Annotated in this window: 107 protein-coding genes and 1 pseudogene (1 of these 108 cut by a window edge); 46 read left to right on the forward strand and 62 right to left on the reverse strand. The window is 69.2% G+C overall.

The genetic code is table 11. From position 1 onward, the window contains the following. Window positions 1-55: 55 nt before the first annotated feature. Window positions 56-502, reverse strand: a complete 447-nt coding sequence (locus E6O51_RS06695) for an ArsI/CadI family heavy metal resistance metalloenzyme (RefSeq protein WP_136384195.1) — start codon at window positions 500-502, stop codon at window positions 56-58. Window positions 503-647: 145 nt separating this feature from the next. Beyond that, complete coding sequence (locus E6O51_RS22535; protein ID WP_456238944.1) at window positions 648-845, reverse strand: ArsR/SmtB family transcription factor; 198 nt, start codon at window positions 843-845, stop codon at window positions 648-650. A gap of 249 nt (window positions 846-1,094) precedes the next feature. On the opposite strand from E6O51_RS22535, the gene E6O51_RS06705 reads away from it, so the two are divergent. The 10 genes from E6O51_RS06705 to E6O51_RS06750 all read left to right on the forward strand — a co-directional run bounded on the left by E6O51_RS06705 (window position 1,095) and on the right by E6O51_RS06750 (window position 8,591). After that, a complete protein-coding gene (locus tag E6O51_RS06705) occupies window positions 1,095-1,436 on the forward strand; it encodes an ArsR/SmtB family transcription factor (RefSeq protein ID WP_136384196.1) in 342 nt (113 codons plus the stop codon). Window positions 1,437-1,713: 277 nt separating this feature from the next. Continuing rightward, the gene (locus E6O51_RS06710; RefSeq protein WP_168735204.1) at window positions 1,714-2,532 is read left to right on the forward strand and encodes a transporter; all 819 of its coding nucleotides are present in this window, start codon (window positions 1,714-1,716) and stop codon (window positions 2,530-2,532) included. 35 nt (window positions 2,533-2,567) lie between these two features. Then, window positions 2,568-3,512, forward strand: coding sequence for a sulfurtransferase (locus tag E6O51_RS06715; RefSeq protein WP_136384198.1), 945 nt, complete (start codon window positions 2,568-2,570; stop codon window positions 3,510-3,512). Window positions 3,513-3,612: 100 nt separating this feature from the next. Further along, window positions 3,613-4,368: a TVP38/TMEM64 family protein gene (locus E6O51_RS06720; RefSeq protein ID WP_136384199.1), complete on the forward strand. Its 756-nt coding sequence runs from the start codon at window positions 3,613-3,615 to the stop codon at window positions 4,366-4,368. Further along, complete coding sequence (locus E6O51_RS06725) at window positions 4,368-5,399, forward strand: lysylphosphatidylglycerol synthase transmembrane domain-containing protein (protein WP_136384200.1); 1,032 nt, start codon at window positions 4,368-4,370, stop codon at window positions 5,397-5,399. Before E6O51_RS06720 ends, E6O51_RS06725 begins: the two co-directional genes overlap by 1 nt. Window positions 5,400-5,422: 23 nt before the next feature. Beyond that, complete coding sequence (locus E6O51_RS06730) at window positions 5,423-5,842, forward strand: rhodanese-like domain-containing protein (RefSeq protein WP_136384201.1); 420 nt, start codon at window positions 5,423-5,425, stop codon at window positions 5,840-5,842. A 58-nt stretch (window positions 5,843-5,900) separates the two neighbouring features. Further along, window positions 5,901-6,911, forward strand: a complete 1,011-nt coding sequence (gene arsS, locus E6O51_RS06735; RefSeq protein WP_136384202.1) for an arsenosugar biosynthesis radical SAM (seleno)protein ArsS — start codon at window positions 5,901-5,903, stop codon at window positions 6,909-6,911. Beyond that, a complete protein-coding gene (locus E6O51_RS06740) occupies window positions 6,898-7,593 on the forward strand; it encodes a TIGR04283 family arsenosugar biosynthesis glycosyltransferase (protein WP_136384203.1) in 696 nt (231 codons plus the stop codon). Before arsS ends, E6O51_RS06740 begins: the two co-directional genes overlap by 14 nt. A 14-nt stretch (window positions 7,594-7,607) precedes the next feature. Then, window positions 7,608-8,222, forward strand: coding sequence for a TIGR04282 family arsenosugar biosynthesis glycosyltransferase (locus tag E6O51_RS06745; protein ID WP_136384204.1), 615 nt, complete (start codon window positions 7,608-7,610; stop codon window positions 8,220-8,222). 138 nt (window positions 8,223-8,360) lie between these two features. Further along, a complete protein-coding gene (locus E6O51_RS06750) occupies window positions 8,361-8,591 on the forward strand; it encodes a hypothetical protein (protein WP_136384205.1) in 231 nt (76 codons plus the stop codon). On the opposite strand, the gene E6O51_RS06755 is transcribed toward E6O51_RS06750, so the two are convergent. From E6O51_RS06755 to E6O51_RS06795, 9 genes are all read right to left on the reverse strand, one after another. Further along, window positions 8,588-9,013, reverse strand: a complete 426-nt coding sequence (locus E6O51_RS06755) for a DUF1841 family protein (protein ID WP_136384206.1) — start codon at window positions 9,011-9,013, stop codon at window positions 8,588-8,590. The genes E6O51_RS06750 and E6O51_RS06755 overlap by 4 nt on opposite strands. Window positions 9,014-9,031: 18 nt before the next feature. After that, window positions 9,032-9,664 carry an endonuclease III gene (nth, locus tag E6O51_RS06760; protein WP_136384327.1) on the reverse strand — a complete coding sequence of 211 codons (633 nt, stop codon included), beginning with the start codon at window positions 9,662-9,664 and terminating at the stop codon, window positions 9,032-9,034. A 14-nt stretch (window positions 9,665-9,678) separates the two neighbouring features. Then, window positions 9,679-10,365 (reverse strand): electron transport complex subunit E, encoded by a 687-nt coding sequence (locus E6O51_RS06765; RefSeq protein WP_136384207.1) that lies wholly within the window; start codon window positions 10,363-10,365, stop codon window positions 9,679-9,681. 3 nt (window positions 10,366-10,368) lie between these two features. Beyond that, window positions 10,369-11,046: an RnfABCDGE type electron transport complex subunit G gene (locus E6O51_RS06770; RefSeq protein WP_136384208.1), complete on the reverse strand. Its 678-nt coding sequence runs from the start codon at window positions 11,044-11,046 to the stop codon at window positions 10,369-10,371. Continuing rightward, window positions 11,043-12,053, reverse strand: a complete 1,011-nt coding sequence (locus tag E6O51_RS06775) for an RnfABCDGE type electron transport complex subunit D (RefSeq protein WP_136384209.1) — start codon at window positions 12,051-12,053, stop codon at window positions 11,043-11,045. Before E6O51_RS06775 ends, E6O51_RS06770 begins: the two co-directional genes overlap by 4 nt. 14 nt (window positions 12,054-12,067) lie before the next feature. Then, window positions 12,068-13,777: an electron transport complex subunit RsxC gene (gene rsxC / locus E6O51_RS06780; protein WP_136384210.1), complete on the reverse strand. Its 1,710-nt coding sequence runs from the start codon at window positions 13,775-13,777 to the stop codon at window positions 12,068-12,070. Further along, window positions 13,774-14,337, reverse strand: coding sequence for an electron transport complex subunit RsxB (rsxB, locus tag E6O51_RS06785; RefSeq protein WP_136384211.1), 564 nt, complete (start codon window positions 14,335-14,337; stop codon window positions 13,774-13,776). Before rsxB ends, rsxC begins: the two co-directional genes overlap by 4 nt. Window positions 14,338-14,434: 97 nt before the next feature. Next, the gene (gene rsxA, locus E6O51_RS06790) at window positions 14,435-15,019 is read right to left on the reverse strand and encodes an electron transport complex subunit RsxA (protein ID WP_136384212.1); all 585 of its coding nucleotides are present in this window, start codon (window positions 15,017-15,019) and stop codon (window positions 14,435-14,437) included. A 98-nt stretch (window positions 15,020-15,117) separates the two neighbouring features. Beyond that, on the reverse strand, window positions 15,118-16,137 hold the full coding sequence (locus tag E6O51_RS06795) for a quinone-dependent dihydroorotate dehydrogenase (RefSeq protein ID WP_136384213.1): 1,020 nt from the start codon (window positions 16,135-16,137) through the stop codon (window positions 15,118-15,120). A gap of 394 nt (window positions 16,138-16,531) precedes the next feature. On the opposite strand from E6O51_RS06795, the gene E6O51_RS06800 reads away from it, so the two are divergent. Beyond that, the gene (locus E6O51_RS06800; protein ID WP_168735205.1) at window positions 16,532-17,107 is read left to right on the forward strand and encodes a PRC-barrel domain-containing protein; all 576 of its coding nucleotides are present in this window, start codon (window positions 16,532-16,534) and stop codon (window positions 17,105-17,107) included. 34 nt (window positions 17,108-17,141) lie between these two features. Here E6O51_RS06800 and E6O51_RS06805 read toward each other — a convergent pair whose 3' ends face one another. Continuing rightward, window positions 17,142-17,651, reverse strand: a complete 510-nt coding sequence (locus E6O51_RS06805) for a retropepsin-like aspartic protease (RefSeq protein WP_136384215.1) — start codon at window positions 17,649-17,651, stop codon at window positions 17,142-17,144. 406 nt (window positions 17,652-18,057) lie between these two features. Here E6O51_RS06805 and E6O51_RS06810 point away from each other — a divergent pair, with 406 nt between their 5' ends. From E6O51_RS06810 to E6O51_RS06825, 4 genes are all read left to right on the forward strand, one after another. After that, window positions 18,058-19,464 (forward strand): sensor histidine kinase, encoded by a 1,407-nt coding sequence (locus E6O51_RS06810; protein WP_136384216.1) that lies wholly within the window; start codon window positions 18,058-18,060, stop codon window positions 19,462-19,464. Further along, a complete protein-coding gene (locus E6O51_RS06815; RefSeq protein WP_136384217.1) occupies window positions 19,454-20,083 on the forward strand; it encodes a hypothetical protein in 630 nt (209 codons plus the stop codon). Before E6O51_RS06810 ends, E6O51_RS06815 begins: the two co-directional genes overlap by 11 nt. Further along, entirely contained in the window at window positions 20,080-21,480 is a 1,401-nt protein-coding gene (locus tag E6O51_RS06820; protein WP_136384218.1) for a sigma 54-interacting transcriptional regulator, read from the forward strand. The genes E6O51_RS06815 and E6O51_RS06820 overlap by 4 nt, the downstream gene beginning before the upstream one ends. 70 nt (window positions 21,481-21,550) lie before the next feature. Then, window positions 21,551-23,653 (forward strand): ATP-dependent helicase, encoded by a 2,103-nt coding sequence (locus tag E6O51_RS06825; protein WP_136384219.1) that lies wholly within the window; start codon window positions 21,551-21,553, stop codon window positions 23,651-23,653. A 25-nt stretch (window positions 23,654-23,678) separates the two neighbouring features. Here the strand turns inward: E6O51_RS06825 and E6O51_RS06830 are convergent, their stop codons facing one another. The 3 genes from E6O51_RS06830 to E6O51_RS06840 are packed head-to-tail and all read right to left on the reverse strand — an operon-like array spanning window position 23,679 to window position 26,275. After that, a complete protein-coding gene (locus E6O51_RS06830) occupies window positions 23,679-24,431 on the reverse strand; it encodes an arginyltransferase (protein ID WP_136384220.1) in 753 nt (250 codons plus the stop codon). 33 nt (window positions 24,432-24,464) lie between these two features. Further along, window positions 24,465-25,172, reverse strand: coding sequence for a leucyl/phenylalanyl-tRNA--protein transferase (aat, locus tag E6O51_RS06835; protein ID WP_136384221.1), 708 nt, complete (start codon window positions 25,170-25,172; stop codon window positions 24,465-24,467). Then, complete coding sequence (locus E6O51_RS06840) at window positions 25,169-26,275, reverse strand: ABC transporter ATP-binding protein (RefSeq protein WP_136384222.1); 1,107 nt, start codon at window positions 26,273-26,275, stop codon at window positions 25,169-25,171. The genes aat and E6O51_RS06840 overlap by 4 nt, the downstream gene beginning before the upstream one ends. A 229-nt stretch (window positions 26,276-26,504) precedes the next feature. Here E6O51_RS06840 and E6O51_RS06845 point away from each other — a divergent pair, with 229 nt between their 5' ends. After that, on the forward strand, window positions 26,505-28,085 hold the full coding sequence (locus E6O51_RS06845; protein WP_230976721.1) for an ABC transporter permease: 1,581 nt from the start codon (window positions 26,505-26,507) through the stop codon (window positions 28,083-28,085). Between the two features lie 165 nt (window positions 28,086-28,250). Continuing rightward, window positions 28,251-29,252: a cytochrome-c peroxidase gene (locus E6O51_RS06850; RefSeq protein WP_136384224.1), complete on the forward strand. Its 1,002-nt coding sequence runs from the start codon at window positions 28,251-28,253 to the stop codon at window positions 29,250-29,252. Between the two features lie 66 nt (window positions 29,253-29,318). Here E6O51_RS06850 and E6O51_RS06855 read toward each other — a convergent pair whose 3' ends face one another. From E6O51_RS06855 to E6O51_RS06960, 22 genes are all read right to left on the reverse strand, one after another. After that, a complete protein-coding gene (locus E6O51_RS06855) occupies window positions 29,319-29,663 on the reverse strand; it encodes a zinc ribbon domain-containing protein YjdM (protein ID WP_136384225.1) in 345 nt (114 codons plus the stop codon). A 75-nt stretch (window positions 29,664-29,738) separates the two neighbouring features. Then, a complete protein-coding gene (locus E6O51_RS06860; protein WP_168735206.1) occupies window positions 29,739-30,929 on the reverse strand; it encodes an FTR1 family iron permease in 1,191 nt (396 codons plus the stop codon). Window positions 30,930-30,978: 49 nt separating this feature from the next. After that, window positions 30,979-33,084 (reverse strand): transglutaminase family protein, encoded by a 2,106-nt coding sequence (locus E6O51_RS06865; protein ID WP_136384227.1) that lies wholly within the window; start codon window positions 33,082-33,084, stop codon window positions 30,979-30,981. Beyond that, window positions 33,081-33,962, reverse strand: a complete 882-nt coding sequence (locus E6O51_RS06870) for a DUF58 domain-containing protein (protein WP_136384228.1) — start codon at window positions 33,960-33,962, stop codon at window positions 33,081-33,083. The genes E6O51_RS06865 and E6O51_RS06870 overlap by 4 nt, the downstream gene beginning before the upstream one ends. Next, window positions 33,959-34,900 (reverse strand): AAA family ATPase, encoded by a 942-nt coding sequence (locus E6O51_RS06875; RefSeq protein WP_136384229.1) that lies wholly within the window; start codon window positions 34,898-34,900, stop codon window positions 33,959-33,961. Before E6O51_RS06875 ends, E6O51_RS06870 begins: the two co-directional genes overlap by 4 nt. 40 nt (window positions 34,901-34,940) lie before the next feature. Continuing rightward, window positions 34,941-35,336 (reverse strand): type II secretion system protein GspG, encoded by a 396-nt coding sequence (locus tag E6O51_RS21815; RefSeq protein WP_168735207.1) that lies wholly within the window; start codon window positions 35,334-35,336, stop codon window positions 34,941-34,943. After that, complete coding sequence (locus E6O51_RS06885; RefSeq protein WP_136384230.1) at window positions 35,333-37,459, reverse strand: multiheme c-type cytochrome; 2,127 nt, start codon at window positions 37,457-37,459, stop codon at window positions 35,333-35,335. The genes E6O51_RS21815 and E6O51_RS06885 overlap by 4 nt, the downstream gene beginning before the upstream one ends. A 10-nt stretch (window positions 37,460-37,469) precedes the next feature. Beyond that, window positions 37,470-38,957 (reverse strand): di-heme oxidoreductase family protein, encoded by a 1,488-nt coding sequence (locus E6O51_RS06890; protein ID WP_136384231.1) that lies wholly within the window; start codon window positions 38,955-38,957, stop codon window positions 37,470-37,472. A gap of 29 nt (window positions 38,958-38,986) precedes the next feature. Continuing rightward, window positions 38,987-40,171, reverse strand: coding sequence for an outer membrane beta-barrel protein (locus tag E6O51_RS06895; protein WP_136384232.1), 1,185 nt, complete (start codon window positions 40,169-40,171; stop codon window positions 38,987-38,989). Further along, the gene (locus tag E6O51_RS06900; RefSeq protein ID WP_136384233.1) at window positions 40,168-42,372 is read right to left on the reverse strand and encodes a DUF3438 family protein; all 2,205 of its coding nucleotides are present in this window, start codon (window positions 42,370-42,372) and stop codon (window positions 40,168-40,170) included. Before E6O51_RS06900 ends, E6O51_RS06895 begins: the two co-directional genes overlap by 4 nt. A gap of 5 nt (window positions 42,373-42,377) precedes the next feature. Next, on the reverse strand, window positions 42,378-42,839 hold the full coding sequence (locus tag E6O51_RS06905) for a hypothetical protein (RefSeq protein ID WP_136384234.1): 462 nt from the start codon (window positions 42,837-42,839) through the stop codon (window positions 42,378-42,380). Between the two features lie 5 nt (window positions 42,840-42,844). Then, a complete protein-coding gene (locus tag E6O51_RS06910) occupies window positions 42,845-44,080 on the reverse strand; it encodes a type II secretion system F family protein (RefSeq protein WP_136384235.1) in 1,236 nt (411 codons plus the stop codon). Then, a complete protein-coding gene (locus E6O51_RS06915; protein WP_136384236.1) occupies window positions 44,077-45,699 on the reverse strand; it encodes a GspE/PulE family protein in 1,623 nt (540 codons plus the stop codon). Before E6O51_RS06915 ends, E6O51_RS06910 begins: the two co-directional genes overlap by 4 nt. Beyond that, window positions 45,686-46,804, reverse strand: a complete 1,119-nt coding sequence (locus tag E6O51_RS06920; protein WP_136384237.1) for a type IV pilus twitching motility protein PilT — start codon at window positions 46,802-46,804, stop codon at window positions 45,686-45,688. The genes E6O51_RS06915 and E6O51_RS06920 overlap by 14 nt, the downstream gene beginning before the upstream one ends. 11 nt (window positions 46,805-46,815) lie before the next feature. Further along, complete coding sequence (locus E6O51_RS06925) at window positions 46,816-47,511, reverse strand: hypothetical protein (protein ID WP_136384238.1); 696 nt, start codon at window positions 47,509-47,511, stop codon at window positions 46,816-46,818. Continuing rightward, window positions 47,508-49,280, reverse strand: a complete 1,773-nt coding sequence (locus E6O51_RS06930) for a hypothetical protein (protein WP_136384239.1) — start codon at window positions 49,278-49,280, stop codon at window positions 47,508-47,510. Before E6O51_RS06930 ends, E6O51_RS06925 begins: the two co-directional genes overlap by 4 nt. After that, window positions 49,277-50,332, reverse strand: coding sequence for a type II secretion system protein (locus E6O51_RS06935; protein ID WP_136384240.1), 1,056 nt, complete (start codon window positions 50,330-50,332; stop codon window positions 49,277-49,279). Before E6O51_RS06935 ends, E6O51_RS06930 begins: the two co-directional genes overlap by 4 nt. A gap of 8 nt (window positions 50,333-50,340) precedes the next feature. Further along, a complete protein-coding gene (locus tag E6O51_RS06940; protein ID WP_136384241.1) occupies window positions 50,341-50,835 on the reverse strand; it encodes a hypothetical protein in 495 nt (164 codons plus the stop codon). Window positions 50,836-50,843: 8 nt separating this feature from the next. Beyond that, on the reverse strand, window positions 50,844-51,746 hold the full coding sequence (locus E6O51_RS06945) for a type II secretion system protein (RefSeq protein WP_168735208.1): 903 nt from the start codon (window positions 51,744-51,746) through the stop codon (window positions 50,844-50,846). A gap of 121 nt (window positions 51,747-51,867) precedes the next feature. Further along, window positions 51,868-52,863, reverse strand: a complete 996-nt coding sequence (locus tag E6O51_RS06950) for a prepilin-type N-terminal cleavage/methylation domain-containing protein (RefSeq protein WP_136384243.1) — start codon at window positions 52,861-52,863, stop codon at window positions 51,868-51,870. Between the two features lie 163 nt (window positions 52,864-53,026). Continuing rightward, window positions 53,027-53,299 carry a hypothetical protein gene (locus tag E6O51_RS06955; RefSeq protein ID WP_211091344.1) on the reverse strand — a complete coding sequence of 91 codons (273 nt, stop codon included), beginning with the start codon at window positions 53,297-53,299 and terminating at the stop codon, window positions 53,027-53,029. A gap of 212 nt (window positions 53,300-53,511) precedes the next feature. After that, on the reverse strand, window positions 53,512-53,991 hold the full coding sequence (locus E6O51_RS06960; protein WP_136384244.1) for a YbhB/YbcL family Raf kinase inhibitor-like protein: 480 nt from the start codon (window positions 53,989-53,991) through the stop codon (window positions 53,512-53,514). Between the two features lie 163 nt (window positions 53,992-54,154). Here E6O51_RS06960 and E6O51_RS06965 point away from each other — a divergent pair, with 163 nt between their 5' ends. Then, entirely contained in the window at window positions 54,155-54,898 is a 744-nt protein-coding gene (locus E6O51_RS06965) for a TIGR01458 family HAD-type hydrolase (protein WP_136384245.1), read from the forward strand. Between the two features lie 177 nt (window positions 54,899-55,075). Then, a complete protein-coding gene (locus E6O51_RS06970; protein ID WP_136384246.1) occupies window positions 55,076-55,639 on the forward strand; it encodes a hypothetical protein in 564 nt (187 codons plus the stop codon). A 178-nt stretch (window positions 55,640-55,817) separates the two neighbouring features. Here the strand turns inward: E6O51_RS06970 and E6O51_RS22485 are convergent, their stop codons facing one another. The 7 genes and pseudogenes from E6O51_RS22485 to E6O51_RS07000 form a co-directional block, all read right to left on the reverse strand. Continuing rightward, the gene (locus E6O51_RS22485; RefSeq protein ID WP_408003399.1) at window positions 55,818-56,240 is read right to left on the reverse strand and encodes a CZB domain-containing protein; all 423 of its coding nucleotides are present in this window, start codon (window positions 56,238-56,240) and stop codon (window positions 55,818-55,820) included. Next, a pseudogene (locus tag E6O51_RS22490) lies at window positions 56,238-56,498 on the reverse strand (methyl-accepting chemotaxis protein); the annotation flags it as partial. The gene E6O51_RS22485 and the pseudogene E6O51_RS22490, both read right to left, overlap by 3 nt. 502 nt (window positions 56,499-57,000) lie before the next feature. Further along, window positions 57,001-58,149, reverse strand: a complete 1,149-nt coding sequence (locus E6O51_RS06980; protein ID WP_136384248.1) for an acyl-CoA dehydrogenase family protein — start codon at window positions 58,147-58,149, stop codon at window positions 57,001-57,003. Then, window positions 58,149-59,708, reverse strand: coding sequence for an amino acid adenylation domain-containing protein (locus E6O51_RS06985; RefSeq protein WP_136384249.1), 1,560 nt, complete (start codon window positions 59,706-59,708; stop codon window positions 58,149-58,151). Before E6O51_RS06985 ends, E6O51_RS06980 begins: the two co-directional genes overlap by 1 nt. 5 nt (window positions 59,709-59,713) lie before the next feature. Continuing rightward, complete coding sequence (locus E6O51_RS06990; RefSeq protein WP_136384250.1) at window positions 59,714-59,971, reverse strand: acyl carrier protein; 258 nt, start codon at window positions 59,969-59,971, stop codon at window positions 59,714-59,716. 14 nt (window positions 59,972-59,985) lie between these two features. Continuing rightward, the gene (locus tag E6O51_RS21820; protein ID WP_168735209.1) at window positions 59,986-62,538 is read right to left on the reverse strand and encodes a hypothetical protein; all 2,553 of its coding nucleotides are present in this window, start codon (window positions 62,536-62,538) and stop codon (window positions 59,986-59,988) included. Window positions 62,539-62,725: 187 nt separating this feature from the next. Beyond that, window positions 62,726-63,352 (reverse strand): acyl carrier protein phosphodiesterase, encoded by a 627-nt coding sequence (locus tag E6O51_RS07000; protein WP_136384251.1) that lies wholly within the window; start codon window positions 63,350-63,352, stop codon window positions 62,726-62,728. A 119-nt stretch (window positions 63,353-63,471) separates the two neighbouring features. Here E6O51_RS07000 and E6O51_RS07005 point away from each other — a divergent pair, with 119 nt between their 5' ends. Beyond that, window positions 63,472-63,720 carry a GlsB/YeaQ/YmgE family stress response membrane protein gene (locus tag E6O51_RS07005; RefSeq protein ID WP_136384252.1) on the forward strand — a complete coding sequence of 83 codons (249 nt, stop codon included), beginning with the start codon at window positions 63,472-63,474 and terminating at the stop codon, window positions 63,718-63,720. Between the two features lie 17 nt (window positions 63,721-63,737). Here the strand turns inward: E6O51_RS07005 and E6O51_RS07010 are convergent, their stop codons facing one another. The 4 genes from E6O51_RS07010 to E6O51_RS07025 all read right to left on the reverse strand — a co-directional run bounded on the left by E6O51_RS07010 (window position 63,738) and on the right by E6O51_RS07025 (window position 67,747). Further along, window positions 63,738-64,424 carry a DUF3334 family protein gene (locus E6O51_RS07010; RefSeq protein ID WP_136384253.1) on the reverse strand — a complete coding sequence of 229 codons (687 nt, stop codon included), beginning with the start codon at window positions 64,422-64,424 and terminating at the stop codon, window positions 63,738-63,740. Between the two features lie 71 nt (window positions 64,425-64,495). Further along, window positions 64,496-65,242, reverse strand: a complete 747-nt coding sequence (locus tag E6O51_RS07015) for a S1 family peptidase (protein ID WP_136384254.1) — start codon at window positions 65,240-65,242, stop codon at window positions 64,496-64,498. A 102-nt stretch (window positions 65,243-65,344) separates the two neighbouring features. After that, window positions 65,345-66,580 carry a threonine ammonia-lyase gene (gene ilvA / locus E6O51_RS07020; RefSeq protein ID WP_136384255.1) on the reverse strand — a complete coding sequence of 412 codons (1,236 nt, stop codon included), beginning with the start codon at window positions 66,578-66,580 and terminating at the stop codon, window positions 65,345-65,347. A 150-nt stretch (window positions 66,581-66,730) separates the two neighbouring features. Beyond that, window positions 66,731-67,747, reverse strand: coding sequence for a Fe(3+) ABC transporter substrate-binding protein (locus tag E6O51_RS07025; protein ID WP_136384256.1), 1,017 nt, complete (start codon window positions 67,745-67,747; stop codon window positions 66,731-66,733). Window positions 67,748-67,870: 123 nt separating this feature from the next. Here E6O51_RS07025 and E6O51_RS07030 point away from each other — a divergent pair, with 123 nt between their 5' ends. After that, window positions 67,871-68,212: a DUF2325 domain-containing protein gene (locus E6O51_RS07030; RefSeq protein WP_136384257.1), complete on the forward strand. Its 342-nt coding sequence runs from the start codon at window positions 67,871-67,873 to the stop codon at window positions 68,210-68,212. A 41-nt stretch (window positions 68,213-68,253) separates the two neighbouring features. Here E6O51_RS07030 and E6O51_RS07035 read toward each other — a convergent pair whose 3' ends face one another. The 3 genes from E6O51_RS07035 to E6O51_RS07045 all read right to left on the reverse strand — a co-directional run bounded on the left by E6O51_RS07035 (window position 68,254) and on the right by E6O51_RS07045 (window position 71,395). Next, window positions 68,254-68,790: a C40 family peptidase gene (locus tag E6O51_RS07035; protein WP_136384258.1), complete on the reverse strand. Its 537-nt coding sequence runs from the start codon at window positions 68,788-68,790 to the stop codon at window positions 68,254-68,256. A 65-nt stretch (window positions 68,791-68,855) separates the two neighbouring features. Continuing rightward, complete coding sequence (locus E6O51_RS07040; RefSeq protein WP_136384259.1) at window positions 68,856-69,500, reverse strand: 3'-5' exonuclease; 645 nt, start codon at window positions 69,498-69,500, stop codon at window positions 68,856-68,858. Then, complete coding sequence (locus tag E6O51_RS07045; RefSeq protein WP_136384260.1) at window positions 69,497-71,395, reverse strand: DUF294 nucleotidyltransferase-like domain-containing protein; 1,899 nt, start codon at window positions 71,393-71,395, stop codon at window positions 69,497-69,499. The genes E6O51_RS07040 and E6O51_RS07045 overlap by 4 nt, the downstream gene beginning before the upstream one ends. Window positions 71,396-71,511: 116 nt before the next feature. Between E6O51_RS07045 and E6O51_RS07050 the strand changes: the two genes are divergently transcribed. Continuing rightward, window positions 71,512-71,982, forward strand: coding sequence for an HAD family hydrolase (locus tag E6O51_RS07050; RefSeq protein WP_136384261.1), 471 nt, complete (start codon window positions 71,512-71,514; stop codon window positions 71,980-71,982). A gap of 101 nt (window positions 71,983-72,083) precedes the next feature. On the opposite strand, the gene E6O51_RS07055 is transcribed toward E6O51_RS07050, so the two are convergent. The 3 genes from E6O51_RS07055 to E6O51_RS07065 all read right to left on the reverse strand — a co-directional run bounded on the left by E6O51_RS07055 (window position 72,084) and on the right by E6O51_RS07065 (window position 74,462). Beyond that, window positions 72,084-73,502, reverse strand: coding sequence for a PhoH family protein (locus E6O51_RS07055; protein ID WP_136384262.1), 1,419 nt, complete (start codon window positions 73,500-73,502; stop codon window positions 72,084-72,086). Window positions 73,503-73,545: 43 nt separating this feature from the next. Further along, on the reverse strand, window positions 73,546-73,992 hold the full coding sequence (locus E6O51_RS07060; protein ID WP_136384263.1) for a peroxiredoxin: 447 nt from the start codon (window positions 73,990-73,992) through the stop codon (window positions 73,546-73,548). An 89-nt stretch (window positions 73,993-74,081) separates the two neighbouring features. Continuing rightward, window positions 74,082-74,462, reverse strand: coding sequence for an Mth938-like domain-containing protein (locus E6O51_RS07065; RefSeq protein WP_136384264.1), 381 nt, complete (start codon window positions 74,460-74,462; stop codon window positions 74,082-74,084). Between the two features lie 171 nt (window positions 74,463-74,633). Between E6O51_RS07065 and E6O51_RS07070 the strand changes: the two genes are divergently transcribed. From E6O51_RS07070 to thrC, 3 genes are all read left to right on the forward strand, one after another. Next, the gene (locus tag E6O51_RS07070; RefSeq protein WP_136384265.1) at window positions 74,634-75,932 is read left to right on the forward strand and encodes a pyridoxal phosphate-dependent aminotransferase; all 1,299 of its coding nucleotides are present in this window, start codon (window positions 74,634-74,636) and stop codon (window positions 75,930-75,932) included. Window positions 75,933-75,977: 45 nt separating this feature from the next. Beyond that, window positions 75,978-77,288: a homoserine dehydrogenase gene (locus E6O51_RS07075; protein ID WP_136384266.1), complete on the forward strand. Its 1,311-nt coding sequence runs from the start codon at window positions 75,978-75,980 to the stop codon at window positions 77,286-77,288. A 62-nt stretch (window positions 77,289-77,350) separates the two neighbouring features. After that, window positions 77,351-78,790: a threonine synthase gene (gene thrC, locus E6O51_RS07080; protein WP_136384267.1), complete on the forward strand. Its 1,440-nt coding sequence runs from the start codon at window positions 77,351-77,353 to the stop codon at window positions 78,788-78,790. Between the two features lie 3 nt (window positions 78,791-78,793). Here thrC and E6O51_RS07085 read toward each other — a convergent pair whose 3' ends face one another. From E6O51_RS07085 to E6O51_RS07095, 3 genes are all read right to left on the reverse strand, one after another. Beyond that, window positions 78,794-79,345: a DUF2946 family protein gene (locus tag E6O51_RS07085; RefSeq protein ID WP_136384268.1), complete on the reverse strand. Its 552-nt coding sequence runs from the start codon at window positions 79,343-79,345 to the stop codon at window positions 78,794-78,796. Between the two features lie 18 nt (window positions 79,346-79,363). Next, on the reverse strand, window positions 79,364-80,212 hold the full coding sequence (gene nadC, locus E6O51_RS07090) for a carboxylating nicotinate-nucleotide diphosphorylase (protein ID WP_136384269.1): 849 nt from the start codon (window positions 80,210-80,212) through the stop codon (window positions 79,364-79,366). A 90-nt stretch (window positions 80,213-80,302) separates the two neighbouring features. After that, a complete protein-coding gene (locus tag E6O51_RS07095; protein WP_168735210.1) occupies window positions 80,303-80,992 on the reverse strand; it encodes an XRE family transcriptional regulator in 690 nt (229 codons plus the stop codon). 322 nt (window positions 80,993-81,314) lie between these two features. Between E6O51_RS07095 and E6O51_RS07100 the strand changes: the two genes are divergently transcribed. The 17 genes from E6O51_RS07100 to E6O51_RS07180 all read left to right on the forward strand — a co-directional run bounded on the left by E6O51_RS07100 (window position 81,315) and on the right by E6O51_RS07180 (window position 98,537). Next, a complete protein-coding gene (locus tag E6O51_RS07100) occupies window positions 81,315-82,556 on the forward strand; it encodes an acyl-CoA dehydrogenase family protein (RefSeq protein WP_136384271.1) in 1,242 nt (413 codons plus the stop codon). 25 nt (window positions 82,557-82,581) lie between these two features. Then, the gene (locus tag E6O51_RS07105) at window positions 82,582-83,598 is read left to right on the forward strand and encodes an ABC transporter substrate-binding protein (protein ID WP_136384272.1); all 1,017 of its coding nucleotides are present in this window, start codon (window positions 82,582-82,584) and stop codon (window positions 83,596-83,598) included. Window positions 83,599-83,661: 63 nt separating this feature from the next. Then, on the forward strand, window positions 83,662-85,851 hold the full coding sequence (locus tag E6O51_RS07110) for a TonB-dependent receptor (RefSeq protein WP_136384273.1): 2,190 nt from the start codon (window positions 83,662-83,664) through the stop codon (window positions 85,849-85,851). A 14-nt stretch (window positions 85,852-85,865) separates the two neighbouring features. After that, window positions 85,866-86,924 (forward strand): ABC transporter substrate-binding protein, encoded by a 1,059-nt coding sequence (locus E6O51_RS07115; protein ID WP_136384274.1) that lies wholly within the window; start codon window positions 85,866-85,868, stop codon window positions 86,922-86,924. A gap of 19 nt (window positions 86,925-86,943) precedes the next feature. Continuing rightward, entirely contained in the window at window positions 86,944-87,768 is an 825-nt protein-coding gene (locus E6O51_RS07120) for a nitroreductase family protein (RefSeq protein WP_136384275.1), read from the forward strand. 41 nt (window positions 87,769-87,809) lie between these two features. Next, window positions 87,810-89,273, forward strand: a complete 1,464-nt coding sequence (locus tag E6O51_RS07125) for a SidA/IucD/PvdA family monooxygenase (RefSeq protein ID WP_168735211.1) — start codon at window positions 87,810-87,812, stop codon at window positions 89,271-89,273. Between the two features lie 54 nt (window positions 89,274-89,327). Then, window positions 89,328-90,572 carry an acyl-CoA dehydrogenase family protein gene (locus tag E6O51_RS07130; RefSeq protein ID WP_136384277.1) on the forward strand — a complete coding sequence of 415 codons (1,245 nt, stop codon included), beginning with the start codon at window positions 89,328-89,330 and terminating at the stop codon, window positions 90,570-90,572. After that, complete coding sequence (locus E6O51_RS07135; protein WP_136384278.1) at window positions 90,569-91,408, forward strand: ABC transporter permease subunit; 840 nt, start codon at window positions 90,569-90,571, stop codon at window positions 91,406-91,408. Before E6O51_RS07130 ends, E6O51_RS07135 begins: the two co-directional genes overlap by 4 nt. A 5-nt stretch (window positions 91,409-91,413) precedes the next feature. Further along, window positions 91,414-92,205 carry an ABC transporter ATP-binding protein gene (locus tag E6O51_RS07140; RefSeq protein WP_136384279.1) on the forward strand — a complete coding sequence of 264 codons (792 nt, stop codon included), beginning with the start codon at window positions 91,414-91,416 and terminating at the stop codon, window positions 92,203-92,205. Window position 92,206: 1 nt separating this feature from the next. Beyond that, window positions 92,207-92,842 carry an O-methyltransferase gene (locus E6O51_RS07145; RefSeq protein WP_136384280.1) on the forward strand — a complete coding sequence of 212 codons (636 nt, stop codon included), beginning with the start codon at window positions 92,207-92,209 and terminating at the stop codon, window positions 92,840-92,842. A gap of 12 nt (window positions 92,843-92,854) precedes the next feature. Next, on the forward strand, window positions 92,855-93,829 hold the full coding sequence (locus E6O51_RS07150) for an NHL repeat-containing protein (protein WP_136384281.1): 975 nt from the start codon (window positions 92,855-92,857) through the stop codon (window positions 93,827-93,829). A gap of 20 nt (window positions 93,830-93,849) precedes the next feature. Further along, entirely contained in the window at window positions 93,850-94,812 is a 963-nt protein-coding gene (locus E6O51_RS07155; protein ID WP_136384282.1) for an NHL repeat-containing protein, read from the forward strand. Between the two features lie 3 nt (window positions 94,813-94,815). Then, on the forward strand, window positions 94,816-96,090 hold the full coding sequence (locus tag E6O51_RS07160; RefSeq protein WP_136384283.1) for an MFS transporter: 1,275 nt from the start codon (window positions 94,816-94,818) through the stop codon (window positions 96,088-96,090). Continuing rightward, the gene (locus tag E6O51_RS07165; RefSeq protein WP_136384284.1) at window positions 96,087-96,740 is read left to right on the forward strand and encodes an energy transducer TonB; all 654 of its coding nucleotides are present in this window, start codon (window positions 96,087-96,089) and stop codon (window positions 96,738-96,740) included. The genes E6O51_RS07160 and E6O51_RS07165 overlap by 4 nt, the downstream gene beginning before the upstream one ends. A 42-nt stretch (window positions 96,741-96,782) precedes the next feature. Beyond that, the gene (locus tag E6O51_RS07170; protein ID WP_211091345.1) at window positions 96,783-97,670 is read left to right on the forward strand and encodes a MotA/TolQ/ExbB proton channel family protein; all 888 of its coding nucleotides are present in this window, start codon (window positions 96,783-96,785) and stop codon (window positions 97,668-97,670) included. Beyond that, window positions 97,670-98,089 (forward strand): ExbD/TolR family protein, encoded by a 420-nt coding sequence (locus tag E6O51_RS07175; RefSeq protein ID WP_136384286.1) that lies wholly within the window; start codon window positions 97,670-97,672, stop codon window positions 98,087-98,089. The genes E6O51_RS07170 and E6O51_RS07175 overlap by 1 nt, the downstream gene beginning before the upstream one ends. A 19-nt stretch (window positions 98,090-98,108) precedes the next feature. Next, entirely contained in the window at window positions 98,109-98,537 is a 429-nt protein-coding gene (locus E6O51_RS07180; RefSeq protein WP_136384287.1) for an ExbD/TolR family protein, read from the forward strand. Between the two features lie 9 nt (window positions 98,538-98,546). On the opposite strand, the gene E6O51_RS07185 is transcribed toward E6O51_RS07180, so the two are convergent. After that, complete coding sequence (locus E6O51_RS07185; RefSeq protein ID WP_136384288.1) at window positions 98,547-99,431, reverse strand: DMT family transporter; 885 nt, start codon at window positions 99,429-99,431, stop codon at window positions 98,547-98,549. 65 nt (window positions 99,432-99,496) lie between these two features. After that, on the reverse strand, window positions 99,497-101,011 hold the full coding sequence (locus E6O51_RS07190) for an NAD(P)H-hydrate dehydratase (protein ID WP_136384289.1): 1,515 nt from the start codon (window positions 101,009-101,011) through the stop codon (window positions 99,497-99,499). Window positions 101,012-101,134: 123 nt separating this feature from the next. Here E6O51_RS07190 and E6O51_RS07195 point away from each other — a divergent pair, with 123 nt between their 5' ends. Next, window positions 101,135-102,931: an EAL domain-containing protein gene (locus tag E6O51_RS07195; protein WP_136384290.1), complete on the forward strand. Its 1,797-nt coding sequence runs from the start codon at window positions 101,135-101,137 to the stop codon at window positions 102,929-102,931. Window positions 102,932-102,965: 34 nt separating this feature from the next. Here E6O51_RS07195 and E6O51_RS07200 read toward each other — a convergent pair whose 3' ends face one another. The 3 genes from E6O51_RS07200 to E6O51_RS07210 form a co-directional block, all read right to left on the reverse strand. After that, a complete protein-coding gene (locus tag E6O51_RS07200) occupies window positions 102,966-104,504 on the reverse strand; it encodes a SpoVR family protein (RefSeq protein WP_136384291.1) in 1,539 nt (512 codons plus the stop codon). After that, entirely contained in the window at window positions 104,501-105,766 is a 1,266-nt protein-coding gene (locus E6O51_RS07205; protein WP_136384292.1) for a YeaH/YhbH family protein, read from the reverse strand. Before E6O51_RS07205 ends, E6O51_RS07200 begins: the two co-directional genes overlap by 4 nt. 105 nt (window positions 105,767-105,871) lie before the next feature. Then, on the reverse strand, window positions 105,872-107,794 hold the full coding sequence (locus E6O51_RS07210) for a PrkA family serine protein kinase (RefSeq protein WP_136384293.1): 1,923 nt from the start codon (window positions 107,792-107,794) through the stop codon (window positions 105,872-105,874). Between the two features lie 298 nt (window positions 107,795-108,092). Between E6O51_RS07210 and tig the strand changes: the two genes are divergently transcribed. The 3 genes in view from tig to clpX are tightly spaced (at most 19 nt apart) and all read left to right on the forward strand, a layout consistent with a single transcriptional unit that may run on beyond the window. Next, entirely contained in the window at window positions 108,093-109,406 is a 1,314-nt protein-coding gene (gene tig / locus E6O51_RS07215) for a trigger factor (protein WP_136384294.1), read from the forward strand. 19 nt (window positions 109,407-109,425) lie between these two features. After that, window positions 109,426-110,064: an ATP-dependent Clp endopeptidase proteolytic subunit ClpP gene (gene clpP / locus E6O51_RS07220; RefSeq protein WP_136384295.1), complete on the forward strand. Its 639-nt coding sequence runs from the start codon at window positions 109,426-109,428 to the stop codon at window positions 110,062-110,064. 19 nt (window positions 110,065-110,083) lie between these two features. After that, a protein-coding gene (gene clpX, locus E6O51_RS07225) for an ATP-dependent Clp protease ATP-binding subunit ClpX (protein WP_136384296.1) crosses the window boundary here: on the forward strand, window positions 110,084-110,398 show its 5' end (the start). Its footprint extends 954 nt past the window's final position; only the first 315 of its 1,269 coding nucleotides appear in the window; it begins with the start codon at window positions 110,084-110,086; its stop codon lies beyond the right edge, outside the window.

The raw sequence follows: 110,398 nt of genomic DNA on the forward strand, positions 1-110,398 counted from the left end.
CGGCCAGACCTCGCCCGCCGCGTTGTCGCATTCGTTCGTCATGGAGCGTGGTTCCTCAGCAGCAGGAAGAAGCGGGCTTCGCCGGCGGCGGACAGCATGCCGCCATCCCCGTCGCGGGCTGGACCGCCTCGTTGAACACGGGGATGCTCTCCAGGGTGTGGAAATGCTCCCAGGCGACGCCCTGCGGATCGGTGATCCAGTGCTTTTCGCTGCGCGCGTAGCAGCAGGTCGTCGTGCCTTCGTCGAGCAGCGTCAGGGCGGCGCCCTGCGCATGGGCCTTCAGGGTGGCCAGGTCTCCGGCGTCGTCGGTCTGGATGCCCAGGTGGTCGATGCCCGGCTGGCTGCCGCGCGTGGAGATGGCGAAGTTGACCGGCGGGTCTTCGAGCATCCACTTCGCGTAGTCGGCCTCCACGCGCGCCGGTTGCACCGCGAACAGGCGGGAATAGAAGTCGATGTTGCGGTTCAGGTCGTCCACATGGAGGTGTACGTGGAAACGTTTCATGGGGGAGCTCCTTTCAGCAGGACGTGCAGGCGCGAGGGGAGTCGGTGACCTCGCAGGCACTGCCCTCGCAGCAGTGCTCGGTCAGGTAGCCGAGCAGGCCGTTCATTTGGGCGAAGTCGGCACGGTAGATCAGGTTGCGGCCCTGCTACTCCACGGTGACGAGCCCGGCATGGGCCAGTTCCTTCAGATGGAAGGACAAGGTGTTGCGGGCCACGCCGAGCCGGTCGGCGAGCACGCTGGGCGTGAGCCCGTGGGGGCCGGCGACGACCAGGGCGCGGAACACGCGCAGGCGCTGGGTGTGCGCCAGGGCGCCGAGGGCGGAGATGGCTTGGGTTTCGTTCATGGTTCGATAGTTCAACAGATATCGAATTATTAAGCAAGCGGCAGGGGAAATCCGATGCCATCGTCCGCGGTTCCCCGTCGGCACGGCCCGGGCTCATCCTGACCTCCTCGGCAAGGTCGAGGCGAAAGTCTTCGAGACCGTAGCCGACGGTGGGCTACCATAAGACCCCTGCGGTCGCCGCCGATGAACACTTCTCCCGGCCGCACGGCATGCAAGGAACTGGAGACTCATGAGCACGCTGGGATTGCGATGGACGACTACGTAGAGTCATTGAAGGCGCTTGCCGATCCTCAACGGCTTCGGGTGTTCTGGTTGCTGGCTCACATCGACGAGCGGATCTGCGTTGCCGAAGCAATGGACGTTCTGGGCGTTTCCCACTACAACGCCTCACGCCAGTTGTCGCAACTGAAGAAGGGGAAGCTGGTCAAGGCCACCCGCGAGGGAAAGCGTGTCTTCTACACGTTGAACCGGCAGGGCGGGCCCTTCGTCGATGCCCTTCTGGCGGCGGTCCGCACCATTCCTCCGGCCGGGCTCGAATGCGAGATCGCGAGCTGCAGGCGATTGCTTCAAATCCGTAACTCCAAGGCGTAAGCCTCACCAGCACGCCCCCTGACGCAACGGGGCGCTCCTGCTTCGTACCAGCCCGGCAAGAGGGGCTTTATGTGCATATATGCACATATACGCATACATACGAATAAGGTTATCTGAAAAAAATCGTTCTTCGCCCCGGAGGCACCCCCTAGAGTGGCACCTCGCCGCGCGCACCGGGCTTCGGCATGCCGGTCAAGATATTACTTGTGCATTAGGGGGCACTTTGGTTCACGTCAAACAAAAAATCTCGACCCAGATCCTTGTTGCGGCAGCGTGCGTGCAAACGCCCGCATTCGCCATCGACACCGATCCGCTCGATTACGTCGCACCGAAGCCGGGTGTCAGCGTACTGGGGCTCTATTACGGCGACTGGGATTCCGACAGGCAGTATGCGAGGGGGCATCGGGCCGGCAGCAATTCCATCGATCTCAACTACGGGGTCGCTACCTACGTGAAGTTTCACGATGTGGCCGGCTATGTCGTAGGGACCAAGATCGTCGTTCCCGTAAACCATCTCAGAGTCTCGCCCCCGGGCGGCGAGGATTCCCACGGTTCGGGTATCGGTGACCCGACCTTCGTCTTCCCGGTGTGGCTCTACAGCAAGCCGGAAACGCGGACCTACTTTGCCGTCACGCCGCGCCTCCAGGTGCCGTGGGGCAAGTATCACCGGCATTCCACGATCAATCCGGGTGCGAATCGCTACACCTTCGTGCTGCAGCCCGGTTTCACGACCGGATTGACCGAGAAACTGTCCTGGGACCTGGTGGGCGACGTCCAGTTCTTCGGCAAGAACGACGACATTCCCGGCGGAGGGAGTCTGAAGCAGAAGCCCCTCTACTCGCTGCAGACCCATTTGACCTACGCGGTTCTTCCCGGCCTCGAAGCCTCCGTCGGCGCCTATCGATACACCGGCGGCGAAACCGAGGTGCGCGGTGTCGACAGCAACGATCGGACCAGGACGACCACCGCGATTGCGAGCCTGGGGTATTGGGCAACCGGTGCCGACAACTTCCTGATCCAGTACCGCACGGACACGTCGACGGAGAGCGGGCCGAAGTTCTCGGGCGTCCAGTTGCGCTACCTCCACGTCTTCTGATCTCCAGCCATTCAACGAATCATCGAGGGACCACCATGAAACTCGCTTCTCGCAAACTCGCAAATATCCTGCTTTTCTCTCTGGCGCTGTCCTCCGCAGGCTTCATTCCGGTTACCGCCCCGGAAGCCCTGGCGAGGGAAGTCGCGGTCAGCGCGGCCGCAATCGATTACGAACGTGACTGGGTCGTCTCCGGTCGGGCCGCCTACGAATTGATTCAGCAAGGTGCGCTGGTGATCGATGCCCGGGGTGACGACCTCAAGAAGAAATCGAAGATCGCCAATGCTTCCTCCGTGATCTGGCAGGATCTGGCGGAACCCGATCTTCCGACCAAGGGCCGTCTGCTCAGCGACCCGAATGTGGTGAACAAGAAACTGCAGGCACTCGGGGTTTCAAAGGATCGTCCGATCGTCGTGCTGGCTGACCCGGTGAACGGTTGGGGCGAGGATGGCCGCATCACCTGGGCTCTGCGTACCTGGGGCCACGACAAGGTCGTGGTGGTGGACGGCGGGCTGGCGGCGGTGCAGAAGGAAGGTCCGCTGAACATTCAGCCGCCGAAGACGCCGGGCGACTTTGTCGTCGCGCCGACCAGCAAGTGGGAAATCAGGAAGGAAGAGTTGAAGCAGAGCCTTTCCAACAAGAATCTGGTCGTGCTCGACGTGCGCGAGCCTCGCGAGTACGAGGGCAAGACGCCTTACGGCGAAAGCCGGGGCGGCCACGTGCCGGGTGCCAAGGGGCTCTGGTACAAGGACTTCATCGGCAAGGACGGAAAACTCCTGCCGCGTGCCGAGATCGAAAAGGTTCTGGCCTCCAAGGGCATCACCCGGGACAGCGAAGTGGTGGCGTACTGCACCGGCGGGATCCGCTCCGGCTGGTTCACGACGGTCCTGAACGATCTGGGCTACAACGTCCGCAACTATGCGGGTTCGATGTGGGAGTGGTCTGCCCAGCCGGCCGCCGAGTATCCGCTGGTCAAGAACTGATGCGCCAGCGGCGCCGGAGCACTCCGGCGCCCCCCTTGGACGAAGCGGCCGTGCGAGCCATCGCTGGCCGCTTCGGGTTTTTCCGCAGAAGGATGCAGAGATGAAGATCAATGTTTCGCGAAAAAGCACCTACATCACGCTCGGTGCCATCGTGCTGGCCGTGGCAGCCTATTTCTCGATTTCCCAGGTGCGTGAAGCCGTCCAGGTCGTGATCGGGATTCTGTCGGTCAGGGAACCCCAGGAGGCCATCCAGGCATTCCGTGACTACCTGCTCGGTTTCGGGTACTGGGCGCCTGCCGTATCGTCGCTGCTGATGGTCTTCCAGTCCGTCATCGCGCCGCTGCCGGCCTTCGTGGTCACCTTCACCAATGGCCTGCTGTTCGGCTGGGTCTGGGGCACCGTGCTGTCGTGGTCGAGTGCCATGCTCGGCGCGGCGCTGTGCTTCTGGATCGCCCGCGCCCTGGGCCGTCCGGTCGTGGAACGCCTTGTGGGCGGGACCCGGGCCCTGGAAGTCTCGGATGTGTTCTTCGCCCGCTACGGCAACCGGGCCATCCTCATTTCGCGGCTTCTGCCCTTCGTTTCCTTCGACATCATCAGCTACGGCGCGGGCCTCACCCCGGTTTCCTTCTGGAAGTTCCTGGTCGCCACCGGGATCGGCCAGTTGCCGGCCACCGTGATCTACTCCTATCTCGGCCAGAACCTGACCGGTTCGGTTCAGGTCCTGTTCTGGGTGTTCTCGATTACCGCCGCCATCTTCGTGCTGGGCTGGACGATCGGGCCGGTCGTGGTGAGGCGGATTCGCAACGGCCGCAATTGTGCGTGCGTGCCCGCCGGGGAAGAGACCGGGGCGGCCTGATGAATACCGACGCTCCTGCGGAAATCGATACCGTCTCCGCATTCGAATCCGCCGACAGGGCATCCGACCGCAAAGGCTTCGCCCTGAGGTTGGCGATAACGCTCGCCCTCATCGCGATCGTCATGGGGAAACTGGATCTGGGGGACTTCTCGGCCAGGTTCGCCAGCTTCGATCCCACCTGGACGGTCCTCGCCTTCCTGACGGTTTTCGCGGCCGTCATCGTTTCGGCGTGGAAGTGGGGACTGATCCTGCGCGAGCGCGGCCACCCGCTGCCCTATCGCCGTCTGGTGCATCACTACTTCGTGGGGCTGTTCTTCAACAACGTGCTGCCCACCACGGTGGGGGGCGATGCCGTCAGGGCCTGGGAGACGACCAGGGATACGGGAGAGGTTCCGGAGGCGATGGGTTCGGTCGTCACCGAACGGCTGATCGCCGGCGTGGCCCTCGGCGTCACCGCGCTGCTCGGTTTGCCGTTCGTGGAAACCAGCCCGAAACTGCTGCTGCTCGTGGCGGCGTTTCTGGTGATCGATCTGGTGCTCGTCGGGCTGTTCCTCGTGCCGCGCGTGGCCGAGGGGATCGTGAGCAAGTTGTTGCCGCCGCGATTCGCCGGTCTGCGCGATGCGGTGACGAATACCGTGCAGGTGGTGCGGTCGACGCTGAAGAATCCGCGCCTCTTCATCAGGATCATGCTGCTGTCGATCCTGTTCCAGATCTTCGTTGCCGGGGTCAATGCCTGCATCTTCGAGGCCATGGGCGTCCCGGTCACTCTCGCCCAGTGCGTGATCTACACTCCGATGATCTTCACCGTCACGATGCTGCCGATCTCCCTTTCCGGGCTCGGCGTGCGGGAGGCGGCCTACTGGTACTTCTTCGCTCAGGTCGGCGTCAGTCAGGTCGACGCGGTGGTGGCATCGCTCGCCTTCTTCATCATCGTCGGCATTTCCAGCCTTCCCGGCGCCCCGCTTTTCGTACTGAACCGCAGGCGCCGCAGGGCATCGGCGGCTTGCACGGCCGCCGATGAACGCGTCTGAGTCATACAATTCCGGAGAAATCGATGTCAAATGCAGCAACGAGAAAATCCCCGCTCCTGGAACTGGTTGCCGGGGCCGTCAATGTCCCGCGGGAGGTCTGGAAACGCCTGGTGAACATCGTCCGGGGCGTCAAGGACATCACCCCGGGTGTCGCTCGGGTCCATATCCAGAGCAGGAACGCGTTGGTCCTGGATGTCCGCGAACAGAAGGAATACGACGCCGGCCATGTGCCGAACAGCGTCCTGATCCCCCTGGGGCAGCTGGAACGACGCCTGGGCGAGATACAGGCGCACCGCGAGCGCACGATCGTGGTCATCTGCCACGGCGGGAAGCGCTCCGCGACGGCTTGTCTGCATCTGCGCAGGCATAGATTCAGGGAGCCCCTGAACATCGCCGGCGGCATCCTGGCCTGGAAAAAGGCCAAGCTCCCCGTCGAGGTCTGAGCAGGCCGCTCCTGACTTCTCCCTGGTCTATGGATGGATGCAGGAACCGCAATAGAACATGCTTCCCGTAATACACCTCCTCGAAAAGTCCTCGTTCCCGGCAGTCCATCGGAGCAGCGTGCGCGTGTTGCAGGCGAACCTCGGCTACCGCTGCAACCAGAGCTGCGTTCACTGTCACGTGAATGCGGGGCCGAACCGCAGCGAGGAAATGAGCGCCGGGTCGGTCGATCTGATCATCGATTTTCTCACCCTGAATCCAGGGATTTCGACCCTGGACGTCACCGGCGGTGCGCCCGAACTGAATCCGCATTTCAGGCGGCTGGTCAGCGCTGCGCGTTCCCTGGGCCGCCGAGTCGTCGATCGCTGCAACCTGACCGTCCTCTCGGAACCGGGAATGGAGTGGCTGGCCGACTTTCTCGCGGAACAGGGTGTGGACGTCGTCGCATCGCTGCCCTGCTATCTGGAGGAGAACGTCGACCGGCAACGGGGCCATGGCAGCTTCGCCGCAAGCATCCGGGGCCTCAAGTTGCTCAATGCGCGCGGTTATGGACTGCCGGATGGCGGCCCGTCCCTTGCGCTGGTCTACAACCCCCAGGGGGCCGTTCTGCCGCCTCCCCAGGTGGAGCTGGAGGAAGCCTATCGCGTCCATCTCCGGGAGGAGTACGGCATTCAATTCACCCGCCTGCTGGCGCTGACCAACATGCCCATCCAGCGCTTCGGCTCCACGCTGCTTTCGCGCAAGGAGTTCGCTTCCTACATGGAAGTGCTCAAGGGGGCGCATCGTCCGGCCAATCTTTCCGCCGTGATGTGCCGCGACCTGTTGAGCATCGATTGGCAAGGCTACGTTTACGATTGCGACTTCAATCAGCAACTCGGCCTGCCCCTGGGGGCGGAGAAGCACCGCCGCCATCTTTCCGAGATTTCCGCGCCGGCCCTGACGGGGGCACCCATACGGGTCGCGGAACATTGCTATGGCTGCACGGCGGGCCAAGGCTCCAGTTGCGGCGGTGCCCTCACCGCCAGGCCGGCTGGCGGGCACCATCTCGACACTGTCCATGGCCGAGCCTGAAAACCGCTGTTCCCTGTCGATCATCCTGCCGGTCCTCGACGAAGCAGGATGCATCGTCGCCACTCTGTCGAGGCTCCAGGCCCTGAGGCGCCAGGGCGCGGAACTCATCGTGGTGGACGGGGGCAGCCGGGACGGGACCGTGGGTCTGGCGGAGCCACTGGCGGACCGGGTGATCGCCTCTCCCCGGGGCCGGTCGCTGCAGATGAACGCGGGCGCGGCGATCGCCACGGGCGATGTCCTGCTGTTCCTGCACGCGGATACCTCGTTGCCCGAGGAGGGATGGGAGGCGATCTCCCATGCCGTGGCCCGAGGCGCGGTTTGGGGACGCTTCGACGTACGGATCGACGGCCGGCCATGGATGCTGCGCGTGATTGCCGCGATGATGAACTGGCGTTCCCGGTTGTCCGGCATCGCCACGGGCGATCAGGCGATCTTTGTCCGGCGCGCCGCGTTCCTCGCGCTGGGGGGCTATCCGCCTATGCCCCTGATGGAAGATCTGGCGCTTTCCGATGCGCTCAAGGCCGTTTCCAGACCGGCTTGCCTGCGTTCCAGGGTGACGACCTCGGGGCGTCGGTGGGAGAGGAAGGGCGTATGGCGAACGATCTTCCTGATGTGGAGACTGCGGGCGGCGTTCCGCCGCGGCGTCTCCCCGGACGCATTGGCTCGCCAGTACGACACCTGACCGGGGCCACCTCGATGAACAGCAGGGTAGATGTCGCCGTCCTTGCCCGGGCTCCCACCCCGGGCATGGCGAAAACACGGCTGATTCCGGCATTGGGCGCCGAGGCCGCCGCCAGGCTGCATCGCCGACTGGTCATCCGGTCCCTCGGGACGGCCTGCGCGGCAAGGCTTGGCGGATCGGTGACGCTGTGGGGAACGCCATCCCTGTCCCACCGGTTTTTCCGTGCCCTGGGCAAACGCGGTGTGTCATGCAGGGAGCAGCCGTCGGGGGATTTGGGGGTGCGCATGCAGTACGCGCTGGCCTGCTCGCTTCCCCGTCCCGTCCTGCTGATCGGCACCGATTGTCCGGGCATGACCGCCGGGCACTTGAGAGCCGCCGCCCGCTCGTTGATCGAAGGAAAGGACGCCGTGATCCTGCCCGCCGAGGACGGCGGCTACGTGCTCATCGGTCTGCGCTCGGCAGCGCACGCGTCCTTGTTCGACGGTGTGCCCTGGGGGACGTCCCAAGTCATGGAAGCGACCCGCCAGCGGCTGCGGCAGCTCCGCTATGCCTGGGCGGAGCCCGCGATGCTGTGGGATGTGGATACACCCGCGGATCTCGCACGCCTATCCGGAACAGGCCTGATCTGACGGCAACGCAGGAAGCCGTCGGCTCCATTGATTCCTGCGCCGATTGCGGCGCCCGTGCTGCCCGGAGCAGAAACCTCACGCTTGGCGGCGCAAGGCGCTGGTTCTATGCTGTGCCGGACCCTTCGCCGATTGCCGCCGATGCGCTCCGTCCTTTGCCTCTTCCTGCTGTGCGCCCTGGTGCCGCCGCCGGCCGATGCCGCGCCGGCGCCCTGGTATTTATGGCGCAGCAAGGTCGACGGCAAGCTGCACTGCGCGCAGGCCTCGCCCGGGCCGGGTTGGGAGCGGGAGCGCGGGCCGTTCCGCGACATCCGCTGCGAAAAGCCGTTCGTGGGCCCCAGGAGCGTCGAACCGCCGCCGGAGCGGCGCTAGCCGGCACGCCGGCGCAGGCATTCCAGGTAGGCGGCACCGTCGGGCGGAGCGTTGTTGCGCTGGGCGTTGAAAAGCGTTTCGCCCAGGCATTCCAGCACCTCGTGCAGGGCGTCGTGGCGGTTGCCGCGGGCGAGCTGCAGCGTGGCGACCGCGGCGCGGATGCCGGGGGGCTGGTCGATGGAGAGCTGCTCCGCGATGGCCAGGTGCAGGGACAGGTGCAGGAAGGGGTTGATCTGGCCGTCGTCGGGGCTGAACTCGCGCGCGATGGCGTCCGGGTCTTCCAGCACCGGCTGGTATTCCGGGTGCAGGGCGATGATGTCCACGGCCATGTTTTCCATGGCGCTCAGCGGCTCGGCGGCGCGCTGCTTGCGCCAGGCCTCGATGAAGAAGTTGCGAACCTGGTCGCGGGTCGGGTTGAACATGGTTTGCGTCTCTGGTGTTCAGGCGGTCTTGTCGCGGAATTCGCACAGGTCGCGCACGATACAGGCGCCGCAGGCGGGCTTGCGGGCGGTGCAGACGTAGCGGCCGTGCAGGATCAGCCAGTGGTGGGCATCCTGCAGATACTCCTTCGGCACGCGGCGCATCAGGGCGTGTTCCACCGCCAGCACGTCCTTGCCGGGGGCGAGTCCGGTGCGGTTGGCCAGCCGGAAGATGTGGGTGTCCACGGCCATGACGGAATCGCCGAACACGGTGTTGAGCACCACGTTGGCGGTCTTGCGGCCGACGCCGGGCAGGGCCTCCAGCGCGGCGCGGTCGTGGGGCACCTCGCCGCCGTGGCGTTCCAGCAGCAGGCGGGACAGGGCCACGGTGTTCTTCGCCTTGTTGCGGAACAGGCCGATGGTCTTGATGTACTCGGCTACGCCTTCCTCACCCAGGGTGATCATGGCCTCGGGCGTGGGCGCGACGGTGAAGAGCTTGCGGGTGGCGAGGTTCACGCTCTTGTCCGTGGCCTGGGCCGAGAGCACCACGGCCACCAGCAACTGGTAGGGCGTGCCGTATTCCAGTTCGGTGGTGGGGTGGGGGTTGGCCGCCGCGAGGCGGCGGAAGAACTCGCGGATGGCGTCGCGCTTCATCATCGGCGCAAACCTCAGCCGGCAGCCGGGGCTTCGGCCGCGGGCTGCGGGTGGGCGCGGTGGCGGGCGGCGGCGCGCTGGTTGATCCAGTTGAAGGCGGCGATCAGCACGCCCAGAGCGAAGAAGGCGCCCGGCGGCAGGATGGCGATCAGGAAGCCGGGATAGTCGTCGCCGAAGAGCTGGATCGCCGACAGGCCGGGAACGATCATGTCGATGCCGGAGAACAGCGTGCCGCTGCCGGCGAGTTCGCGGATGCCGCCCAGCAGCGCCAGCACCCACACCAGGCCGAGGCCCATCATCAGGCCATCCACGGTGGAACTGAGGGCGTCGTTCTTGGCCGCATAGGCCTCGACGCGGGCGAGCACGATGCAGTTGGTGGTGATCAGCGGGATGAAGATGCCCAGCACCAGGTACAGGCCGTGCAGCCAGGCGTTGAAGGCGAGGTCCACCATGGTCACCAGGGCGGCGATGATGAGCACGAAGATGGGGATGCGGATCTCGTAGGGGATGAAGTTGCGCAGCGAGGCCACGGCGAGATTCACCATCGCCATCACCAGCACCGTGGCCAGCCCCAGGCTGACCGCATTGACCATGCTGGTGCTGATGGCCAGGATGGGGCACAGGCCCAGCAGTTGCGCCAGGCCGGTGTTCTGTTTCCACAGGCCGTTCCAGGCGTTCTCGCGGAACTTCTGCATGTCCATGGCTTACTCCTTGCCCGTGTCCAGCGTGCTGCCGGGGGCGGCGGCGAACAGGGCGTCGCGCCGCGCCAGCGCCCAGCCGAGCGCCCGGCCGGTGGCGTTGGTGACCGCGCGCGCGCTGATGGTGGCGCCGGTGGGGGCGTCGAACACGCCGCCGTCGCGCCTGACCTTCCATGCCGCCGCATCCACCCGGTCGTGGCCGGCGCCGGTGAACTGGGTGATCCACGGGCGTTCCTTGTTGCGGTCCTTCTTCGGATCGATGTAGTCGCCCAGCCCTGGGGTTTCCTTGTGGCTGGTGACGCGCACGCCGGACACGCGGCCGTCCGCGGTCACGGCCAGCACCAGCTTGATGCGGCCCGCGTAGCCGTCGGGCGCCTCGGCCTCCAGCACCAGCGCCGCCGGCTCACCGGCCTTGCGCGCGCGGTAGAGCGCGCCGCCCTGGGCGAGGCCGAGTTCCGGCGTGGGGCCGAGCCGCAGCACGTCCTCCAGCAGCGCGTTGTCGTAGCTGCCGGGGGGCAGGACTTCGTTGATCAGGCGCATCTTCTCCGCCAGTTCGGAGGCTTCGATGGCCGGGCGGGTGAGGCCGTAGGTGAAGGCCATGGCCGCGGTGAACAGCAGGGTGAACACCAGCATGATGAGTGCGGTGCGCAGCGAGGTGCGGGCGGCAGTGTAGCGGGCGATCATGATTTTTCCCCGCGATGGCCGAAGACGCGCGGCTGGGTCTTCATGTCGACCAGCGGCACGCACATGTTCATCAGCAGCACCGCGAAGGCGATGCCTTCCGGGTAGGCGCCGAAGTTGCGGATGAGGTAGGCGACGAGCGCCACGCCGGCGGCGAACAGCAGCTTGCCCCGCGGCGTGGTGGCGCCGGAGACCGGATCGGTGACGATGAAGAAGGCGCCGAGCATGGCGCCGCCGCTGGCGAGGTGGAAGAGCGGCGGGGCGAACTGCTCCGGATGCGCCAGCCAGAACGCGCCGGAGATCACCGCCAGCGCGGCGATGAAGGCCGCCGGCATGTGCCAGGTGATGACGCCGCGCGCGAGCAGGAAGAGCCCGCCGGCGAGGTAGCCGAGCGCCACCCATTCCCAGCCGCGCCCGCCGAGCACGCCGAAGGCGGTCCGGTTCTGTTCGAGCAGGGTGGCGACGTTCGCCCCTTCCATGCGCAGGCCGGTGCGCAGGGCGTCCAGCGGGGTGGCGGCGGTGATCGCGTCCAGGTCGCGGGCGCCGCCCAGGATCAGGTCGAGCTGGGCGGCGAAGCCGAGCTCGCCCACCGGCGGCCACTGGGACATCAGCGCCGGGTAGGCGACGATCATCGTGCAGTAGGCCGCCATGGCCGGGTTGAAGGGGTTCTGCCCCAGCCCGCCGTAGAGGTGCTTGGCCGGCACGATGGCCACCAGCACGCCCAGCACGGTGAGCCACCACGGCACGATGGACGGGAAGCACAGCGCCACCAGCCAGGCGGTGACCACCGCGGACAGGTCGCCGAGGGACAGCCCGACCGGGCGGCCGCGGATGCGCAGCATCAGCGCCTCGGCGGCCAGCGCGGTGACGGTGGCGATGGCGAGGTTCACCAGGATGCCGGCGCCGATCTGCCAGACGTAGGCGGCGATGCCGGGCACGAGCGCCAGCAGCACGGTGAACATCACCTGCTGCACGCTGGCCGGTTTGCGGATGAAGGGGGAGTGGATCATCGCGTGGTGGGGGCTTACGCGTCGCGCGTGGTGGCGGCGGGTTTGTCGTCGGGGGCGGGCGGCGCGGCCTCGCCGGCGGCCGTCGCGCCGGTCAGGCCCGCTTCCGCGCGGCGCTTGTCGATATCGGCGATCTCGGCCCGCGTTTCGGCGCTCAGGCCCTCGGTGTTCTTCGGCGTGACCGCGTCCTTCTGCGCCTTGGCGCGGGCCAGCGCGGCGGCGATCAGCGCCTTCTTGGGATCGTCCTCGGCGGCCGGCGCGGGCGCTGCGCCTTCGCCAAGCTTGGCGTGGGTCTCGGCGGCCTTGGCCGCGAGCTTCGCCGCCTTTTCCTCCTTCTCCCGTTCCTGGCGGAAGTTGCGGAACTCGAAGCGCTCGCGGGCCTGGTCGGCGGCGGCCTTTTCGCGCTCCCGCGCCCAGATCTCGCTCTTGGCGAAGCGGTAGTAGTCCACCAGCGGGATGTGGGAGGGGCACACGTAGGCGCAGCAGCCGCATTCGATGCAGTCGAACAGGTTGTATTCCTGGGCCTTGCCGAAGTTGCGCGCGCGGCTGAACCAGTACAGCTCGAAGGGCTGCAGGTCGGCCGGGCAGGCGCGGGCGCACTCGCCACAGCGGATGCAGGCCTGCTCCGGCGGCGGGGGCGCGAACAGCGTCGGGCTGCCCACCAGGATGGCGTTGGTGGCCTTGACCACCGGCACGTCCAGGCGCGGCATCGCCAGGCCCATCATCGGCCCGCCCATGATGTAGCGGTTGCTGTCGGGGCGCGGTCCGGCCAGCGCGACCACGTGCTCCATCGGCGTGCCGATCAGGACTTCGTAGTTGCCCGGGCGCTCCACGTTGCCAGACACCGTGACCACGCGGGAAAGCAGCGGAATGCCCTGGTCGAAGGCCTGGTGCAGGGCGTAGGCGGTGCCCACGTTGAAGCACTGCACGCCGTAGTCGGTGGAGCGCTCGCCGTAGGGCACCTCGATGCCGGTCAGCACGCGGATCAACTGCTTGGCGCCGCCGGCCGGATAGCGGGTGGGAATGGCGACGACCTCGACCCCGGTGCCGGCTTGGGCGGCGGCCGCCTGCATCGCGGCGATCGCTTCGGGCTTGTTGTCCTCGATGCCGACCACGACGTGGTCGGCCTGCAGCAACTCGCGCATGATGGCCGCCCCGCGCACCACGCCCGCTGCGCGCTCGCGCATCAGCAGGTCGTCGCAGGTGATGTAGGGCTCGCACTCGGCGCCGTTGATGATCAGCGTGTGGGTGTGCCCTTCGCGGCCCGGGTGGAGCTTCAGGTGGGTCGGGAACACCGCGCCGCCCAGCCCGACCAGGCCCGCGTCCCGTGCCAGGTCGCGCAACTGGTCGGCGGGCGTGGCGCGCAGGTTGACCGGTTCGAGGTCGGCCCAGCGGTCCAGGCCGTCCGGTTCGATGGAGATCGCGGGCGCGGCGAGGCCGGACGGATGGGGCATCGTCGCCGTGCCGATCTCGACCACGGTGCCGGACGTCGGCGCATGCACCGCCGCCGACACCTTGCCGTTGGCGCCGCCGATGCGCTCGCCCTTGAGCACCTTCTGGCCCACGCTCACCAGCGGGATCGCGGCATCGCCGGCGCTCTGCCCCAGGGGGACGACCAGCCGCGCCGGAAGCGGCACCGGCCGGATCGGCGAGGTCGTGGACATCGACTTCCCGCTCTCGGGTTTCACCCCGCCGTGGAAATCGAACAGTCTGCGCAGTGCCTTCATGCCGCTCGTCTCGTCTCGGGCCGGATCCCGATCACCGGATAGCGCCACTTCCACGTGGACACCGTTTCACCGACCGGCACCATGGTGATGCAATCCACCGGGCAGGGCGCGAGGCACAGCTCACAGCCGGTGCACAGGGGCGCCACCACGGTATGCATCTGCTTGGCCGCGCCCACGATGGCATCCACCGGACAGGCCTGGATGCACAGGGTGCAGCCGATGCAGGTGTGCTCGTCGATGAAGGCCGCGGATTTGGGCTTCTCCACTCCGTGCTCTTCGGAGAGGGACTTGAACTCGCGCCCCAGCAGGTCGGCGAGCTTGCGGATGCCTTCCTCGCCGCCCGGCGGGCACTGGTTGATGTCGGCCTCGCCGTTGGCGATGGCCTGGGCGTAGGGCTTGCAGCCGGGATAGCCGCACTGGCCGCACTGGGTCTGGGGCAGGATGGCGTCGATCTTCTCGACCAGCGGATCGCCTTCCACCTTGAAGCGGATGGCTGCGTAGCCGAGCACTGCGCCCAGCACGACGGCGATTCCGGCCATGATCAGGAGGGCGGTCAGCATGGGGAAGAGGCGGTGGGGGTGGGAAACAAGGGGCGGAAGGATAAGCAGATGCGAATGTCGTTCTTTTGCGCCAGATCAGGTTTCGCGCGGCGGGCCGTCAGTGGAAGCGGTCCAGCCCGGCGAAACCCATGAAGGCCAGACTCATGAAGCCGGCGGTGATCATCGCGATCGCCGTGCCCTTGAAGGGCAGCGGCACGTCGGCGCCGTCCAGGCGCTCGCGGATGCCCGCGAACAGCACCAGCGCCAGCGTGAAGCCGAGCGAGGAGCCGAAGCCGAACAGCAGGGACTGGAGCAGGTCGTGGCCGAGGCCGACGTTGAGCAGCGGCACGCCCAGCACGGCGCAGTTGGTGGTGATCAGCGGCAGGTAGATGCCCAGCACCTGGTGCAGCACCGGGCTGGTCTTCTGGATGACGAGTTCGGTGAACTGCACGATGGCGGCGATCACCACGATGAAGGCCAGCGTGCGCAGGTAGCCCAGGTCGTAGGGGGCGAGCAGGTAGTGGTCGATCAGGTAGCTGGTGCCCGCGCCCAGGGTGAGCACGAAGGTGGTCGCCACGCCCATGCCGACGGCCGTTTCCAGCTTCTTGGACACGCCCATGAAGGGACACAGGCCCAGGATGCGGATGAACACCACATTGTTGACGAGGACCGCGCCGATGACGACGAAGAGGTAGCTGCTCATGTTTGGCCAGCCGCATGCAATCGCGGAATTATCCCCTGCGGCATGCGGGCGCTCAACCCCGACGGGGGAATAGGCATATCGGCATAGGTGCCATGGGCTCAGGCGGAAGCGCCGTGCTCGGTGGCGCGCACGCACTCGCGCACCAGGCCCGGGCCGCGGTAGATCAGTCCGCTGTAGAGCTGCACCAGCGTGGCGCCGGCTTCCAGCTTGGCGCGCGCGGTACGGCCGTTGGTGACGCCGCCGGCGGCGATGATGGGCAGTTCGCCCGCCAGCGCGTGGGAGAGCCTGGCCACTACCGCGGTGGATGCCTCGAACACCGGCGCTCCGGACAGGCCGCCCTGCTGCTCCGCGTAGCGCAGGCCCTGCACCTTGTCGCGGGCGATGGTGGTGTTGGTGGCGATCACCCCGTCGATGCGGTGGCGGCGCAGCGCGTCGGCGATGTTGGTGATCTGCGCCTCGTCCAGGTCCGGCGCGATCTTCAGCGTCAGCGGCACGTAGCGGCCGTGGCTGTCGGCGAGCCGGGTCTGGGCGGCCTTGAGCTTCGCCAGCAGGCCGTCGAGTTCGGATTCGCCCTGCAACTGGCGCAGGTTCGCGGTGTTGGGCGAGGACACGTTCACGGTCACGTAGCTCGCCAGCGCATAGACCTTTTCCAGGCAGGCCAGGTAGTCGTCGGCGGCGTTCTCGATGGGCGTGTCGAAGTTCTTGCCGATGTTGATGCCGAGGATGCCGCAGAACCGGGCCGCCTTCACGTTGGCCACCAGGGTGTCCACCCCGTGGTTGTTGAAGCCCATGCGGTTGATGATGCCCTGTACCTCCGGCAGGCGGAACAGGCGCGGGCGCGGATTGCCCGGCTGCGGGCGCGGCGTGACGGTGCCGATCTCGATGAAGCCGAAGCCCATGCGCGCCAGCCCGTCGATGGCCTCGCCGTTCTTGTCCAGGCCCGCGGCCAGCCCGATGCGGTTGGGGAAGACGAGCCCCATGGCCTGTACCGGTTCCGCCGGCACGGGGCGGCCGGCGGGCAGCGCGCGGCCGGCGACGTTGAGGGCGGCGAGGGAAAATTCGTGGATGGTTTCCGCGTCGAACGAAAACAGCAGCGGGCGGGCGAGGTCGTAGAGCATCGGCGGATTGTACCTTCGTACAACCCGGATGGGGGGCCGCCGGGGCAATCCGCGGCCGGCGGCGGTGCAACTGTCGGGAATGCACGACACGCCGGCGCGGCAGTGCGGCAGCACGCACCGGCCGGGGGATTCCCCTGGTCCGGGCAGGGGGGCGGACCATGCCCCCGGCCGCCGTGTGTCGTCCTGCTACGACACCCGCCCGCCGCGCAGGCGCTGCCCGGCGGCGCGGCGCGGGTGGTGGCAGGGCCCGGCGGCCCCGCCGTACGGGGCGTTGCGGGCGGTCCGCGGCTTGCAGGCACGGCGCTTGCGGGAACAGCACAGGGCAATGTCCCGGCGCATCCGCCGCACGGCGATGCAACCCTGTTCAAGCAAGGCCGCAAGGCAGGAGGACCAGATGAACACGAAACTTCGCAAATCCCTGATGGGCGGTGCCATTGCAGCACTGCTGACGGCTTCGCCGGCGTGGGCCGCAGAGGAGTCCCCGGGCACCTACGGCGAGCCCATCCCGCGTTCCGGCACGGTGCCGCCGGGCCAGCCAGTGGAATCTGTGCCGGCCGAAACCCTGCCGCAGGAAAGCGCGCCGGCGCGGGACATGCCCGGCACGGCGAGCCCCGGTTCCGCGGCGAGCAGCAATCCGCTGTACGCGCGTACGCCGGAAGACCTGCGCGGTCTCGAGGTGGTGGACGTGGCCGGCAAGAAGGTCGGCAAGCTGAAGACCCTGGTGCTCGGCCCGGACGGGCAGAGCGCCCACGCGGTGATCTCGTCCGGCGGCTTCCTCGGCCTGGGCGCGCACGAGAGCATCGTGTCGCTCGACCAGTTGCAACTGCTCGAAGGCGGCCGCCTGCAGGCCAGCGCCTCGGCCGAAGATCTCGCGGCCAGCGGCGACTACGCGCCGGAGCGGTACGTGGAACTGAGGCCCGACCGGCCGATCAGCGAGTTCTCGGCCTTCGAGCCGATACTTGAGGAATGAGGTCCGGCAGCCCGGCGCACTGCGCCGGGCTTGTTCAGTCCGTCTGCAGCGCGGCCACTTCCGCCGCCTGCGGGGGCGTGGCGCCGTCGCAGTGGCTGAGCACCAGGCGCGGCGGCTCGAAGGAGAAGATGAAGGGCGCGGCGCGCTGCAGCACGTTGAGGCCGAGGATGGGACGGGTGTTGCCCGGGAACACCGCGGCTTCGACGTCGTGCAGCCAGCAGGCGTCGCCGATGCTCACCGATTCGAGCAAGTAGACCGGCACGTTCAGTTCGTTGCCGTTGGCCAGCCTGCCGCGCAGCGTGCGCAAGAAGCGCACCTGGCCGCCGGCGCGCAGGGTTTCGAGGATGTCCTCGTTGATGGTCATGTAGCCCGAGCCGGTATCGACCATCAGTTCCACCGCGCCGGCGCCGGCGATCTGCCCGGGCACGTAATAAGTCGTTCCGCCCTTGACGCGCATGTCGATCGGCGTGTTGAACTCGCCGGCCAAGGCGGCGGTGCACAGACCGGCCAGCAGCGGCGTCAGGAGGCGGATGAAGCGGCGCATGGTGGCACTCCGGCTAACGGCGCTGGCCGGCGGACGATCGGGGCCGGTGGTTGGCCGGGGCCGGGAGGTGTCGCACGACGGGGGCGGACGTCAGAAGCAAAATCTATGGCGAGCCTGGCAAGGGCGGTGTCTTGCGCTGCCCGCAGGCAAGTATCCGGGGCGCTGCGGCCGCCGGTCAAGGGCCGCACGGTGCCCGCCGCGGGCCGCCCGCCGCGGCGCAGGACTGGCATGCGGCGGAAAGGCGCGGCAGTGCTTCATGGCGGGAATTGCAATTGATTACCGCAGGGACGATCGCCGGCGCCCTAGACTGATGCACGGTATCCATCGACCGATGGACGGCGCCCGGCGTGGCGCGCCGCCGCCCCGCCGGGAGCACTTCCTCCGACCTCCATGCCAGGCTGCCGCCGTGTCCCGCCTGTCGTTCAGTCATACCCTGCTGGCGAGTTTCCTGCTGATCGCCGCGATTCTCGGCTCGGCGGCGCTCAGCGGGCTGTTTGCGTTCGAGGCCTTCGCCGCGCGCAGCCACGAGGGCGCGCGCGGCGGCCTGTACGCCACCGCGGCGGTGCAGCAACTGGCCGAACGCACGGTGGACATGGAGCGCAGCGCACGGCAGTTCCTGGTGCTCGGGAATCCCGTGCTGCTCACGCGCTTCGCCGAGGCGCACCGGGAGTCGCTGGGCGCGCTCGAACGCATCGAGGCGTTCGGCCTGCCCCATGCGGCCGCCCTGGTGGCGGGCTGGCGCGAGGCGGCCGCCGAGTCCGCCGCGGCGCTCGCCCGGCCGGCCCGGCAGGAGGGCGAGGTGACGCTGCCGCTCGCCCGGCTCACGCCGCTCAACGAGCAACTGGCGACCGCGCTGCGGGTGCAACTGGGGCGCAACAGCCAGCGCCTGCTGGTGGACCTGGAAGGGCACCGCACCACCCTGGCGTGGCACGTGCTGGCCGCCTTCGTGGCCGCAGGGCTGTTCGCCGCGCTGACCGGCTGGTGGATGCTGCGCCCGCTGAAGGCGGTGGAGAACGCCATCGAGCGCTTGGGCGCGAGCCGCTTCGACCAGCCGGTGGCGATCGCCGGGCCCGCCGATCTGCGCCGTCTCGGCCGCCGTCTGGACTGGCTGCGCGAGCGCCTGGCCGACCTGGAAGCCAACCGTGCGCACCTGCTGCACCACGTCTCCCACGAACTCAAGACGCCGCTCGCCGCGCTGCGCGAGGGCATCGCGCTGCTCGACGACCACGTGGTGGGCGCGCTGAGCGGCGAACAGCACGAGGTGGTGGCGATCCTGGAGAACAACGCCAGGGTGCTGCAGGAGCGCATCGAGAGCCTGCTCGGCTACAACGCCGCGGTGTTCGACGCGCGCAGCCTGAAGCGGCGGACCGTCGCCCTCGATGCCTTGCTCCACGCCGTGCTGGACGGGCAGCGCCTGCAACTGCAGGCGCGCGGCCTGCGCGCCACGGTGAGCGGCACGGTGCCGAAGATCGAGGCCGACCCGGACAAGCTGCAGATCGTGTTCGCCAACCTGGTCGGCAACGCGGTGTCCTTCAGTCCGGACGGCGGCGAGATCCGCCTCGTGCTGTCGCGCGTGCCGGGCTGGGTGCGGGTGGACTGCATCGACCAGGGGCCCGGCGTGCCCGCCGAGGACGCCGGGCGGATCTTCGAACCCTTCTTCCAGAGCCGCCGCCCGCCGCCGGCCCCGCGCCACGGCAGCGGACTGGGACTGTCTATCGTGCGCGAATTCGTGCTCGCCCACGGCGGCCGGGTGCAACTGATGCCGGATGCGCGCGGTGCGCATTTCCGGGTGGAGCTGCCCCATGACTTCTGAACTGCCCGGCCGGCGCGCCGCGGCGCGGCCGGTGGCCGTACTGGCGGCCTTCGCACTGGCCGGCTGCAGCCTGTCCGGCCAGCCGGCCGGGCGCGACGAGGCGCCGGCCGTCCCGTCGGCGGCCGGTAGCACGCCCGCCTGCCCGGCCGCGGGGGCGCGCGATCCGGCGCCGGTCGATGCGCTGCTCGCCTATCAGGCTGCGCTGCGCCGCCACGCGGACCTCGATGGGCTGCGCGCCCGGGCGCTGGCCGCGCCGGGCACCCATGCGTTCGCCCGCCTGTGCCAGGCGATGGTGCTCGGCCGGCCGGGCGCGGAGGCCGACTTGGTGCGCGCCCGCGCACTGCTCGATGCGGTGCTCGCCGCCGGGGACGAAGACGCGCTGGCAGTGCGTCCGCTGGCGCTTCTGCTCGCCGAGAACGTCGGCGAGCGCCAGCGCCTGGGCCGCCTGATCGAGCGCCTGGACGCCCGCCTGGTGGCGGGCGAGCAGGCACGCGCCGCCCTGCAGGAGAAGCTCGATGCGCTCACCGAGATCGAACGCAGCCTGCCCGCCCGTCCGTCGCCGGATTCGAGCCTGCCGCCGCCCGTGGAGCTGGCGCCGCCGCGGAGGGACGCCCCATGAAGTCCGCCCGTCCCGCCGGCGCCCACCTGCTGGTGGTGGATGACGACCGCGACCTGCTGCGGCTGCTGTCGATGCGCCTGCGCGCCGGCGGCTACCGGGTGAGCACCGCGGAGAGCGCAGAGGTGGCGGTGGCACTGCTGGCGGTGGAGCGCTTTGCGCTGGTGGTCAGCGACGTGCGCCTGCCCGGACGCGACGGGCTGGCGCTGTTCGAGGACATCCGGCGCGGCAATCCGACGCTGCCGGTGATCCTGCTGACCGCCCACGGCACGATTCCCGACGCGGTCGAGGCCACCTCCCGCGGCGTGTCCGGCTACCTGACCAAGCCCTTCGACGGCCGGGCGCTGCTCGACAAGATCGCCCAGGCGCTGCAGGCTGCCGGCGTGCCGCAGGCGGCCGACGCCCAGGCACCCGAGCGCTGGCGCGAGGGCATCATCAGCCGCAGCAGCCGCATGGCGGCCGTGCTCGACGAAGCCCGCCTGGTGGCCGATGCGGACGCCAGCGTGCTGATCCGCGGCGCCAGCGGCACCGGCAAGGAACTGGTGGCGCGCGCCATCCACCGCGCCAGTCCGCGCGCCGCGCGCCCCTTCGTGGCGATCAATTGCGGCGCCATTCCCGAGGCCCTGCTCGAATCCGAACTGTTCGGCCACGTGCGCGGCGCGTTCACCGGCGCGGCCAGCGCGCGCAGCGGCCTGTTCGTGGCCGCCGACGGCGGCACCCTGTTCCTCGACGAGATCGGCGACATGCCGCCCGCGCTGCAGGTCAAGCTGCTGCGGGTGCTGCAGGAGCGCGCGGTGCGTCCGGTGGGGGCGAGCCGCGCCGAGCCGATCGACGTGCGCATTCTGTCGGCCACCCACCGCGACCTGGACGCCGCTCTGGCCGCCGGCGAATTCCGCGAGGATCTGTACTACCGCCTGAACGTGGTGAGCTTCACGCTGCCGACGCTGGACGAGCGGCGCGAGGACATCCCCCTGCTCGCCAAGCATTTCCTCGACACCCTGGCGCGCAAGTACCGCAAGACCCTGCACGGCTTCGCCCCCGACGCGCTGGAGGCGCTGAGCACCGCGGCCTGGCCGGGCAACGTGCGCCAGTTGCAGAACGTGGTCGAGCAGGCCTGCGCGCTGGCCACCACGCCGCTGATTCCGCTGGCGCTGATCGAACGCGCGCTGCGCGTGCGCAGCATGGAAGTGCCGAGCTATGCGGAGGCCAAGCAGCGCTTCGAGCGCGACTACCTGATCCGCCTGCTCAAGCTCACCGACGGCAACGTGTCGGACGCCGCGCGCCTGGCCGAGCGCAACCGCACCGAGTTCTACCGCCTGCTGCAGCGCCATGCCCTGGTGCCCAGCCTGTTCCGCGGCGAGGGCGCGGGCGGCACGGCGGAGGAGGGCGGCGAGGGCTGAGCGCGGACCGCTCCATGCGGCCACCCCGCGCACTACCGCTGCGCGGCCATGACTGGATAGAATTACAGGCATGAACGCACCCGCCTCCCCCTCCGTTGCCGTCGCCTCCACCGCTGCCGACTGGCTGGAACCGCTCAATGCCGCGCAGCGCGAAGCCGTGACCCACGGCGCCGGGGGTGCCGGCGTTCCCGGCCCGCTGCTGGTCATCGCCGGCGCCGGCACCGGCAAGACCAACACGCTGGCTCACCGGGTCGCGCACCTGATCCTGCACGGCGCCGACCCCGCGCGCATCCTGCTGCTCACTTTCTCCCGCCGCGCGGCGGACGAGATGGGGCGGCGGGTGCGGCGCATCCTCGGCCACGCGGCGGCCGAACATCCCTGGCTGGCGCAGGCAAACCTGGAATGGTCCGGCACCTTCCACGCCATCGGCGCGCGCCTGCTGCGGGATTACGCGGCGCGCATCGGCCTGGACCCGGCCTTCACCATCCACGACCGGGAGGATTCCGCCGACCTGATGAACCTCGCCCGCCACGAGGCCGGGCTGTCCACCCGCGAGCGGCGCTTTCCGCTGAAGGGCACCTGCCTGGCGATCTATTCCGCCACGGTGAATACCGGTGCGCCGCTGGCCGGGGTGCTGCAATCCACCTTCCCCTGGTGCGCCGAATGGGAAACCGAACTGAAGGCCCTGTTCCGCGCCTACGTGGCGGCCAAGCAGGCCCAGCAGGTGCTGGACTACGACGACCTGCTGCTCTACTGGGCCCACATGATGGACGAGCCCGCCCTGGCGCGGGAGGTGGGCGACCAGTTCCGCCACGTGCTGGTGGACGAGTACCAGGACACCAACCCGCTGCAGGCGCGCATCCTGCTGGCGATGAAGCCGGACGGGCGCGGCCTCGCCGTGGTGGGCGACGACGCCCAGGCCATCTACGCCTTCCGCGGCGCCACGGTGCGCAACATCCTGGATTTCCCCGCGCACTTCGACCCGCCGGCGCGCCGCGTCACCCTGGAATGCAACTACCGCTCCACCCAGCCCATCCTGGCCGCGGCCAACGCGGTGATCGCCCAGGCCGCCGAGCGCTACGACAAGGAGTTGTGGAGCGCGCGCGAATCCGCCGTGCGCCCGCAACTGGTGAGCGTGCGCGACGAGGCCGACCAGGCCGCCTTCGTCGTCGAGCGCGTGCTGGCGCGGCGGGAGGAGGGTATCGAGCTCCGCCAGCAGGCGGTGCTGTTCCGCGCCGCCAGCCACAGCGCGCGGCTGGAGATGGAACTCACCCGGCGCAACATCCCCTTCGTGAAGTTCGGCGGGCTCAAGTTCCTGGAAGCCGCCCACGTCAAGGACGTGCTGGCGCTGCTGCGTTGGACCGAGAATCTGCGCGACCGGGTGGCGGGCTTCCGCGTGCTGCAATTGCTGCCCGGCATCGGCCCGAAGAGCGCGGCGCGGGTGCTGGACAACCTGGCTGCGGCGCCCGCCGGCTGCGAACTGCTGGCCGAGCAGCCGGTGCCGGAGGCCGCGCGCGCCGGCTGGGCGGAATTCGCCGCGCTGGTGGAGGAACTGCGCCGCGCCGACGCCGCCTGGCCGGCCGGCTTCGAGCGCGCCTGCCGCTGGTACGAGGCGCACATGCCGGGCCTGTACGACGACGCGACGGTGCGCCAGGGGGACATCCAGCAGCTCGCCCGCATCGCCGCCACCTACCCGGGGCGGCAGCGCTTCCTCACCGAACTCACGCTGGACCCGCCCGGCGCCACCAGCGGCGAGGCCGGCATGCCGCTGCTGGACGAGGACTACCTGATCCTGTCCACCATGCACTCGGCCAAGGGCCAGGAATGGCGCTCGGTGACGGTGCTGAATGCGGTGGACGGCTGCATCCCGTCGGACATCTCCACCCGCAGCACGCTGGAGATCGACGAGGAGCGCCGCCTGCTCTACGTGGCCATGACCCGCGCCCGGGACCACCTGGAACTGGTGGCGCCGCAGCGCTTCTACGTCAGCGGCCAGCAGGGCCTGGGCGACCGCCACGTGTATGCGGGGCGCACCCGCTTCATCTCCAACCGCATGCTGGGGCATTTCGAGCAGATGTCCTGGCCCGAACCGCCGGCGGAACTGCGCGGCACCCCGGATTCGCGCCAGGCGGCGCTGGATCTGGCGGCGAAGATGCGCGGGATGTGGGATTGAGGGGGCTTGCCCGCGATGAACTTTTTCAGGCCTCCTCCGGCCGCGGGAATTCGTCGGCGAATTCCTCATAGGGCCGCCATTCGCCGCGCACGCGGCCTTCCAGCGGACGGAAGCGCGACTTGTACGACATCTTCGGGCTTTCGCCTATCCAGTAGCCCAGGTAGACGTAGGGCAGGTGCAGGCGGCGACAGGCCTCGATCTGCCACAGGATGCCGTAGGTGCCGTAGCTGGCGTGGGGCGCGTCGGGATCGTAGAAGGTGTAGACGCTGGACAGCCCGTCGGTGAGGCGGTCGATCACGCTCACCATGCGCAGCACGCCGCGCTCGCGGAACTCCACCAGGCGGGTGTCCACGTGGCTTTGCAGCAGGAAGTGGGCGTACTGCTCCCGGTTGTCCTGGTCCATGCCGCCGCCGGCGTGGCGCGAGGCCTGGTAGCGCTGGTAGAGCATGTAATGCTCTTCCTCGAAGGCGAGCGGGCGTTCGGTCGCCACCAGGTCGGCGTGGCGCTGCGCTGCGCGGCGCTGGCTGCGGTCGGGCAGGAAGCGGTTGACCGCCACCCGCACCGGCACGCAGGCGCGGCAGTTGTCGCAGTAGGGGCGGTAGGTGAAGGTGCCGCTGCGGCGAAAGCCGTTGCGCACCAGTTCGCTGTAGATGTGCGGGTCGATCAGGTGGCCCGGGGTGGCGACCTGGGAGCGGGCCATGCGCTCCGGCAGGTAGGAACAGGCGTAGGGGGCCGTGGCGTAGAACTGGATCAGCGCATAGGGATAGTCTTTCTGCATGGTCCTGCCCTCTCTCTGTCGGGCTCGCCGGCGTCAGCGCCAGTCGATGTTTTGTGCAGCGTCTGCCGGCCAGCGCCCGGGCGGGGGCCCCTCGCGGGTCCAGGCGTCCAGCCCGGCGCAGAAGGCGGCGCGGGAAATCTCGTGCGCGCCCATGGACAGCAGGTGCTGCGTCGTCATTTGGCAATCTATCACGGCATATTCGCGTGCCTCAAGGAAGCGCGTCAGGTGGGCCAGCGCAACCTTGGAGGCGTCGGTCTCCCGGGAGAACATGGATTCGCCGAAGAAGGCGCGCCCCAAGGCCATCCCGTACAGTCCGCCGGCCAGCCTGCCATCCGACCAGCATTCGACACTGTGGGCGAAGCCCAGTTCATGCATGCGGCCGTAGGCCGCCTGCATTTCGGCGGTGATCCAGGTGCCGCCGCCCGGTTCCCGCGGCGCGGCGCAGGCGGCCATGACGTCGGTGAAAGCGGTGTCCAGGCGAATTTCGAAACGGCCCCGGCGCAGGGTCTTGCGCAGCGAGCGGGTGATGCGGATCTCGCGCGGGTAGAGCACCAGGCGCGGATCCGGACTCCACCACAGGATGGGTTCGCCGGGGCTGTACCAGGGGAAGATGCCGCGCCGGTAGGCGGCCAGCAGCCAGTCGGGCGACAGTTCACCGCCGGCCGCGAGCAGGCCCGCCGGTTCCGTCAGGGCGCGCTCGACCGGCGGAAAGGCCGGCCGGTCGAACAACCAGGGAATCATGGAGCGATGTGTACCAGGTCCTGTGCGTGCTGCTCCGCCGTTGCGGGCGTGTCCCCGTGGAAGGCCACCACGTGGTCCACGTCCAGGCGGATGCCGATGGTCTCGCCGATGGCGTGGTCGTGGTGGCTGGGCACCAGGGACAGCACCCGGGTGCCGCTGGGCAGTTCCAGCGTATACAGAATGTCCGCGCCGCGAAAGGCCTTCTTGACCACGCGGGCCTTCGTGGGGCTCGCGTCGTCATGGACGACGTCGTCCGGGCGCAGCAGCACGTCCACGGCGCAGTTGCGGCTGCAGCCGCCGGGACACTCCACCGCCAGCGTGCTGTCCAGCGTGCCCAGTTCCACCTCCACCTGGCGCTCGTTGACCACGGTGCCGGGCAGCAGCACGCCCTGGCCGATGAAGTCCGCGACGAAACGGTTGGCCGGGCGGTGGTAGAGGTTGTAGGGCGTGTCCCATTGCTGGATGCGGCCTTCGTGCATGATGCCGATCTCGTCGGCCACGGCGAAGGCCTCGTGCTGGTCGTGGGTGACCAGGATGGCGGTGGTGCCGCTGGCCTTGATGATGTCGCGCACCTCGTGGGAGAGGCGTTCGCGCAGTTCCACGTCCAGGTTCGAGAACGGTTCGTCCAGCAGCAGCAGGGCCGGGCGCGGCGCCAGCGCGCGGGCGAGCGCCACGCGCTGCTGCTGGCCACCGGAAAGTTCGTGGGGGTACTTGGCACCCTGGTCGGCGAGGCCCACGGTGGTGAGCAGTTCATCGACGCGGGCGCGCTTTTCCTCCGGCGTTGCGCCGCGCAGGCCGAAGGCGACGTTCTCGGCCACGGTCAGGTGGGGGAACAGGGCGTAGTCCTGGAACACCATGCCGATGCGGCGCTGCTCGGGCGCCACGTGGATGTCCCGGCTGCTCACCAGTTGGCCGTCCAGGCGCACTTCGCCCGCGGCGACGTGCTCGAAGCCGGCGATACAGCGCAGCACCGTGGTCTTGCCGCAGCCGGAGGGGCCGAGCAGACAGCCGATGCGGCCCTTCTCCAGGCGCAGGGAAAGCTTGCGCACGACGCGATGGGTGCCGAAGGCGAGGTCGATGTCGGTGAGTTGCAGATGGGACATTGCGGATTCTGACGGGAGCGGCGGGGGGGCGAAAACATTATTGCACCGCGGAATCCCAAATGCGATCAATTATAATTTTCGCTTTGGCCGACGCGGCACAGGCAACGACGGGAACGCAATGGAGATCACCCAGGAAGTGAGGACAGGACGGCCGGGCATCGGCATCCGCCTGCGCCAGCATTGGTCCACCCTCACGGTGGTGGCGGTGCTGATCGCCGCGCTGATCTCCATGCCGGTGCTCTCGGTGTTCTCCAACGTGCTGGTGGGTGGCACCTCGGAAACCTGGTCGCACCTGGTCGACACGGTGCTGGGCGAGTTCCTGGGCAACACGGTGATCCTGTGCGTGGGCGTGGGTCTGGGGGCGGCCAGCATAGGGGTGACCACGGCCTGGCTGACCACCATGCACGACTTCCCCGGCCGCCGCTTCTTCGAATGGGGGCTGGTGCTGCCGCTGGCGGTACCGGCCTACGTGATGGCCTACGTGTATACGGACACGCTGAGGTTCGTCGGCCCGGTGCAGAGCTGGCTGCGCGAGACTTTCGGCTGGCGCGCGGGGGACTACTGGTTCCCCGACGTGCGCTCGGTGGGCGGCGCGGTGGCGATGTTCATGTTCGTGCTCTATCCGTACGTTTACATGCTGGCGCGGGCGGCCTTCCTGGAGCGCGCCGCGGGCATGCTGGAGGCCGGCCGCTCGCTCGGGCTGGGACCGTGGGGCTGCTTCTTCCGCGTGTCCCTGCCGCTGGCGCGGCCGGCGGTGGTGGCGGGCACCACGCTGGCGCTGATGGAGACCCTGGCCGATTTCGGCACCGTGGCCTACTTCGGCGTGCAGACCTTCACCACCGGCATCTACAGCGCGTGGTTCTCCCTGGGCGACCGCATCGCCGCGGCGCAACTGTCCGCCGCGCTGCTCGCCTTCGTCATCCTCGTGCTGCTGCTGGAACGCGCCAGCCGCGGCCGCGCGCGCTTCCACAACACCTCCCGCAGCGCGGCGCGCCCCGTGCGCCAGCGCCTGGGGCCGCTGGCCGGCGCCGTGACGGCCTTCGCCTGCTTCATGCCGCTCTTCCTCGGTTTCCTGCTGCCCGGTTTCCTGCTGCTGGAGATGGCGCTGACCGAGGGCGACGCCCAGTTCGGCGCGCGTTTCGTGCAACTCGCGCGCAACAGCTTCGTGCTGGCGGCCGTCACCGCGCTGCTGGCGGTGGTGCTGGCGGTGGTGCTGGCCTATGCGGCGCGCCTGGCGCGCACGCGCCTGCCGGACATGCTCAACCGCATCGTGGCGCTGGGCTATGCGGTGCCGGGTTCGGTGATCGCGGTCGGCGTGCTGATCCCGGTGACCCGCCTGGACAACCAGATCGCCGCGTGGTGGCACTCGGCCTTCGGGGTGAATCCCGGCCTGCTGCTGACCGGCGGCATCGCCGCGCTGGTGTATGCGTATCTGAGCCGCTTCCTCGCGGTGGCGCTGCATTCGGTGGAATCCAGCCTGGGCAAGATCACGCCCAGCATGGACGACGCCTCGCGCAGCATGGGCTACGGCAAGTGGGCCACGCTGGGCCGGGTACACGTGCCCATCCTGCGCGGCAGCCTCCTCACCGCAGGGCTGCTGGTGTTCGTGGACGTCATGAAGGAGCTGCCGGCCACGCTGGTGATGCGCCCCTTCAACTTCGACACCCTCGCCACCCAGGCCCATACGCTGGCCGCCGACGAGCGCCTGGCGGAAGCCTCCACCTCGGCGCTGACCATCGTCGCGGTGGGCTTGCTGCCCATGTTCATCATCTCGCGCCAGATCGTGAAGGGCGAGCGCGTCAGCACCTGACGGTCCGCGCCGGGCCGCTCTCCTGCCCGCCGTCCGGCGCGGCGGTGTATGTTCCGCAGCGGGGAGTCGTGGAAATGCGCCTTCTTTGATCGTCGTCAAATCGCGACTCTTTCCGGTGGTTAGACTGCGTCCAGAATTCAGACCCACGATGAAAGGGAGTAAGCGATGAAACGCACCGTCCTGTCCGTTGCCGTAGCCCTGGTATCCGGCATTGCCGCCCAGACCGTCCACGCCCAAGCCGACGAACCGATCCAGCCGATCCGTCCGCCGCAGAACATCAACCTCGGCCAGGTCGAACTGGGCAAGAAGCTCTACTTCGATCCGCGCCTGTCCAAGTCCGGCTTCATTTCCTGCAACTCCTGTCACAACCTGTCCATGGGCGGTACGGACAACATCCCGACCTCCATCGGCGACAAGTGGCAGCAGGGCCCGATCAACGCGCCGACCGTGCTGAACTCCAGCCTGGCCATCGCCCAGTTCTGGGACGGCCGCGCGGCCGACCTCAAGGCGCAGGCTGGCGGCCCGATCGCCAACCCGGGCGAAATGGCCTTCAGCCACACCCTGGCCATCGACGTGCTGGAATCCATCCCCGGCTACGTGCGTGAATTCAAGACCGTGTTCGGCACCGACAAGATCACCATCGACCAGGTCACCCTGGCGATCGCCGAATTCGAGAAGACCCTGGTCACGCCGAACTCGCGCTTCGACCAGTGGCTGCTGGGCAGGAAGGACGCCATCACCGCCACCGAACTGGCCGGCTACCAGCTCTTCAAGAACAGCGGCTGCGTCGCCTGCCACAACGGCGAGGCCGTCGGCGGCACTTCCTTCCAGAAGATGGGCCTGGTCGAGCCCTACAAGACCACGGCTGCCGCCCAAGGCCGTGCCGACGTGACCAAGCAGGATGCCGACCGCATGATGTTCAAGGTGCCGACGCTGCGCAACGTGGAAATGACCTACCCGTACTTCCACGACGGCGCCGCCAACACCCTGACCGAAGCGGTGGACGTCATGGGCCGCCTGCAACTGGGCAAGAAGTTCACCAAGGACGAGAACGCCAAGATCGTCGCCTTCCTGAAGACCCTGACCGGCGACCAGCCCAGCTTCACGCTGCCGGTTCTGCCGCCTTCCACGGATGCCACGCCGCGTCCGCAGCCGTTCGGCAAGTAAGCCGCAGCCAGGCAAGAACAAACGGGGGCCACGGCCCCCGTTTTTTCGTTCACCTTGCCGATACGTTCAGGCCTTGCGCAGGAAGCAGGCCTTGAGCATGAAGTTGCCCGCGTCGGTCTTGCAGTCCACCTCGTGGTCGCCGCTGCCGACGATGCGGATGTTCTTGATCTTGGTACCCACCTTCAGCGTGGTGGAGGAACCCTTCACCTTCAGGTCCTTGACCACCACCACGGTGTCGCCGCTCGCCAGCAGGTTGCCGTTGGCGTCGCGCACCTGCCGCTCGCCCTCGTCGGCATCCTGTTCGGCGGCGGCCTGCGGCCATTCGTAGCCGCAGTCGGCGCACACGTAGTTGTCGCCGTCCGGGTAGGTGTTTTCGAGGGTGCACTGGGGACAGGCGGGAATCGTAGCCATGATGGAGCCCTGCTGCTGATGGAAAGGCGGCGAGGGTAGCGCCTTGCGCCGGGGCAGGGCAAGTGCGCTCTCCCATCACGCGGCGGGCTTGCGTCCGCCGCCGTGCAACTGCGGCCACAGCAAGGCCAGCGCGCACAGCAGCAGCGCTGCGCCCTGCGCACCGAGCGTCTGCGCGGTCGGGAAGATGCCCAGCAGGGGCCACTCCGGCGCGCCTTCGATGCGGCTGATGTCGGCCAGGCCGGCGACCTGCAGTTCGAGGATACCCTTACCGACGAAGCTGATGGCCAGCACGAACAGCACCACCGCGGTGGCGGTGAAGAAGGGCTTCAGCGGCAGACGCATGGCGGTGCTGCGCAGCACTAGCCAGGCGGCGCCGAGCAGCAATGCGGCGGCCAGCGCGCCGCCGGCCACGGCACCGGCGGGCGCGCTGCTGCCGCCCACGGCCTGCAGGAACAGCACGGTCTCGGCGCCTTCCCGGTAGACCGCGAGAAAGGCCGTACTGCCCACGGTCCACCCGCTGTCGGCGGTGGCGGCCTGGTCCAGGCGCGTCTTCAGGTAGTCCTGCCAGTGGGCGATCTCCCGGTGGGAATAGATCCACAGGCTGACCCACAGCAGCAGGGTGGCCGCCGCCAGCAGGCAGGCGCCTTCGATGGTTTCGCGCGCGGCGCCGGCCGAGGCCAGCAGCGTGGAGAAGGCCCAGGCCGTGGCCAGGCTGGCCGCCAGCGCACCGCCGACGCCGCCCCACAGCGCGGTGAAATGGCCGTACTGTCCGGTGCGGCGCAGGTAGACGGCGAGCGCGGCGACCACCAGCATGGCCTCCGCGCCCTCACGTAGCACGATGAGCGCGGCCTGCACGGCAATGTCGAAGGCGCCGTCCAGCGCCGGGCTGGTGCCCAGCAGCGCCGCGCCCTGTTCGAGCATGGGGCGCAGCTCCGCCCAGGTGGCGCGCAGGCGCTCGCGCGGCTCGCCCTTCATGGCCTGGCGCACCATCTGGCCGAAGCGCAGTTCGATGGCCAGCAGCAGGCTGCGGTCGGCCTGGATCAGCGCCAGCTCCATGCCGCTGGATTCGAACACGCCGAAGTAGAGCGTGGAGAACTCGCTCGCGGTCGCTTCCGGGCTGGCGGGATCGTAGGCGTCCAGCGCCGCTTCGGCGCGGCTCAGGATGGTGGCGGTGACCACCGCGTAGTCGGGCGCCTCGGCCTGGGCGGCGGGGGCGAGCAGCGCGCACAGCGCGGCGAGCAGGAAGCGGCGGCAGAGGGAAAGCATGGGGGAGGCTCCGGGGACCGAAGGGCGGCGGCGGACGGGGGCGCGGCCCTCATCGTTCGCCGTCCGGGAAGAAGCGGAAGTGGTAGCAGGCCCGCGCGAAGGCCGCCGCCTCGCCGCCCGCGGGGTGGCCGTAGCGCAGGCGGGCGTAGGCGGCGGCCAGCTCCGCCGCGTGGGCGCCGTGGGGATGGCCGGCCAGGCGGCGGGACAAGGCATGGGGGCATTCGGAAGACGCCACCTCCAGGCCGCCCCGCGCCAGTTGGCGGCGGATGCGCTCCCAGCCGCGCTGCACCGGATCGGCGCGGCGCCATGCCGTCCAGCGCGCGAAGGCCGCGTACAGGCCGGCCAGCAGCAGGAGGATGCCGGCCAGGGCCGCGCTGAGCATGGCCCAGCCACCGCTGACCGATTCCCCGTCGCCGAACAGTTCGGACTGGCGCCGGGCGTCGTAGCGGATCACCCACTTGTCCAGCATGGCCAGCCAGCCGCGCTGGGAGGCATCGGCAGCGGACGAGGCCGGCCCGGCCTGCACCACCGGGGCGGCCGTGACGATGGCCGGGGTGCCGGGAGCACCGGCCGCCGCGGGCGCCGGCGCCGCCGGCTTGCGCGCGGCGGCCGGCTTGTCGTCGGCGAAGCGCTGGGGGGCGACGAAGTCGGTGGGGTCTAGGCGCATCCAGCCCTCGTCCGCCAGCCAGACCTCGCTCCAGGCGTGGGCATGGGATTCCTTGACCAGCACGAAGTCGGTCAACGCCATCAGGCGTCCGCCGCGGTAGCCGGCCACCAGGCGGGCCGGCACGCCCGCGGCGCGCATCAGCAGCACGAAACTGGCGGCCAGCAGGTCGGAGCCGCCTTCGCGGGTGTCGAACAGGAAGGCGTCGTAGGGATGTTCGGTCTGCGGCGCGCCGACCTTCTCGTCGTAGCGGTAGCCGCCCTTGCCGAAGTATTCGAGTGCGGCCACGGCGCGCTCGCGCGGCTGCGGGTGTTCCGCCGCGATGCGGCGCCCCAGCTCGACCAGGCGCGGGTTGCGGCCGGGAGGCAGTTGCAGCGCGGCCTCCAGGCGGGCGGGATCGGGCTCGCGGCCGATGCGGCCGTCCAGGTAGGCGGTGGCCTGGTAGCGCGTCTCGTCGATGATCGCGCTCATGGACAGCAACTGGTAGTCCCGCGTGAGGAAGGATTCGGCCACCGGCTCGGCGGGCAGGTCCAGCGCGTACAGCCATTTCTGCCCGTGGGGCGCGAGCCGCATGCGGTAGGACAGCAGGCGGCCGGGGGTGCGCCATTCGGCCGCCCACTGCTCGCGGCTGCGGAAGGCCGTGGCCATGACCTGCGCGCGCCGCTCGAAGCCTTCCGCGGCGTGCCAGTCCCGCCCGTCGAAGCGCCACAGCACCGGGCCGCGCCAGTACAGGCGGGAGACCGGCGGCACGTAGCCGTCGAACTCGGCCACCAGCGCGGTACCGTCGCCGCCGCCCGTGCCGCGGGGTGCGCCGGGGGTGAACACGCCCTCCGCGCCGCGGCCGCCGGTGCCGCGATCCAGCGAAATGCCGATGGGCAGGCCCAGGGCGAGGCCGAAGTCCCACAGCGGCCCGGGAATGCGCGGCACCAGCAGGAACAGCAGCAGCGCGGGCGGCAGGGCCAGGCCCAGCAGGGTGCTGCCGGTGCGCAGCGGGCGCGGCGTGCCGGCCAGCGCCGCCAGCGCGGCCAGCAGCGCGGGCGCAAGCAGCAGCAGGAGCAGCAGGGCGATGGCGTCCGGGTAATGCACCATGGCCAGCGCCGCCAGCACGCAGGCACCGAACACGAGCAGCAGCGCGTCGCGGCGGCGCTGGGTTTCCAGCGCCTTGATGGCGAGCACGAGCACGAAGGCGGCCAGCACGCTGTTGCCCGCGCCCAGTTGGCGGTGGGTCAGCGCCAGCACCAGGATGGACAGCGCCAGCAGGCTGCCCCACCACCACGGCCCCACTGCGCGCCCCGTGCGCCAGGCCCAGGCCTTGAGGCCCAGCGGCAGCAGGGCCAGCGGCACCATCCACGGCGGCAGATGCCACAGGGCCGGGACGAAGGCGGTGAGCAGGGTGGCGAGTATCCACGGCAGCGCGGTGCGTACTTCGTCGTCGGGGCGGCCGTGGCTGCGGGCGGCGAGGGATGGCCACCAGGCGGTGAGGCGCTTCATGCCGCCGCCTCCGCGCTGCCGTGCAGCGCCAGCGCGCGCAGGCAGGCGTGGCGCTGCCGTTCGCCGCGCCCGCCGGGCAGGCGCAGGGCGGGCAGCACGAGGGCGTAGTCGCCGCCGCCGGCCTCCGCGTCCAGCACCTGGCGGGCCAGCCGGGCGAGCCGGTCTTCCGCGTCGCCGGCCAGGGCGTCCCAGTCGAGGACGGCCGCATGGCTGCCCTGGGCGCCTTCGAAGCCGTGCGCGAGCAACTGGTCGCTGCGTGCCCAGATCTTCCAGGCGATGCGGCGCAGGGATTCGCCCTCCTGCCACTGGCGCAGGTCGCCCAGGGTGTCGCTGGCCTCGCCGTGGGCGGCGGCCGGAGGCGGCGGGGCACTCGCGGCGGGCGCGGGCCACACCAGCACGCGCGCCGGGCAATGGTGGTCGAGGCGGGCTTCGAGCAGGCCGAAGGGGTAGCGGGAGTACAGGCGCAGCGTGCCGACCGGGCGCCAGCCGCGCTGCGGGCAGGGCAGGGGTACGCGCAGGTGCAGTGCTGCGCCCGCCGCCTGCGGCGTGCCGTCGGGGGCGGCCAGGGCGACGTCCCGCGCGCCGCCGTCGGTGGCGATGCGCAGCCCGTGGCGCGGGGTACCACCGCCGCCCGGCAGGGTCAGCGGTAGCCAGGCCGTCTCGCCGGCGAACACGGGTGCCGGTTCGCCGCTGTGTATGGTCAGGCCGCGCAGGTTGCGCCAGCTCGGCCACACGGACAGGGCGGCGGTGGCGGCGAGCAGGAACACCAGCAGGAAGACCTGGTTGTTGCCGTAGTTGGCCGCGGCGAGGAAGAGCACCGTGAGCAGTGCGGCGAACACCCAGCCGGCTGCCGTGGGGCGCAGGCGCGGCCGGCTCACGGCAGTGGCACCGCGGCGACGATGCGGGCCAGCAGCGCGCCGCTGTCGCCGCCGCCGGCCGGCTGCAGGCGGTGGTCGGCCACGGCCGGCAGTACCGCCTGCACGTCCGCGGGCAGCACGTGGTCGCGCCCGTCCAGCAGCGCCCAGGCGCGCGCGGCGGCCAGCAGGGCCTGGCCCGCGCGGGGCGACAGGCCGTGGCGGAACAGGCCGGACAATCGGGTTTCGGTGAGGAGCGCATGGATGTAGGCGAGCAGGGCCGGGCTGGCGTGCAGCGTGGCGGCGTCGCCCTGCAGGGCGAGCAGGCGCTCCCCGTCGAGCAGGGCGGGCTGGCGCGCGAGCAGGGCGCGGCGGTCTTCCCCGCCCAGCAGTTCCAGTTCGGCCTGGGGCGACGGGTAGCCGATGGACAGGCGCATCAGGAAGCGGTCGAGCTGGGCCTCGGGCAGGGGGAAGACGCCGTGTTGGTCCAGGGGGTTCTGCGTGGCGAGGACGAAGAACACCGCCGACAGACGGCGGGTCTGGCCTTCGATGGAGACCTGGCGCTCCTCCATGGCTTCCAGCAGGGCGCTCTGGGTTTTGGGCGAGGCGCGGTTGATCTCGTCGGCCAGCAGCACCTGGGTGAAGACCGGCCCCTCGCGGAAGTCGAAGCGCCCGCTGCCGCGGTCGAACACCGCGCAGCCGAGCAGGTCGCCCGGCAGCAGGTCGCTGGTGAACTGCACGCGGCGGAAGTCCAGCCCCAGCGTGGTGGCCAGCGCCTGGGCGAGCAGGGTCTTGCCCAGGCCGGGTAGGTCCTCGATGAGCAGATGGCCGCGGGCGAGGATGCAGGCCAGCGCGAGGCGGACGGTCTGCGGCTTGTCGAGCAGGTGGCGTTCGATGGCGGCCCGGGCGCCGGCCAGGACGGTGCCGGCCGGCGGTGGGGCGATGTCTGCAGGAGAGTTCATGGGACGGGTCCTTGTCGGTGAAGCGGGGAGGGGGCGGGCGTCAGCGCCCGCCGTAGAGGTTCCAGCTCACGATGTCGTCGCTGCTTTGGACGCCATCGGGACCGAGGGAATAGACTTCGAACGCGCTCGAAGTCCCCGGATTGCGGAATTGGTAGGGCCGTCCCCAGGGGTCCGGCGGCACGAAGGCGAGGGTGTCGTCGGCCACCAGCGCGTCCAGCCCGTCGGCCGTGGTGGGCATGGCCCGCCCGCCGGGCCGGGGCGTGAGCAGGGCCGCGACCAGCACGCGGATGTCGTCGCGCGCCCGCGACGCCGCGCGCAACTCGTCCGTATCCCGTTGGGCATGGAGTTGCGCGCCGATGGCGACGGCCGCCGCGAGCGGCAGCAGCCAGGCCATGGTGACGAGGAGGCCGCCGCCGCGGCGCGCTGCGGCCGTCATCGCGCTGCCTCCGCACGGGCGAGCGGGGCAGGCTGGAGCACGCGCTCGGCGGTCTGCATCAGCACCGGCGGGATGACGGTCTCGATCTCTCCCATGCCCTGGCGTCCGATGTTCTCCAGGATGGGTTCGAAGGCGAGCCGGTACCACAGCCGGGCCCGTACCGTGTAAGGCGCCCGGGCGTCCGGCGGCAGGGCCACCGCGTAGCCGATGCGTTCGGCGGCCCCCGCTGCGATCGGTTTGCGCGGATACACCAGGCGGTCGGTGTCGAACAGGAGGTGGCGCAGATCGATCCTGCCCGCGTCGTCGAGCATGTGCTTGACCCACATCGGCGCCGTCGGGTCGATGGCGCCGCTGGTTCCATCGAAGGCGCCGCTGTGGTGCAGCGTGCGCCCCGCGCCGTCGAGGACTTCGACTTCCAGCCACATGTGGCGCTGGTCGAGCGGCCCGGTGGGCAGGGCGTGGCCGGCGCCGGTGTTGCGGACCTCGACGGTGAGGGCCAGGTCGCCGCCGCCGGTGCTCGCGGAGTGGATCGAGAGTTCCGCCGCGGCTTCCAGCAGGCCGAGCACCTGGCGGCGCGTTTCGCGCAGTTCGTCGTGATATTCGGCGCGTTGGAACAGCCGGTTGATGCCGCCGGGGGAGCCGCCGCGCAGGGTGTGCGTCAGGCCGCCGGGCAGATCCGGGTCGGAGAGCAGGTAGTTGTTGCCGGGGATGCGGTGCGATACCGTCCTGCGCGGGCGTTCGCCGCGCTTGAGCGCTGCGATGTAGGACGCCGGGTCGCGCGCCATGTGGCAGTCCTGGCATTGCACCCCCTGCGCGGCAAAGGGCGAGCGGCGCCATTCGTCGTAGGTTTCCTGGAAGTGCAGCGGGTGCTGGCCGGCCACCACCGGCATGCGGATCTCGGTATGGCAGGCGCCGCACAGCCCGCTCTCTCCCATGTGGGGGGCATCGCGCCGCGCCTGCATGTCGAGCGCGTGGCGCGAGGGCGCAGCCATGATCATGGCTGGATGGACGCTGCGGCGCACGCCGTTGATGTGCGAGGTGAGCGCGCCGTTGCCGGCCAGCGGCTCGGGATGGGTGGCGGTGTGGCAGACGACGCAGCCCACCCCCTCTTCCAGGGCTTCGGTCTCCTGCACGCTGGGCAGCGGCGTGACGAAACCGGTCAGCGTGCCAAGCGGGTTGTGGCAGGACTCGCACCAGCGGCCCTTTTCGGTGCCGTGTTGCGCGCCGGCGCGCGAGGCGGCGACGTTCTCCCGCACCGAGGCGTCGTAGATCAGGTCGCGATCGGAAATCGCATGCATCGAAGCGCTCCATTCCATGAATTCGCGCCGGTGGCATTCGCCGCAGCTTCTCGCGGAGGGCACGCCGCGCCAGTTCACCAGCCCGCCGTCGGCGGTCTTCCATTCGCCGGGGGCGAACGGGTGGTCGCCGAAAGGCAGGGAATAGAACGGCATGTCCCGCGCTACGACGACGCCGAGGGCCCTGTCCGGCGGCAGGGCGGCCCACAGGGCGGTGCCCAGCGCCATGCATCCCATACAGGCGAGTCCGAACGGCCGCCACGCGGCCCGCTGCGGCGCCCCCCGGGTCCGGCGCAGGTGCGCGAGCAGGCCGGCGACCGCGAACGGCGCGGCCCAGCGGTGTACGTCGAGCAGCCACACATGGGCGCCGTAGGGCAGCGTGGCCGGGTTGCCGGCCAGGTAGAGGACGGCGGGTGCGGCGATGGCGAGGCCGCTCAGCAGCACCAGCGCCAGCGCCCACAGCAGGCCGTGGCCGATCAGGCGGTGGCGCACGGTCCGGTCGTGGCGGCAGTTCTTCAGCAACAGCAGCGGCAGGGCGACGCAGGCCGGCGGCTCGCGCCCGTCCCGCAAATGGACGGTGGCGAACGCGGCCAGCAGGATCAGGGCCAGCACGCCCGCCACCAGGTGGGCGGACAGCAGGACCTGTACGAGCGGGCCGTGCGGCGGGCCCAGCCAGAGCGCCAGGCCGGTGAGCAGCGTGATCGCCAGGGCGACGAGCAGCGCATGGAGTAACTGCCGCGTGGTCTCGCGGGTGCGCCACGCCAGGCCGGCCGGTGCCGAGGCGTGGTTGACCGCGGTGGGGCCGGTGAGGGAGACGCCGTGAGGCATGGTTCTCCCCTCAGATCGATTCGAGGAAGCGCAGCAGGGCCTGGCGTTCCTCCTTGCTGAGGTGGCGGTAGCGCTGCTGCGCGGCTTCCGCTTCGCCGCCGTGCCACAGGATGGCTTCCTCCAGGTTGCGGGCGCGGCCGTCGTGCAGGAAGCGGGTGTGGCCGTTGGTGAGTTCGGTGAGGCCGATGCCCCACAGCGGCGGGGTGCGCCATTCGGTGGCGGTCGCCTCGTGGTCCGGGCGGCCGGCCAGGCCCGGCCCCATGTCGTGCAGCAGCAGGTCGGTGTAGGGGTGGATGGTCTGCCCGCGCAGGCGGCGCTGGGGGTGGTCGTCGCCGGTCTGCCAGGTGGGGACGTGGCAGGATGCGCAGCCGGCCTGGGCGAACAGCGCCTCGCCGCGGGTGGCGAGCGGGTCGTCCAGGTTGCGCCGCGCCGGCACGGCGAGCAGTTGCAGGTAGACGGCGAGGTCGGTGAGTTCCTCTTCCGACAGTTCCGGCTCGCCGGGGAAGGTGTTGGACGGCGCCGCGAGGCAGTCGTCCTGGTTGGGCAGGCAGCCTTCCCGCGGGAACACCGGGCTGGTCACGCCCATGTCGTCGAAGGACGCGCCGGCGCTCTGCACGCGCAGCGAGGGCTGGTTGGCCTTCAGCGAGAAGCGCCCCATGACGCGCCGGCCGGTTTCCGGGTCGGTGAGCCAGTTCGGCTTGCCCTTCACGCCGTCGGGCTTCTCGCTGGCCGCGTAGGCCAGGATGTCCCGTTCGGCGATCGCTTCGAGCAGGCCCATGCCGTGCACCGGCGGGGCCACGCGCGCTTCCAGGATCAGATCGTCGGGCAGGGGGCCGTAGCCGGGGGCTTCGACGCGGTAATGGGGCTTGAGCAGGGTGTAGGGCTCGCCGTCGGCGAAGCTGCCCGGGATTTCCTCGTAGCGCACGCGGCCGATGCCTTCCGGCCGCACGCCGGGGGCGCCGCGGTCGCGCAACTGGCCGTGGTAGCCGTCCGGGGCCTTCCAGCCGCCCTGGCCGTCGGGCACCGACATGCGCAGGAACATGCCGGTCATGGGTTCGTCCTCCGAGGCGGGCGGGCGGGCACGGCCGTCGTTGACGTGGCAGGTGTCGCAGGAGGTGGCGTTGTAGTGCGGCCCCGCGCCGTACTTGGGGATGCGCTCGGGGAAGCCGGCGGGGAAGCCGAACTTGCGCTCGAAGAGGCCGTCGCCCCGGTCGAACTGGGCGGACAACTGCCACGGCAGGTTGGGGGCTTCCTGCTCGAAGGGAAGCCAGCCCTTGTGGAAGGAGGTCAGGTCGCCGCCGGCCAGCGCGCGCGGGTCGGCATCGCGGAACCAGCCCATGTCTTCGTCCCCGTAGCCGAACAGGGGGTGGATGGCGGACCGGTACAGGGTCCAGCCGAACACGCCGACGGCGATGCCGGCGAGCAGGAGCAGCGTGGTGCGGAGGGTTCTGCCCGCGCGGGCCGGGCCGGGCGGGGCGGAGATGCTCGATGTGGTCATGTGCCGTTCTCCGGGATGGAAAGGGAGGTTCAGAAGTCCAGGCTGTAGCCCAGGCGCAGGGCCGTGGAGCGCCAGCGCAGCTCTTTCAGGTCGATGGCGGAGCCGAGGCCGATGCCGCCGTCCTGCGCCCAGCGGGTGTCGTCCCGGCCCCGGTCGCTGTCGCTGCGCAGGTGGTGCGCGCCCAGCAGCAACTGCCCGCCGCCGTCCAAGCGGTAGGCCAGGCTCAGGTCGATTTCATGCAGGCGGGCGTTGGCCTCGTGGATGAAACTGTCCGGCTGGGCGAAGTCGCTGCGCAGCGCCCAGTGGCCGCGGCCCTTGAGCTTCGTCCAGGAATGGCGGTAGCCCACGGCCAGGTCCAGGTCGGGGCCGAGCGCGAACTGCACGCCCAGGCCGGCATAGGGGCCGTACCAGCGCACCCGGTACTGGCTGTCGGCGTCGAAGGTGGTGCCGGCCGGCAGGGTGGCGGGGGGGCGGGAGACGATCATCTCGGTGCGCCCGATGCGCAGCCGGCGGTCGTGCAGCGCGAGGCCGCCGTGCAGCGTCAGCGCGGTGCCCCGCGGCACGGCCAGGCCGATGCGGTAGCGCCCGCCCAGGTGCAGGTCGTACAGGCGCGACTTGCGGGCGTCGGATTCGCTGACGGACCAGGGGTCGCGCCGGCCGTCGCTCTCGTAGTCGGAATCGCGCACCTCGCCGCTCAGGCTCTCGGCATAGGCCAGGCCGCCTTCCACCGCCCAGTGCGTGCCCAGCGGCACCGCCCCCTCCCAGCGCAGGCCGGCGCTGCGCAGGCCGCGCCAGGACAGTTCGGAGATCACGTCGGGCGACTGGCCGGGCACGCCGATGCGCCAGTCGAGGGACTCCTGGCGGGCCTCGGCGTACAGCCGGCTTTCCACGCCGCGCGGGGGTTCGGCCGCGGCAGCGGGGGCCGGGGCAGCGACGGTGAAGACGGCCAGCGGCGCCTCGCCGGCCGGCCCGGCCGCCGGTAGTGCCACGCTGCGGTGGGCCTGGCCGCCGCCTTGCGCCATGACCGTCATCCGCGGTGCATTGGGGGCGGGGGTCGCGGAGGGTGTGGCGGAGGGGGCCGGCTCCGTTTCGAGGGCGACGCGCTGGTGCTTGCCGCCGGCATCGAAGATGGTCATCTGCATGGCCCCGGCCGGCAGGGCAGCGGTGCCGGCGAGGAGCAGCGCGAAGGTGGGGAAGGGGGGGCGCGTCCTCATGGGCGGACTCCGGCGAGCGCCTGCGCGAACGGCCGGTCGGACAGCAGGACCACCAGCATGGCGCTGTCGGCGGCGTCCAGCGGCGCAAGGCGCGCCCGTTCGGCGGTGGCGGCAAGCCAGTGGCCGCGTAGGCGGGTGGGGTCGATGTCGATCGGGCGCAGGCTGTTGTTGACCAGCCGGACGACGGTGGCGTGAAGCCCGCCGTCGCGCCACGCTTCGAGCGCCACGGCCTGTATGCCGGGTTCGGGCCACAGTTCCTGCAGTCCCTGGGGCACGTCCTGCGCGGCGATGGCCGGTGCCGTGCGCGCCGCTTCCTCGGGCGCGCGCCGGGCGAGCAGGGCGTGGCGGGTGAGGCGGATGTAGCGTGCGGTCGGGTCTTCGCCGTCCGTGCGGCCGGTGGGCGTGGCTGCGGCCGGGGCGGCGCCGGGTGCGGCCGGGGCGGCGCCGGGTGCGGGCGGCGCGTCCGCGGCTGCGTCGTGGCGCGGATCGAGCAGGCGGCTCTGGGCTTCGGCGGCCGGGCTGATCTGCCGGTAGCTGACCTGCTCGCCTTCCTCGCCGTTGTCGAGGATGTGCGGTGTGATCAGCAGCACCAGTTCACGCTGGGCGTCGGTCTCCACGTCGCGGGAGAACAGGTTGCCGATGACCGGGATGTCGCCGAAGCCGGGAATCTGCTGGCGGCTCTTGGTGGTTTCCGCGCGGATCATGCCGCCCACGGCGATGGTCAGCTTGTCCTTGGCCAGCGCCGCCACCTGGATGTGCGCGGTGTCCATGGTGTCGATGGGGTAGTCGAGGATCTGCCCGGAGCCGACCGCCAGCGGGATACTGGTGCCGCCCTGGATGCGGCGCGAGCTTTCCTGATCGATGGTCAGGGTGACGGTGCGGTCGTCGTTGATGCGCGGATGTACGACCAGGGTGGTGCCGATGTCGCGCTGTTCGGTCTCCGCCGTCACCGTGGTCAGCGCGGGGCTGTTGACGCCGGTGGTGGTCTGGGCGGTGGCGCCGGTCACCATGACCACTTCCTCGCCGATGAACAGGCGCGCGGGTTCGTTGTTGGAGGCCAGCACCATGGGACGCGCCAGGTTGTGGATGCGGCCCTTTTCCTCCAATAGCTGCAGGCGGGCGCGGATGCGCGAATTGATGATCTGAAACAGGCCGGTGGAAGAGGAGTCCAGGGCGTAGTTGCCCAGTCCGGCGACCACGCGCGGCCCGCTGGTGTCGCTGGCGCGCAGGGGGTTGACCGGCTGCGCGCTGGAACCGCTCGAGGTTTCGCTGCCGGAGAACAGATCCATGTCGAAAGCGCGGCGGAATTCGTTGTCCAGGCGCACCTCGATGATGCGCATTTCCAGCAATACCTGGCGGGTGGGCAGGTCGATGGACTTGACCAGTTCGGCGATCTGCTGCAGCGCGCGGTCGTCGCCCGTGCGCACCACGAGCAGGTTGTGCAGGCGGTTGTAGGTCACGTAGATGGGCGGCTCGACCCCCTGGCGCACGGCGCGCAACTGCTCGCGCGACACGCCGGTGCCGGCTTCGGCGACCAGTTGCGCGGCTTCCTCCTGCTGGCCGGCGGTCGCCGCGCCGCTGCGCCGTCCGGCGGAGGAGCGGGTGCCCGTGCTGCGGGTGCGCGAATTGCTGTCGTTGCGGCCGGACCAGTTGTCGTTGCTGCTGCGGTTGTTGCTGCCCGAATCGTTGCGGCGCAGTTCTTCGGTGTCGAGGGTCTCGCCCAGCGGTTCCTCGGTCGGCTCGGAGAGTTCCACGCGTTCGCCGAACAGGGATTCCAGCATGTAGGCCGCCGCCACCACGTTGTGGTGGCGCAGGCGGAAGACGCGGGCTTCCTCGTCGCGCAGCACGCCGACGTCGCGCTGGTACTCGGCCGCGCTCATCAGCAGGTAGGTATTGGATTCGGGCCGCCAGCGGTACCACAGGCCGCCGACCCGGGCCAGGGTGTCCACCACGCCGTGGGCGGTGGTGTCGCGCAGGTACAGGGACACGATGCGCTGGCCGACGTCCTGCGTGGCGACGATGTTGACGCCGCTGGCCTCGGCCACCAGGCGGATCACGTCGTTGATGCGCACGTCGCGCAGGTCGATGGTGCCCAGCGTGGTGTTGCGCCGGTCTTCGGCCGGCGCGGCGGGGGTGGCGAGCAGCGGCGCCAGCGCGAGCAGGGCGGCGGCGAGCAGATGGAGGGGGCGGGACGCGGACATGCGGATCATCGGAGGAGGAATTCGTTGCTGGGATCGGTGCCCGTCTGCAGCGAAACCACGTCGCTGCCGATGCTGTTGACGCGGATCAGGGTGCCGTCTTCCAGGGTCAGCAGTTCGCCTTCCCGCAGCATCACGGTGCGGCTGCGCACGGCGCCGCGGCCGCGGCCGCCGGCGGACTGGTCGATGGAAATGAGCGCGTAGGCGCGGCTGCCGGTGACGATGGCCTTGAGCGTCATGTCCGGCAGGCGGCCGGTGATGCCCGGCTGCAGGTGGGCACCCGGCAGGCGCTGGCGCTGGCCGCTGCGCTGGCGCAGTTCGGGCGTGACCCCGAAAGGATCGCGTTCCGGTTCGGACTCGACCGCGGCCGGAAGGTCGGCCGGGGTGCCGGCGGCGGATGCCTGCGCGCCGGCCGGCCCGGCCGGCGCGAGCAGGAGGAACAGGATGGGGAGGGTGGCGGCGTATCTCACCTGGATCACCTTGCGGACGCCGTCATCAGCGTCTGGAAGAACACGAAGTAAACGAAGCCGACCACGGTGCCGACGAAGACGATGAGCAGCGGCTCGATCAGCGCCGCCATCAGCTTGACCTTGGTGTCCAGCTCCTTGCGGTAATACACGCCGACCTCCTCCATGACGTGGTCCAGTTCGCCGCTGGATTCGCCCACTTCCACCATGTGGCGGATCAGCGGCGGCACCGGCGTGGCCTTCAGCGCGTGGGACAGGCTGCGCCCGCCCAGCACCCCGTCGGCGGCCTGCTCCAGCGCCGCGGCGTAGGCGCTGTTGGGCACGATGCGGGTGGCGACGCGCAGGGATTCGAGCACCGTGCTGCCGCTGCGGATCAGCAGGGCCAGCGTCCAGGACAGTTGCGCCATGCTGGCCGCGGTGAGGGTGGCGCCCAGCACCGGCACGAAGAGCGCCGCGCGGTCGATGGCGTGGCGCCCGGCGGGGGTGGCGTAGGCCAGCGCGAAGCCCGTCAGCGCGGCACCCAGTCCGGCGGCCAGCAGCGGGCTCCAGGCGGCGAACCAGGCGGAAAAATCGAGCAGCAGGCGGGCCGAGGCCGGAATGTCCTTGCCGCGTCCTTCGAGGAAGGCGGCGAAACGCGGAATCACCACCATCACCAGATAGGTCACCACGCCGATGGAGGCGAGGAAGATGATGGAAGGATAGGTGAGGGCGGCGATCAACTGGCGCTTGACGTCGATGCGCCGCTCGATGTCGTCGGCGATGCGGGTGAGCACCGTGTCCAGCTCGCCGGATACCTCGCCGCTGTCGATGAGGCTCACCATCAGCGTGGTGAAGGGCTTGCCCTCCGCCTTCATGGCCGCCGACAGGCTGCGTCCGCCGCGCAGTTCCTCCGCCAGGCGGTGCAGCACCTGGCGCAGGCCCAGCTTGGTGGTGAGCCGCGCGCAGGCGTCCAGGGCGTGCACCAGGGTGTGGCCGGCGCGCAGCATCAGGCCGAGCTGGCGGAACATCAAGGCCAGGTCGGCGGGCCGCACCGGCATCCAGTTGCGCGGGCGCACCGGGGCGAGCCATTCCGCCACGCGCCCCAGCAGGCCGTCGTCCTCGGGCAGGGCGCCTTCCTGCAGGTGCAGGATGCGCAGGCGCTGCTCCCGCAGCAGGGTGCGCGCGGCGCGTTCGTCGTGGGCCTCGATGGCGCCGCGCTGCTCGATGCCGTAGCCGTCCAGGGCGATGTAGCCGTACACGCTCACGCGGGTTCTCCCCCGATCAGCGCCCGCACCTCGGCCAGGCTGGTCTCGCCGGCCAGCACCTTGGCGCGCGCGTCCTCGGCCAGGCGCGACCAGTGGGCGGCGTGGCGGCGCAGTTCGCCCTCGTTGGCGCCGGTGTTGATCGCGGCGGCCAGCGCCTCGTCCATCCACAGGGCCTCGAACACCCCGGTGCGCCCGCGGTAGCCCGAGCCCAGGCAGCTCGCGCAGCCCGCGGGTTCGTACAGCGTGGCTTCGGCGTCCTCCGCCAGGCCGAGCAGGCGGCGGGCGCGGGCGTCCGCCGCCACCGCCTTGCGGCAGCGCGGGCACAGGCGGCGCACCAGGCGCTGGGCGATCACGCCGGTCAGGGTGTCGGCCAGCAGGAAGCGCTCGCAGCCGATGTCGGCCAGGCGCGCCACCGCGCCCAGGGCGGAATTGGTGTGCAGGGTGCTGAACACCAGGTGGCCGGTGGTGGAGGCCTTGAGCGCGGTGTCGGCGGTGTCGATGTCGCGGATCTCGCCCACCAGGATGATGTCCGGGTCGTGGCGCAGGAAGCTGCGCAGGGCGTCGGCGAAGCCCACCTTGACGCTGACCTGGACCTGGGAGATGCCGTCGATGTTCTGCTCGATCGGGTCTTCCACGGTGAGGATGTTCAGGCGCGCGCCGTCCAGCTCGCGCAGGGCGGCGTACAGCGTGGTGGACTTGCCGCTGCCGGTGGGGCCGGTGACCAGGATGATGCCGTGGGGGCGGTCGATCATGCGGCGGAAGTTCTCCAGCATGGCCGGCGGCATGCCCAGCGCGTCCAGCTTGAGCGGGCCGGCGTCGCTTTTCAGGATGCGCAGGGTCAGGCGCTCGCCCCAGCGCGTGGGGATGCTGGCCACGCGCATCTCCACCGCCTCGCCCTCCCAGCCGGCCACGTGGTGGGTCAGGCCGCCGTCCTGGGTGGCGCGGGTCTCGGAGATGTCCATGTCGGCGAGCACCTTGATGCGGCTTACCAGCCCTTCGCCCAGCGGCCGCGGCAGGCTGCCGCCCCAGGGCTGCATGACGCCGTCCACCCGCAGGCGGATGGCGTAGCCGCTGCGCTGCGCCTCCACGTGGATGTCGGAGGCGCGGCGCAGCCAGGCGTCCTTGAGCAGGCGGTCGAAGAGGGCCACCGGTTCGTCCCCGCCCGGGCGCCCGGCGGCGGCCGGCAGGCGGCCGGTTTCCTGGCGGATCAGCTCGGCCAGTTCGTCCGGGTCCATCAGCGCGACGGGCAGTTGCTCGCCCAGGGCCCGCGCCGCGGCCTGCCGGCCGCCATGCTCGTCCGGGTCGCCCGTCGCCAGCAGCGTGCTGCCGTCGCCGCGGCGCATGGGCAGCATGCGGTGGTTCTGCAGCAGGGCGGGCGGCATGCGCGCGATCAGGTCGCCGGCCGGCGCCGCGTCGGCCAGGCGCACGAAGGGCAGACCGCGCGCTTCGGCCAGCGCGTGCCACAGGGCCGCGGCGGGCATGCGCAGTTCGCGGGTGAGGGCGTCGAGCAGCGTCATGCGCTGGCTGCGCGCCAGCGGGCGCAGGCGCGCCACCAGTTCGGCGTCGAACAGGCCGGCCTGCAGGCCGGCGTTGATCAGCGCGGTCTCACTGACTGCCACGGAGCCCTCCCGTCGTGCGCGGGGCGGCGCGCGCCACCAGCTTGTCGAAGGCCTGGCCGTCGCGTGCCATGGCGCGCGCATCCTCGGCGCGCAGCACGCCGCTGCGCACCGCGCCGGCCAGGGACTGGTCGAAGGTCTGCATGCCCAGTCCGCCGCCGCCTTCGATGGCCGAATAGATCTGCTTGGTGCGGCCGGTGGCGATCAGGTTGGAGACGGCGGCGGTGACGATGAGTATTTCCACCAGGGGCGCGCGCCCGGCGCCGTCGCGGCGGCGCACCAGGCGCTGGGACACCACCGCGCGCAGGGTCAGGGACAGGCGGTAGCGGATGGCCTCCTGCTCGTCGCCGGGGAACACGCCGGTGAGCCGTTCCACGGTGCCCACGGTGTCGGCGGTGTGCAGCGAGCTGAACACCAGGTGGCCGGTCTCGGCGGCGGTGATGGCGGCGCCCATGGTTTCCAGGTCGCGCAGTTCGCCGATCAGGATCACGTCCGGGTCCTCCCGCAGGCCGGCGCGCACCGCGCTGGCGAAGTCCGGCACGTCGGTGTGCAGCTCCCGGTGGGTGACGGCGGCACGCGCCGGTTCGTGGACGAACTCCACCGGGTCCTCGATGGTGAGGATGTGGTAGGGGTAGTGGCGGTTGATGGCGTCGATGAGGCTCGCCAGCGTGGTGCTCTTGCCCGAGCCGGTGGCGCCGGTGACCAGCACCAGGCCGTCGCGCAGGTGGGACAGTTCGTGCAGGCGCTCGGGCAGGCCCAGTTGCGCCATGGTGCGGAAGCGGTTGTCCAGATGGCGGGCCACCAGGCCCTCGCGCCCCAGGCCGCGGAACAGGTTGAGGCGGAAGCGTTCGCCGCCGGGGGTGGTGTGGCCCGCGTCCAGCGAGCCGTTGCGCGCCCATTCCGCGCCGCGCCCGCCGTGGGCGAAGTGCGTGCGCAGCGCCTCCATGGCCGCCGCCGGCCAGGGCGGGCGGTCCAGCGCCTGCAGGTCGCCGTGCACGCGCAGCAGGGGCACGCGCCCGGCGGCCAGGTGCAGGTCCGAGGCGCCGGCGGCCACGGCCTGGTCGAGCAGGGCGTTGAAGTCGTCGAGGGCGGGGGCGGAGTCGTGCATGGGCGGCGCGCCTACAGGGCCAGGTCCAGGGTCAGGTCCAGCCACTGCATGGTGGCCGGCTCGTCGGCGGTGGCGTCGGTCCGGACCTCCACCTTGATCCACACCGGGCTGACCACGTGGGGCAGGCGGGCCAGGCCGTCGAGGAAATCCATCAGCCCGCGGTAGGAGGCGCGGGCGGTCAGGCGCAGCAGCGGGCGGCGGAAGACGTTCTTGGCGGCCATCTCGCGCAGGCGTTCCAGGGTGGGCATGAGGCGCTGGTCCTCCCGCCGCAGGCCCTTGTTCTCCAGCGACACCACCTCGATGTCGGCGCTGTTGGCCAGTTCGGTCAGGCCCAGGCGCAGCGTCTGGTGTTCTTCCAGTTGGTCCAGGCGCGCGAAGCGCTGCTGCAGGCTGATGAGGCGGGCGCGCTGGCTGGTGAGCTTGTCCTGCAGCAGGGCCAGGTCGCGCGCCAGTTGCGCCGGGGTCTTCTGGCTGCGGCGCGGGGCCGTGGGGGCGGGGGCCGCCGTCCTGGACTTTTCCGCGAGCTGCTCCACGCGCCCCAGGTTGTGCCGCGCGGCCACCAGGCGCGGCGTGGTCACCAGGGCGTGGAAGGCCGCGTAGCCGCCCAGGCTCAGCAGCACCGCGGCGATGACGGCGCGGCGGCGCTCCGCGGCCGGCATCTTGTGCCAGGCGGCGTGCAGGGGCTGCAGGAAGGCCGGGGTCTTCATCGCTGCTCCAGGCCGTCGTCCGGCGGCAGGGGGATGAGCCAGAAGGAGATGGCGTAGCCGTTGCCGCCGGTGCGCCCGACGGCCGCGTGCAGGTCCACCTGGGCCACGCTCAGCCCCAGGCCGCGGGCCGATTGCTGCACGTTGCTGGCGAAGCGCTGGGCCAGCGCGTCGCTGACCGACCAGGCCCGCACGCGGATGCCGATCTCCTGGTTGGGCGAGGCGCCTTCCTCCAGGCCGTCGAGCACCACCTCCGGCCCGATGACGCGGCCGAGCAGGCGGATGATGGCAGGCAGGGCCTGGCTGCGCCGGGCGATGGTGTCCAGCCGCTCGGCTTCGCTGAGCACCTGGGAGAGTTCGGTCTGCACCTCGGCGACCTGCGCTTCCAGGCGGCGCGCCTCGGCGTCCATGGCCTGTTCCGGGTTCTCGCTGCGCTGGCGCAGGCCGTCGCGGATCTGGACGGCCTGCCGTTCATAGGTGTGGATGCGGTACTGCGCGCGCCCTTCCCACAGCGCGATGCCCAGCAGCACGGCGCCCAGGGCGAGGGCCGCGCGTCCGCCGCGGGTCTTCCACGGCGGGGCGGAGGCCTGGCGCGGCGGCAGGACGAGCAGGCGGCGTTCGCTCCGGTCCAGGTCCTGCTCGGCCAGCACGGCGCGGAAACGCAGTTCGGCCGCGGCGGCGGCGCCGTCGGCCAGCACCTGTACCGGGCAGTGGCACTGTCCTTCCAGTTGCGCGGCCAGGCGCTCGGCGTCGGTGTCGCGGTCCTCGACCACCAGGTCCAGCGCCTCCGGCTGTTCGCTCAGCCAGGGGCCCAGCAGTTCGGCGATCCAGTCCGCGGCGACCGGCCGCTCCATGCGCGCTTCGCCGGTCATGCCGGTGGTCCGGGCGCCGTGGTGGCGGGTGCACACGATCTGTTCCGGGCGGATTTCCACCACCAGGCGGACGCCGGCCTGGGCGGCGCCGGCCGGCGGATGCCCGGCCAGGCCGGCGGAGGGCACGATGCCGCGCAGGCGCAGGCCCTGTTCCCGCAGCGCGGCGTACCAGGTGTCGCGCAGGACTTCCGCGCACACGGCGGCGCGCCAGCGCGGCCAGTCCTCGCCGGGCGGCACGGTGCCGGGCTGGGCGCGCCAGGCGTGCACCAGTTCGTTTTCCGGCAGCAACTGCCAGTGCTGGCGCAGGATGGCGTCTTCGATCCGCTCGGGGGCGACGAAGCCCAGTTCGCCCGCCATCTCGCCGAAGCGCACGCTCTGCCCCGCATCGTCCATGCGGCGGGTTTCCAGCGCCACGGCCACCTCGCGGCGCCGGGCGCCGTCCAGCAGGCCGAGGGCGGCGAGCACTTCGCCCATGGTCCACAGATTGTTGTGCTGGGAAACCAGCGGTTCGCTCTCGTAGCGCACCATCTCCCGCATCTGCGCCGGCGGGCGGGGGCGGGCCGGGTCCACCGGCAGGTCGGCGAGCAGGGCCAGCGCGGCGCTGGTGAGCAGCAGGGCGTTGCCGGGCAGGTGCGGCCCCAGTTCGGTCGTGATCTCCGCCAGCGCCTCGGCGGGACGGTAATGGCGGCTGTGCGCCTGCCGGCCGAGCCGCCATTCGCGGCGGCGCTCGGCAACCGCGGCGCGCACGCCGAAGGCGTCCGCTTCGATGAGCAGCAGGCGGGGGACGAACAAACGGGTGTACAGATCGGGCTGCGCGGCGTCCGCCTGCCGGCGGCGCCCGCGGCGGGGCGCGGCCTTGGGCTTGCGCAGGGCGAGGGCGGCGGGGCGCGGCATCCTCATCGCAGCACCATCTCCACGGCGGGCGGCGTGGCGCCGGCGAACAGCACGACCTTGCGGCTCTGCCGCCCGGTGCCGATGACGTAGGGCTGCTCGTCGCCGTTGTGGGGCGTGCCGTCCGGGTCGATGACCAGCAGCAGCAGGTGTTCGCCCTGGGGCACGCGGGTGGAGGAGGGGGGAAGGGGGACAGCGGCGAAGGTCAGGATGGCCGTGTCGCCGTCGGCCAGGGCGCCGATGGCGCTGCTGCTCAGGCGCCGCCAGCGCGCGCCGCCGGCATCGTTCTGGTACACCAGCAGGGAGGCGTGCAACTGGCCACCCAGGGAGGCGTAGTCCAGATCGCTGCCGAGCCGGTTGCGCACGGCGATGCTCCAGCCGGCGATGTCCACGCTCCAGTCGTCCGCGGCCACGCTGCGGCGCGGGGCGTCTGCCGGGGGCGCGGCGGTGGCGTTGGCGGGACCGCCGGAGGCGACCTGCCAGGGCTGCTCGGACGCGGACGGCAGTTGCAGCAGCCAGCCGAAGTTCAGCGCGTCCTCCCCCGCGCTGGCGGCGACGTTGCCCCAGCCGTCGCGGAACACGGACGAACCCAGGCGGCTTTCCAGGTAGCGCCGCAGGCCCTTCCACAGCTTCTCGTGTACGCCGTCGAGCACCACCGGGGCGGGCGAGGCCTGCGCCCAGCCGTCGGCGTCGGTCTGGGGGGCGAAGCGCGGGCTGCGCAGGCGATGGCCGTGCAGCAGGCCGGAGGCGGTGGCGAGGCTCTCGGTGCCGGCCAGCTCGTCCGCATCGACCAGTTCGTCGCGGGCGCTCAGTTCGCGCAGGGAGGCGGGCAGGCGGCCGTTGTCGGCGACGAAGCCGGACAGGCGCATCTCGCCCTGCCATACCGGCGCGGGATGGCCGCGCACGGCGTTGACGATGGCCGCCAGGCGGGCGTGGCTGTCTTCGGTGCGCACGTGCTCGTCCCGCTCGCCGACGAGGGAGAAGGCCATCAGCGCAGTGCCCGACAGCAGGGCGACCACGACCAGCATCTCGATCAGCGTGAAACCTGCGCTGCGCGGCATGGCCGGCCCTATTCCGCGTCGCCGAAGGAAGTGATCAGCAGCGCCGGCCCCTTCGAGTAGTTGTACACGTGCAGGGCGTAGAAGCGGCGGCGTTCGCCCACCTTGGCGGTCTCCGCCAGGCGCCGGGCCACGCCGGCCTCGATGTAGGCGGTGAGGAAGCGTTCGTCGCCGTACCTGAGCACGATGCGCTGGCGCACTTCGGGCACTTCGCTGGCCTGCATCATGTGCAGCACGCTGGTGAGGTATTCCGCGCGCTGGGGGGCGGGCGGGTCTTCCAGGACGGCGACGAAGCTGACGTTCTCCGGGCGCAGCACGATGCGCTGGCCGGCGATTTCGGTGCGGCTGCCGTCCACGAACTCTTTCAGATCCACCGGGCGATAGCCGGCCTGCGTGCCGTCCTGTGCGGCGGCGGGGCCGGGTGAATGGAAAAGCGCGGCAACCGGCACCGCCAGCAGCAGGAGGATGCGGGCGAGGCGGGCGATGAAGGGGTGGAAGGGCTTCATGGGATGCATCAGTCCAGGCAGAACACGAGGTCGTCGGCACCGTGTGCGGCCGACAGGTCGGGCTGGCACGGCGCGTCCACGGCGAATCCGCCGAAGCGCCCGTCCGCGCCGGCGTGGGCGATGCGGGCGGGGGTGGTGGCGGTGGGGCGGAAATAGAACACCGGGCGGCCGAGGGCGGAGAACTGGTCGCGCCCGGCGTCGTAGCCGGCGGACAGGCTGTCCACGCTGCGCCAGCGGAAGGCGCATTCCGCGGCGGCCGTGGCGCACGGCGGCAGGGGCGGCAGCGGGGCGCCGGCCGGCACGTTGGGCAGGTTGCGCTGCATGGGCGCCTGCTCCAGCCCGGTGCCGTCGTGGCCGGCATCCACGCGCAGCAGCTTGGCCGCGTCCAGGTAAGGGCCGCGCCAGCCGCGTTGCGCTTCCGCGTCCCAGTGCATGAGGCGGCCGAGGGGGTGGTTGGTGCAGAGCTGCGGGCGGGCAAACAGTTGGCCGAGATTGGCCGGATGGGCGAACCAGTTATCGCGCCAGCCTTCCAGGTCCACGGAGCCGCCGGGCAGGTGGATGTCTGGCAGGCCCGCGCGGGCCGTCAGGCCGCCGTCGGACGGGATGCCGGTGCAGTCGTAGCCGCCGCCGGCGTTCGGGCTTTCGATGCCGCCGGAAGGTGCCAGGGCGAAGGGGCCTTCCCCAGGCCAGTGGCCCGTGTCGGCATGGAAGGCGCGCAGGGCGCGGGCGATCTGGTCGAGCTGGACGCGGGCGAGGCGGTCGGCCTCGGTGCGCGCCAAGGTAGCGTAGTGGCCCCAGGCCACGCTGGCCAGCGCCGCGACGATGGCGATCACGACGAGCATCTCGCCCAGCGTCAGTCCGCGCTGAACCAGGGCGGACGAAGGCGGCAGGACGGCGGCGTGACGGGGCATGGCGCTCGCGGCAGGAAACAGGGGGAAGCAGGGGGGGCGGACACCGCCCGTACAAGGGGTGACGGGGGTGTCCGCCGGCCCGAGGCCGGCCGCGTGGCCGGTGGCTCGGGTGATCAGGCGCTTAGAGCGTGCTGCGGGTGCCGTCCCATTCGCCCAGCTCTTCGTCCTTGGTGTCGCCGGCGCCATCGACGACGGCGATCAGTTCGATCTCGTCGGTGGTCTCATTGACGCCGAACAGGCCGACGAAGCGGTTGTACTCGTCCTGCGTCACGTGGCGGTAGGTGGGCGTGTTGTTCAGCGCGCCGCGGGTCTGCGGGTCGAACAGCGTGGAATCCGGGCCGATGCCGAAGGCGTACACGGTGGTGTTCAGCGGCACCTTGATGCGGTCGGCGTTGCCCTGGTCGGAGGTATCCCATACCAGCACCTTGGCGGCGTCCACGATGGGCGCGCTGGCATCGAGGCCGCAACCGTTGGCGCCGGCCGGGCGGAAGATGTTGCTGTTGGTGACGTCGTTGGAGCGGCTGTTGATCAGCGCCCGGATGCCGTCGGCCGGCAGGGTGGACGGCTCCGCGACCGCCTGGGCGTAGGTGCCCGCGCAGTTGAACGCGCCGTGGGCGATGCCCGAGCCGATCACGCGCAGTTGCGTGATGCCGTACTCGTTCAGGCGGTCGGCCTCCGCCTCGGTCAGTGTGGCCACTTCCAGCGGCTCGGCCAGATCGACGTTGACGACCCCGGAGACGTTGGTGTCCTTGTCCGTGATGGTGGTGAGGTCGGCGGCGGCGGCCACGAACAGCGAGTCGAAGTTGTCCGGGTACTGGCCGTTGTTCAGCACGCGGTAGGTCAGGATGCCCTTGGACAACTCGTCCATCATCGCCACGTGGGCGGCGGCGGAGGCCTGGCGGTCGGTGTCGCGCAGGATGATGGTGGCGGTGCCGGCCACGGCGGCGAGGATGGCGACCACGACCAGAAGTTCGAGCAGCGTGAAGCCGCCTTCCTTCTTCTTCAGCGCGGCCAGGCGGCTGCGCAGCTTGCCGGAGACTTGATGGGTTTCGACGGCGGCCAGTTTGGCGGCGACGTGCTTGTCGGACTTGAAGCCGAACAATTGGGCGATAGACATAGCAACTCCTTGAACTTGATGAGAGTTGCCTTGTTTCCAGCCACAGGAACAGAAGGCGTTACGGATGATGCGGGGTGCTGCGGGTACTGCCTGATGTCCGGCCGCTGGGCCGGCGATGGTGCGACGCCGCGTCGCCACCGTGATGCGTGTTCCGCACCGCAGGTCAGGTGGGCGTGGCCCTGCCGCCGACGGTGCCGACTTCCTGCATCAGGAAGTCGTGGATGCGGCGAAACAGCGACCGCTGGAGCGGCGCCGAATCGACGGTGAAACGATACTGCTTGCCGCAGTGCAGGATCACTTCCTTCTGTCCGCGGCGAAGAATGCGGATTTCGATCCTGATCTCCGCGAAACCTTCGTGATCGAAAGCCTCCTGATACAGACTGACCAGCTTGTCCACGACCTTGATCTGCCCGGTCGGGACCGATGCTTGCACCATGCTTGACCTCCCTGTCATTAGGACTATAGGAAATATCCTATACCGTAGGTCATGATGAATGATACTCGTTCTCAACAAAGCGTCAATATCAAAAGAAGGGGTATTTTTCGAGCGCAGTGTGCATTTCTTCACGGAAGAAAAGGCATTGCAGACGATGCGCATGCCGCGATCCGGCGTGTTGCCGGGATGCATCGAAAGTAGGAAGCCGCGGGTCAGCGGGTGCGCCGATACAGCCCGACCAGTTCCGTATGCGCCAGCACGTGGCCTTGCATGGCGCGTTCCAGCGCGGCCTTGTCCGGCTTGCCGAGATCGGGCAGCAGCGTATCCAGCGCGTACAGCTTGAAGAAGTAGCGATGGCGGCCGATGGGCGGACAAGGGCCGCCGTAGCCGGTGCGCCCCCAGTCGTTGAGGCCTTGCAGCGTGCCTGCGGGCAGCGCGGCCGGCGGCAGTCCGGCGGGCAGGGCGCCGGCCACGGCGGGCAGGTTGTAGAGCAGCCAGTGCACCCAGGTCATCTTCGGCGCCTCGGGGTCGGGGGCGTCCGGGTCGTCCACGATCAGCACCAGGCTGCGGGCACCCGCCGGCGGTGCGGTCCAGGACAGCGGCGGCGAGCTGTCGCGCCCGTCGCAGGTGTGCTGGGGCGGGATGGCGGCACCGGCGGCGAAGGCCGGCGAACTCAGCGTCATCGTGCTCATGTCCATTCGTTCTCCGTGGCGGCACGTTGCGGTCCGTTCCGCAGCGGCGGAGCGGTCCTTACCGGATAGCAGGGCGCACGCCCGTGCGCAAGGCGGGCGTGCCCGATCTATCATCGCGTCGGGCGCCGAGCGGGGAAGGCGGGCGCAGTTTCCGGAGCGGCAGATGCAGGTGCAGGCCTTGTTCTTCGATCTCAGTGGGGTGATCTACAGCGGCGTGCAGCCGATACCCGGCGTGGTCGAGCGCGTCAATGCGCTGCGTGCCCGCGGCTTTGCGGTGCGCTTCCTGACCAACACTGCGAGCCAGTCCCGCGACTACCTCCTGGCCCTGCTCGCCGGCATGGGCGTGGAGGTGGCCCACGACGAGCTGTTCACCGCGCCAGGCGCCGCTGCGCAATGGGTGCGCAGCCGGGGTCATCGGCCGTACCTGCTGCTGTCGCCCAACGTGGCGCACGAATTCGACGGCATCCCCCGGGACGATCCCGACTGCGTGGTGCTGGGCGACGCGGGCGACGACCTCAGCTACGCCAACCTGAACCGCGCCTTCGAACTGGTGCTGGCGGGCGCAACCCTGGTGGGCATCGGCTACAACCGCTACTACCACGACGGCGAGGGCATCAAGCTGGACGCCGGCGCCTTCGTGCATGCGCTGGAATGGGCTGCGGGGCGGCAGGCGGTGATCATGGGCAAGCCGAGCGCGGCCTTCTTCGCGGAGGTGGTGCGCTCCACCGGCCTGCAGCCGGCCCAGTGCCTGATGGTGGGCGACGACGTGTTCGGCGACATCGAGGGCGCCCTGCAGGCCGGGCTGCAGGCCTGTCTGGTGCGCACCGGCAAGTACCGCCCGGGCGACGAGGGCCGCATCGAAGGCGACTTCCGCGTGCTGGCGTCGGCGGCCGGGCTGGAACCGTAGGTGTTACGGGCATCGTAGTTAGTTGATCCGGCAAAAAGAGCCGAACCGGCAAGAAATGCCGAACAAGTGTCAGTGCATTGGTGGTGTCAATGCCAGATATATTGAGTACGCTAAACAATGATCATAAACGGCATGACTATTGCTAGATTGCATCAGTTCATCTGAAAGGAGAGCAATATGTTCATCCAATCTGGCTATGGCGTGCAGGCCTACAGCGCATCCAGCAAGATTGCTCTGCAACAGAGCAACGACGTTACGAAGGCCGTGCCTGCCAATCTGTCGAAGAATTCAGCCTCGGCAAATACTACCGAGCAGGTGACCCTATCCAGTGCCGGAAAAAAACTCGCTGCAAGCGGAAATAATGCGACGCAGCCCAGAACCCCGGCTCAGGAGAGGCTGATCATGGCGGCCAGTTCGAGCCGTCAAAGTGCCGAGAAGATAGCAAGCGATATCGCATATGCGCCAAGTGGAATCATATACGACATCAGTAACACTGGAGGTGGCGAAGAAGTGAGAACGCTAGCGACCTCCGGACGAATCATCGATGACGAATTCAAAGCCAGATTCAATAGTGAAGCAGCCGCAATCGATGCGCAGCGACGTGCGATCTATGAATCTGAAACGGCAAAAGGAACGGACCCTCTGCAAATTCTCACCATGATGATTGACTTCACGAACACGCAATCCAAGGACTATCTCGAGGCGTCTGGCTGGGGCTATCAAGGCAGTTCGCCACCGTAGTTCTTTTTGCTGGCAAAAAGTTCTTCGTACCAAGCTCTTGATCTCTCGCATGGTGGGCTGAGCGCCAAGATTCATGGGTTGCGTTGATGCCGCAGACGAGCCGCTGCGTCCGATCCCGAGCGGCGGGCAAGTGTCCGGCGGAATGAACGTCCCCTAGCCGCCGCCCGCGGCGGGGCGCTCAGGGCGCCGCGCGTGCCATGCGTTCGAGAATCTCGATCACTTTCAGGCTGGCGCTCTCCATCTCCGCCAGCGCACGGGCGGCCGCTTCCGGGTTGCCGCCCTGGTGGGTGCGCACGGCTTCGACGCCGCTCGCATGCACCGCCGCATGGTGGGGTTCGAGTTCGCGGTAGCCGGGCAGGCCGGAGAAGCTGTCGCGGCCGTCGCCTTCGTAGTACCACTTGCCCAGCCGGCAGTGGAGGTGGCTGGCGAAGTCGGATTCGCCTTTCTGGCTGAGCCCCATCAGTACCTTGTAGATCTCCATCTTGTAGACCAGATGGTCGATCTTGGCCGTTTCGACGAAGCTTGCCAGCGCCACCGAGGAAACGGCCCGGCCCAGCGTGCCGGAGATCTGCCGCAGGGTGTCGATGCTGGCGTGTGCCACTTCGCTGTCGCGGGTGAAGCCGGTGATCTGTTCGGGGCTGACGTCGAGCTGCGCCATGACGCGCTCGGTCTCGCCATGCACGCTGCCGACCAGGCCGGCGATCTGGGCGGTGGCCTGGGTGGTGCGTTCGGCCAGCTTGCGCACCTCGTCGGCCACCACGGCGAAGCCGCGGCCGGCCTCGCCGGCGCGGGCGGCCTCGATGGCGGCGTTGAGCGCCAGCAGGTTGGTCTGGTCGGCGATCTCACGGATCATCTCCAGGAAACTGCCGATCTCGGTGGTGCGCTCGCTCAGCGACACCACGGCGGAGGTGGTCTGCTGGCTTTTCTCCGCCAGCAGCCTGAGGTTGGCGTCCAGCCGCGCCACGGCTTCGACGCTGCGTCCGACCGCGGCGCCGGTTTCGGTGGAGACGTCGCGCTCTTCCTTCATCGACTGCGCCAGTCCGCCCAGCGACTGCTGCACCAGCTTCAGCGAATCCGAAAAGGTCTGCAGGTTGCGGTATATCTCCGCGGCGAACGCAGCGGAGCGCTGCTGGCCGTCGAGCCGGGCACGGACGTCGGCCAGTTCACCGCGCAGGCCGGCGATCTCCGCGTCGCGCTCGGCCACTCTGGCCTGCAGCGCGGCCACCGTGTTCTCGCATTCCTTCGCCAGCCGTTTCGATTGTCCGAACATGCCTCGTCTCCCGCGCAAGGGTTTTTTCCCGCATGAATAAGGGTTTGCTCATATTGTGCCATGCGGTACGCGCGGTGGATCCCGCCGCATCTCACAACCCCAGCCAGCGGGCGATGATGCTGCGCTGCATCTCCGAAGTGCCGGAATAGATGGTGCTGCCCACGGCGTCGCGCAGCGCGCGCTCCACCTCGTACTCCACCATGAAGCCGTTGCCGCCGTGCAGGTGCACGGTGTCCAGCGCCGTCTTGAGCAGGGATTCGCTGACCGCCAGCTTGGCGATGGCCGCGTCCAGGGAGGCATTGCGCAGGTTCTGCAAACGCCAGGCGGCGCGGTAGGTGAGCAGGCGGGCGGCTTCCAGTTGGACCTTCATGTCGGCGACCCGGTGGGCCACGGCCTGGAACTTGCCGATGGGCTGGCCGAACTGGCGGCGGCTGCGGGCATAGGCCACCGAGGTTTCCAGCAGCCGCTCCATGATGCCCACGTGGCCGGCCACCAGCAGGCAGCGCTCCCAGTCCATGGCGGTGGCGAACACCGCCGAGCCGCCGCCCACCTGGCCGAGCACGGCCGAGTCGGGCACGAACAGCTCGTCGAACACCAGCTCGCCCACCGGCGAGGTGCGCAGGCCCATCTTCTCGAACTTCTGCCCGCAACCGAAGCCGGGCATGCCGCGCTCGACGATGAAGGCGGTGACGCCGCCGTGGTAGCCCTTGTCCGCGTCGGTGACGGCGAACACCACCGCCAGGTCGGCCACCGGGCCGTTGGAGATGAAGGTCTTGCTGCCGGTGATGAGCCAGCCGTCGCCGTCGCGCCGCGCGCGGGTGCGCATGGCGAAGGTGTCGGAGCCGGAATCGGCTTCGGTGATGGCGTGCGCCCCTACCAGCGTCCCGTCGCACAGGGGCGGCAGCCAGCGCTGCTTCTGTTCGTCGCTGCCGTGGCGCCAGATGGGCACTACGCAGGCCAGCAGGTGGGCGCTCAGGGAGAACACCAGCCCGCCGTCGCGGCAGCCGTAGCCCAGCGCTTCCAGCACGATGGCGCAGGACAGGGCGTCCAGCCCGGTGCCGCCGTAGTCCTCCGGCACCGGCAGGCCCTGGATGCCGATGCGGGCGCATTCGCGCCACAGCTCGCGGGAGAAGACCTGGTCCCGGTCGCGCTCCAGCAGGTCGGCGTTGAGCGCCTCGCGGGCGAAGCGGATGGTGCCGTCGCGCAACTGCTTCTGTTCGTCGCTGAAGGCGAAATCCATCAGGCGACCTCCTTCAGGCGCTGGTAGTCGGTCTTGTCGGTGGAGGTGCGCGGCAGCGCGTCCAGCCAGGAGAACTGGTCGGGGATCATGTACAGGGGCAGTTGCTCGGCGCAGAAGCGCTTGAGGGCGATCAGGGAGAGGGGCTGGCCGTCGCGGCTCGCCAGGAAGGCAGTGATGCGCACCCCGGCCTCGGCGTCGGGCAGGGCCACCACGGCGGCCTCCTTGATCTGGGGGTGGCGGTACAGCCCGGCCTCGATCTCGCCCAGTTCCACCCGGTAGCCGCGGCGCTTGACCATGCGGTCGCGCCGGCCGCGGTAGGTCAGTTCGCCGTCCACGCCCTCGACCACGATGTCGCCGGTGCGGTACCAGCGCGTGCCGTCCGCGTCCACCAGGAAGCCCTGCGCAGTCTGCTCGGGCAGTGCCCAGTAGCCCTGCATGACGCCCCGCCCCGTGATGCACAGCTCGCCTTCCTGGCCGGCGGCCACGGGGTGGTCCTTCTCGTCCACCACCTTGCCCTGCAGGTGGGCGCACACCCGCCCGATGGGGTAGGGCGCGGTGCGCTCGGGCGGCACTGGCGGCACCACCTCGTACCAGGTGCACACGTTGGTCTCGGTGGGGCCGTAGAGGTTGAAGTAGCGCGGCCCCGGCAACTGTTCGCACAGGGTGCGCAGGTGCTTGACCGGGAACACCTCGCCGGCGAACAGCACCAGGCGCAGGGCGCTGCAGTCGTGCTCCGGCAGGCGGCCGAACTGGGCGATCAGGCTCAGGATGGAGGGTGCCGAGTACCACGCGGTGATGCGCTGCTCGGCGATCAGGCGGGCCAGATGCAGCGGGTCCTTGCCGCGCTCCTCGGGGATCAGCACCAGGGCCGCGCCGTGCTCGATGGCCACGTGGATGTCGAGGATGGAGAGGTCGAAGTGGAAGGGTGCGTGGGACGAGAAGCGGTCCTCCGGGCCGGGCGTGAACAGGCCCGAGCACCAGTCCACGAAGCTGGTGGCGTTCTCGTGGGACAGCATCACGCCCTTGGGTCTGCCGGTGGAGCCGGAGGTGTACAGGATGTAGGCCAGGTCGCCGGGGGCGTTGTCGGCATCGGCCAACGGGCGTGCCGCGCCGGCCGCGTCCAGCGCGCGGGCCAGCGGCGCGCCGCCGCCGGTGCCCTCGGTGACGATCAGGGGCGGCAGTTCGCCCAGGGCCGCGAATTCCGCGGCGAACTGCTCGCGGCGGCGTTCCTCCACGATCACGGCCTTCACCGCGCAGTTGTGCATGATGTAGGCGTTGCGGGCGGGCGGCGCGTCCGGGTCCACCGGCACGTAGGCCGCGCCGGCCTTGAGGATGCCGAAGATCGCGACCACCGCGTCGATGGACTTGCGCAGGTAGATGCCGACCCGGTCGCCCGGCCCCACGCCCAGGGCGGCGAGGCGGTCGCGCAGGCGGCCGGCCAGGGCGTCGAATTCCCGGTAGCTGAGCGTGCCGCCTTCGGGCTCGATTACGGCCGGGCGTTCCGGATGGCGCGCGGCCGAATCGGCCAGCGCGCGGTGCAGGGGACGGGGGGCTGCCATGGCGCTCACCCCGCTTTCGAGGCCAGCAGGGCGGCGATGTCGCGGATGGTGTCCAGGTGCTCCTTGTCCGCCTCGTGGGCCTCCAGCACGATGCCGTAGCGCTCCTCGAAGTGCAGCACCATCTTGAGCGTGGCGATGGAGTCGATGATGCCGCCGCTGATCAGCGGCAGGTCGTCGGTGAGATCGTCCGGGTTCTCCCCCGGCAGGAATTCGTCGAGGATGTACTGCTTCACTTCGCGGGCGAAATCGATGCCGGTTTCCATGCTCTGGGCTCTCCTCACTGTTGGCCGCGGGCCTGCGCCGCAGGCCGGAAAACGGTGTCACGCGTCGCCTGCAGGCCGGCGAAGAGCCGCTCGGCCACCAGGCGGTGCGCATAGGCGTTGGGGTGGTCGTCCCAGGGCGCGAGGCGGATGCTTTCGATGGGGTGCTCGCGGTAGACGTCGGTGAAATCGAGGACGGTGAAGCCGGCCGCGGCGGCGATGGCCAGCGTCTCCGGCGTTTCCTCCTGCCAGGCGCCCTCCCGCGCCTGGGGCAGGAAGACCAGCACGGTGGACAGGCCGCGCTCCCGCGCCTGGCCGGCGATGCGGCCATACACCCGGGTGAGCACCTCGGTGCCGTGGGGGGCGAGCTGGCGGCGCGCGGTGGTTTCGTCCATGCCCTGTGTGACGCCCGCGCGGCGCACGATCTCGGCCAGTTCGGGGTAGGGAATGGGGATGCCCTTGTGCGCCACCTCGGCAAGGTAGGCCACGGCGCGGGTGATCTCGCGCCCGGTGGCCACGTAGAACACCGCGTCCGGCGCCAGGGCCAGCGCGCGCTCCATGGCGGCGAGCTGCTGCGGCGGCTGGTAGCCGGGCACGCCTAGGTTGAGCAACTCGTAGCGGGCGAAGCCCTGGCCGGCCCATTCCCGGTTCAGCCGCTCTTCCACGAGGGCCTCGAAGGTCTCCCCGTCGCCCACGCCCCAGCCCATCACCGAGGAGGCGCCCAGCACCGCGGCGCGGAAGGTGCCGGGGGCCGGCAGCGGCTCGTAGTCCTGGTCGCGCATGCCGTGGCGGTTGATGGAAATGGTGCCGAAACGGGTGGAGCGCACGAAGTTCGGGATCAGCTCGGTCTGCACGAAGCCGCCGACGAAGTGCTTGAGGTTGGAATTGTCCACGTCCAGCCAGTTCTTCGGCTTGTTCATGTAGACCTCCCAGAGCTGGGAGTTGAAGCGGTCCACCGAGAGCAGGCTCTCGTAATAGCCCCGTTCCAGCCGGGCGGTGTCGAGCCGGCTCAACTGGCCGGAGCGCAGCGAATGCACGAAGGTCGCCACCTGGGTGCCGAAGCGGGAATGCAGGTCTTCCACGCTCACCGCGACCAGCGCCACCATGGACGCCAGCGTCGCCAGGCGGGTGCGCTGCCAGGCGCGTTCGTTCTGCGCCGAGCCGCGCACGTTGCGCAGGGAGTCCCCCGGAATGCTGCCGATGACGACGACCGCCAGGATGAGGGCCGGGAAGATCAGCACCTGCGGGGTGTAGCGGCCGCCCAGGGCGCCCCACATGGCGAACCAGCCCTGCAGCGACTCGGCGGTCCAGAACGACCACAGCACGCAGATGAACCAGAAGGTGGCGTAGGTCTTGCCGATCAGCACGGCGGTGTCGCGCCAGCTCCGCGCGGCCGGCTTGCCCAGGCTGCGGGTGCGTCCGTGCTTCATCTCGTAGAGGGAGTTGGCCACCACCAGCACGCCCAGGATGGCCCAGAACAGCATGTCCTGCAGCACCAGCAGCGCAGTGCCCCGCAGCCAGAACCACTGCCAGGCGTGCAGGAACCAGGTCATCAGGAACACGTACAGGGTGGCGATCACCAGCGCCTTCTCCGTCCCCAGCTTGCGCAGCCTGAACACCGCGGGGTAGTAGAAGACCTTCTGCATGAAGTCCTTCCAGTAGATGTTGATGCGGCGCCAGAAGTCCGTGAAGCTCGACGCCAGCAGGAAGCGGTTGTGGGTTTCCGGCAGGCGGAAGCCGAAGAGATACAGCATGCCGATGATGAGGTGGAACAGGCCCGACACCCGCAGGTAGAGCAGGAAGTTGCTCACCAGGTACTGGGTGAGCTGGGCCGGGTCGGCCACCTCGTGGGGGGCCAGGGTCAGGTAGTAGTAGACGATGCGGTAGAGGATCAGGTGGGTGACCCCGCGCACCATCCATTCGATGCCGGTCTGGTAGATGCGGTAGGCGTCGTCGTCGAAGTAGTTGCGCCGGAAGGTCTTGTAGTCCACCACCGGAAACAGCGGAAAGCACGCGTTCGGCAGCATGAAGAAGTAGGCCAGCGGCTGGGCGGGCGTGGCGGGCGTGTTGTCGTGGCGCAGGTCGTAGAAATAGACGATGAGGCGGAACATGAACATCGCGCCCAGGATGGGCCAGATGGCGTCCGACCAGGGGAAGGGCAGGTGGCCGGCGCGCTGCAGGGCGAGCACCGCGGCGGCGCCCAGCAGCAGCACGCCGCGCCAGACGAAGGGCAGGGGCAGGTGGCAGATGCCGATCAGCAGCAGGCCCAGGCCCACCAGCCAGGCGGCGTTCTGCGGCCCCATGACGACGCCGATGCCGGCCAGGGAGAGCAGGGCGAAGAAGGGCAGGCGCCAGCGCAGCGGCAGCAGGGCATGCAGCGCGAAGCCGGCGAAGGCCAGCGTGGCGAGGCGGAGGAAGGCGCCGGATTCGATCTGGAACTGGCGCAGCAGCACCAGCAGCAGGCCGAGCTGGGCCAGCACGACGAGGTAGTCCACGAGGCCGATGCGGCCTTGCAGTGGTGCTTCATCGGGCTTGCGGCCGGAGACACCGGCCACGGCAATCACGCTCATCGCGTCCTCCCCGCGTAATCGTGCTCGATTCCCTGCCTGCTGCCGTGCAAAAAAAACCGGCCCCGGGAGGTCGGTTCTTCTTGCTCTTCTCCAGTATGGTCAGCGACCTGTGGAAGACAAGGACGAATGCGGGCGATCGCGACGAATGTCACAAATCCCAATGTCATGCCGCGGTGCGGCGGCGCGGCTACGGAGTCTGCGGTGCGCGCGAGCGCCTGACCGACTCGGTGAAGGCCAGCGCGTCGGGCAGGAATTCGAGGCAATCGGCCTCGAAGCCGGCGTAGTCCCGCACCAGTTCCCCGGCCGAGCCGGCCAGCGGGTTGGGGCGGCGCAGGCGGTATGCGGCCATGCGGTCGAGCGCCAGGGCGACGTTGTCGATGTCGCGGTAGCTCGCCAGCCAGTCGTGCGCCGCCATGCGCTCGAACACCGGCAGAAAGGCCGGCGGCAGCGGTTCCGGGTGGGTGGCGATGAGGCGGTAGGTGCGGGTGGTGAAGGCGGTCAGCGAGCGCTCCAGCCCCAGCGCAGCGCCGAAGCGCTCCCAGTGCCGGGCGAGGAAGTGGTCGTAGAACAGATCGACCATGATGCCGCCCACCCGCCGGCGCTCCGCGCTGACGCGGGCACGGCTGCGGCGGAAGGCGGGATGGGTGTCGGCGTAGCTGTCGATGCGCCGGTGCAGGACGACGCCGGCCGCGAGCGCGGCGCCCATGCCGGGCGGCAGCGGATCGAGCGGCCCCTTGACGAAATCGCCGATCACGCCGCCGACGCGGTCGGCGGGGAGCGGGCCGGCGAGGAAGGCGTGGGCGAGATAATTCACGGAGTGGCGGACCTTGCGGGGGCGTTTCGCCGCGGCTGGGCTATAAAGCAGGCATGGCCGGCGGGGCCGCGGTCCCGCCGGAGGCGAACGATCAATGCAGGCAACGCGGGAGAGCACACATGAGCTGGATCGTATCCTTGATCATAGGCGGCATCGTCGGCTGGCTGGCGAGCATCATCATGAAGACCAATGCGCAGATGGGCCTCATCGCCAACGTGCTGGTCGGCGTGTTCGGTGCGGCGATCGGTTTCTGGATCGCCGATGCGCTCGGCCTGATGGTGGCGGGCGGTGTGCTGCGTTTCGGGGTGGCGCTGGGCGGCGCGGTGCTGCTGATCTTCATCCTGCGCAAGCTGGGCTTCTTCCGCTAGCCGGCCCGCGCGCGGCCTTACATCCCGAGCGACTTCAGCAGTTCGTCGTGGTCTTCCGCGCCCGCCGGGGTTGCGGCGGCGGGCTGCTGGCGGGCGCCGGCCTGTTCGATCAGCGCGTCGGGGTCCGGCGCTTCCTGGGCCTCGAAGTCGTGGAGCTTGATGAACTCCGTGCGGTCGATGGCCAGTTCCAGGTAGAAGATGTTGTTGCGCCCGGTGTAGAAGGTGACGCGGCGGGTTTCCGGCCGGTCGAGATGGGTATCCACGCTGAGCACCACCTGCTTGGCCAGCGCCAGCATCTTGGGCTGGTTCTGCGTGATGTGGGTCTGCAGTTCGCGCGCCACCTTGCCGGTGAAGTCGCCGACGATCTGGTTCATCAGCTCGCCCATGACGTTGCCCACTTCGTCCGAGGTGTAAGAGCTGGCGAGGTCCGTGCGGGACATGCCCATGTTGAGCATGTAGGTCTCGTACAGCTCCATCGCGGCCGGGGCGGAGAAGTTGATCACCACCAGGCCGGAGAAGCCGCCGTCGAACAGCACGAAGCAGCCGATGTCCGGCTTGAGGCTGGTCTTGGTGATGCGCTGGACCATGCCGGAATAACGCACTTCGCCGCCGGTGGCGATGTTCAGCACCCTGGCTACCGAGTTGCACAGGCTGCGCAGGATGTCTTCGGTGCCGAATACGGCCGGGTTGTCTTGGGTGCTCATGGTCGTGGGATGTCCGTGGGGAAAGTGCGGGCCCATGTATAGCACAGAGCCCGCCCTGCGCGGAGGGGCGGCTAGCGCAGGAAGGGCGCCCCGGCCGTGAGCCTCGTCACGATGTCCGCGTACCAGGCGCAGTTCAGCCCCAGTGCCTCGTCTATCGTCAGGTCGCGCTTGCCCACGTCGAGCCGGGCGGAATGGACGCCGAGCAGCAGCCAGGGCAGATCGCCCAGGCCGTCCGTGCCGGCGGGGGCGCGCATGACGACCGGCGCGCCGCTCGTGCCGCGGTGCGTGCGCGCGTCGGTCAGGAAATAGCCCTGGCCCTGGAAACGCAGGCCGAAGGAGGAGGCGATGACCGCCTGGCGCACGACGGGCAGGTGATGCAGGGTGTCGTGGAAGCCCAGCGGGAATCCCACCACCAGGACCGAGGTTCCGACCTCGATGAGGCGGAAGTCCTCCGGTAGATGCGCCGGGGTGAAGGCGCGAAACACCGCATTCGCGGGAAGTGCGCGACGGTCGATCTCGATGGCCGCGACATCCACGTCGCCCGCGCTGTCCTGCCCGTGGAGCCACAGGCTCAGCCCATCGTGGAACAGCGGAATGGAGAAGCCGGTGGACTGCCCGAAATCGTTCGGATCGGTGTGCACTTCGATTTCCAGGCGATCCGGGAAGTGGCCGCTGGGCTCGTCCTGAAGCACGTGGCGGCTGGTGACGAGGAACAGGCGCTCGTCGCGCAGGAAGAAGAAGCCGCTGGCGTTCGTGAGGCCGGTATTGCCCCGGAAGGTGCCCACCGGGACGGTGCTCAGGAGGATGGATTCAAGCATGGAAGACGGACGGCTCCGGTCGGACTGCACTGCCACGGCCGACGGGGGCCACGGACACCGTTTCAATGTAGCACGCGCTGCCTGCGGGGCTCCCGGCGCACGCTACATGCCGAGCAGGTTGCGCACGGCGAGGCCTTCCCCCGCGAGCTGGGCGAGGAGTTCGCGCTGGTGGTCGAAATCGCGCGTCTCCATCTGCAGGATCACCTCGGTCATGCCCACCGGCACGTGCAGTTCGCCGCGGCGGTGCTCCACGTGGCGGATGTTCATGCCCAGCCCGGCCACGTTGCGGATCAGCCGCAGCAACTGGCCCGGTGCGTCGCTGATGGTGACCGCCACGCTCATCAGCCGGCCGCTGGACGCCAGGCCGTAGTCGATGGAGCGGCCGACCAGGGTCATGTCCACATTGCCGCCGGAGATCACGCACACCGCGCGCTCGCCGGCGCCGAGGGCAATCTTTCTCTGCATCAGCGCGGCCAGCCCGACCACGCCGGCGCCTTCGCCTATGGTGCGGGTGCGTTCGAGCAGGGTGACGATGGCTTCCGCGATGGCGTTGTCGTCCACGGTGACGATCTGGTCCACGTATTGCGCGATCACCCGGCGGGTGAGCTCTCCGGGGCGCTTGACCTTGATGCCGTCGGCGATGGTATGCGCGCCGGGCGGCACGTCCTCCAGGAAACCGTCGGTGAGGTAGTGCCGGTACGGGGCGACCGCCTCCGTCTGCACGCCGACGATGCGGATCGCCGGATTCTGCAGCTTGAGCGCCAGCGCGATGCCGGCGATGAGCCCGCCGCCGCCCAGGGGCACGACGGCCAGCGTCAGGTCCGGGGCGTCCTCCAGCATCTCCAGGCCGCAACTGGCCTGGCCGGCGATCACGTCCCAGTCGTCGTAGGGGTGGAGGAAGGCCAGGCCGTCGGCGGCGGCGATGCGGCGGGCCTCGTCGGCGGCCTGCTCCAGGTTCTCGCCCACCAGGCGCACGTCCGCGCCGAGCTTGCGGCAGGCCTGCAGCTTGGTGAGCGGGGCGTTGACGGGCATCACCACCACCGCGCGCAGCCCGGCCAGCGCCGCGGCGCGTGCGACGCCCTGGGCGTGGTTGCCGGCCGAGGCGGCGATCACGCCCGGCGGGCGGCCGGCGGCGAGCAGGCGGTCGATCTTGTGCGTGGCGCCGCGAATCTTGAACGAGCCGGTGCGCTGCAGGTTCTCCAGCTTGAACCGCAGCGGCACGCCGAGCTCATCGGAAAGCGGGTCATTGTGCCACTGGGCGGTGCGGATCACCGCGTCGGCGATGCGGGCGCGCGCCTGCCGCAGGGCGGGGAGGTCGAGGGGAATCGGGGCGGTCATGGAAGGTCCTCGGACCGGCAGGGGAATGCGCCGATGCTGGCATCCGGCGCGCGATGCGGAAATTGGGGCCTGCCCGCATGGAGCGCGGCGGGCTCCAAAAGAAGAAAGCCGCCCGCGGGCGGCTTTCCGGGTACTGCGCGGGGCACCGGCTCAGCGGTAGCCGGCGCGGTCGAAGATGCGCTGGGCTTCGGCCACGGAGGCGGACAGCCGGGTCATCGGCAGGGTGTCCACCTTGAAGCTGCCCAGCTTTTCCAGGGCGGGGTTGTTCACCTTGGTGGTGGGCACGGCCGGCCATTCGTTGTTGCCGTCGGCGAAGTAGATCTGCGCCTCGTCCGAAGCCAGGTATTCGAGGAACTTCACCGCGGCTTCCTTGTTGGGCGAGTACTTCAGCATGCCGGCGCCGGACACGTTGATGTGGGTACCGGTGGTCTTCTGGTTGGGCCACACGAAGCTCACCGCTTCCGCCGCCTTCTGGTCCTGCGGGCGCGGGGAGTTCATCAGGCGGGCGAAGTAGTAGCTGTTGGCGATCGCCACGCCGCATTCGCCGGCCGCCACCGCGAGGATCTGGTCGGTGTCGCCGCCGCGCGGGCTGCGCGCGAAGTTGGCCACCAGGCCGCGCGCCCACTGTTCGGTCTTCTCGGCGCCGTTGTGCTCGATCAGCGCGGCACCCAGGGACAGGTTGTAGGGATGGCTGCCGGAGCGGGTGCACACCTTGCCCTTCAGCGCCGGGTCGGCCAGGTCTTCGTAGTTCTGCACCTGTTCGGCCTTGACCAGGTCCTTGTTGAACAGGATCACGCGGGCGCGGGTGGAAAAGGCGATCCAGGTGTCGGTGCGCAGGTGCGCGGGGATGCGCTCTTCCAGCACGGCGGACTTGACCGGGGCGAACAGGCCCAGGTCGTCGGCCTTGGCCAGGCGGGAGGCATCCACGGTGATCAGGATGTCGGCCGGGCTGTTGGCGCCCTCGTTGCGCAGGCGTTCGATCAGCTCGTCTTCGCGGGCCTCGATGCGGTTGATCTTGATGCCGGTCTGCTTGGTGAAGTTGCCGTACAGCGCCTCGTCGGTCTGGTAGTGGCGGGCGGAGTAGATGTTCAGCTCCTGCGCCTGCACGGCCGGGGAAGCGAGGCCGATGGCGGCGAGGAGGGAGGTGGCGACTGCCTTCTTGATCATTTTGGGCTGCCTTCTCTAAACGTGGAAAGAACACTTTCAATACTAACGATACGAATTCGCAGTTGCAAATCATTCGTATTGGAGCTAATGTTATTGAAAATCATTCTCAAACAGGAGAAATGCATGGACGCACTGATCGTAGGCGCCGACCGCCTGGGGAACATCCCCGAAGTACTGCAGCAGTTCGGCATCCGCATCGCGGCCCACGTGAGCGGGCGCGACTCCACCCACCAGCGCCGCAGCGCGCCGCTGCCGGCCGGCATCCAGGTGGTGATCCTGTTCACCGACTTCCTCGGCCACAACGTGATGCAGCGCTTCCGCGAGGCGGCCAGCCGCGAGGGGGTGATGTTCGTCTGTTGCCGCCGCTCGGTGTGCGCGCTGCAGGAGGCGCTGGGTCGGCGCATGAGCGAGGACGATTGCGGGGGCTGCGGCGGCAAGGACGGCTGCAAGCGCAAGAAGCACTGAACCGCCCGGGCTGCCGCCCGAACCTCCGCCGGCGACGGGCGTCAGCGGATGTCGGGCAGGCCGGAGGGCAGGCTGTCCTCGAACACGAGGCGGCGCGCGCCGTTGAAGCGCTTCGTCCAGTAACGCGTGGCCATGCTTTCCACGCGCACCCTGCCGCCCCGCGCGGGGGCATGCAGGAACTGGTCGTCGCCCACGTAGATGCCCACGTGGGAGAAGTTGCGCCGCCGCGTATTGAAGAACACCAGATCGCCGGGCCTGAGTTGATTGCGCTCGACGTGGCTGCCCAGGCCGGCCATCTCGCGCGCGGTGCGCGGCAGTTGCAGGCCGAGGGCGTTGCGGAACACGTTCTGCACCAGGCCGCTGCAGTCCAGCCCGGTCGCGGGCGAGGTGCCGCCGAAGCGGTAGGGGACGCCGAGATAGCTCCGACCCTGGTTCACCAGCTCCTGCGCGGTGCTGCCGCTGCCGACCATCAGGCTGCCGCCGGCCTGCGGCGCGGCAGGCGGCTCGCTGCCATGGGCCGCCGGGGAGGCGGCGCAGGCGAGCGCGAGGAGGGCGATCAGGAGCGGGCGGGAATACATTGCGCGGAATATACGCATCCGCGGACCGGCTGTAAACCCTTGAAAACGGAGCGGAATCCAGATCTTCAGGTGGGCGAGGGGAACTGCCGCCGGGTGCGTTCCAGTTCGGCCAGCGCCCGGGCGCTGCCGATCCCTTGAACGGTGGCGCGGCCCTGCAGGGCGATGAAGAGCTGGGCGATGGCCCAGGCGTCCCCCAGGGCGTGGTGGCGCTGGAAGGTTTCGATGTCGAAGGCCTTCATCCACTGCGCGAGCCGCAGCGGCCCGTCCGGGCCCGTGTCGAACACCGCCGGGAGCAGCCACAGCAGGTCCAGCCACACTGGTTCGGGTTCGACGCCCAGCCATTGCGCCCAGGCGCGCTCCAGCGTGACACGGTTGAAGCCGGCGTTGAACACCACCAGCGGCGCTTTGCCGCAGAATTCCAGCAATCCGCCCAGGGCGGCGGCCGGGTCCGGGTCCAGCGGCGCGTAATAGCTGTGCCGGGGATCGATGACGCCGCCGTCGATGGCGATGGCGCCCACCGCGAGCAGCCGGTCGCTTTCCAGGTCCAGTCCGGTGGCCTCGGTGTTGACCACCACGTAGCGGGTGTCGAAGTGGGGCCGTCCCAGGTCCGGCGCGGGCAGCGCCTGCCAGCGCGCCAATGCCTCGCGCACGGCGGGATCGTGCGCGGCGGATTCCGGGCGGCCGGGGCGGAGGCGGTCGAGCCAGCTCATAGCTGATAGTCCAGCCGCAGGCGCGTCTGCAGCTTGCGCGCCTGGCGGAAGGCTTCCTTGAGGATGCGGCGGTCGAGCTCGTTGAGCGTGTCGGGATTGACCTTGTTGTCGCCCGGCGCGTCGTGGCGGGTTTCCAGGTGCTGGGCGCGCAGGCGCAGCAACTGGATGAAGTGGAAGCCGTCCACGATGGCGGCCACCTCGTCGGCGGGAATGCCCATCCTGACCCCCGACTGGCGCAGCCGCTGCACGGTGCCGCTGGCGCCGATGCCGGTGCGCAGCGCGAAGATGCGCGCCGCGTCCACGAACAGGCGCGCGCCGGATTTCTTCAGGTCCACGGTGCCGTCCTCTTCCAGCACGAAGTCGCGCAGGCGCCCCAGCGGCGGGGCGACCTGCAGGGCATTGCCCGCCATCAGGCGCTGGAATGCGGAGTTGGCGCGGGCGGTCTTGTTGAGCCACACGCGCAACTGGTCACCCAGGCGCTGGTTGCCGTAGAGCACGCGGAAGTCGAAGAAGATGGAGGCGTTGAGCAGGGCCTGCGGGTCGGGCTCGCTGATCCACTTGCCGAAGCGGTGCCGCCATTCCTCGGGCGTCAGGCACAGCTCGGGGTTGCTCGCCATGATGTTGCCCTTGCACAGCGGGAAGCCGCAGGCGGCCAGATCGTCGTTCACGTCGCGGGCGAACTCCAGCAGGCGCAGCTTGAGGGGTTCCTTTTCCACCAGTTCGGGGCAGACGAAGATCAGGCCGTTGTCCTGGTCGGTGGACAGGGTCTGCTCGTGGCGGCCTTCGGAGCCGAAGGCGAGCCAGGCGTAGTCGATGCCGTAGAGGTCGTGGCGCTCCAGCGCCAGGGCGATGATGCGATGGGTCAGGGCATCGTTCAGCGCCGAGATGAAGCGGGTGAGTTGCTCCGCGCCGATGCCCTGGGCGATCAGGTTGAGGGCCAGTTCGCGGATGTCGGTGGCGGCGCGCTGCAGGGCCTCGATGTCGGCCGCCCCCTCGATGCTGGCGCGCACCTGGCGCAGGCTGATGCGCTGCAGGCTGAAGAGGTCGCGTTCGGAGACCACGCCGGTCAGCTTGCCTTCGCCATCGACCACGAGAAGGTGGCGCACGCCGTGGGTGGCCATCTCCAGCGCGGCGTCGTAGGCCGAGGCGGTGGCCGGCAGCGTGCGCGGGGCGAGGGTCATGACCTCCTCGATGGGGCGGGCGAGGTCGAAGGCGGGCAGCACCACGCGCGGCAGCAGGTCGCTCTGGGTGAGGACGCCCATCGGGTGCTGGGCTTCGTCGGCCACCACGATGCAGCCGATGCGCAGTTCGGCCATCTTCTCCAGCGCGGCGCGGGTGGAGGTGTCGGGCGTGACCCACACCGGCGCCTGCTTGATCAGGTTGCCCAGCGGCGTGGTCATGGTCTGCTGCTCGGCGGCGCGCTGGGCGAAGGTGGTCTGCAGCTGCTGGCGCGACTGGTTGAGCAGGCTGGCGATGTATTGCGTGCAGAACAGGTGGAAGACCGGGCTGATGCGCATCAGCGTCATGAAGTCGTCCACGCCGAGCTGGAACACGAAGCTGTCTTCCTCCGCCACGTAGGCGTTGGTGGAGGGGCGCTGGGCGGAGATGGCACCGATGGGGAAGCATTCGCCCGGCCCCATGGTCAGGGTGGAGTATTCGGTGACCTTGGCCGGTCCGCTCTGGCGTGCCTGCACCTTGCCCCGCTGGATGATGTGGAAGTGGCGCGGCTGGCCCATCTCGGGGGTGAGGATCTCGCTGCCGCGGGGGTGGAAGGCCAGCACCGCGCGCTCGGCGAGAAAGGCCAGCGCCTCCGGTTCCATGCGGTCGAAGGGCGAGAAACGCTTGAGGAAGTCCGAACTGGCGCCGACCAGCAGTTCGGGAGCGGTGTGGGTCATGGGCACGCGATCCGCGGAGAAAACGTGTCATTATCCAGCATCTGCCGTGCCGGCGGGCGGTTCGCCGGCGCGGCGCGGTTCAAGGCGTTCGGCGGCAAATCCTTCGGCGGGGCAACATGATCGGCGTATCCATTCCGGGTTACGGAAGTTTCGAACTGAGGCACGTGGTCACCGACTACAACGGCACCCTCGCCGTGGACGGCGTGCTGATCGACGGCGTGGCGGCCGCCCTGCGTTCCCTCGCGGAGCGGGTGGAGATCCACGTCATCACCGCCGACACCTTCGGCCTGGCGCAGGCGCAACTGGCCGGCCTGCCCGTGACGCTGACCATCACGCCGCCGGAGAACCAGGCCGAGGCCAAGCTCGATTACGTGCGCGGGCTGGGGGCGTCCGGCGTGGTGGCGATCGGCAACGGGCGCAACGACCGCAAGATGCTGGAGAGCGCCGCCATCGGCATCGCCCTGGTGCAGAAGGAGGGTGCCTCCGCCGAGACCCTGCGCAGCGCCGACGTGGTGAGTGCCGGCATTCTCGACGCCCTCGATCTGCTGCGCCACACGGACAGGCTCAAGGCGACCCTGCGCTCCTGACGGCGGGGCTGCGCCGTGGACAGGGCCGTCGTGGGCGGCCTTGGCCGCGATGGGGCCGCATCGCGGGCAAGCCCGCTCCCACAGGGGAGAAGATCGCCGCGCTACAGCACTTCGGCCGCGTGGTCTGCGAGGCGCGAGCGTTCGCCGCGCTGCAGGGTGATGTGCCCCGAATGCGGCCAGCCCTTGAAGCGGTCCACCGCGAAGGTGAGGCCGGAGCTGCCTTCGGTGAGGTAGGGCGTGTCGATCTGCGCGATGTTGCCCAGGCACACCACCTTGGTGCCGGGGCCGGCGCGGGTGATCAGGGTCTTCATCTGCTTGGGCGTGAGGTTCTGCGCCTCGTCGATGATGAGGAACTTGTTGATGAAGGTGCGCCCGCGCATGAAGTTCAGGCTCTTGATCTTGATGCGGCTGCGGATCAGGTCCCGCGTGGCGGCGCGTCCCCATTCGCCGCCCTCGCCGGTGGTGCCGTTGAGCACGTCCAGGTTGTCTTCCAGCGCACCCATCCACGGCGCCATCTTCTCTTCCTCGGTGCCGGGCAGGAAGCCGATGTCCTCGCCCACCGGCACGGTGACGCGGGTCATGATGATCTCGGAGTAGCGCTTGGTCTCCAGCACCTGGGTGAGGCCGGAGGCCAGCGTCAGCAGGGTCTTGCCGGTGCCGGCCTGGCCGAGCAGGGTGACGAAGTCGATGTCTGGGTTCATCAGCAGGTTGAGCGCGAAGTTCTGCTCCCGGTTACGCGCGGTGATGCCCCAGATGTTGTTCTTGTGGTGCGAGTAGTCGGTGAGCGTCTGCAGCACGGCGGTGCGCCCGGACTGCTCGGTCACCCAGGCCTGCAGCGCGTTCTCGCCGTCCTGGTAGACGAACTCGTTGATCAGCAGATCGGTGGCCAGCGGGCCTTTCACGCGATACCAGGTGTGGCCGTCCTCCTTCCACGACTCCATGCCTTTGGCGTGGGTCTCCCAGAAGTCGGCGGGCAGTTCGCGGGTGCCGGTGTAGAGGAGGTCGGTGTCCTCCAGCACCTTGTCGTTGAAGTAGTCCTGCGCCTCCAGGCCCAGCGCGCGGGCCTTGATGCGCATGTTGATGTCCTTGGAGACGAGGATCACCGGCCGGCCCGGATGACGGTCGGCCAGGTGCATGACCACCGCCAGGATCTGGTTGTCGCCCTTGGCGGTAGGCAGGGCCTCCGGCAGCTCGACCCGGATCGCCTCCGTCTGCAGGAAGAGCTTGCCGCTGGCAAGCCCGCGGGAAGGCCCTTCCAGGGGGATGCCGTTGTGCATGTCCTCCGGCGAGGAGGTGACGATCTCGTCCATGGTGCGGCTGGCCTGGCGCGCGTTGCGCGCCACTTCGCTCATGCCTTTCTTGTTGTTGTCCAGTTCCTCCAGGGTCATGATGGGCACGTACAGATCGTGCTCTTCGAAGCGGAACAGGCTGGTGGGGTCGTGCATCAGCACGTTGGTGTCGAGGACGAACAGCTTGGTGGCGGGCTTGGACTTGGTGCTGCGGGTGACGCGCTTGGTCATCGGGCGGCTCGCTGGAGGAGTTGGTCGGCTGCGGGGGCGGTTCTTACAGGCTGCGGACGAAATCGAGCACTTCCTGGGCGTGGCCGGGCACCTTCACGCCACGCCACTCGCGGGCGAGGCTGCCGTCGGCCGCGAACACGAAGGTGCTGCGCTCGATGCCGCGCACCTGCTTGCCGTACATGTTCTTCATCTTGATCACGCCGAAGCCCTCGCACAGGGCCTGGTCGGCATCGGAGAGGAGCTCGAAGGGCAGTTCCAGCTTGGCCTTGAAGTTTTCATGGGACTTGAGGCTGTCCCGGCTGATGCCGAACACCTTGCAGCCGGCCGCGGCGAACTCGCCGTGCAGGGCGCCGAAGTCCCTGGTCTCGTTGGTACACCCCGGGGTGTTGTCCTTGGGGTAGAAGTAAAGCACGGCCTTGGCACCTTTCAGGCCCTGCAGCGCGACCTGCTGGCCGCCGGTGGCGGGCAGGGTAAGAGCGGGAAGATTCATGGAGCCTCCGTGGGGACGATTGCACCGAGCGTAGCGGAGGAGGGGCAGCGCTGACAATCGCGGCGGCGTGACGGCCCGTGCCGGGTTGCTCAGCCCGCGGCGTCGAACAGCAGCGCGGCCACCACCTGGCGCCCTTCGCCGGCCAGGATGTTGTAGGTGCGGCAGGCGGCGGCCAGATCCATGACCTCGAAGCCCATGCCGGCCTCGATCAGCGGGCGCAGCAGCGCCGGGGCGGGGAAGCGCTGGCGGGCGCCGGTGCCGATGATGACCACCTGCGCCCCCAGTTCACGCACCGCAACAAAATCGTCGGCGGTGAGCCCGGCGAAGCCGCCGCGCGCCCAGCCGGGTTCGATGCGCTCCGGGGTGACGAGCAGGTTGCCGTCGTGGCGGACCTTGTTGATCAGCACGTGGTCGGTGCCGTAGCCGGTGAAGATGTTGACGTGGGCGAGCGATTCGGTATGGAGCTTCATGGCGGGTTCTGCAGTGGGGTGGAGCGCTGCCGGCGGGCGGGGAAAAGCCCGCGCCGGGCAAATTGCCGCGCTGCGGCAGGGGGGCTAAGATAACGCTCTTTGCTTCGCAGAAACGATGCAAACGCGAGTTCCGCGGCGGTTCCAGCGGACGATACGACGAGGACGACGGAAATGAAAGCGGCGAAACCCCTGAACCTGGCAGTGGCCCCCAGCGAGGACGTCAAGGCCGAGTCCGCCGCCCGTCCGGTCCGCAAGTCCGCCAAGCTCGCCGACGTATGCTACGACATCCGCGGCCCGGTGCTCACCCGCGCCAGGCAGATGGAGGACGAAGGGCACAAGATCATCAAGCTGAACATCGGCAACCTGGCCGCGTTCGGCTTCGACTCGCCCGAAGAAATCCAGATGGACATGATCCGCAACCTGCCCAATTCGGCGGGCTACTCGGACTCCAAGGGCATCTTCGCGGCGCGCAAGGCGGTGATGCACTACACCCAGCAGAAGCACATCAAGGGTGTGGACATCGAGGACATCTACATCGGCAACGGCGTCTCCGAGCTGATCGTGATGGCGATGAACGCGCTGCTCAACGCCGGCGACGAGGTGCTGGTGCCCGCCCCCGACTACCCTCTGTGGACCGCGGCGGTCAGCCTGTCGGGCGGCAAGCCGGTGCATTACCTGTGCGACGAGTCCAAGGGCTGGCTGCCGGACATCGCCGACATGCGTGCGAAGATCAACCGCAACACGCGCGCCATCGTGGTGATCAACCCCAACAACCCCACCGGCGCGCTCTACCCGGACGAGCTGCTGCAGGAGATCGTCCAACTCGCCCGCGAGCACGACCTGATCCTGTACGCCGACGAGGTGTACGACAAGGTGCTCTACGACGGCGTCACCCACACCTCGCTGGCTTCCCTGTCGGAGGACGTGCTGACCATCGTCTTCAACGGCCTGTCGAAGAACTACCGCTCCTGTGGTTACCGCGCCGGCTGGATGGTGGTGTGCGGCGACAAGCGCCACGCCCAGGACTACATCGAAGGCCTCAACATGCTGGCCTCCATGCGCCTGTGCGCCAACGTGCCCGGCCAGTACGCCATCCAGACCGCGCTGGGCGGCTACCAGAGCATCGACGACCTGGTGGCCGAGGGCGGGCGCATGCGCCGCCAGCGCGACCTGGCCTGGGAGCTGATCAGCGCGATTCCGGGCGTGAGCTGCGTGAAACCCAAGGCCACGCTGTACATGTTCCCGCGCCTGGACCCCGAGGTGTATCCCATCGAGGACGACCAGGCCTTCATCGCCGAACTGCTGGAAGAGGAGCGCGTGCTGCTGGTGCAGGGCACCGGCTTCAACTGGCCGCACCCGGACCACTTCCGCCTGGTCTTCCTGCCCCACGAGGACGACCTGCGCGACGCCATCGGGCGCATCGCCCGCTTCCTGGAGCACTACCGCAAGCGCCACGGCACCGTGGCCTGAGTCCTTCCCCTCCACCCATTCAACGACGACACGGAAACACTCTGCATGAAACCGATCAACGTAGGCCTGCTGGGCATCGGCACCGTCGGCGGCGGCACCTTCAACGTTCTCAAGCGCAACGAAGAGGAAATCACCCGGCGCGCCGGGCGGCCGATCCGCATCACCACGGTGGCCGACAAGAACCTGGAGCATGCCCGCAAGGTGACCGGTGGCGCCGTCAAGGTGACGGACGACGCCTTCGCAGTGGTGGCCGACCCCGAGATCGACATCGTCGTCGAACTGATCGGCGGCTACGGCGTGGCCAGGGAACTGGTGCTGAAGGCCATCGAGAACGGCAAGCACGTGGTCACCGCCAACAAGGCGCTGCTGGCCGTGCATGGCAACGAGATCTTCGCCGCGGCGCAGAAGAAGGGCGTCATGGTGGCCTTCGAGGCCGCGGTGGCGGGCGGCATCCCCATCATCAAGGCGCTGCGCGAGGGCCTGACCGCCAACCGCATCCAGTGGCTGGCCGGCATCATCAACGGCACGACGAACTTCATCCTGTCCGAGATGCGCGACAAGGGCCTGCCCTTCGCCGACGTGCTCAAGGAAGCCCAGGCCCTGGGCTATGCCGAGTCCGACCCCACCTTCGACATCGAGGGTGTGGACGCCGCGCACAAGGCCACGATCATGAGCGCGATCGCCTTCGGCATCCCGATGCAGTTCGACAAGGCCCACGTCGAAGGCATCACCAAGCTGGAGTCGGCCGACATCACCTACGCCGAACAGCTCGGCTACCGCATCAAGCTGCTGGGTATCGCGCGGCGCCGCGACAACGGCGTGGAACTGCGCGTCCATCCCACGCTGATCCCGGCCAAGCGCCTGATCGCCAACGTGGAAGGGGCCATGAACGCGGTGCTGGTGCAGGGTGACGCCGTGGGTGCGACGCTGTACTACGGCAAGGGTGCCGGCGCCGAGCCGACCGCCTCCGCCGTGATCGCCGACCTGGTGGACATCACGCGCCTGCACACCGCCGACCCGGAGCACCGGGTGCCGCACCTTGCCTTCCAGCCCGACCAGGTGCAGGACATCGCCGTGCTGCCCATCGACGAGGTCATCACCTCCTACTACCTGCGCATGCGGGTGGAGGACAAGCCGGGCGTGCTGGCGGACATCACCCGCATCCTGGCCGACAGCGACATCTCCATCGACGCCATGATCCAGAAGGAACCGGGCGAGGGCGAGGCGCAGACCGACATCATCATGCTGACCCACCAGACCGTGGAGAAGAACGCCAACGCCGCGATCGCCAGGATCGAGGCGCTGCCGGTGGTGTGCGGCAAGGTCACCCGCCTGCGCCTGGAAAACCTGCAGTAAGCCGTGCAGCATCCCTGGGGCCGCCCGCCGTGGCGGCCCGCATTCGTATACGAGGATTGCCCGTGAAGTACGTCTCCACCCGCGGCCACGCCGGCCGTCCCGAATTCTGCGACATCCTGCTGGGCGGCCTGGCGCCGGACGGCGGCCTCTACCTGCCGGAAACCTACCCGCGGGTGAGCCGCGCCGAGCTGGACGCCTGGCGCAAGCTCTCCTACGCTGAACTGGCGTTCGAAATCCTGTCGAAATTCATCACCGACATCCCGCCCGCAGACCTCAAGGCCATCTGCGACAAGACCTACACCGCCCAGGTGTATCGCCACGCCCGCCCCGGCGACGACGCGGCCCAGATCACCCCGGTGCACTGGCTGGAGAAGGGCCGGCTGGGCCTGCTGGAACTGTCCAACGGCCCCACGCTGGCCTTCAAGGACATGGCCATGCAGTTGCTCGGCAACCTGTTCGAGTACGTGCTGGACAAGCGCGGGGAGACCATCAACATCCTCGGCGCCACCTCCGGCGACACCGGCTCCGCGGCCGAATACGCCATGCGGGGCAAGCACGGCGTGCGCGTGTTCATGCTCTCGCCCCACGGGCTGATGAGTCCTTTCCAGCGCGCGCAGATGTATTCGCTGCAGGACGACAACATCCATAACATCGCCGTCACCGGCATGTTCGACGACGCCCAGGACATCGTGAAGGCGGTCTCCAACGACGCCGCCTTCAAGGCGAAGTACAAGATCGGCGCGGTCAATTCCATCAACTGGGCGCGGGTGGCGGCCCAGGTCGTCTACTACTTCAAGGGCTACTTCGGCGCCACGGAATCCAGCGACCAGCAGGTCGCGTTCTGTGTGCCCTCGGGCAATTTCGGCAACATCTGCGCCGGCCACATCGCGCGCATGATGGGGCTGCCGGTGGCGAAGCTGATCCTCGCCACCAACGAGAACGACGTGCTGGACGAGTTCTTCCGCACCGGCGTGTACCGCCCGCGCAAGGCCGCCGAAACCCGTGTGACCTCCAGCCCGTCCATGGACATCTCCAAGGCCTCGAACTTCGAGCGCTTCGCCTTCGATCTGGTCGGCCGCGACCCGAAGAAGGTCGCCGCCCTGTGGGCCGAGGTGGACGCCGGGCGCGCCTTCGATCTGTCCGGCACGCCGGAATTCGCCCGCCTCGGGGAGTTCGCCTTCGTCTCCGGCGCGAGCAGCCACGCTGACCGCCTTGCCACCATCCGCCAGGTGTACGAGCAGTACGGCGTGACGCTGGACACCCACACCGCCGACGGCATGAAGGTGGCCTGGGACCACGCCGCCGGCCTGCCCGCGGGCGTGCCGCTGCTGGTGCTGGAGACCGCGCTGCCGGTGAAGTTCGCCGAAACCATCCGCGAGGCCCTGGGCCACGAGCCGGAGCGCCCGGCAGACCTGGAAGGCATCGAGAAGCTGCCCCAGCGCGTGGAAGTCATGGCGCCGGACGTGGAAGCGGTCAAGCGCTTCATCGTCGAGCGCGTGTAAGCCCTAGGGCGCGGGATCGGGCCTGAAGCCGAAGCGCGCCGGCAGTTCGGCGCTGCGCACCGGTTGCAGGCGATGGCCGCGCCACAGTGCGGCCTGGCTGGCGTCGCCCTGCATCAGTGCCAGGAGTGTTTCTTCACCGACTGGGCTGCCGTCGCTGTCCTGTAGTGCGGCGAGAAAGTCCGGCAGATCCAGATCGTGCAGCAGGGCGGGGCCGGCGTCGGTGTCGAGCACGATGCAGCCATCCTCGTCCATCAGCGGCGCACCGCGCAAGCGGGCGCTGCGGCCGGTGTGGGTAGCGAGGCTGCCGTCGGGAGCCAGGCGCACCACCCACGGCAGGTAGTCCAGCGCCACGAAGACCCGCTGCGGGCCGTTGTCCACCAGCCAGTTGCCGGCCTCGTCCGCGCGGTAGCGGGTATTCAGGAAGGCGGCGAGGCCGGCGTGCGTCACCCGCTCGCCCTTGAGCCGCCAGTGGCCGCGCCGGTCCAGGGACAGCCAGCCGTAGCAGGCCGGCACATCGGGCCAGGGTTGCAGCGGGTGGGCGAGTTCGCCGTCCATGGCCCGGCTGCGGGTGACTCAGCCTTCGATGTGGCGCAGGGAGAGGTCCAGCGCTCGCACGTCCTTGGTCAGGCCGCCCACGGAGATACGGTCCACGCCCGTCTCCGCGATCGCCCGCACCGTCTCCAGGTTCACCCCGCCCGAGGCTTCCAGCTCGGCCCGGCCGGCGTTGATGGAGACCGCCTCGCGCATTTCCTCCAGGCCCATGTTGTCGAGCAGGACCATGGTCACGCCGGCGTCGAGCGCTTCGCGCAACTGGTCCAGCTTTTCCACCTCGACCTGGATGAAGACGTTGGAGGGGGCGATGGCACGGGCGCGCTCCACCACCTGGCGGATGCCGCCGGCGGCGATGATGTGGTTCTCCTTGATCAGGATGCCGTCGTACAGGCCGATGCGGTGGTTGGTGCCGCCGCCCACCGCCACCGCGTACTTCTGCGCCAGGCGCAGGCCGGGCAGGGTCTTGCGGGTGTCGACGATCCTGGCCTGGGTGCCGGCCACCGCGTCCACGAAGCGGCGGGTGACGGTGGCAGTGCCGGAAAGCAGTTGCAGGAAGTTCAGCGCGGTGCGCTCGGCGGTGAGCAGGGTGCGGGCGTCGGCGTCCACGTCGCACAACGGCTGTCCGGGTTCCACGCGCTCGCCGTCGCGCACGTGCCACAGCACGTTGGCGGCGGGGCTGAGGGTGAGAAAGGTGGCGTCGAACCAGGCGGTGCCACACACCACCGCGTCCTCCCGCGAGATCACGCGGCCGTGGGCGAGGGTGTCGGCGGGAATCAGCCGGGCGGTCAGATCGCCGGTGCCCACGTCCTCGGCGAGGGAGGCGGCCACGGAGCGCTGGATTTCGATGCGGAGCTGTGCGGAGAGGGTCATGTCGGTATTCGCCTGCGCTAGGGTGGGCCGATTCTAACGCGGATGCAGGTCCGCGGCAGGCCGCTGCGGCACGTGGCGGGTTCCTCCCCGTCAAAAAAGACTGCCCCGCCAGACCACCCGTCCGATCACATCCACGTCCGCGCGGCGAATCTCGATGGACTTGAAGGTCGGATTGTCGCTGATCAGGCGCAGATAGCCGCCCGGTTCGTTCTGCACCCGCTTGATGAACGTCCTGTCGTCGCCCCTGAGCGCATAGATGCCGCCATCGATGGTGTCGCGCTGCCTGATGTTGACGAGCACCGTGTCGCCGTTGGCGAGCGTGGGCTCCATGCTGTTGCCGGACATGTACAGGCCGGCCAGATCGCTGGCTTCCATGCCGTGCTTGCTGAGCCAGAAGCGGCAGAAGCCCAGGCCCGCCACCGATTCCGGCTTGACCGTCAGATCGCCGGCATAGCTCCTTTCCGCCGGCTGTTCCTTGTATAGGGGCAGACGAGTCAGGCTGCGGATGCTGCTGGGTACGGCCGCATTCAGTGCGTCGTCCTGTTCCGGTTCCCCTTGCCCCGTGATCAGCCAGAGCAGGTCGACCCGCGCGGCCCGCGCCAGTGCGATCAGAACCTTGCGTGTTGGCTGGCCGCCGGCCAGATAGCGCTGCAGGCCACTTTGCGAAATGCCCGCGCTCTTGGCCAGCCCGTTCGCGCTCCCGACCCTGTCGGCCAGAAGGCGCAGGCGGTCGATGAAACCGTCTTCCACCGGGTGTTCTCCCGCTTCGATGTCATTCATGGGCATCTCCCGATCCATGGATTCTGTTTGCATTTCTCGAGTCGTCCTGTGGTGCGAAAGAGGTTAGGTAGATGGAATTCTGGTTGTTGATTAAACAATAGCGAAATCTTCGATCTCTATATCTTTATATGAAATCACTATAACTGTTTAATTGACCTTCAATGAAAGAAATTGTTGAATCCTCAAACCGAATTTAACTTCAAAAAGAAGTTATTAACTTTATAACGTTAATTCGCTAAAGAGTCAATCGCGTTCTTCTGTTTCCTCCGGTCGGAACGAGGCAGGCCCCGGACTCTTGAGCGTCTGCAACCCAGAGAAAGACATGACCCAGATAGAGACTCCCGCCGATGCCCTGGCCCGCGGGTCCGAATTGGCGAGGATGTTCGCCGCCGGCGCCGCAGAGGCGGACGCGGCCGGGCGCCTGCCGGTGGAGAACTTTGCTGAACTCCACCGTTCCGGCCTGCTGTCCCTGGTCATCGCCCGCAAGCATGGCGGTCTGGGCGGCGGGCTGGCGGACGCCGTCGAGGCTGTCGCCGTCATTGCCCAGGGCGAGCCAGCTACCGCGCTGATCCTGGCGATGCACTACATCCAGCACGGCCAGATCGCCTTCGACGACGGTTACTGGCCGGAGGCCGTGGCCCACAAGCTCGTGCGCTCGTCCCTGGAACGGGGGGCGCTGATCAATGCGGCCTACGTCGAGCCTTTCGTCGGTTCGGCTTCCCACGGAGCGCTGCCGCAGACCGTCGCGCGCAGGGACGGCGAGCACTGGCGCCTGTCCGGGCACAAGAAATACGTGACGGGCATCGAGGGCCTGAGCTGGGTGCGCGTCATGGGGGTGACCGACGAGGCGGATGCGCGGGTCGGCTATTTCCTGGTGCCCGCCGACGCGCCCGGCATCCGCATCGAGCGCACCTGGGACAGCCTGGGCATGCGGGCGACCAGCAGCCAGGACGTGATCTTCGACGACGTGGCCGTGCCCCTCGAACATTTCTTCGGCGACGTGCCGGTATCCGAAGGCATCCGCTACAGCCCGCTGGATTCGATCTGGTATCTGGTGCTGGTGGCCGCCGTGTATCACGGCATCGCCCGGGCGGCGCGCAACGACGCCGTCCGCTTCGCGCGCACTGTCGCTCCCGGCAGCCTCGGCCGGCCGCTGGCCAGCCTGGCGCGCTTCCAGGACGCCATCGGGGAGATCGAGGTGCAGCAGACGGGCGCTTGGCGCCTGCTGCAATCCATCGGGCGGGACTACGACGACAGCGCCGAGAAACGCCAGGAAGAGCTGGAAGCGCTGGCCGCCGACGCCTCCGTGGCGCGTTTGGCGGTGATCGCCAGCGCCATCGGGGTGACCTCCATTGCGCTGGAACTGGCGGGCAACCAGGGGGTTTCGCGCAGCAACGCTTTCGAGCGCTACCACCGCGACACCCTGTCGGCCCGGGCCCACAACCCCCATGCCCAGTTGATCCGTTCCCGCCTCGGCAATCGCGCCCTGGGGCAGCAACAGGTGCGGCCCGGCGGCGCCCACGCCGCAACGGACGCGGCAGGGCCGCGGGCCTGGGCGCAATGACCCGCATCCACGACAAGGAACACGCATGAGCCTCGACACGAAAGTCCCCTTTGCGCTCCGGGAGCGCCGGCGGATGCTGAACGGTGCCCTCGCCCTGTCCCTGCTGGCCCTCGGCCTGCCGGCCCGCCAGGTCATGGCGAAGGCCGGCGAACTGGCCAGGATCACGCTGCGTGTTTCAGACATGAAAGGCAGCGACGACGGCTTCTTCCCCCAAGCCGGGGTCGACGGCACGCCTTACCGGCTGCGCCGGGTCCGTCTGGGGCAGGCGTCGCTGGGGGCCGAGGCGCTCAATGCCGGAGCCTACGATTTCGGCCTGCAATCCAACATCGCTTCGGTCTTCCTGCCCGCCGGCTCTCCCGTGCGTCTGGCCGGCTTCGTCGGCTTCGAGGCGGCTGCCTTCAAGGTTTACGTGCGGCGCGGCGCGGGCATCGCCAGCCTGGCGCAGATCCGCGGCAAGCGGGTGGCCTACATGCGCGGCGGGCCGCTGCACCTGCTGCTGATCGAACTGCTCAAGCAGGAAGGCATCGGCCTCGACGAGATCCGCCCGGTGGCGCTGAGCGCGCTCGATTCGGCCGCCGCCTTCCTGGCCGGCGACATCGACGTGGTGCTGGCCGGCATGTTCGCGCCGAGCTGGCAGATCGAGCAGGGCGGCGGCGAACTGCTGGTGGGAGGCGATCATTTTCCCGAGTTCGCGCGCAACAACGGTTCGTCCCCCGCGGTGCACCGTAGCGTGCTGGACGATCCGCTCAAGACCCGCGCCGTCGCCGACTACCTGCTGCGCCTGCAGCAGACCTGGCACTGGTTGGACGAGCACGAGGACGTGTGGGCGGCCAGCCTGGGCGATCTCTACGGCCTGCCGGTGGAATTCATCCTCAAGCACCGCCCGCGGCCACGGCCCACCGCCATCCTCGGCAGCGACGAAGGCCGCAGCCGTCTGGCGGCCGTGGCCCGGGCCTTCCACGAAACCGGCGCCATTCCCGCGCTGCCCGACCTCGACCGCTTGTGGGACGACAGGCTCGAAGCCCTGTTGCTCCGCGCCTGAACGGGCACCCCCACCCGATTGCACGACCCGACCGATCGACCCCATCCATTACAGGAGTACGTCATGAAACCTTCCACGATCCGCAACCATCCGCCCTTGCGCCACAAGCGTCTCCCCGTGCTGATCCAGGCCGGCTTGCTCGCCCTCCCTGCACTGGCTCACGCCCAGGGCACCTCGGCCGGCGACGAGGCCAGGGAGGAACTGGAGGTCGTCACCATCACCGCCGAGCGGCGCGAAACCGAGTTGCAGAAAACGCCACTGTCGGTCGGCGCCATCAGCCAGGCCGAGCTGGAGAAGAGCGGCTTCAACCACCTGTTCGACATCGAGAAGAACGTCGCCGGCGTCACCTTCTACAAGGGGGCCTCGAACCAGCAGTCGAACATCATCATCCGTGGCGTGGGCACGCTGAACATGGGCTACACCTCGGCGGTGGGCGTGTATGTGGACGACGTGCCGCTGATCCGCGCCGGCGCCGCCGGGCAGTGGGACCTGCCCGACGTGGAGCGCATCGAGGTGCTGCGCGGCCCCCAGGGCACCCTGTACGGGCAGAACTCCTCGGCCGGCGCGGTGCGGATCATCTCCATCGACCCGACCGACGAGAAGGTGGGCTGGGTTTCCGCCGGCGTCGGCAACCATGAGACCTACGAGACCCGCGGCTATTTCGCCGGCCCGCTGAAGGAAGGCGTGCTGGCGGCCAGCCTGGCCTTCTCCCACCGCGAGCACGAAGGCTTCGGCAAGAACCGCACCACCGGAGACGAAGTGTATTCCGCCGACGTCACCCAGGCGCGGGTCAAGTTCCGCCTGACGCCGAGCGACGATCTGGACGCCGTGCTGTCCATCGACAGCCTGCTGGACAAGTCGGACAACGGCACCAAGAGCCCGGTCAACTGGGGTGCTCGCGAGCCGCGCGACACCTATTCGCTGATGGACCTGGACGGCCGCCTGGAGCGCAACGGGCTCAACCTGCGCATCACCAAGGAGTTGAACGATCACACAAGCCTGCGTTCGATCACCGGCTGGCGCCACTGGATGCACGACCCCAGCCGCATGGAGCACGGCGGCCTGCCGCGCGTCTCCCAGGATGCGGACCAGACCTGGCGCCAGCGCATCTTCTATCAGGAATTCCAGTTGCTGGGCGATCTGAGCGAGCAGCTTTCCTACACTACCGGCCTGGTGTTCTCGCGCGAATACCTGCACAACGACAACATCAGCAAGACCAGCACCGACGGCGTCACCATCAACCGCAGCCGCCGGATCACGGTGTTCGACACCGACGACCACGCGCTCTACGGCCAAATCGACTACCGCTTCGACGACCAGTGGACACTGACCGCCGGCGCGCGCTACTGGTACAGCGAGCAGGAATACGACGCCTACGCCTGGCGGCTGGACGCGAATCTCGATCCGATCACCCAGACCGTCGGGGTGGAAGGGCTGAAGAAGCGTTCCGAGGGCGTCACGCCGCGCCTGACCCTGGGCTACCAATGGACGCCGGATGTCTTCGTCTATGGCAGCTACACCGAGGGTGCCAAGTTCGGCGGGCACAACCGCAGCGCCGGCACGCCGCAGACCGCCACGGTGGCCGCGGAACCGGAAGAGGTCTCCGCCTACGAACTGGGCATCAAGAGCAGCCTTTTCAACCGCCGCCTACAGGTCAACGCCACGCTGTTCCACAACAAATACACCGATTACCTGTCCACCGTCGCCAATCCCACCCTGGGCGGCGTGCTGTACGAAGGGACCGTGCTAACCAACGCCGGCGAGGCGGTGACCTACGGCACCGAAGTGGAAGTGCGCGCCCGCCTGGCACGGGGGCTGGACTGGAATCTGAGCTTCGCCTACCTGAAGTCCGAGTTCGAGGACTTCCTCAATCCGTCCGGCAGCGCGGCGGGCGACTACACCGGCAACGAACTGCCCTTCGCGCCCAAGATCACCGCCGCCAGCGGGCTGACCTACACCTTCCCGACCGCCAACGGCGGGGAACTGAGCCTGTTCGGTTCGGTGCAGTACATCTCCGAGCAGTGGAGCGACCCGGCCAATACCGTGCCGCACAAGGTACCCAGCCGGACCAACTGGGATGTCGGCGCCGACTACCGCTTCCCCGGCGGCCAGTGGACCGCCGGCCTGCGGGTGCGCAACCTGTTCGACAAGGACCACGTGCTGCAGAAGACCTATACGCCGCTGTATGGCATCGAGGCCAATGCCTACGACATTCCACGCACCATCGTCGCCAGCCTGCGCTACGACTTCTGAGGGGGAACGGGACGATGAGCACTGCTCCTGAAACCCTGTGGTACACCCGCTGCGGCGTGCCCACCAGCTTCGGCGTGGCCATGCACCATGGCTGGATCGAGGAACGCCTGGCGGCCGACGGCACGGCGATCCGTTCGTTGAAGGAATCGTCCGATCCGGTGGTGCGCGCCTCGCATTTCGACCACAACCTGCAGAACTCCGTGCGCTACGGCGGTTCCAGCCCGGCCATCTGGGCCCGCTCCACGGGGCGGGAGACCCGTCTGCTGGGACTGTCCAGCACGCGGGAAAGCCTGCTGCTGCTGGCCGGCCCGGATTCCACTTTGGAGTCGGTGGCCGGGCTGCGCGGCAAGCGCTTCGGTGTGGCCCGCTGGGAGAACCAGCCCATCGACTTCATCCGCGCCCAGTCGCTGCGTGCGCTGGAGAACGCACTGAAGCTGCACGGGCTCACCGTGGCCGACGTGGAGCTGGTGGATTACCCCGTCGGGGCGAAATTCGCCGATGAAGCAGTGCATCGCATCCCGGGCACCCAGGCGTTCGGGCCACGCCGCCTGCCGGGCCACAACGCGGAGGTGCTGGGCCTGATCCGCGGCGAGGTGGACGCCATCGTCCTGCACGGCGCCCAGGCCCTCTCCCTGGCCCACGCCCTGCAACTGCGGGTGTTGTTCGATCTGAGCGAACACCCCGATCCGCTGGTGCGCTCGAACAACGCCAGCCCCATCGTGCTGACCGCGGACGCCCATCTGCTCGACACGCACCCGGACACCGCCGCCAGCGTGGTCGAGCAGATCCTGCGCGCCGAGCGCTGGGCCGGGGCGCACCCCCAGGAAGCCCGCCAGATCGCCGCCCGCGAAGTGAATACCAGCGAGTACTGGATCTGGAAGAGCTATGGCGGCGACGAGGGGCTGCGGGTCGGCACCAACCTGGACCCCGAGGCGCTGGCGGTGCTGCAGGACTTCGCCGATTTCCTGCTGCGCTGGCGGTTCATCGCCACGCCGGTGCAGGTGCAGGACTGGATCGACCCCCGCCCGCTGGAAACCGCCCGCCGCCGGCTGGGCGGTGCCGGCCTCCAATAACGCTTACCGGAAACATGCCATGCCGAACGAAACCATACGCCTTTTCCACTCCCATCTGAGCGAACGGGACTTCACTGGAGAGCCCATCCCCGACGAGGTGCTCGATGCCATCATCGAGTCTGGCCGGCGCACGCCGACGCACCGCCACGGGCAGCAGATATCGCTGGTCGTGGTGCGCGATCCCGACACCCTCCGGCGCCTGTGGGAAGCCATCGCCCTGGGCATTGCCCAGGACCAGCGGCAGACCAGCGAGCGCCTGGGCCTGAACGGCGGCCCGCCGCCGGACGCCAACCTGCGCCTGCACCCCGCCTCCAAGGCGCCGGTGTTCATCCTGATCGTCGCCGATTTCCACAAGACCGCGGTCGCGGTCAAGGCCGGCGGACGCGAACAGCACGTTCACGAGAGCCTGGAAGGCTGGACCGTCGGCGCCGTGGATGCGGGCATCACCCTGGGAACCCTGAGCGCCGCAGCGCGTTCCTTCGGCCTGGGCGCGGTGGCGATCGGCGCGCTGCGCCACGACCCGCAGCCCATCATCGACCTGCTCGGCCTGCCGCCGCTCACCTACCCGATCGTCGGCATCTCCATCGGCGCCGTGCGGCGCCCGGAAAAGCCGGTGCTCAAGCCGCGCCTGCCCCTGTCCACCTACCGCCACGACGAACGCTACGACCCGGACGCCCTGACCCCGGAAATCCTCGCCGACTTCGACCGGGAACTGCTCGATTACTGGAGGGAAATCGGCCGTCCGGGCACGACCTGGACCGAGCGCGTGCAGCCCTACAGCACCTCGGTGCATCCCGAAACCAGGATCGTCGCCGTGCGCCAGGGCTTCACCAACGTCGAATGAGCCGGGCCGCCCGCTTCCTTCCTCCAGAACGAGATACCAAGATGAGTACATTGCAGCAGCTCCAGGAAGATGTAGAACGTTCCTTCCGCTGGTCCGCGCCTCTGCCGCCCAACTGGGTTCCCGAGACCCCGGGCGCAGACCACGATGCGGTGATCGTCGGCGGCGGCCAGACCGGCGTGGCCATCGTCTATGGCCTGCGCCGCCTGGGTATCACCCGGGTCAAGGCCATCGACCAGGCGCCCGAGGGCGAGGCCGGCATCTGGACCACCACGGCACGGATGAACCTGCTGCGCACCAGCAAATTCCTTCCCGGTCCGGAGTACGGCAATCCGCTGCTGAGCTTCCGCGCCTGGTTCGAGACCCAGCACGGCGCGGCCGCCTTCGACGCCCTGACCCGCATCGCCCGTACCGACTGGGCCGCCTATCTGGCCTGGTACCAGCGCACCGTCGGTGTGCAGGTCCAGCACGGCACCCGCCTGCTGGACATCGAGGCGCTGGAGAACGGCCTGCTGCGCCTGCATCTCGAGGCGGACGGCCGGCTGCATACCGAGACCACGCGCAAACTCGTGCTGGCCACCGGCTTCGGCGGTGGCGGGGAGGACAACATCCCCGCCGCGATACGCGCCCTGCCCAAGCCGCTGTGGGCGCACACCAGCGAACATATCGACTTCACCTTGCTCAAGGGCAAGACTGTGGGCATCGTCGGTGCCGGCCCCTCCGCCTTCGACGCGGCCGGCGTCGCGCTGGAAAACGGTGCCCGCGCGGTGCACCTGTTCAGCCGCCGCGGCGAAATCCACCACCAGCCCGAAAGCCCCCCGGGCGCGGCACCGGGGCCGTTTCCGCCCGCCAGGCAACCGGGGGCGATGGAGCATTTCCATCGCCTGCCCGACGGCGTGCGCTGGCGCTATCACCTGCTGGGCAAGGGCGCCGGCGCTTCCACGCCGATCGATTCGATCGACCGCGCGACAGCGTTCGAGAACTTCCACATCCATCTCAATACCACGGCGAGGACGCTGGAGACGGACGGCGACAAGGTCCATATCCAGATCGGCGACGAACCGTTTGCGCTGGATTTCGTCATTGCCGGCACTGGCTTTCGCATTGATCTCGCTTCCCGGCCGGAACTGAGCCTGATCGTCGACGACATCGCTCTGTGGAAGGACCGCTACACCCCCCGGCCTGGCGAGGAATATCCGGAGGCCGGTCTTTACCCCTACTTGGGGGAAGGTTTCGAATTCACCGAGAAAATTCCCGGCCAGGCGCCTTATCTCGCCAATATCCACTGCTACAACTGGGCGGCGGCACTGAGCAGCGGCAAGAACCTCAGCGATGTGCCGAGCATGCCCGAACTGCCCCGCCTACTGAGCGGCATTTCCCGCGGCCTGTTCTTTGCCGACCTCGACCACCACGCCGATCGCATCACCGCCAAGGGTGGAGCGGGTGCCGATCCCAGCGTCTATGCCAAGGCCGTCTGGCCGCTGCGGCGCAACACGACGGCCGCTTGACCCCCGCTCCAACCGGCCCGGGACGACACCTCCGACCCTTCAGGACAAATGACCATGACCCATGCACGTACTCCCGCCAGCGCGCTGGCCAAGGCGCCGGAACTGGCGCGCCTGTTCGCCGAGGGCGCGGCGGCGGCCGACCGCGACGGCCGCCTGCCGGTGGACAACTTCCGCCGCCTGCACGAATCCGGCCTGCTGCAACTGGTGATCCGGCGCGACCGGGGCGGGCTGGGCGGCGGCCTGGCGGACGCTGTGCGCGCGGTCAGCACCATCGCCCAGGGCGAATCCGCCACTGCGCTGATCCTCGCCATGCACTACATCCAGCACGGCCAGATCGCCATCGAGAGCGGCTACTGGCCCCAGGCGCTCGCCGACCGACTGGTACGCTCCTCCCTGGAGCGCGGCGCGCTGATCAACGCTGCCTACGTGGAGCCGGTCAACGGTTCCCTCGCCCACGGCGCCGTGCCCCACACCCGGGCGCGCCGCGTGGGCGACCACTGGCTGCTGTCCGGCCACAAGAAATACGTCACCGGCATCGACGGACTGAGCTGGCTGCGCACCATCGGCGTCACCGACGAGGCGGAGCCGCGCATCGGCTTCTTCCTGGTGCCGGCCGACGCCCCGGGCATCCGCGTGGAACGCACCTGGAACACCCTGGGCATGCGCTCCACCAGCAGCGAGGACGTCATCTTCGAGGACGTCCGGCTGCCGCTGGAGAACTTCTTCGGCGATGCGCCCACCGCCGAGGGCCTGCGCAACAGCCCTTTCGACGGCATCTGGTATCTGCTGCTGGTGGCGGCGGTATACCACGGCATCGCCCAGGCCGCGCGCGACGACATCGTGCGCTTCGCCCGCGAGCACGCACCCGGCAGCCTGGGTGCGCCGCTGGCCAGCCTGCCGCGCTTCCAGGACGCCATCGGCCAGATCGAGGTGTGGCAGACCGCCGCGCGCCGGCTGCTGCATTCCATCGGCCGCGACTACGACGAAGCGGTCAGCGCGGGGAACGCCGACGAGCGCCTCGACGGCCTGGCGGCCGATGCCTCGGTGGCGCGCCTGGCGGTCATCCGCGACGCCATCCAGGTCACCTCCCTGGCCCTGGAACTGGCCGGCAACCGCGGCGTCTCGCGGGACAACGCCTTCGAGCGCTACCACCGCGACACCCTGGCGGCGCGCGCGCACAACCCCCAGGCCCACCTCACCCGCCTCAACCTCGGCAACCGGGCGCTGGGCCAGAAGCGCGTCACGCCGCTGCGCGACGGCGCGGCCCAGGCCGACCGCATCGAGGCCCTGGTCCCATGAGGCTGGCGCTGCGCTACGGCCGCGGCGGGGCAGCCGCCGGCAAGACACCGCCGGCCGGCCCGCCGGCGCGGCTGCTGAACCAGCTCCTGCTGCGCGGCAGCAGCCCGCTGGCCATCCTGCTGATCTGGGAGCTGGCCTCGCGCACCGGCGTGCTGCCGGCCCACATCCTGGCCGCACCCTCGCAGATCGGCAGCGCGTTCTGGAATCTGCTGGCCTCCGGCGAACTGCTGGGCCATCTGCTGGTGTCCGCCGGGCGCTCGCTGGCCGGGGTGTCGATCGGCGTGGCCGGCGGCATCACCCTGGCGCTGATCTCCGGTCTTTCCCGCGCCGGGGAGATCGCCGTGGATGCGCCCATGCAGATGCTGCGCACGCTGCCCTCGCTGGCGCTGGTGCCGCTGTTCATCCTGTGGCTGGGCGTGGGCGAGGCGATGAAAATTTCCATGATCGCCTTCGGCACCGCCTTCCCAATCTATCTGACCCTGTTCTCCGGCATCCGCGGCGTAGAAGCCAAGCTGGTGGAGGCCGCGAAGACGCTCGGCCTCACCCGCCTGGAACTGATCCGCCACGTGATCCTGCCCGGCGCGCTGCCGACCTTCTTCGTCGGCCTGCGCTTCTCCCTCGGCGGCTCCTGGCTGGCGCTGGTGGTGGTGGAGCAGGTCAACGCGGTGCAGGGCATCGGCTTTCTCGCCAACGACGCGCGCGATTTCGCCCGCACCGACGTGATCGTGGTGTGCCTGCTGATCTACAGCCTGCTCGGCCTCACCGTGGACGTGCTGGTGCGCGCCCTGGAACGCTGGGCGCTGGCCTGGCGGCCGAGCTTCCTCAACAACCCGTGAGACCCATGGACATGCCCAGCCCGGTTTCAGCTCCAAACCCGCCCGCGGTGTGCCTGCAGCGCATCAGCCGCCGCTTCGGCGAACACCAGGTGCTCGACGAACTCAGCCTGGAGATCGCCCCGGGCGAATTCGTCGCCCTGCTGGGCGCCAGCGGTTCCGGCAAGACCACGCTGCTGCGCGCGCTGGCGGGCCTGGACCGCATCGACGGCGGCGAACTGCACGCCCCGGCCGCGACCGCCACGGTGTTCCAGGAGCCGCGCCTGATGCCGTGGAAGCGCGTCCGCCACAACGTGGCCCTGGGCGTGCGCCGCGCCGACGCCCACCAACTGGCGCTGCAGGCGCTCGACGAGGTCGGTTTGAGCCACCGCATCGACGCCTACCCCGCTACCCTGTCCGGCGGCGAGGCGCAGCGCGCCGCGCTGGCGCGGGGCCTGGTGCGCGAGCCCGAACTGTTCCTGCTCGACGAACCCTTCGCCGCCCTCGACGCCCTGACGCGCATCCGCATGCACGCCCTGCTGCTGGAACTGTGGCGCAAACACCGCCCGGCGGTGCTGCTGGTCACCCACGACATCAACGAAGCCATCCTGCTCGCCGACCGCGTGCTGGTCCTGGTGCAGGGCCGCATCGCCGAGGACGTGCCGGTGCCCTGGCCGCGCCCCCGGCACCAGGGCGAAGCCCGCTTCGACACGCTGCGCCGGCATTTCCTCTCCCTGCTCGGCGTGCCCGAGGCGGACGGCGCGGAGCACGAATCGGCGGACGGGGCGGACCGCAGGCCACACAACACTCAGGAAACATGACATGGACAATGCGATTCAGGCAGTTCTGGACGTTTACCACGGCCGCATCCTCGACGAAAGAACACGGCTGCGGGAGAACCCGGCCATCCGCGACAGCAAGGGCAAGGACCAGTTGATGCGCGCGGTGGGCCTGGATACGGGACGCCTGCTCAACCTGCTGGTGAAAAGCCTGGAAGCGCCGACCATCCTCGAACTCGGCACCTCGTTCGGCTATTCGGCCATCTGGCTGGCCGAGGCCGCGCGGGCGACGGGCGGACGGGTCATCACCATCGAGCTGTACGACTACAAGGCGGCCCATGCCCGCGAGATGGCGGCGAAGGCCGGACTCGACGCCTACATCGACTTCCGCGTGGGCGATGCCCTGGAACTGCTCGCGCACGTGCCCCAGGGGCTGGACTTTGTGCTGGTGGATCACTGGAAGGATCTCTACGAACCCAGCCTGGAGATCCTCTACCCCAAGCTCAATCCGGGCGCCATCGTCGTCGCCGACAACATGGTCCGCCCCGCCAACGAGGAGGTCAGGCGCTATGGCCGGGCGGTCCGCGCCAAGCCTGGCATCACCAGCGTACTGCTGCCGGTGGGCTCGGGGCTGGAGATCAGCCGCTACGACCCGGTGCCGGCTTACGCCGAAGCCTGACGGAGCGCAGCGATGAAACCATCCCATCTGCTGATCGCCGCCTGGCTGGCCCTGCCCGTCTGGGGCCATGCCACGGACGGCGTGGAGATCGTCGTCGAACAGGTCGGCTTCGCCAAACCGGAATCGGTGGTGCATGACACCAGGAACGACGTGTACCTCGTCTCCAACATCAACGGCCTGGTGTCCGGCCCGGCCGGCAAGGGCTTCATCTCCCGCATTGCGCCGGACGGCCGCGTGCTGCAGCTGAAGTGGATAGACGGCGGCGCCCCCGGCACCACGCTGCACCACCCGGCGGGTCTGGCGATCGCCGACGGCGTGCTCTACGTCGCCGACGGCGGCGGCGAAGGCGGCCCGGCTGCGGTGCGCCTGTTCGACGCGGACACCGGCGCGCCGCTGGGGGAAGCGGTGCACGCCCCTGGCGCCTCGTCCAACGGCCTGGTCGTGCTGCCCGGCGGCGATGTGCTGGGCACCCACAGCGCCTGGAAGCGGAGCGAGGGGCGCCTGGGCAGCCGGGAGGACGTCGACAATCGCAGCCGGACCGACGTCTGGCGCCAATGGGACGGCAACCTGTGGATCCCCAGCGGGCAGGACGCCATCTACCGCATCGGGCGCGATCTGAAAATTTCCACCTTCGCCAGGTCGCCGCTGCTGCGCCAGCCCAACGGCATCACCCTGCTGCCCGGCGGCAACCTGCTCACGGTGAGCAGCAACGGCGGCATCCTCTACGAACTGACCCCGGACGGGCAGCAGACCAATGTCCGTGCGCTGCCCCACCAGGGCTTCTTCGACGGCGTGGGCGCGACGCCCGACGGCAAGGTCTTCGTTTCCCACCACAAGGGCGTCTACCGGATCCTGCCGGACGGCGGCTCGCGGCCGGTCTTCGACCTGAACACCCACGTGGCCGACTTCCATTTCGACCTCAAGCGCGGGCGCATCCTGCTGCCGCTGATCTACGCCCACAAGCTGGTGGTCGCCCGCATCCCGTGAAACCCCCGAGAGGAAATTCCATGAAAACAGCCCTGAAACTGCTTTGCCTGTCGATGCTGCTGCCCGCGCTGGCCTGGGGGCAGGGACGCATCGTCGTCGAGAACGCCGGCTTTGCCGCGCCGGAATCCGTCGTCCATGACACCCGGCGCGACGTCTACCTGCTCTCCAACGTCAACGGACGGGCCATCGACAACGACGGCAACGGCTTCATCTCGAAGGTCTCGCCGGACGGCAAGGTGATCGCCTTGAAGTGGATCGACGGCCAAGCGCCGGGCGTGACCCTGCATGCGCCCAAGGGCCTGGCGATCGCCGGCAACGTCCTGTACGTGGCCGACAACGGCGACGAACACGGCAACGTGGTGCGCCTGTTCGACCTGGAAAGCGGCAGGCCGCTGGGCAGCGTGCCGGTGCCCGGCTCCTATTTCCTCAACGGCCTGGTCGCCCTGCCGTCGGGGGAGGTACTGGTCACCGACAGCGGCTGGCAGCTCTCGCTGAGCACCGCGGACGGCCAGCAGCCCCTGGCGCCGGGCGCGCGCCGGCAGCGCGACGGTTCCACCTGGACGCCCACCGGCCAGGATGCCATCTACCGCATCGGCACGGACCGCAGCGTCTCGGTGTTCGCCCGCTCCCCCGAACTGGCCCAGCCCAACGGCATCGACCTGCTGCCTTCCGGCAACCTCCTCGTCGCGTCGAGCAGTGCCGGGCACTTCTATGAGCTCGACCCGGCGGGGCGCAAGGTGAACCTGCGCTACCTGCCCGACCGCGGCTTCGACGGCCTCGGCCTGGCGCCGGACGGGCGGGTGTTCGCCGCCGGCCCGGAAAATCTGCACGTAGTGTGGCCGGACGGGCGCGTAGACACGGTGGCGGGCGTGGACACCCACGTGGCGGACCTGAACTTCGACCGCAAGCGCAACCGGGTGCTGTTCCCCCTGCTGCGCGCCGACAAGCTGATCCTGGAACCGCTGGAGGCGGCGCGCCGGTGATCGATGGAACCGACCGTACCGGAGCCGCCGCCGCCGGCCACGCCGCCCGCGCGCAACTTCGTGCTGTTCTGCCTGGGCAGCGGCATCTCCTTCGCCGGCACTTGGGCGCAGAAGACGGGCATCGGCTGGATGGTGTGGGAGCTGACCCATTCGGTCGCCTGGGTGGGCGTGCTGGCCCTGGTGGACCTGATCGCCGCCCTGTGGGTCGCCCCGCTGGCCGGCACGCTTATCGACCGCAGCAGCCCGCGGCGCCTGCTGTCGATCACCGAAGGCGCCGCGATGCTGCTCGCCACGGCCTTGTGCCTGACCACACTGTACGGCGGGCTGAACATCCACGTGCTGCTGCTGTTCGTCCTGGCCGAAGGCAGCCTGCGTGGTTTCAGCCAGCCGGCGCAGATGCTGCTGCCCGGCCTGCTGGCCCCGCCGGAACGGCTATCCCAGGCGGTCGCCACCTCGGCCATCACCATCGCCCTGGCGATCAGCGCGGGGCCGGCGGTGGCGGGCCTGGTCATGCACGGGGCCGGCGGCGTGGCCCCCGTGTTCGCCCTCAACGCGCTGTCCTTCCTCGCCATGTTCGCTGCCCTGTTCCATCTGCGCCGCTGGGTGGACCGTCCGCCGCCGGCGCGCGGGACGGCCTTCGCGGAGGACGTGCGCGAGGGCTTCCGCTACGTGACGCGCACGCCGCAGATCGCCGGCCTGTTCGTGCTGGTGCTCGGCTTCTCGTTTCTGGCCCGGCCCCTGTTCGTGGACCTGCTGCCGGCCTTCGTCGGCAAGGTCTTCGAGGGTGGCCCCGGCCTGCTGTCCATGCTGATGAGCCTGCAGGGGCTGGGCGCGTTGAGTGGCGCCGTGCTGATGCTGCGGCGCAACGGCGGCCGGGCCCTGATGCGCATCCTGTGCGCCGCCAGCCTGGGCATCTGCGCCGCTCTGCTGGTCTTCGTATCCACCGCCCGGCCCGTGCTGGCGCTGGGGGCAATCGCCGCAGCGGGCTTCTGCCACGTGATCTGCAACGTCTCCATGCAGTCCCTGTGCCAGTTGTACAGCGAATGCGCCCTGCGCGGCCGGGTGCTGGCCCTGTACGGCTTGGTGTTCCGCACCGGCCCGGCGATCAGCGCCTTCTGCATCGCCCAGGCGGGCAGCCGCTACCCGCTCGGCCTGCTGATCGGGGGGTGCGCGGCCGCCTACGCCGTGCTGGTCGTCGCCGTGCTCGCCCGTCGCCACGGGGAGTGGCCGCCTTCCGCATCCGGCCCCGCTGATCTGGAGAATACCGAGCAAAAATGAGCTACGCGCTACGCCAGAGAGACCCGCGCCGCCACCTGATCGGCATCGTGTTCGTGATCGTCCTGCACGTACTCGTCGTCCATGCGCTGATCAACGGCCTGGCGCGCGAGGTGGTCAAGGTCTTCAAGGCGCCGCTGGACGTGCGCCTGATCGAGGAGGTCAAACCGCCGCCGCCCCCGCCGCCGCCCCCGCCCGAGGTCAGGCGCATCGTCCAGCGCCCCCGGCCGGCGCCGCCGCCGCCGGCCTACGTACCGCCGCCGGAGGTGGTGGTGGAGGCTCCGGCCGAACCGCCGCCCACCATCACCGTGACCCAGGCCGAACCGCCGCCCCCGGCCCCGCCGGCCCCACCCGCGCCGCCGGCGCCCGCCCGGCCGGTGGCCGCGGCCATCGGCGTGACCTGCCCCAACCACCTCGCCATCCGCGGCAGCGTGCCCTATCCGCGCCAGGCCCTGCGCCGCAACCTGAGCGGCGACGTGGCGGTGGAATTCATCGTCGATGCAGGCGGCGCCATCGGCAGCGTGCGCATCGTCGAATCGAGCAACGCGGTATTCGACGACGTGGTGCTGGCCGCGGTGCGCCGGCTCAAGTGCGTCGGCCAGGGGCAGCCGGTGCGCGTCACCGTGCCGTTCCGCTTCGCCCTCGACGGCTGACGGCAGCCCAGGATTCCTACCCGACCCCAGATGGAGAACGTCATGAACAATTCATTGATCCGCGCACTGCGCAGTTTGCTTCTCGCGGCAGGCTTGGCGCTGCCGGCGCCGGCCTTCGCCCAGGATGGCCCCAACGGCGCGGAAACAGTGCCGTCGGCCGAAGCGCAGGCGGCCGTACCGGAAACCTCCTTGCCGCCCGTCCCGCCCGCCGCCGCGCCGGCGGCCGAAGGCGAAGCCGTCCTCAACCCCTACGGTCTGGAAGCCCTGTGGGCGCAGGGCGACGCAGTGGCCAAGGGCACCCTGATCATCCTGGTGGTCATGTCGGCGGCCAGTTGGTACGTCATCGTCACCAAGCTCTACGAACAGCACAAGCTGCGCCGCCTCGCCCGCGAAGCCAAGCGCAAATTCTGGACCGCCGGCGGCCTGCAGCAGGCCACCGCGGCGCTCAACCCCCGCGGCGCCTTCCACTTCATCGCCCAGTCCGGCCTGGAAGCCAAGGAACACCACACCGGATTGTTCGAGCATATCGACCTGAACACCTGGGTGGGCCAATCCATCCAGCGCGCCATCGAGAACGTGCACAGCCGCCTGCAGGACGGTCTGGCGCTGCTCGCCACGGTGGGCTCCACCGCCCCGTTCATCGGCCTGTTCGGCACCGTGTGGGGCATCTACCACGCGCTGACCGCCATCGGCATCGCCGGCCAGGCCAGTATCGACAAAGTGGCTGGCCCGGTGGGCGAGGCCCTGATCATGACCGCCATCGGCCTGGCTGTGGCCGTGCCGGCGGTGCTGGGCTACAACTGGCTGGTACGGCGCAACAAGGCTTCCCTGGACGAAGTGCGCGCCTTCGGGGCGGACCTGCACGCGGTGCTGCTGGGCGGGGGCAACGCGCGCACCGCGGCCGCCGCCCAGGGCGGGGAGGGGCGCTGATGGGCATGAACGTCGGTGCGGCCGAGGAGGACGAAGCCATCTCGGCGATCAACACTACGCCGCTGGTGGACGTGATGCTGGTGCTCTTGATCATCTTCCTGATCACCATTCCGGTGGCCACCCATACGGTGCCGGTGGAACTGCCCAGGGAAACCAACCAGCCGCGCCAGACCAAGCCGGAGAACATCAATTTGTCGGTGACCCGCGAGGGCACGGTGTTCTGGAACCAGGAGCCGCTCACCAACGCAACCCTGGTGGAGCGCCTGAAAACCATCGCCGTGATCCAGCCCCAGCCGGAAGTGCAGATCCGCGGCGACGGCGCCGCGCCCTACGAACACGTGGGGCGGGTGGTGCTGGCCTGCCAGCGCGCGGGGATACTCAAGATCGGCTTCATCACCGAGCCGCCGCCGCGCGGCTGAACGGAGGAGGGTGACTTCAATGGGAATGAATCTGCAAAGCCCCTCGCCGGCGGGCGAGCCGGAGGTGATGATCGACATCAATACCACGCCGCTGATCGACGTGATGCTGGTGCTGCTGATCATGCTGATCGTCACCATCCCGATCCAGTTGCATTCGGTGGACCTGAACCTGCCCCAAGGCAATCCGCCCCCGCCGGTGGTGGAGCCGGAAGTAGTGCGGATCAACATCGAGGGAAATGGGGTGATCCACTGGAACGGCGAAGCGCTCGAGGGGCTGGCAGCGCTGGAGAGCCGTCTGGCCTCGGCGGCCGGGCAGGCGACCCAGCCCGAACTGCATATCCGTCCAGACCGGGCCGTGCCCTACCAGCGTGTGGCTGCGGTGATGGCGGCGGTGCAGCGCAACGGCCTCACCCGGATCGGGTTGGTCGGCGCCGAGCAGTTCCTGTAGGCGGGAGCGTCACCTCCGCTTCCGCCCGTCCCGTCGCCCCTGCAGTGCGATCATGGCGCCCGCACCGCCTATGGTGAGGATGCCGGCCAGAGCCGGGCCATCCGGGAAGTGGTCGAAGGCCAGCCAGCCCACCAGCATGGCCCACATCAGTTGCACGTAGAGGATGGGCGACAGGGTGGAGGCGGGCGCGTCGCGGAAGGCGCGGATGAGCAGGAAGTGGCCGGCGCCGCCGTTGATGCCCAGCGAGGCGATCAGCAGTGCGTCGGTGACGTCGGGCAGCGGGCCGCTCCAGATCCAGGGCAGCAGCAGCGTCATGCCCGCGGTCCCGACCAGGGCGGTGTAGAACAGCATGGTCACCGGGCTTTCGGTGGCGGTCAGTTGCCGCGTGAGGATCTGGTAAATCGCGTAGCACACGGCACTGGCGAGCGCGAGCAGCACGCCTTCCGCGACCAGTCCGTTGCCCGGGCGGACGATCAGCAGCACGCCGGCGAAGCCGACAAGCACGGCGGCCCAGCGCAGTGCGCCGATCCGTTCCCCCAGGATGGGGCGGGCGAGCAGGGTGACGAGCAGCGGCGCGGTGAACACGATGGCGTTGGTTTCCGCGAGCGGCATGCGCGCCAGCGCCGCCATGGTGAGGAAGGTGACCGCCAGCAGGCACAGGGCGCGCAACACCTGGCGTGCCGGACGGTCGGTGGACACCAGCCGGCCGCCCATCGAGGGGCCGAGCAGCGCCGCCATCAGCACGAAGTGCACCAGGTAGCGTCCCCACACCAGCATGGGCACCGGATAGGTCCGGCTCAGGTGCTTGGCGGTGGCATCCAGCAGCACGAACAGGAACAGGGCGCCGAGCAGCGTGGCGATGCTGCGCAGGGTGGCGGGGGCGGATGCGGGCATGGAGAGGGCGCAGAAGGGCGGGAACCGGACGCGCGCAGTGGTCGGAAAGGTCTGGAAAGTGCGCTTCAGCCGCCGTTGCCGCTGCGGTTGGCTTCCACCATCCAGCCGTTGAACACGCCACGCGCGGTGTCCACGAGTTCGCTGGCGCTCAGCCCGACGGGGCCGATGCCTTCGCGCGCGAGGCGGTCGCCGGCTGCGCCGTGCAGGTGCACCGCGGCGATCAGCGCGCGGTCGGCCGGCCAGCCCTGCGCGAGGAGGGCGGTGATGAGGCCGGTCAGCACGTCGCCCATGCCGGCGCTGGCCATGCCGGGATGGCCGCTGCCGTTGATGTACCAGTGCCCATCGGTACAGGCCACGATGCTGCCGCAGCCCTTGAGCACGGCATGGGCACGGTAGCGCGCGGCCAGCTCCAGCGCCGCGGCGACCCGGTCGGCCTGCACCGCGGCGGTGTCGCGGCCGAGGAGCCGCCCGGCTTCGGCCGGGTGCGGGGTGATGAGGGTGGGTGCGGCGCGGCCGGCCAGCGCGCGTTGCAGGGCGGGGTCGGCGGCGAGCAGGTTGAGCGCGTCGGCGTCGAGCACCAGCGGCACGTCGCGGGCGATGGCCTCGCGCAGCAATGCGGCGGCGGCCCCGGACTGGCCCAGCCCGGGACCGACCGCGAGGGCGCTCAGGTGTCCGGGCAGTGCGGCGGCCGGACGCAGCATCAGTTCCGGGCGGGCCACGTCCACCGGCGGGGCGTGGGGGTCGAGGAGCCCCGCATAGACGCGGCCGGCGCCCAGCCACAGCGCGGCGCGCGCAGCGAGCAGGGCGGCACCGCACATGCCCGCATCGCCGCCGAGGATGCCGGCGTCGCCGTAGTCGCCCTTGTGCGTGTTGCGCAGGCGCGGCGCCAGCAGGGTGCTGAACAGGCTGGGCCGCACCGCGTGGCCGAGCGGTTCGAGCCAGCCCGCCGCATCCACGTCCAGGCGCTGCACGGAGACGTCGCCGGCGTGGTCCGGCCCGTCCAGGGTCAGCAGGCCGGGCTTGAGGGCGATGAAGGTGGTGGTGTTGGTGGCGCGAAAAGCGGTGCCGAGCACCCGGCCGGTATCGGCGTCGAGTCCGCTCGGCATGTCGAGCGCGAGGCGCGGCGCAGGCAGGTGGCTGAGAGCGGCGATCCATTCGGCGTGGCGGCCGGTGAGCGGGCGGCCGAGGCCGATGCCGAACAGGGCATCGACGACCAGCGCCCAGCCGTCGGCCGGCGCCGAGGGCAGGCTGGACACCGGCTCGCCGCCGCTGGCGCGGAAGTCCGCCAGCGCCTTGGCGGCGTCCGGCGGCAGGCGGGCGGGATCGTCGGCGAAGGCGGCGAGCACCTCGCGGCCGGCCTGGCGGAAGTGGCGCGCCAGCACGAAGCCGTCGCCGCCGTTGTTGCCCGGTCCGCAAGCCACCAGGATGGGGCCGGGACGGTCGATGATGAGGCGCACCGCGTCCTCGGCCGCGGCACGGCCGGCGCGTTCCATCAGCGAAGGTTTGGCGCCCGGCATGACCCTCGCCTCGATTTCGCGGATGCCGGCAACCGGGTAGATGGGCGGGGCGGGCAGGAACATGGACGCTGGGCCTTGGATAACGAGTTCCGATTGTAAGGCCTTGTGCCCCGTGGCGGCGTGGCGGTCATCGAAGCTTCACCTGCGTCGGGCACAATCGCGCCGCTCACTGCGACCGGAGGCACCATGCTGCACAACGCGGGACTCGCGGTACGGCTGCGCCAGATACTGGACCGGCAGGCCTTGCACTACGTGTTCCAGCCCATCGTGGACATCGCCCGGGCCACCATCCTGGGCTACGAGGCCTTGATGCGCGGCCCTGCCGGCACCCCGCTGGAAATGCCCGACGACCTGCTGCGCGTGGCCAAGCACTGCGGCCTGGCGATGGAGCTGGAGGTGGCCGCATGCACCGGTGCGATGAGGGCCTTTGCCGCGCTGCACCTGTCCGGCAAGCTGTTCCTCAATCTCAGCGCACCGGCGATCAGCGCCTTCGGGCGCGAGGGCGGGGGCGTGCTGCTGCGCTGTGCGGTGGACGCCGGCCTGGCACCGTCGCGCCTCACGCTGGAGCTCACCGAACACGAACGCGTCGAGGACGTGGATGCGCTGCAGAACACCTTTGCCGCGCTGGCCAGCCAGGGCGTGGGACTGGCGCTCGACGACTTCGGCGACGGACGCTCCAGCCTGCGCCTGTGGGCGCAGCTCAAGCCGCAGGTGGTGAAGCTGGACAAGTTCTTCGTGCGCGGCATCCATCGCGACAGCCGCAAGGTCGAGGTGATCCGTGCCCTCCTCGGGCTGTCGGCCGTCTTCGGCACCCCGCTGGTGGCCGAAGGCGTGGAGGAGGCCGAGGAACTGGGCGTGCTGCGCGACCTGGGTTGCCACTACGGGCAGGGCTACCTCTTCGGGCGGCCGGTGGCGCAACCGGAGTCGGTGGTGGCCGAGCCGGCGCGCGCGGTGCTGGCCTCGTCCAAGATCGCGGTGCTGCCGAACTCCACGCCGCGCCCGGACATGGCGGAAACCATCGGCCGGCTGAAGGTGCAGGGGCCCACCATTCCGGCAGCGGCGACCAACACCGAGCTGATGCAGGTGTTCGCCCGCCACCCGGACCTGCACGCGGTGGCGGTGGTGGAGAACCACTATCCGATCGGTCTGATCAACCGGCGCAACTTCGTGGACAAGTTCGCCCAGCCGTATTCGCGCGAACTCTACGGCCGGCGGCCGTGCACGCTCTTCATGAACGCCACGCCGCTGCGCGTGGAGGCGAGCGCGCCGATGGATTCGCTGATCTCGGTGCTGACCGGCGACGACCAGCGCTATCTCTACGAGGGCTTCATCATCACCGAGGACGGCCGCTACGCGGGGCTCGCCACCGGCGAGAGCCTGGTGCGCGCGGTGACCGAACGGCGCATCGAGGCGGCGCGCCACGCCAACCCGCTGACTTTCCTGCCCGGCAACATTCCGATCACCGAGCACATCCGCCGCCTGCTCGACGCCGAGGCCGAGTTCGCCGCCTGCTACTTCGACCTGAACAACTTCAAGCCCTACAACGACCTCTACGGCTATTGGCGCGGCGACGAGATGATCAAGCTCGCGGCCCAGGTGATCGCCGCCCATGCCGACCTCTCGCAGGACTTCGTCGGCCACGTGGGCGGCGACGACTTCGTGGTGCTGTTCCAGAGCGAGGACTGGCGGCTGCGCTGCGAGCGCGCGGTATACGAGTTCAACCGCCGCGCGCGCGACCTGTTCGACGCCGGGGAGCTGGCCCGCGACGGCTTCGAGAGCGAGGACCGGCGCGGCTTCAAGGTGCTGTTTCCGCTCACCACGGTGGCTGCCGGCGTGGTGCATGTGACCGCCGGGCAGTTCCATTCGCCGGAAGAGGTCGCTTCGGCCGCCGCCGCGGCCAAGAAAGTGGCCAAGCAGGCCGGCAGCGGCATCCACGTGGTGCCGGGACGGTGGGTGAGGATGGTGCTGGAAGCGGCGGGCTGAGCGCAGCCCTGCGGCTGCGCACGGGCGCCGGCGTTCAGTCGCCGTTGTGGTTGCGCCGCTTCTCGTTGCGCACTTCGTCCAGCAGTTCCACCCCGCCGTCCTCGTCCACGCTTTCGAGGCGCACGGTGAAGCCCCACAGGCGGGCGATGTGCTTCATGACCTCGTCGGTGGTGTCGCCCAGCGGCCGGCGCTGGTATTGCTGGTGGCGCAGGGTGAGGGAGCGGTCGCCGCGCAGGTCCACGTTCCACACCTGGATGTTCGGCTCGCGGCTGCCCAGGTTGTACTGCTCGGACAGCATCGCGCGCACCCGGCGGTAGCCGCCTTCGTCGTGGATGGCGGAAATCTCCAGGGTGTCCTCGCGCTCGTCGTCGAGCACCGCGAACAGGCGCAGGTCGCGCATGACCTTGGGCGACAGGTACTGGGCGATGAAGCTCTCGTCCTTGAAGTTGCGCATGGCGAAATCGAACACTTCCAGCCAGTTGCCGCCGGCGATGTCCGGGAACCACTGGCGGTCTTCGTCGGTGGGCTCTTCGCAGATGCGGCGGATGTCCTGCCACATGGCGAAGCCCAGCGCGTAGGGGTTGATGCCGCCGTACCAGCGGCTGTTGTAGGGCGGCTGGTACACCACGTTGGTGTGGGACTGCAGGAATTCCAGCATGAAGCTGTCGGCCAGCAGGCCTTCGTCGTACAGGCGGTTGAGCAGGGTGTAGTGCCAGAAGCTGGCCCAGCCCTCGTTCATCACCTGGGTCTGGCGCTGGGGGAAGAAGTACTGGGCGATCTTGCGCACGATGCGCACCACCTCCCGCTGCCAGGGTTCCAGCAGCGGGGCGTGCTTTTCGATGAAATAGAGCAGATTCTCTTCCGGCTCGGCGGGGAAGCGCCGCCGCCCGCCCGTGTCCTGTTGCACTTCCTGGACGGGCAGGGTGCGCCACAACTCGTTGACCTGGCCCTGCAGGTATTCCTCCCGTTCGCGCTGGCGCAGCTTCTCCTTGGCCAGCGAGAGCTTGGGCGGGCGCTTGTAGCGGTCCACGCCCAGGTTCATCAGCGCGTGGCAGGAGTCGAGCAGCAGTTCCACCTCTTCCTCGCCGTAGCGCTCCTCGCATTCGGCGATGTAATTGCGCGCGAAGATCAGGTAGTCGATGATCGCGTCCGCATTGGTCCAGGTGCGGAACAGGTAGTTGCCCTTGAAGAAGCTGTTGTGGCCGTAGGCCGCGTGGGCGATCACCAGGCCCTGCATGGTGAGCGTGTTCTCCTCCATCAGGTAGGCGATGCAGGGGTTGGAGTTGATCACGATCTCGTAGGCCAGGCCCATCTGGCCGCGCCGGTAGCCCTTCTCGGTGGAGAGGAATTGCTTGCCGAAGGACCAGTGGTGGTAGTTCACCGGCATGCCCACCGAGGCGTAGGCGTCCATCATCTGCTCGGCGGTGATGATCTCGATCTGCACCGGGTAGGTGTCGAGGCCGAATTCCGCCGCCACGCGCGCGATCTCCTCATGGTAGCGGTCGATGGCCTCCAGCGTCCATTCCGAGGAGGCCGGCAGGGGCGTCCTGCGGCTGGGGGCGCGCTTCTTCATACCAGGGTCTTCTTGAACAGTTCGCGGAATACCGGGTAGATGTCGGCCGGCGTCTCGATGCGCTGCATGGCGAAGTTGCGGTGGCTGCCCAGCAGGCGTTCGTACTCGCGCCACAGGTTCTGCGGCTCGCCCGGGGTGATCTCGATGTAGGCGAAGTGCTGACACCAGGGCAGGATGTGCCCGTCGAGCACCTGGCGGCACACGGGCGAGTCGTTGTCCCAGTTGTCGCCGTCGGAGGCCTGCGCGCCGTAGATGTTCCACTGCCCGCCGCCGTAGCGGTCCATGATGACCTCGTGCATCAGGTTGAGCGCGCTGGAGACCACCGTGCCGCCGGATTCGCGGGAGTGGAAGAACTCGTCCTCGTCCACTTCCTTGGCCACCGTGTGGTGGCGGATGAACACCACGTCGATGTGTTCGTAGCTGCGCGTCAGGAAAAGGTAGAGCAGCATGAAGAAGCGCTTGGCGATGGACTTCTTCTCCTCGTCCATGGAGCCGGAGACGTCCATCACGCAGAACATCACCGCGCTGGTGGAGGGGATGGGCACCTTGACGCGGTTGTTGTAGCGCAGGTCGAAGCTGTCGATGAAGGGGATGCCTTCGATGCGCGCGCGCAGCCGGGTGATCTCCTCCCGCAGGGCCTGCACGCCTTCGCCGTCTTCGCCCTCGGCGGCGATCAGCTTCTCCAGTTCGCGCTGCACCTCGCGCAGGCGCGCGGCCCATGGTGCGCCCAGTGCCAGCCGGCGACCCAGCGCCCCGCGCATGGAGCGCACGATGTTGATGTTGGCCGGCGTGCCATCGGCCGTGAAGCCGGCGCGGCGGGTCTTGTAGTCGGTGATGCGGGCGAGCTGGGTACGCACCAGGTTGGGCAGAGCGAGGTCGTCGAAGAAGAGATCGAGGAACTCCTCCCGCGAGAGCTGGAAGACGAAGTCGTCCTCGTGCTCGCCCTCGTTGCTCGCCTTGCCCTGGCCGCTGCCGCCGCCACCTTCGAGCGGACGCCGGACGTGGTCGCCGGAGGAAAACTGGTCGTTGCCCGCATAGACCTGCTCGCGCACGCCGCCGCGCCCGTGCTGGAAATGGGGCTCGGACAGGTCGCGGGCCGGGATGGAGACCTGTTCGCCATTGTCCAGGTCGCGGATGGAGCGGCCCTGGATGGCTTCCGACACCGCGCGGCGGATCTGGTGGCGGAAACGGCGCATGAAGCGCTGGCGGTTCACCGCGCTCTTGTTCTTGCTGTCGAACCGCCGGTCGATGATGCGGACCATGTGAGCGTCACTCCGGCACGCAGGCCGTGCGGCCCGCGCGCATCGAATCGTTGGGGCGCCGGGAGGTCCGGCGCCCGTTCGTCCCGGCTCCGCGCCGGGACGGGCTCAGGTGCTCTTGCGCACGCGCAGATACCACTCGCACAGCAGGCGCACCTGCTTCTCGGTGTAGCCCTTCTCGATCATGCGGTTGACGAAGTCCTGGTGCTTCTTCTGCTCGTCGCCGCTGGCCTTGGCGTTGAAACTGATGACCGGCAGCAGGTCCTCGGTGTTGGAGAACATCTTCTTCTCGATCACGCCGCGCAGCTTCTCGTAGCTGGTCCAGCTCGGATTCTTGCCGCCGTTCTTGGCCCGGGCGCGCAGCACGAAGTTCACCACCTCGTTGCGGAAGTCCTTCGGGTTGCTGATGCCGGCCGGCTTCTCGATCTTTTCCAGTTCGTCGTTGAGCGCGTTGCGGTCGAGGATCTCGCCGGTGTTGGGGTCGCGGAATTCCTGGTCCTGGATCCAGAAGTCGGCGTAGGTGCAGTAGCGGTCGAAGATGTTCTGGCCGTACTCGGAGTAGCTCTCCAGGTAGGCGGTCTGGATTTCCTTGCCGATGAACTCGGCGTAGCGCGGGGCGAGGAACTCCTTGATGAAGCCCAGGTAGCGCGCCTCGGTCTCCGGCGTGTACTGTTCCTGCTCGATCTGCTGTTCCAATACGTACATCAGGTGTACCGGATTGGCCGCCACCTCGCGGTGGTCGAAGTTGAACACCCGTGACAGCACCTTGAAGGCGAAGCGCGTGGACAGCCCGGTCATGCCTTCGTCCACCCCGGCGTAGTCGCGGTATTCCTGGAAGCTCTTGGCCTTGGGATCGGTGTCCTTGAGGTTTTCGCCGTCGTACACCCGCATCTTGGAATAGATGCTGGAATTCTCCGGCTCCTTCAGACGCGACAGCACGGCGAACTGCGCCATCATGCGCAGCGTGTCCGGGGCGCACGGCGCTTCCGACAGGGAACTGTGCACGAGCAGCTTGTCGTAGATGCGGATCTCGTCGGAAACGCGCAGGCAGTAGGGCACCTTGACCGTGAAGATGCGGTCGAGGAAGGCCTCGTTGTTCTTGTTGTTCTTGAACGCGACCCATTCGGACTCGTTGGAGTGGGCCATCACGATGCCGTCGAAGGGGATCGCGCCGAAGCCCTCGGTGCCCTTGTAGTTGCCTTCCTGGGTGGCGGTGAGCAAGGGGTGCAGCACCTTGATCGGCGCCTTGAACATCTCCACGAACTCCAGCAGGCCGCGGTTGGCCAGGCACAGGCCGCCGGAGTAGCTGTAGGCGTCCGGGTCGTCCTGGGAATACTCTTCGAGCTTGCGGATGTCGATCTTGCCCACCAGCGAGGAGATGTCCTGGTTGTTCTCGTCGCCAGGCTCGGTCTTGGCCACCGCGATCTGGCGCAGCACCGAGGGGCGCAGCTTGACCACGCGGAACCTGGTGATGTCGCCGCCGAACTCGTGCAGGCGCTTCACCGCCCACGGGCTCATGATGGTGTTGAGGTAACGCCGCGGGATGCCGAAGTCGTCCTCCAGCAGCGCGCCGTCTTCCTGCGGGTCGAAGAGCCCCAGCGGCGATTCGTGTACCGGCGAGCCCTTGATGGCGTAGAAGGGCACCTTCTCGATCAGGCTCTTCAGTTTTTCGGCCAGGGAGGACTTGCCGCCGCCCACCGGTCCGAGCAGGTAGAGGATCTGTTTCTTTTCCTCCAGCCCCTGCGCGCCGTGTCGGAAGTACGACACGATGTGCTCGATGACTTCCTCCATGCCGTAGAAGTCGCGGAAGGCCGGATAGAGGCGCAGCACCTTGTTGGAGAAGATGCGCGACAGGCGTGGATCGAGCCGCGTGTCGACCAGTTCCGGCTCGCCGATCGCCATCAGCATGCGCTCGGCGGAGGTGGCGTAGGCCGACCGGTCGTGCTTGCACAGTTCCAGGTATTCCTGGATCGACATCTCTTCTTCACGGGCCGATTCGAAACGCGTCTGGTACGCATTGAAGATGCTCATGTCGCCGTTCCTCCGTTGTGGGTACAGCTTGCGGCGCCCGGGGTCGGCGCCGACCGGACCGTGCCGGCATCACTCGTGAGATAGAGGTCCATGCCCCGAGTTCCGTGCCTTGCGAGGGCCAGTGTTGCAAAGGCCCGCGCCCCATTCTCCGCCCGCCGGGCGCTGGAAGGAAGGCCCAGGCCCTGTGTTAGAATCCAGGTTTGTTCGCAACATGCGTCCGCATATTCCCGGCTCGCCGCCGGCACAGCCGCACCCCGGGCGGCGCGGGCGCAATCATTGACTTCTCAGGGATCATTTAATGCAAACCAACCAGGAATCGCAAAGCTCGCTCGAGCGCCGTATCGACATGTCCGTGCCGGCGGCGGCCATCGAACAGGAAGTGGCCACCCGTCTGAAGCGCATGGCGCGCACCGTGAAGATGCCCGGCTTCCGTCCCGGCAAGGTGCCGCTGAAGATCGTCGAGCAGACCCATGGCGCCCAGGCGCGCTCTGAGGCGATCGGTGCCGCGGTGGAGAAGGCTTTCGTCGAACAGGTTCGGGAACAGAACTTGCGTGTGGCTGGTTATCCGCGCATCGAGCCGAAGCAGGGCGAAGGCGAGGGCGCTGTGGAAGTGCTCGCATTCACCGCGGTGTTCGAGGTCTATCCGGAAGTCGCCCTGGGCGACCTGTCCAGCCAGGCCATCGAGCGCCCGCTGCTGGAAGTGGGCGAGGCGGAAGTGGACAAGACCCTGGACGTGCTGCGCAAGCAGCGCACCACGTATGAAGCGGCCGACAAGGCGGCCGAGGACGGCGACCGGGTGGTGATCGATTTCACCGGCCGCAAGGATGGCGAGGTGTTCGAGGGTGGCCAGGCGCAGGATTTCCCCTTCGTGCTGGGCGCCGGTTCGATGCTGAAGGATTTCGAGGACGCGGTGCGCGGTCTAAAGTCGGGTGAAAGCAAGACTTTCGACATGACCTTCCCCGAGGACTACCATGCCGCGCAACTGGCCGGCAAACAGGTGCAGTTCGAGGTGGCGCTCAAGAAGGTCGAAGCGCCCCGTCTGCCGGAAGTCGATGCCGATCTCGCCCGTGCGCTGGGCGTGGCCGATGGCGACGTGGCCAAGCTGCGCGAGGAAGTGAAGGCCAACCTGGTGCGTGAAGTGAAGCGCCGCATCCAGGCGAAGGTGAAGGAACAGGTGATGGAGGCCCTGCTGGCGGTCAACCCGATCGAAGTGCCCAAGGCGCTGGTCGAGGCGGAAGCCCAGCAACTGGCCGACAACGCCAAACGCGATCTGGAGGCCCGCGGCCTGAAGGGCAAGGACATTCCGGTGAACGCGGGCTGGTTCATGGACCAGGCGGTGCGCCGGGTCAAGCTGGGCCTGATCATGGCCGAACTGGTGAAGGCGAAGGAACTGCACGCCAAGCCGGAGCAGATCCGCACGCTGGTCGAGGACATGGCGCAGAGCTATGAAGACCCGGCCGAACTGGTGCGCTGGTACTATGCCCAGCCGGAGCGCCTGGCGCAGGCCGAGGCGGTGGTGATCGAGGACAACGTGGTCGCCTGGGCGGTGGCCGAAGCCAAGACCGCCGACAAGGCGGTGTCTTTTGACGAACTGATGGGAAACGCGGCCTGAAGCCGCGAGAGAGCGAGCGATGAACAAGGCAACGCCACAGCTTGGCAGCAACTGGGACCCGGTCGGCCTCGGCCTGGTGCCGATGGTGGTCGAACAGAGCGGGCGCGGCGAGCGCGCCTACGACATCTATTCGCGCCTCCTGAAGGAGCGGGTGGTGTTCCTGGTCGGTCCGGTCAACGACGTCACGGCCAACCTGATCGTCGCCCAGCTCCTGTTCCTGGAGTCCGAGAACCCGGACAAGGACATCCACTTCTACATCAACTCGCCGGGCGGCTCGGTCACCGCCGGCATGGCCATCTACGACACCATGCAGTTCGTCAAGCCGCACGTGAGCACCCTGTGCATCGGCCAGGCCGCGAGCATGGGTGCCTTCCTGCTGGCCGCCGGCGAGAAGGGCAAGCGCTACTGTCTGCCCAACTCGCGGGTGATGATCCACCAGCCGCTGGGCGGTTTCCAGGGCCAGGCCTCGGACATCGAGATTCATGCGCGCGAGATCCTCTACCTGCGCGAGCGGCTGAACGGCATGCTGGCCAAGCACACCGGGCAGAGCGTGGAACAGATCGAGAAGGACACCGATCGCGACAACTTCATGTCGGCGACCGCCGCCGTCGAGTACGGCTTGGTGGACCAGGTGCTGACCAGCCGGACCGATTCCTGAACGACCAGCGAGGAAGACCATGACGGAAAAGAAGACGGGCGGCGACAAGCTGCTGTACTGCTCGTTCTGTGGCAAGAGCCAGCACGAGGTCCGCAAGCTGATCGCGGGTCCGTCGGTCTTCATCTGCGACGAGTGCATCGAGCTGTGCAACGACATCATCCGCGACGAGATCGCCGGCGACGGCGGTGCGGAGGGCGAGGGCAGCAGCCTGCCCACGCCGCAGGAGATCTGCGACATCCTCGACCAGTACGTGATCGGCCAGGGCCAGGCCAAGCGCAACCTGGCGGTGGCGGTGTACAACCACTACAAGCGCCTGCGCCACATCTCCGGGCGT

The sequence above is a fragment of the Pseudothauera rhizosphaerae genome, assembly GCF_004801305.1.
GTDB lineage: Bacteria > Pseudomonadota > Gammaproteobacteria > Burkholderiales > Rhodocyclaceae > Pseudothauera > Pseudothauera rhizosphaerae.

What these genes read in the sequence shown, in the direction of transcription:
- E6O51_RS06695 (WP_136384195.1), bottom strand. Translation starts at nt 502, where the DNA reads ATGAAACGTTTCCACGTACACCTCCATGTGGACGACCTGAACCGCAAC.
- E6O51_RS22535 (WP_456238944.1), bottom strand. Translation starts at nt 845, where the DNA reads ATGAACGAAACCCAAGCCATCTCCGCCCTCGGCGCCCTGGCGCACACC.
- E6O51_RS06705 (WP_136384196.1), top strand. Translation starts at nt 1,095, where the DNA reads ATGGACGACTACGTAGAGTCATTGAAGGCGCTTGCCGATCCTCAACGG.
- E6O51_RS06715 (WP_136384198.1), top strand. Translation starts at nt 2,568, where the DNA reads ATGAAACTCGCTTCTCGCAAACTCGCAAATATCCTGCTTTTCTCTCTG.
- E6O51_RS06720 (WP_136384199.1), top strand. Translation starts at nt 3,613, where the DNA reads ATGAAGATCAATGTTTCGCGAAAAAGCACCTACATCACGCTCGGTGCC.
- E6O51_RS06725 (WP_136384200.1), top strand. Translation starts at nt 4,368, where the DNA reads ATGAATACCGACGCTCCTGCGGAAATCGATACCGTCTCCGCATTCGAA.
- E6O51_RS06730 (WP_136384201.1), top strand. Translation starts at nt 5,423, where the DNA reads ATGTCAAATGCAGCAACGAGAAAATCCCCGCTCCTGGAACTGGTTGCC.
- arsS (WP_136384202.1), top strand. Translation starts at nt 5,901, where the DNA reads ATGCTTCCCGTAATACACCTCCTCGAAAAGTCCTCGTTCCCGGCAGTC.
- E6O51_RS06740 (WP_136384203.1), top strand. Translation starts at nt 6,898, where the DNA reads ATGGCCGAGCCTGAAAACCGCTGTTCCCTGTCGATCATCCTGCCGGTC.
- E6O51_RS06745 (WP_136384204.1), top strand. Translation starts at nt 7,608, where the DNA reads ATGAACAGCAGGGTAGATGTCGCCGTCCTTGCCCGGGCTCCCACCCCG.
- E6O51_RS06750 (WP_136384205.1), top strand. Translation starts at nt 8,361, where the DNA reads ATGCGCTCCGTCCTTTGCCTCTTCCTGCTGTGCGCCCTGGTGCCGCCG.
- E6O51_RS06755 (WP_136384206.1), bottom strand. Translation starts at nt 9,013, where the DNA reads ATGTTCAACCCGACCCGCGACCAGGTTCGCAACTTCTTCATCGAGGCC.
- nth (WP_136384327.1), bottom strand. Translation starts at nt 9,664, where the DNA reads ATGAAGCGCGACGCCATCCGCGAGTTCTTCCGCCGCCTCGCGGCGGCC.
- E6O51_RS06765 (WP_136384207.1), bottom strand. Translation starts at nt 10,365, where the DNA reads ATGGACATGCAGAAGTTCCGCGAGAACGCCTGGAACGGCCTGTGGAAA.
- E6O51_RS06770 (WP_136384208.1), bottom strand. Translation starts at nt 11,046, where the DNA reads ATGATCGCCCGCTACACTGCCGCCCGCACCTCGCTGCGCACCGCACTC.
- E6O51_RS06775 (WP_136384209.1), bottom strand. Translation starts at nt 12,053, where the DNA reads ATGATCCACTCCCCCTTCATCCGCAAACCGGCCAGCGTGCAGCAGGTG.
- rsxC (WP_136384210.1), bottom strand. Translation starts at nt 13,777, where the DNA reads ATGAAGGCACTGCGCAGACTGTTCGATTTCCACGGCGGGGTGAAACCC.
- rsxB (WP_136384211.1), bottom strand. Translation starts at nt 14,337, where the DNA reads ATGCTGACCGCCCTCCTGATCATGGCCGGAATCGCCGTCGTGCTGGGC.
- rsxA (WP_136384212.1), bottom strand. Translation starts at nt 15,019, where the DNA reads ATGAGCAGCTACCTCTTCGTCGTCATCGGCGCGGTCCTCGTCAACAAT.
- E6O51_RS06795 (WP_136384213.1), bottom strand. Translation starts at nt 16,137, where the DNA reads ATGCTCTACGACCTCGCCCGCCCGCTGCTGTTTTCGTTCGACGCGGAA.
- E6O51_RS06800 (WP_168735205.1), top strand. Translation starts at nt 16,532, where the DNA reads ATGAACACGAAACTTCGCAAATCCCTGATGGGCGGTGCCATTGCAGCA.
- E6O51_RS06805 (WP_136384215.1), bottom strand. Translation starts at nt 17,651, where the DNA reads ATGCGCCGCTTCATCCGCCTCCTGACGCCGCTGCTGGCCGGTCTGTGC.
- E6O51_RS06815 (WP_136384217.1), top strand. Translation starts at nt 19,454, where the DNA reads ATGACTTCTGAACTGCCCGGCCGGCGCGCCGCGGCGCGGCCGGTGGCC.
- E6O51_RS06820 (WP_136384218.1), top strand. Translation starts at nt 20,080, where the DNA reads ATGAAGTCCGCCCGTCCCGCCGGCGCCCACCTGCTGGTGGTGGATGAC.
- E6O51_RS06825 (WP_136384219.1), top strand. Translation starts at nt 21,551, where the DNA reads ATGAACGCACCCGCCTCCCCCTCCGTTGCCGTCGCCTCCACCGCTGCC.
- E6O51_RS06830 (WP_136384220.1), bottom strand. Translation starts at nt 24,431, where the DNA reads ATGCAGAAAGACTATCCCTATGCGCTGATCCAGTTCTACGCCACGGCC.
- aat (WP_136384221.1), bottom strand. Translation starts at nt 25,172, where the DNA reads ATGATTCCCTGGTTGTTCGACCGGCCGGCCTTTCCGCCGGTCGAGCGC.
- E6O51_RS06840 (WP_136384222.1), bottom strand. Translation starts at nt 26,275, where the DNA reads ATGTCCCATCTGCAACTCACCGACATCGACCTCGCCTTCGGCACCCAT.
- E6O51_RS06845 (WP_230976721.1), top strand. Translation starts at nt 26,505, where the DNA reads ATGCCGGTGCTCTCGGTGTTCTCCAACGTGCTGGTGGGTGGCACCTCG.
- E6O51_RS06850 (WP_136384224.1), top strand. Translation starts at nt 28,251, where the DNA reads ATGAAACGCACCGTCCTGTCCGTTGCCGTAGCCCTGGTATCCGGCATT.
- E6O51_RS06855 (WP_136384225.1), bottom strand. Translation starts at nt 29,663, where the DNA reads ATGGCTACGATTCCCGCCTGTCCCCAGTGCACCCTCGAAAACACCTAC.
- E6O51_RS06860 (WP_168735206.1), bottom strand. Translation starts at nt 30,929, where the DNA reads ATGCTTTCCCTCTGCCGCCGCTTCCTGCTCGCCGCGCTGTGCGCGCTG.
- E6O51_RS06865 (WP_136384227.1), bottom strand. Translation starts at nt 33,084, where the DNA reads ATGAAGCGCCTCACCGCCTGGTGGCCATCCCTCGCCGCCCGCAGCCAC.
- E6O51_RS06875 (WP_136384229.1), bottom strand. Translation starts at nt 34,900, where the DNA reads ATGAACTCTCCTGCAGACATCGCCCCACCGCCGGCCGGCACCGTCCTG.
- E6O51_RS21815 (WP_168735207.1), bottom strand. Translation starts at nt 35,336, where the DNA reads ATGACGGCCGCAGCGCGCCGCGGCGGCGGCCTCCTCGTCACCATGGCC.
- E6O51_RS06885 (WP_136384230.1), bottom strand. Translation starts at nt 37,459, where the DNA reads ATGCCTCACGGCGTCTCCCTCACCGGCCCCACCGCGGTCAACCACGCC.
- E6O51_RS06890 (WP_136384231.1), bottom strand. Translation starts at nt 38,957, where the DNA reads ATGACCACATCGAGCATCTCCGCCCCGCCCGGCCCGGCCCGCGCGGGC.
- E6O51_RS06895 (WP_136384232.1), bottom strand. Translation starts at nt 40,171, where the DNA reads ATGAGGACGCGCCCCCCCTTCCCCACCTTCGCGCTGCTCCTCGCCGGC.
- E6O51_RS06900 (WP_136384233.1), bottom strand. Translation starts at nt 42,372, where the DNA reads ATGTCCGCGTCCCGCCCCCTCCATCTGCTCGCCGCCGCCCTGCTCGCG.
- E6O51_RS06920 (WP_136384237.1), bottom strand. Translation starts at nt 46,804, where the DNA reads ATGCACGACTCCGCCCCCGCCCTCGACGACTTCAACGCCCTGCTCGAC.
- E6O51_RS06925 (WP_136384238.1), bottom strand. Translation starts at nt 47,511, where the DNA reads ATGAAGACCCCGGCCTTCCTGCAGCCCCTGCACGCCGCCTGGCACAAG.
- E6O51_RS06930 (WP_136384239.1), bottom strand. Translation starts at nt 49,280, where the DNA reads ATGAGGATGCCGCGCCCCGCCGCCCTCGCCCTGCGCAAGCCCAAGGCC.
- E6O51_RS06935 (WP_136384240.1), bottom strand. Translation starts at nt 50,332, where the DNA reads ATGCCGCGCAGCGCAGGTTTCACGCTGATCGAGATGCTGGTCGTGGTC.
- E6O51_RS06940 (WP_136384241.1), bottom strand. Translation starts at nt 50,835, where the DNA reads ATGAAGCCCTTCCACCCCTTCATCGCCCGCCTCGCCCGCATCCTCCTG.
- E6O51_RS06945 (WP_168735208.1), bottom strand. Translation starts at nt 51,746, where the DNA reads ATGCCCCGTCACGCCGCCGTCCTGCCGCCTTCGTCCGCCCTGGTTCAG.
- E6O51_RS06950 (WP_136384243.1), bottom strand. Translation starts at nt 52,863, where the DNA reads ATGTCTATCGCCCAATTGTTCGGCTTCAAGTCCGACAAGCACGTCGCC.
- E6O51_RS06955 (WP_211091344.1), bottom strand. Translation starts at nt 53,299, where the DNA reads ATGGTGCAAGCATCGGTCCCGACCGGGCAGATCAAGGTCGTGGACAAG.
- E6O51_RS06960 (WP_136384244.1), bottom strand. Translation starts at nt 53,991, where the DNA reads ATGAGCACGATGACGCTGAGTTCGCCGGCCTTCGCCGCCGGTGCCGCC.
- E6O51_RS06965 (WP_136384245.1), top strand. Translation starts at nt 54,155, where the DNA reads ATGCAGGTGCAGGCCTTGTTCTTCGATCTCAGTGGGGTGATCTACAGC.
- E6O51_RS06970 (WP_136384246.1), top strand. Translation starts at nt 55,076, where the DNA reads ATGTTCATCCAATCTGGCTATGGCGTGCAGGCCTACAGCGCATCCAGC.
- E6O51_RS06980 (WP_136384248.1), bottom strand. Translation starts at nt 58,149, where the DNA reads ATGGATTTCGCCTTCAGCGACGAACAGAAGCAGTTGCGCGACGGCACC.
- E6O51_RS06985 (WP_136384249.1), bottom strand. Translation starts at nt 59,708, where the DNA reads ATGGCAGCCCCCCGTCCCCTGCACCGCGCGCTGGCCGATTCGGCCGCG.
- E6O51_RS06990 (WP_136384250.1), bottom strand. Translation starts at nt 59,971, where the DNA reads ATGGAAACCGGCATCGATTTCGCCCGCGAAGTGAAGCAGTACATCCTC.
- E6O51_RS21820 (WP_168735209.1), bottom strand. Translation starts at nt 62,538, where the DNA reads ATGAGCGTGATTGCCGTGGCCGGTGTCTCCGGCCGCAAGCCCGATGAA.
- E6O51_RS07005 (WP_136384252.1), top strand. Translation starts at nt 63,472, where the DNA reads ATGAGCTGGATCGTATCCTTGATCATAGGCGGCATCGTCGGCTGGCTG.
- E6O51_RS07010 (WP_136384253.1), bottom strand. Translation starts at nt 64,424, where the DNA reads ATGAGCACCCAAGACAACCCGGCCGTATTCGGCACCGAAGACATCCTG.
- E6O51_RS07015 (WP_136384254.1), bottom strand. Translation starts at nt 65,242, where the DNA reads ATGCTTGAATCCATCCTCCTGAGCACCGTCCCGGTGGGCACCTTCCGG.
- ilvA (WP_136384255.1), bottom strand. Translation starts at nt 66,580, where the DNA reads ATGACCGCCCCGATTCCCCTCGACCTCCCCGCCCTGCGGCAGGCGCGC.
- E6O51_RS07025 (WP_136384256.1), bottom strand. Translation starts at nt 67,747, where the DNA reads ATGATCAAGAAGGCAGTCGCCACCTCCCTCCTCGCCGCCATCGGCCTC.
- E6O51_RS07030 (WP_136384257.1), top strand. Translation starts at nt 67,871, where the DNA reads ATGGACGCACTGATCGTAGGCGCCGACCGCCTGGGGAACATCCCCGAA.
- E6O51_RS07035 (WP_136384258.1), bottom strand. Translation starts at nt 68,790, where the DNA reads ATGTATTCCCGCCCGCTCCTGATCGCCCTCCTCGCGCTCGCCTGCGCC.
- E6O51_RS07040 (WP_136384259.1), bottom strand. Translation starts at nt 69,500, where the DNA reads ATGAGCTGGCTCGACCGCCTCCGCCCCGGCCGCCCGGAATCCGCCGCG.
- E6O51_RS07045 (WP_136384260.1), bottom strand. Translation starts at nt 71,395, where the DNA reads ATGACCCACACCGCTCCCGAACTGCTGGTCGGCGCCAGTTCGGACTTC.
- E6O51_RS07050 (WP_136384261.1), top strand. Translation starts at nt 71,512, where the DNA reads ATGATCGGCGTATCCATTCCGGGTTACGGAAGTTTCGAACTGAGGCAC.
- E6O51_RS07055 (WP_136384262.1), bottom strand. Translation starts at nt 73,502, where the DNA reads ATGACCAAGCGCGTCACCCGCAGCACCAAGTCCAAGCCCGCCACCAAG.
- E6O51_RS07060 (WP_136384263.1), bottom strand. Translation starts at nt 73,992, where the DNA reads ATGAATCTTCCCGCTCTTACCCTGCCCGCCACCGGCGGCCAGCAGGTC.
- E6O51_RS07065 (WP_136384264.1), bottom strand. Translation starts at nt 74,462, where the DNA reads ATGAAGCTCCATACCGAATCGCTCGCCCACGTCAACATCTTCACCGGC.
- E6O51_RS07070 (WP_136384265.1), top strand. Translation starts at nt 74,634, where the DNA reads ATGAAAGCGGCGAAACCCCTGAACCTGGCAGTGGCCCCCAGCGAGGAC.
- E6O51_RS07075 (WP_136384266.1), top strand. Translation starts at nt 75,978, where the DNA reads ATGAAACCGATCAACGTAGGCCTGCTGGGCATCGGCACCGTCGGCGGC.
- E6O51_RS07085 (WP_136384268.1), bottom strand. Translation starts at nt 79,345, where the DNA reads ATGGACGGCGAACTCGCCCACCCGCTGCAACCCTGGCCCGATGTGCCG.
- nadC (WP_136384269.1), bottom strand. Translation starts at nt 80,212, where the DNA reads ATGACCCTCTCCGCACAGCTCCGCATCGAAATCCAGCGCTCCGTGGCC.
- E6O51_RS07095 (WP_168735210.1), bottom strand. Translation starts at nt 80,992, where the DNA reads ATGAATGACATCGAAGCGGGAGAACACCCGGTGGAAGACGGTTTCATC.
- E6O51_RS07100 (WP_136384271.1), top strand. Translation starts at nt 81,315, where the DNA reads ATGACCCAGATAGAGACTCCCGCCGATGCCCTGGCCCGCGGGTCCGAA.
- E6O51_RS07105 (WP_136384272.1), top strand. Translation starts at nt 82,582, where the DNA reads ATGAGCCTCGACACGAAAGTCCCCTTTGCGCTCCGGGAGCGCCGGCGG.
- E6O51_RS07110 (WP_136384273.1), top strand. Translation starts at nt 83,662, where the DNA reads ATGAAACCTTCCACGATCCGCAACCATCCGCCCTTGCGCCACAAGCGT.
- E6O51_RS07115 (WP_136384274.1), top strand. Translation starts at nt 85,866, where the DNA reads ATGAGCACTGCTCCTGAAACCCTGTGGTACACCCGCTGCGGCGTGCCC.
- E6O51_RS07120 (WP_136384275.1), top strand. Translation starts at nt 86,944, where the DNA reads ATGCCGAACGAAACCATACGCCTTTTCCACTCCCATCTGAGCGAACGG.
- E6O51_RS07125 (WP_168735211.1), top strand. Translation starts at nt 87,810, where the DNA reads ATGAGTACATTGCAGCAGCTCCAGGAAGATGTAGAACGTTCCTTCCGC.
- E6O51_RS07130 (WP_136384277.1), top strand. Translation starts at nt 89,328, where the DNA reads ATGACCCATGCACGTACTCCCGCCAGCGCGCTGGCCAAGGCGCCGGAA.
- E6O51_RS07135 (WP_136384278.1), top strand. Translation starts at nt 90,569, where the DNA reads ATGAGGCTGGCGCTGCGCTACGGCCGCGGCGGGGCAGCCGCCGGCAAG.
- E6O51_RS07140 (WP_136384279.1), top strand. Translation starts at nt 91,414, where the DNA reads ATGGACATGCCCAGCCCGGTTTCAGCTCCAAACCCGCCCGCGGTGTGC.
- E6O51_RS07145 (WP_136384280.1), top strand. Translation starts at nt 92,207, where the DNA reads ATGGACAATGCGATTCAGGCAGTTCTGGACGTTTACCACGGCCGCATC.
- E6O51_RS07150 (WP_136384281.1), top strand. Translation starts at nt 92,855, where the DNA reads ATGAAACCATCCCATCTGCTGATCGCCGCCTGGCTGGCCCTGCCCGTC.
- E6O51_RS07155 (WP_136384282.1), top strand. Translation starts at nt 93,850, where the DNA reads ATGAAAACAGCCCTGAAACTGCTTTGCCTGTCGATGCTGCTGCCCGCG.
- E6O51_RS07160 (WP_136384283.1), top strand. Translation starts at nt 94,816, where the DNA reads ATGGAACCGACCGTACCGGAGCCGCCGCCGCCGGCCACGCCGCCCGCG.
- E6O51_RS07165 (WP_136384284.1), top strand. Translation starts at nt 96,087, where the DNA reads ATGAGCTACGCGCTACGCCAGAGAGACCCGCGCCGCCACCTGATCGGC.
- E6O51_RS07170 (WP_211091345.1), top strand. Translation starts at nt 96,783, where the DNA reads ATGAACAATTCATTGATCCGCGCACTGCGCAGTTTGCTTCTCGCGGCA.
- E6O51_RS07175 (WP_136384286.1), top strand. Translation starts at nt 97,670, where the DNA reads ATGGGCATGAACGTCGGTGCGGCCGAGGAGGACGAAGCCATCTCGGCG.
- E6O51_RS07180 (WP_136384287.1), top strand. Translation starts at nt 98,109, where the DNA reads ATGGGAATGAATCTGCAAAGCCCCTCGCCGGCGGGCGAGCCGGAGGTG.
- E6O51_RS07185 (WP_136384288.1), bottom strand. Translation starts at nt 99,431, where the DNA reads ATGCCCGCATCCGCCCCCGCCACCCTGCGCAGCATCGCCACGCTGCTC.
- E6O51_RS07190 (WP_136384289.1), bottom strand. Translation starts at nt 101,011, where the DNA reads ATGTTCCTGCCCGCCCCGCCCATCTACCCGGTTGCCGGCATCCGCGAA.
- E6O51_RS07195 (WP_136384290.1), top strand. Translation starts at nt 101,135, where the DNA reads ATGCTGCACAACGCGGGACTCGCGGTACGGCTGCGCCAGATACTGGAC.
- E6O51_RS07200 (WP_136384291.1), bottom strand. Translation starts at nt 104,504, where the DNA reads ATGAAGAAGCGCGCCCCCAGCCGCAGGACGCCCCTGCCGGCCTCCTCG.
- E6O51_RS07205 (WP_136384292.1), bottom strand. Translation starts at nt 105,766, where the DNA reads ATGGTCCGCATCATCGACCGGCGGTTCGACAGCAAGAACAAGAGCGCG.
- E6O51_RS07210 (WP_136384293.1), bottom strand. Translation starts at nt 107,794, where the DNA reads ATGAGCATCTTCAATGCGTACCAGACGCGTTTCGAATCGGCCCGTGAA.
- tig (WP_136384294.1), top strand. Translation starts at nt 108,093, where the DNA reads ATGCAAACCAACCAGGAATCGCAAAGCTCGCTCGAGCGCCGTATCGAC.
- clpP (WP_136384295.1), top strand. Translation starts at nt 109,426, where the DNA reads ATGAACAAGGCAACGCCACAGCTTGGCAGCAACTGGGACCCGGTCGGC.